General features: G+C 39.4%; 106 protein-coding genes, 2 tRNA genes and 2 other annotated features (1 of these 110 running past the window's edge). Of the genes, 16 read left to right on the plus strand and 92 right to left on the minus strand.

Features of this window, described 5'->3' with window-relative positions; translation table 11 throughout:
* Positions 1–22: 22 nt before the first annotated feature.
* From FFM67_RS00005 to map, 24 genes are all read right to left on the minus strand, one after another.
* Positions 23–1,309, minus strand: coding sequence for a hypothetical protein (locus FFM67_RS00005; RefSeq protein WP_137612629.1), 1,287 nt, complete (start codon positions 1,307–1,309; stop codon positions 23–25).
* 19 nt (positions 1,310–1,328) lie between these two features.
* The gene (locus tag FFM67_RS00010) at positions 1,329–2,204 is read right to left on the minus strand and encodes a beta-1,6-N-acetylglucosaminyltransferase (protein ID WP_137612630.1); all 876 of its coding nucleotides are present in this window, start codon (positions 2,202–2,204) and stop codon (positions 1,329–1,331) included.
* A 4-nt stretch (positions 2,205–2,208) separates the two neighbouring features.
* A complete protein-coding gene (locus FFM67_RS00015; protein WP_137612631.1) occupies positions 2,209–3,642 on the minus strand; it encodes an oligosaccharide flippase family protein in 1,434 nt (477 codons plus the stop codon).
* A gap of 4 nt (positions 3,643–3,646) precedes the next feature.
* Complete coding sequence (locus FFM67_RS00020) at positions 3,647–4,789, minus strand: CDP-glycerol glycerophosphotransferase family protein (RefSeq protein WP_137612632.1); 1,143 nt, start codon at positions 4,787–4,789, stop codon at positions 3,647–3,649.
* A gap of 3 nt (positions 4,790–4,792) precedes the next feature.
* Entirely contained in the window at positions 4,793–5,788 is a 996-nt protein-coding gene (locus FFM67_RS00025) for a glycosyltransferase family 2 protein (protein ID WP_137612633.1), read from the minus strand.
* 5 nt (positions 5,789–5,793) lie between these two features.
* Complete coding sequence (locus tag FFM67_RS00030) at positions 5,794–6,636, minus strand: glycosyltransferase (protein ID WP_137612634.1); 843 nt, start codon at positions 6,634–6,636, stop codon at positions 5,794–5,796.
* Between the two features lie 18 nt (positions 6,637–6,654).
* Positions 6,655–8,046: a sugar transferase gene (locus FFM67_RS00035; RefSeq protein ID WP_137612635.1), complete on the minus strand. Its 1,392-nt coding sequence runs from the start codon at positions 8,044–8,046 to the stop codon at positions 6,655–6,657.
* Positions 8,047–8,958: 912 nt separating this feature from the next.
* Positions 8,959–10,722: a putative glycosyltransferase family protein gene (locus tag FFM67_RS00040; protein ID WP_137612636.1), complete on the minus strand. Its 1,764-nt coding sequence runs from the start codon at positions 10,720–10,722 to the stop codon at positions 8,959–8,961.
* An 86-nt stretch (positions 10,723–10,808) separates the two neighbouring features.
* Positions 10,809–12,953 (minus strand): glycosyltransferase family 2 protein, encoded by a 2,145-nt coding sequence (locus tag FFM67_RS00045; RefSeq protein WP_137612637.1) that lies wholly within the window; start codon positions 12,951–12,953, stop codon positions 10,809–10,811.
* Positions 12,954–12,957: 4 nt separating this feature from the next.
* Complete coding sequence (locus tag FFM67_RS00050) at positions 12,958–16,119, minus strand: glycosyltransferase (protein ID WP_137612638.1); 3,162 nt, start codon at positions 16,117–16,119, stop codon at positions 12,958–12,960.
* Between the two features lie 2 nt (positions 16,120–16,121).
* Positions 16,122–17,327 (minus strand): ABC transporter ATP-binding protein, encoded by a 1,206-nt coding sequence (locus tag FFM67_RS00055; RefSeq protein ID WP_137612639.1) that lies wholly within the window; start codon positions 17,325–17,327, stop codon positions 16,122–16,124.
* Between the two features lie 14 nt (positions 17,328–17,341).
* Entirely contained in the window at positions 17,342–18,154 is an 813-nt protein-coding gene (locus FFM67_RS00060) for an ABC transporter permease (protein ID WP_137612640.1), read from the minus strand.
* 140 nt (positions 18,155–18,294) lie between these two features.
* Positions 18,295–19,554: an EpaQ family protein gene (locus tag FFM67_RS00065; protein WP_137612641.1), complete on the minus strand. Its 1,260-nt coding sequence runs from the start codon at positions 19,552–19,554 to the stop codon at positions 18,295–18,297.
* Between the two features lie 20 nt (positions 19,555–19,574).
* A complete protein-coding gene (locus tag FFM67_RS00070; protein WP_137612642.1) occupies positions 19,575–21,662 on the minus strand; it encodes a DUF7657 domain-containing protein in 2,088 nt (695 codons plus the stop codon).
* Positions 21,634–22,482 (minus strand): glycosyltransferase, encoded by an 849-nt coding sequence (locus FFM67_RS00075; RefSeq protein WP_246042877.1) that lies wholly within the window; start codon positions 22,480–22,482, stop codon positions 21,634–21,636. Before FFM67_RS00075 ends, FFM67_RS00070 begins: the two co-directional genes overlap by 29 nt.
* Positions 22,483–22,511: 29 nt before the next feature.
* Entirely contained in the window at positions 22,512–23,357 is an 846-nt protein-coding gene (gene rfbD, locus FFM67_RS00080) for a dTDP-4-dehydrorhamnose reductase (protein ID WP_137612644.1), read from the minus strand.
* A 264-nt stretch (positions 23,358–23,621) separates the two neighbouring features.
* On the minus strand, positions 23,622–24,650 hold the full coding sequence (rfbB, locus tag FFM67_RS00085) for a dTDP-glucose 4,6-dehydratase (protein WP_137612645.1): 1,029 nt from the start codon (positions 24,648–24,650) through the stop codon (positions 23,622–23,624).
* A gap of 12 nt (positions 24,651–24,662) precedes the next feature.
* Positions 24,663–25,235, minus strand: coding sequence for a dTDP-4-dehydrorhamnose 3,5-epimerase (gene rfbC, locus FFM67_RS00090; protein WP_174784446.1), 573 nt, complete (start codon positions 25,233–25,235; stop codon positions 24,663–24,665).
* 10 nt (positions 25,236–25,245) lie between these two features.
* Positions 25,246–26,115, minus strand: a complete 870-nt coding sequence (gene rfbA / locus FFM67_RS00095; protein WP_137612647.1) for a glucose-1-phosphate thymidylyltransferase RfbA — start codon at positions 26,113–26,115, stop codon at positions 25,246–25,248.
* Between the two features lie 108 nt (positions 26,116–26,223).
* Positions 26,224–26,961 carry a glycosyltransferase gene (locus FFM67_RS00100; protein ID WP_137612648.1) on the minus strand — a complete coding sequence of 246 codons (738 nt, stop codon included), beginning with the start codon at positions 26,959–26,961 and terminating at the stop codon, positions 26,224–26,226.
* A 15-nt stretch (positions 26,962–26,976) separates the two neighbouring features.
* A complete protein-coding gene (locus FFM67_RS00105) occupies positions 26,977–27,771 on the minus strand; it encodes a glycosyltransferase family protein (RefSeq protein ID WP_137612649.1) in 795 nt (264 codons plus the stop codon).
* Positions 27,772–27,786: 15 nt separating this feature from the next.
* Entirely contained in the window at positions 27,787–28,905 is a 1,119-nt protein-coding gene (locus FFM67_RS00110) for a glycosyltransferase family 4 protein (RefSeq protein ID WP_137612650.1), read from the minus strand.
* An 89-nt stretch (positions 28,906–28,994) separates the two neighbouring features.
* Positions 28,995–29,924 carry a YihY/virulence factor BrkB family protein gene (locus tag FFM67_RS00115; RefSeq protein ID WP_071860893.1) on the minus strand — a complete coding sequence of 310 codons (930 nt, stop codon included), beginning with the start codon at positions 29,922–29,924 and terminating at the stop codon, positions 28,995–28,997.
* A 15-nt stretch (positions 29,925–29,939) separates the two neighbouring features.
* Entirely contained in the window at positions 29,940–30,704 is a 765-nt protein-coding gene (gene map / locus FFM67_RS00120; RefSeq protein ID WP_137612651.1) for a type I methionyl aminopeptidase, read from the minus strand.
* A gap of 430 nt (positions 30,705–31,134) precedes the next feature.
* Between map and FFM67_RS00125 the strand changes: the two genes are divergently transcribed.
* Both FFM67_RS00125 and FFM67_RS00130 read left to right on the plus strand, forming a co-directional pair.
* Entirely contained in the window at positions 31,135–31,578 is a 444-nt protein-coding gene (locus FFM67_RS00125; RefSeq protein ID WP_071860891.1) for a flavodoxin, read from the plus strand.
* 153 nt (positions 31,579–31,731) lie between these two features.
* Entirely contained in the window at positions 31,732–32,970 is a 1,239-nt protein-coding gene (locus tag FFM67_RS00130) for an aminopeptidase (protein ID WP_137612652.1), read from the plus strand.
* A gap of 343 nt (positions 32,971–33,313) precedes the next feature.
* On the opposite strand, the gene FFM67_RS00135 is transcribed toward FFM67_RS00130, so the two are convergent.
* The 10 genes from FFM67_RS00135 to sfsA form a co-directional block, all read right to left on the minus strand.
* On the minus strand, positions 33,314–34,156 hold the full coding sequence (locus FFM67_RS00135) for a cysteine ABC transporter substrate-binding protein (RefSeq protein WP_137612653.1): 843 nt from the start codon (positions 34,154–34,156) through the stop codon (positions 33,314–33,316).
* A gap of 24 nt (positions 34,157–34,180) precedes the next feature.
* The gene (locus FFM67_RS00140) at positions 34,181–34,924 is read right to left on the minus strand and encodes an amino acid ABC transporter ATP-binding protein (protein WP_371851555.1); all 744 of its coding nucleotides are present in this window, start codon (positions 34,922–34,924) and stop codon (positions 34,181–34,183) included.
* 2 nt (positions 34,925–34,926) lie between these two features.
* Positions 34,927–35,595 carry an amino acid ABC transporter permease gene (locus FFM67_RS00145; protein WP_371851556.1) on the minus strand — a complete coding sequence of 223 codons (669 nt, stop codon included), beginning with the start codon at positions 35,593–35,595 and terminating at the stop codon, positions 34,927–34,929.
* Positions 35,582–36,241, minus strand: coding sequence for an amino acid ABC transporter permease (locus FFM67_RS00150; RefSeq protein ID WP_137612656.1), 660 nt, complete (start codon positions 36,239–36,241; stop codon positions 35,582–35,584). Before FFM67_RS00150 ends, FFM67_RS00145 begins: the two co-directional genes overlap by 14 nt.
* Before the next feature lie 10 nt (positions 36,242–36,251).
* On the minus strand, positions 36,252–37,349 hold the full coding sequence (locus tag FFM67_RS00155; RefSeq protein ID WP_137612657.1) for a PLP-dependent transferase: 1,098 nt from the start codon (positions 37,347–37,349) through the stop codon (positions 36,252–36,254).
* Positions 37,350–37,351: 2 nt separating this feature from the next.
* Complete coding sequence (locus tag FFM67_RS00160) at positions 37,352–38,530, minus strand: MalY/PatB family protein (RefSeq protein ID WP_137612658.1); 1,179 nt, start codon at positions 38,528–38,530, stop codon at positions 37,352–37,354.
* Positions 38,531–38,583: 53 nt separating this feature from the next.
* Positions 38,584–38,813, minus strand: a binding site (T-box leader).
* Positions 38,814–39,019: 206 nt separating this feature from the next.
* Positions 39,020–39,093, minus strand: a tRNA-Arg gene (locus FFM67_RS00165).
* A 128-nt stretch (positions 39,094–39,221) separates the two neighbouring features.
* A complete protein-coding gene (locus tag FFM67_RS00170; RefSeq protein ID WP_137612659.1) occupies positions 39,222–40,400 on the minus strand; it encodes a DEAD/DEAH box helicase in 1,179 nt (392 codons plus the stop codon).
* 8 nt (positions 40,401–40,408) lie between these two features.
* On the minus strand, positions 40,409–41,410 hold the full coding sequence (locus tag FFM67_RS00175; protein ID WP_137612660.1) for a Gfo/Idh/MocA family protein: 1,002 nt from the start codon (positions 41,408–41,410) through the stop codon (positions 40,409–40,411).
* Positions 41,411–41,424: 14 nt separating this feature from the next.
* On the minus strand, positions 41,425–42,156 hold the full coding sequence (sfsA, locus tag FFM67_RS00180; protein ID WP_137612661.1) for a DNA/RNA nuclease SfsA: 732 nt from the start codon (positions 42,154–42,156) through the stop codon (positions 41,425–41,427).
* 341 nt (positions 42,157–42,497) lie between these two features.
* Here sfsA and FFM67_RS00185 point away from each other — a divergent pair, with 341 nt between their 5' ends.
* A complete protein-coding gene (locus FFM67_RS00185) occupies positions 42,498–42,878 on the plus strand; it encodes a DUF4828 domain-containing protein (protein ID WP_137612662.1) in 381 nt (126 codons plus the stop codon).
* A gap of 18 nt (positions 42,879–42,896) precedes the next feature.
* Here FFM67_RS00185 and FFM67_RS00190 read toward each other — a convergent pair whose 3' ends face one another.
* A complete protein-coding gene (locus FFM67_RS00190) occupies positions 42,897–44,333 on the minus strand; it encodes a glutamate synthase subunit beta (RefSeq protein ID WP_137612663.1) in 1,437 nt (478 codons plus the stop codon).
* 1 nt (position 44,334) lies between these two features.
* Positions 44,335–48,825, minus strand: a complete 4,491-nt coding sequence (gltB, locus tag FFM67_RS00195) for a glutamate synthase large subunit (RefSeq protein WP_137612664.1) — start codon at positions 48,823–48,825, stop codon at positions 44,335–44,337.
* 215 nt (positions 48,826–49,040) lie between these two features.
* Between gltB and efaR the strand changes: the two genes are divergently transcribed.
* Both efaR and zwf read left to right on the plus strand, forming a co-directional pair.
* Positions 49,041–49,688, plus strand: a complete 648-nt coding sequence (gene efaR, locus FFM67_RS00200) for a transcriptional regulator EfaR (protein ID WP_137612665.1) — start codon at positions 49,041–49,043, stop codon at positions 49,686–49,688.
* Between the two features lie 92 nt (positions 49,689–49,780).
* Positions 49,781–51,295 (plus strand): glucose-6-phosphate dehydrogenase, encoded by a 1,515-nt coding sequence (gene zwf / locus FFM67_RS00205; protein WP_137612666.1) that lies wholly within the window; start codon positions 49,781–49,783, stop codon positions 51,293–51,295.
* A gap of 94 nt (positions 51,296–51,389) precedes the next feature.
* Here the strand turns inward: zwf and ileS are convergent, their stop codons facing one another.
* The 17 genes from ileS to FFM67_RS00290 form a co-directional block, all read right to left on the minus strand.
* Positions 51,390–54,176, minus strand: coding sequence for an isoleucine--tRNA ligase (gene ileS, locus FFM67_RS00210; RefSeq protein ID WP_137612667.1), 2,787 nt, complete (start codon positions 54,174–54,176; stop codon positions 51,390–51,392).
* Positions 54,177–54,704: 528 nt separating this feature from the next.
* Positions 54,705–55,412 carry a DivIVA domain-containing protein gene (locus FFM67_RS00215; RefSeq protein WP_137612668.1) on the minus strand — a complete coding sequence of 236 codons (708 nt, stop codon included), beginning with the start codon at positions 55,410–55,412 and terminating at the stop codon, positions 54,705–54,707.
* Positions 55,413–55,434: 22 nt separating this feature from the next.
* Positions 55,435–56,217, minus strand: coding sequence for a YlmH family RNA-binding protein (locus FFM67_RS00220; protein WP_137612669.1), 783 nt, complete (start codon positions 56,215–56,217; stop codon positions 55,435–55,437).
* Between the two features lie 12 nt (positions 56,218–56,229).
* Entirely contained in the window at positions 56,230–56,505 is a 276-nt protein-coding gene (locus FFM67_RS00225) for a YggT family protein (protein ID WP_137612670.1), read from the minus strand.
* Between the two features lie 13 nt (positions 56,506–56,518).
* On the minus strand, positions 56,519–57,142 hold the full coding sequence (locus FFM67_RS00230; RefSeq protein ID WP_137612671.1) for a cell division protein SepF: 624 nt from the start codon (positions 57,140–57,142) through the stop codon (positions 56,519–56,521).
* A gap of 9 nt (positions 57,143–57,151) precedes the next feature.
* The gene (locus FFM67_RS00235) at positions 57,152–57,829 is read right to left on the minus strand and encodes a YggS family pyridoxal phosphate-dependent enzyme (RefSeq protein WP_137612672.1); all 678 of its coding nucleotides are present in this window, start codon (positions 57,827–57,829) and stop codon (positions 57,152–57,154) included.
* Between the two features lie 14 nt (positions 57,830–57,843).
* Positions 57,844–59,088, minus strand: a complete 1,245-nt coding sequence (gene ftsZ, locus FFM67_RS00240) for a cell division protein FtsZ (protein WP_137612673.1) — start codon at positions 59,086–59,088, stop codon at positions 57,844–57,846.
* An 89-nt stretch (positions 59,089–59,177) separates the two neighbouring features.
* Complete coding sequence (gene ftsA / locus FFM67_RS00245; protein ID WP_137612674.1) at positions 59,178–60,503, minus strand: cell division protein FtsA; 1,326 nt, start codon at positions 60,501–60,503, stop codon at positions 59,178–59,180.
* A gap of 165 nt (positions 60,504–60,668) precedes the next feature.
* Positions 60,669–61,769 carry a cell division protein FtsQ/DivIB gene (locus tag FFM67_RS00250; protein ID WP_174784443.1) on the minus strand — a complete coding sequence of 367 codons (1,101 nt, stop codon included), beginning with the start codon at positions 61,767–61,769 and terminating at the stop codon, positions 60,669–60,671.
* Between the two features lie 3 nt (positions 61,770–61,772).
* The gene (murG, locus tag FFM67_RS00255; RefSeq protein WP_137612675.1) at positions 61,773–62,864 is read right to left on the minus strand and encodes an undecaprenyldiphospho-muramoylpentapeptide beta-N-acetylglucosaminyltransferase; all 1,092 of its coding nucleotides are present in this window, start codon (positions 62,862–62,864) and stop codon (positions 61,773–61,775) included.
* Between the two features lie 10 nt (positions 62,865–62,874).
* The gene (gene murD, locus FFM67_RS00260; RefSeq protein ID WP_137612676.1) at positions 62,875–64,239 is read right to left on the minus strand and encodes a UDP-N-acetylmuramoyl-L-alanine--D-glutamate ligase; all 1,365 of its coding nucleotides are present in this window, start codon (positions 64,237–64,239) and stop codon (positions 62,875–62,877) included.
* Between the two features lie 14 nt (positions 64,240–64,253).
* Entirely contained in the window at positions 64,254–65,216 is a 963-nt protein-coding gene (gene mraY, locus FFM67_RS00265) for a phospho-N-acetylmuramoyl-pentapeptide-transferase (RefSeq protein WP_137612677.1), read from the minus strand.
* Between the two features lie 16 nt (positions 65,217–65,232).
* A complete protein-coding gene (locus FFM67_RS00270) occupies positions 65,233–67,422 on the minus strand; it encodes a penicillin-binding transpeptidase domain-containing protein (RefSeq protein WP_137612678.1) in 2,190 nt (729 codons plus the stop codon).
* Entirely contained in the window at positions 67,423–67,800 is a 378-nt protein-coding gene (gene ftsL, locus FFM67_RS00275) for a cell division protein FtsL (protein ID WP_137612679.1), read from the minus strand.
* Positions 67,801–67,804: 4 nt separating this feature from the next.
* Positions 67,805–68,758, minus strand: a complete 954-nt coding sequence (gene rsmH / locus FFM67_RS00280; RefSeq protein ID WP_137612680.1) for a 16S rRNA (cytosine(1402)-N(4))-methyltransferase RsmH — start codon at positions 68,756–68,758, stop codon at positions 67,805–67,807.
* Positions 68,759–68,773: 15 nt separating this feature from the next.
* A complete protein-coding gene (mraZ, locus tag FFM67_RS00285; protein WP_137612681.1) occupies positions 68,774–69,205 on the minus strand; it encodes a division/cell wall cluster transcriptional repressor MraZ in 432 nt (143 codons plus the stop codon).
* A gap of 167 nt (positions 69,206–69,372) precedes the next feature.
* The gene (locus tag FFM67_RS00290; protein WP_137612682.1) at positions 69,373–69,744 is read right to left on the minus strand and encodes a DUF3397 domain-containing protein; all 372 of its coding nucleotides are present in this window, start codon (positions 69,742–69,744) and stop codon (positions 69,373–69,375) included.
* Positions 69,745–69,973: 229 nt separating this feature from the next.
* On the opposite strand from FFM67_RS00290, the gene FFM67_RS00295 reads away from it, so the two are divergent.
* Positions 69,974–70,090 carry a DUF4044 domain-containing protein gene (locus FFM67_RS00295; protein ID WP_071860866.1) on the plus strand — a complete coding sequence of 39 codons (117 nt, stop codon included), beginning with the start codon at positions 69,974–69,976 and terminating at the stop codon, positions 70,088–70,090.
* Positions 70,091–70,152: 62 nt separating this feature from the next.
* Here the strand turns inward: FFM67_RS00295 and recN are convergent, their stop codons facing one another.
* From recN to FFM67_RS00360, 13 genes are all read right to left on the minus strand, one after another.
* Positions 70,153–71,823: a DNA repair protein RecN gene (recN, locus tag FFM67_RS00300; RefSeq protein ID WP_137612683.1), complete on the minus strand. Its 1,671-nt coding sequence runs from the start codon at positions 71,821–71,823 to the stop codon at positions 70,153–70,155.
* A 33-nt stretch (positions 71,824–71,856) separates the two neighbouring features.
* Positions 71,857–72,318, minus strand: a complete 462-nt coding sequence (locus FFM67_RS00305) for an arginine repressor (protein WP_137612684.1) — start codon at positions 72,316–72,318, stop codon at positions 71,857–71,859.
* A gap of 20 nt (positions 72,319–72,338) precedes the next feature.
* A complete protein-coding gene (locus FFM67_RS00310) occupies positions 72,339–73,154 on the minus strand; it encodes a TlyA family RNA methyltransferase (protein ID WP_137612685.1) in 816 nt (271 codons plus the stop codon).
* Between the two features lie 60 nt (positions 73,155–73,214).
* Positions 73,215–74,093, minus strand: coding sequence for a polyprenyl synthetase family protein (locus tag FFM67_RS00315; RefSeq protein ID WP_137612686.1), 879 nt, complete (start codon positions 74,091–74,093; stop codon positions 73,215–73,217).
* Entirely contained in the window at positions 74,093–74,314 is a 222-nt protein-coding gene (locus FFM67_RS00320) for an exodeoxyribonuclease VII small subunit (protein ID WP_137612687.1), read from the minus strand. Before FFM67_RS00320 ends, FFM67_RS00315 begins: the two co-directional genes overlap by 1 nt.
* A complete protein-coding gene (xseA, locus tag FFM67_RS00325; RefSeq protein WP_137612688.1) occupies positions 74,314–75,657 on the minus strand; it encodes an exodeoxyribonuclease VII large subunit in 1,344 nt (447 codons plus the stop codon). The genes FFM67_RS00320 and xseA overlap by 1 nt, the downstream gene beginning before the upstream one ends.
* A 15-nt stretch (positions 75,658–75,672) precedes the next feature.
* Positions 75,673–76,530: a bifunctional methylenetetrahydrofolate dehydrogenase/methenyltetrahydrofolate cyclohydrolase gene (locus FFM67_RS00330; protein ID WP_137612689.1), complete on the minus strand. Its 858-nt coding sequence runs from the start codon at positions 76,528–76,530 to the stop codon at positions 75,673–75,675.
* A 54-nt stretch (positions 76,531–76,584) separates the two neighbouring features.
* Entirely contained in the window at positions 76,585–77,043 is a 459-nt protein-coding gene (gene nusB, locus FFM67_RS00335) for a transcription antitermination factor NusB (RefSeq protein WP_137612690.1), read from the minus strand.
* Entirely contained in the window at positions 77,036–77,461 is a 426-nt protein-coding gene (locus tag FFM67_RS00340; RefSeq protein ID WP_137612691.1) for an Asp23/Gls24 family envelope stress response protein, read from the minus strand. The genes nusB and FFM67_RS00340 overlap by 8 nt, the downstream gene beginning before the upstream one ends.
* A 391-nt stretch (positions 77,462–77,852) precedes the next feature.
* Entirely contained in the window at positions 77,853–78,410 is a 558-nt protein-coding gene (gene efp, locus FFM67_RS00345; protein WP_071860856.1) for an elongation factor P, read from the minus strand.
* 192 nt (positions 78,411–78,602) lie between these two features.
* Positions 78,603–79,667, minus strand: coding sequence for a M24 family metallopeptidase (locus FFM67_RS00350; protein ID WP_137612692.1), 1,065 nt, complete (start codon positions 79,665–79,667; stop codon positions 78,603–78,605).
* 155 nt (positions 79,668–79,822) lie between these two features.
* On the minus strand, positions 79,823–80,065 hold the full coding sequence (locus tag FFM67_RS00355) for a GlsB/YeaQ/YmgE family stress response membrane protein (RefSeq protein WP_170177967.1): 243 nt from the start codon (positions 80,063–80,065) through the stop codon (positions 79,823–79,825).
* 198 nt (positions 80,066–80,263) lie between these two features.
* Positions 80,264–80,965 carry an LCP family glycopolymer transferase gene (locus FFM67_RS00360; RefSeq protein ID WP_137612694.1) on the minus strand — a complete coding sequence of 234 codons (702 nt, stop codon included), beginning with the start codon at positions 80,963–80,965 and terminating at the stop codon, positions 80,264–80,266.
* A gap of 178 nt (positions 80,966–81,143) precedes the next feature.
* Here FFM67_RS00360 and FFM67_RS00365 point away from each other — a divergent pair, with 178 nt between their 5' ends.
* A complete protein-coding gene (locus FFM67_RS00365) occupies positions 81,144–81,674 on the plus strand; it encodes a PadR family transcriptional regulator (RefSeq protein WP_137612695.1) in 531 nt (176 codons plus the stop codon).
* A 115-nt stretch (positions 81,675–81,789) separates the two neighbouring features.
* Positions 81,790–83,007 carry an MFS transporter gene (locus FFM67_RS00370; protein ID WP_174784444.1) on the plus strand — a complete coding sequence of 406 codons (1,218 nt, stop codon included), beginning with the start codon at positions 81,790–81,792 and terminating at the stop codon, positions 83,005–83,007.
* Between the two features lie 93 nt (positions 83,008–83,100).
* Here FFM67_RS00370 and FFM67_RS00375 read toward each other — a convergent pair whose 3' ends face one another.
* The 15 genes from FFM67_RS00375 to FFM67_RS00445 form a co-directional block, all read right to left on the minus strand.
* Complete coding sequence (locus tag FFM67_RS00375) at positions 83,101–83,814, minus strand: glucosamine-6-phosphate deaminase (protein ID WP_137612697.1); 714 nt, start codon at positions 83,812–83,814, stop codon at positions 83,101–83,103.
* A gap of 397 nt (positions 83,815–84,211) precedes the next feature.
* Positions 84,212–84,931, minus strand: coding sequence for a hypothetical protein (locus FFM67_RS00380; protein WP_137612698.1), 720 nt, complete (start codon positions 84,929–84,931; stop codon positions 84,212–84,214).
* Between the two features lie 285 nt (positions 84,932–85,216).
* The gene (gene sufB, locus FFM67_RS00385) at positions 85,217–86,611 is read right to left on the minus strand and encodes a Fe-S cluster assembly protein SufB (protein ID WP_137612699.1); all 1,395 of its coding nucleotides are present in this window, start codon (positions 86,609–86,611) and stop codon (positions 85,217–85,219) included.
* A gap of 71 nt (positions 86,612–86,682) precedes the next feature.
* Positions 86,683–87,156 (minus strand): Fe-S cluster assembly sulfur transfer protein SufU, encoded by a 474-nt coding sequence (sufU, locus tag FFM67_RS00390; RefSeq protein ID WP_137612700.1) that lies wholly within the window; start codon positions 87,154–87,156, stop codon positions 86,683–86,685.
* Positions 87,143–88,378, minus strand: coding sequence for a cysteine desulfurase (locus tag FFM67_RS00395; RefSeq protein WP_137612701.1), 1,236 nt, complete (start codon positions 88,376–88,378; stop codon positions 87,143–87,145). Before FFM67_RS00395 ends, sufU begins: the two co-directional genes overlap by 14 nt.
* The gene (sufD, locus tag FFM67_RS00400; protein WP_137612702.1) at positions 88,378–89,655 is read right to left on the minus strand and encodes a Fe-S cluster assembly protein SufD; all 1,278 of its coding nucleotides are present in this window, start codon (positions 89,653–89,655) and stop codon (positions 88,378–88,380) included. The genes FFM67_RS00395 and sufD overlap by 1 nt, the downstream gene beginning before the upstream one ends.
* A gap of 13 nt (positions 89,656–89,668) precedes the next feature.
* Positions 89,669–90,439, minus strand: coding sequence for a Fe-S cluster assembly ATPase SufC (gene sufC, locus FFM67_RS00405; RefSeq protein ID WP_137612703.1), 771 nt, complete (start codon positions 90,437–90,439; stop codon positions 89,669–89,671).
* Between the two features lie 211 nt (positions 90,440–90,650).
* Complete coding sequence (locus FFM67_RS00410) at positions 90,651–91,493, minus strand: MetQ/NlpA family ABC transporter substrate-binding protein (protein WP_137612704.1); 843 nt, start codon at positions 91,491–91,493, stop codon at positions 90,651–90,653.
* A 19-nt stretch (positions 91,494–91,512) separates the two neighbouring features.
* Positions 91,513–92,199, minus strand: a complete 687-nt coding sequence (locus FFM67_RS00415) for a methionine ABC transporter permease (RefSeq protein WP_137612705.1) — start codon at positions 92,197–92,199, stop codon at positions 91,513–91,515.
* Positions 92,192–93,226, minus strand: a complete 1,035-nt coding sequence (locus tag FFM67_RS00420; protein WP_137612706.1) for a methionine ABC transporter ATP-binding protein — start codon at positions 93,224–93,226, stop codon at positions 92,192–92,194. Before FFM67_RS00420 ends, FFM67_RS00415 begins: the two co-directional genes overlap by 8 nt.
* 216 nt (positions 93,227–93,442) lie before the next feature.
* Positions 93,443–93,695, minus strand: a binding site (T-box leader).
* A 63-nt stretch (positions 93,696–93,758) separates the two neighbouring features.
* Positions 93,759–94,091: a glycine cleavage system H family protein gene (locus FFM67_RS00425; protein ID WP_137612707.1), complete on the minus strand. Its 333-nt coding sequence runs from the start codon at positions 94,089–94,091 to the stop codon at positions 93,759–93,761.
* A gap of 66 nt (positions 94,092–94,157) precedes the next feature.
* On the minus strand, positions 94,158–94,523 hold the full coding sequence (locus FFM67_RS00430) for an arsenate reductase family protein (protein ID WP_137612708.1): 366 nt from the start codon (positions 94,521–94,523) through the stop codon (positions 94,158–94,160).
* Positions 94,516–95,718, minus strand: coding sequence for an FtsW/RodA/SpoVE family cell cycle protein (locus FFM67_RS00435; protein ID WP_137612709.1), 1,203 nt, complete (start codon positions 95,716–95,718; stop codon positions 94,516–94,518). The genes FFM67_RS00430 and FFM67_RS00435 overlap by 8 nt, the downstream gene beginning before the upstream one ends.
* An 89-nt stretch (positions 95,719–95,807) precedes the next feature.
* Complete coding sequence (locus tag FFM67_RS00440; protein WP_137612710.1) at positions 95,808–96,431, minus strand: DUF1361 domain-containing protein; 624 nt, start codon at positions 96,429–96,431, stop codon at positions 95,808–95,810.
* Between the two features lie 107 nt (positions 96,432–96,538).
* A tRNA-Thr gene (locus tag FFM67_RS00445) sits at positions 96,539–96,611 on the minus strand.
* Positions 96,612–96,864: 253 nt separating this feature from the next.
* Here FFM67_RS00445 and FFM67_RS00450 point away from each other — a divergent pair.
* On the plus strand, positions 96,865–97,101 hold the full coding sequence (locus tag FFM67_RS00450) for a hypothetical protein (RefSeq protein WP_071860801.1): 237 nt from the start codon (positions 96,865–96,867) through the stop codon (positions 97,099–97,101).
* A gap of 106 nt (positions 97,102–97,207) precedes the next feature.
* Here the strand turns inward: FFM67_RS00450 and upp are convergent, their stop codons facing one another.
* The 6 genes from upp to FFM67_RS00480 form a co-directional block, all read right to left on the minus strand.
* A complete protein-coding gene (upp, locus tag FFM67_RS00455; protein ID WP_137612711.1) occupies positions 97,208–97,837 on the minus strand; it encodes a uracil phosphoribosyltransferase in 630 nt (209 codons plus the stop codon).
* Between the two features lie 150 nt (positions 97,838–97,987).
* Positions 97,988–99,235, minus strand: a complete 1,248-nt coding sequence (gene glyA / locus FFM67_RS00460) for a serine hydroxymethyltransferase (RefSeq protein ID WP_137612712.1) — start codon at positions 99,233–99,235, stop codon at positions 97,988–97,990.
* A gap of 134 nt (positions 99,236–99,369) precedes the next feature.
* A complete protein-coding gene (locus FFM67_RS00465; RefSeq protein WP_137612713.1) occupies positions 99,370–100,380 on the minus strand; it encodes an L-threonylcarbamoyladenylate synthase in 1,011 nt (336 codons plus the stop codon).
* Positions 100,381–100,570: 190 nt separating this feature from the next.
* Positions 100,571–101,401, minus strand: coding sequence for a peptide chain release factor N(5)-glutamine methyltransferase (gene prmC / locus FFM67_RS00470; protein WP_137612714.1), 831 nt, complete (start codon positions 101,399–101,401; stop codon positions 100,571–100,573).
* A complete protein-coding gene (gene prfA / locus FFM67_RS00475) occupies positions 101,394–102,467 on the minus strand; it encodes a peptide chain release factor 1 (protein ID WP_137612715.1) in 1,074 nt (357 codons plus the stop codon). Before prfA ends, prmC begins: the two co-directional genes overlap by 8 nt.
* Before the next feature lie 254 nt (positions 102,468–102,721).
* Positions 102,722–103,306 carry a thymidine kinase gene (locus FFM67_RS00480; protein ID WP_071860795.1) on the minus strand — a complete coding sequence of 195 codons (585 nt, stop codon included), beginning with the start codon at positions 103,304–103,306 and terminating at the stop codon, positions 102,722–102,724.
* 229 nt (positions 103,307–103,535) lie between these two features.
* On the opposite strand from FFM67_RS00480, the gene FFM67_RS00485 reads away from it, so the two are divergent.
* Positions 103,536–105,065: a YfcC family protein gene (locus FFM67_RS00485; protein WP_137612716.1), complete on the plus strand. Its 1,530-nt coding sequence runs from the start codon at positions 103,536–103,538 to the stop codon at positions 105,063–105,065.
* Between the two features lie 40 nt (positions 105,066–105,105).
* Here the strand turns inward: FFM67_RS00485 and FFM67_RS00490 are convergent, their stop codons facing one another.
* On the minus strand, positions 105,106–105,555 hold the full coding sequence (locus tag FFM67_RS00490; RefSeq protein WP_137612717.1) for a MerR family transcriptional regulator: 450 nt from the start codon (positions 105,553–105,555) through the stop codon (positions 105,106–105,108).
* Between the two features lie 81 nt (positions 105,556–105,636).
* Here FFM67_RS00490 and FFM67_RS00495 point away from each other — a divergent pair, with 81 nt between their 5' ends.
* From FFM67_RS00495 to FFM67_RS00510, 4 genes are all read left to right on the plus strand, one after another.
* Entirely contained in the window at positions 105,637–106,368 is a 732-nt protein-coding gene (locus tag FFM67_RS00495) for an SDR family oxidoreductase (protein ID WP_137612718.1), read from the plus strand.
* 182 nt (positions 106,369–106,550) lie between these two features.
* Entirely contained in the window at positions 106,551–107,948 is a 1,398-nt protein-coding gene (locus FFM67_RS00500; protein WP_137612719.1) for a TrkH family potassium uptake protein, read from the plus strand.
* 119 nt (positions 107,949–108,067) lie between these two features.
* Positions 108,068–109,420 (plus strand): Mur ligase family protein, encoded by a 1,353-nt coding sequence (locus FFM67_RS00505; protein ID WP_137612720.1) that lies wholly within the window; start codon positions 108,068–108,070, stop codon positions 109,418–109,420.
* Positions 109,413–110,099 (plus strand): type 1 glutamine amidotransferase, encoded by a 687-nt coding sequence (locus FFM67_RS00510; protein WP_137612721.1) that lies wholly within the window; start codon positions 109,413–109,415, stop codon positions 110,097–110,099. The genes FFM67_RS00505 and FFM67_RS00510 overlap by 8 nt, the downstream gene beginning before the upstream one ends.
* 49 nt (positions 110,100–110,148) lie before the next feature.
* Here the strand turns inward: FFM67_RS00510 and manA are convergent, their stop codons facing one another.
* The 3 genes from manA to FFM67_RS00525 all read right to left on the minus strand — a co-directional run bounded on the left by manA (position 110,149) and on the right by FFM67_RS00525 (position 113,137).
* Positions 110,149–111,099 carry a mannose-6-phosphate isomerase, class I gene (manA, locus tag FFM67_RS00515; protein ID WP_137612722.1) on the minus strand — a complete coding sequence of 317 codons (951 nt, stop codon included), beginning with the start codon at positions 111,097–111,099 and terminating at the stop codon, positions 110,149–110,151.
* Between the two features lie 25 nt (positions 111,100–111,124).
* Positions 111,125–112,156: a serine hydrolase domain-containing protein gene (locus FFM67_RS00520; protein WP_137612723.1), complete on the minus strand. Its 1,032-nt coding sequence runs from the start codon at positions 112,154–112,156 to the stop codon at positions 111,125–111,127.
* 159 nt (positions 112,157–112,315) lie between these two features.
* Entirely contained in the window at positions 112,316–113,137 is an 822-nt protein-coding gene (locus FFM67_RS00525) for a VOC family protein (RefSeq protein WP_137612724.1), read from the minus strand.
* Between the two features lie 293 nt (positions 113,138–113,430).
* On the opposite strand from FFM67_RS00525, the gene FFM67_RS00530 reads away from it, so the two are divergent.
* Entirely contained in the window at positions 113,431–113,739 is a 309-nt protein-coding gene (locus FFM67_RS00530; protein ID WP_137612725.1) for a rhodanese-like domain-containing protein, read from the plus strand.
* A gap of 102 nt (positions 113,740–113,841) precedes the next feature.
* A complete protein-coding gene (locus tag FFM67_RS00535; RefSeq protein WP_137612726.1) occupies positions 113,842–114,462 on the plus strand; it encodes an FMN-dependent NADH-azoreductase in 621 nt (206 codons plus the stop codon).
* Between the two features lie 30 nt (positions 114,463–114,492).
* Here FFM67_RS00535 and FFM67_RS00540 read toward each other — a convergent pair whose 3' ends face one another.
* Positions 114,493–115,343, minus strand: the 3' portion of a protein-coding gene (locus tag FFM67_RS00540) for an AI-2E family transporter (protein ID WP_137612727.1). Its footprint extends 319 nt past the window's final position; only the last 851 of its 1,170 coding nucleotides appear in the window; its start codon lies beyond the right edge, outside the window; its stop codon occupies positions 114,493–114,495.

Genomic DNA, 115,343 nt, shown 5'->3' on the forward strand with positions numbered 1-115,343 from the left:
AGGATACATTAGAGTCAATGATTTAACTGTAATTAACGGAATGGATTTTCCATTTACACATAATTCTTGACGCTACCGTCAATACATTTAAAATAGCTTTAATGATCTTAGTTTGATTACCTAGATCAGATATAAAAATCATTTGCAGTATGGTAAAGAAATAGAAAAAAATACTTACATAAAACAAGCGCTTATTTCTTTTGATCCATCGAGAAATACAATTTGCTTTATCCAAAATATCTTGGATAGAAGATATCTCAAATTTTTTATAAATTCGTCGGTAAAGAGAAAGACGCTGAATACTTATCCCAATTACTGAAAAAAGGACAGCTGCTAATAAATATCCTCCCATAATAATAACTATCCAAAATAGCCACATTCGTGAATCATTTGGAAAATCCCTTCTATAGTAGGAATTTATCATATAGATCGTTAGGATCCAGTTAGTAATAACTTGGACACTTATCCAAAACGTTATCAAAGTATTCGAAGTAATTTTTAAAGGAATTAATTTATGTATTTTATTTGATTCTAAGCATGCAAACATACTTATTGTCAAATACATTCCAAAGATTGAAACAGGTGTGCTGAACCTAGTGGCTGTGCTGAGGTCACCATGTAAGTATTCTGAAACCTGAACCATAATAATTACTAAAACAAATAAAATTAAGGTACTACTAAATAAGTGTAATAATTTAAATTTAATTCTTGGGATGATTTCGAAACGTTTAAAAACATAACCCATACTAATAAGATAGATACTCCAAAAGACTCCCGTTCCTTCTTTACTTCCCCATATATCATTTTCAAATAATGTTGGTAATACAACAGCAAAAATTGATATTAAAGATACTCCTACTTTTAACTGGATATCACTCAATTTTTGTAAATATTTAACTAAGTATGGTACAACTAGCAAAGCTACTATAGTTGATACCGCATATGGAAAAATATTCTGACTAATTGGAAAAAACGGCACCCAATAATCTCGGATATTCAATTTTGCATCTTTTATTAAGAATAAGATATTTGAAAGGAAAATTAATATTAAATAAATAAAATAATATCGGCTTAATTTACTTATAGGTTTCTTGAGAGAAATCTCTCTCGAATAGAACCCTATATATAATGGAAGTAAATTTACACCAATCATAGCAATAATGGATAAAAATTGATATATATAATATCTATTATTGCCAGAATTGTATTCTGGAATTATTGTTGCTGAAATCAGTGTCCGTTGCATAATTAATAGTAAGCCAGTAACAAACGGAGTAATTCCGGAATATTTATTTATTTTTTCACTCACCAAAAAACTCCTTGCTTTATTATTTGTCTTTATCAAATAGCATTTTAATCAAATTTCCACTATTCTCTTTGTCAAATTTTCTAGCAAAGCACTCTTCGCCTGTTTTCAACCGAGTATAATATCTCTCGGTAAGTATGACTGGGGTATCATCCTCCCACTTAACAAACCGCGTATTAGATTCTGTTGAGTTATCAAATTCCGTGTGATATAGGTCATTATCAAATCCAGAATTAACCACGATAGTCTGAAGAAATAACTCATCGCCATTAATCGTGTGTTTAAAAGTTCTTTTAATGTCTATTTTTTTCGAGACCACATACTCAGCAAGTCCATGAGTAATACTAAACCAATTTGCTCCCATTTGAAATTGACTAAATGCAGTATTTTTCTTAGTTCTATCTATATGAAACACTTTTTGCATCAATACTAAAAATTTTTGTATTACCCATAAAAAGTTCTTTTTTTTTCCTATATACTCTTGAAAAGGATAAAAATATCTCACTCTGTTGAGATTTTTTTTACTCAAATTCTTATTTTGAAATTGAATGAATTCTTTTCCTTTATTATGCTCAAAAAAAGTAATTATCTCGTTGGATTCCTTCAAAGGAAAATCGATACCGGAAATCAAATGGTAGTATTCATAATTCGATAAAATTGCCTCTTCTAATAAGTTCATTTCCACTTCAATTTGAGAATAAGCCCCCCACGTAACACTTTGGCTTTTTATAAAATGTATTTCAGAGTAGGAAGTCCACTTTTTAACTTCTACTTCATCAAACCCAGATGCTTTGCTATCTATATGGATGTATATATCATTATTTGGATTATCAATTCTTTGTAGCAAGATCTTAAGAAAATCAGGTTTCTCATGAACCATTATTAAATATGCATGCATTCCACTATCTCCTTATTTTACCAAAATTACTGAGCAGTTCTGATTTTATCTCTGGAAATGTAAAAAAAGTGATTGGTATAAAAATAATCATGAGTATTATTGATTTGAATGCCATATCTATAAACGCACTAGCAAACAATGTAGGTATGAAAAAAGCTAACAGATTAATAACTACACCCAATAATACAAAAAACAATACATTTTTACTAAATATTATTTTTAAATTCAATTCATCTTTAACAAAATAGATTTTCAAGAAGCATACAAGTGTTTCAACCACAACCAGAACAATCGTTCCTCCTAAAGATGAAAAATATGGAACAATCAAGATGTTTCCAACTACACTAATAATTGCACCGATAATTAACGGATACGCAAAAGCCTTATCTTTTTCAATTGCAATCGAAAACTGATTCGAAAAAATACCTCCAATAGGACTTACAATAATTAATGAGCCTACTATAAGCATATTACTGATCATAGGTTTAAATTCCTCACCGAAAAACCAAGGTACAAAATTTTTAGTATTAACAAAAACAATTGTAAAGAGAACTACGCTAATAATTAGTGTATAATCAAAGGACTTTTTAGTATAACGCACTACACCTTCATCATCTCCATCAGCAAGAGCACCAGTCAATTTAGGTAACATTACAATAGTAATGGAGGTTAATAATGCTAAAATAATTCGAGCAATTTTTTGAGACTGATCATAATAGGATAACTGAGTTGGACTAACAAAATATCCTACAACCGTTTTGTCTAATGTTGTGTATACTTGCATAAATAATTGTGGAATTAAAATCATTAATCCAGGTCGCCAAAGTGATTTGAATAGAGTTTTATCTAATCTCGGTGATTCAACTTTATTTTTAATACTTATCCAAAATACTAAGCTACCAATAAAATTTGCTAGAGAAGTAATTAATACATAGATCCAAAGATCTTGTCTTGTCCAAACGAATAATACAATCAAGATAACGGATGATAACTTAATCAAGGTATTTCGAATAACAACTTTAGAAAATTCTTCTATTCCTTGAAAAAACCAAGAAATATCTAATGTCAATCCAGCGATGAAAACAATCTGAATTAGATATAGATTTGTATAATCTAGTTTGAGTAAGATAACTGCTCCGATGTACAGTGCTATTGCAACTATGCCGATTAGAAGCTGCATTAAATAAATGTTCCAAAATTGTAACGATAATTCATGTTTATTTTTTCTAACCTTTGCGATATTTCTAATTCTAAAGGGATTCATTCCAATAGCAATAACCGTCATAAGAAATTGAGCCATAGAAAATACGTAACCATAAACTCCTAAACCATCAGCGCCAATTCTTCTACTAAGAATTGGTGTAGTCAATAAAGGCAAGATAATTAGAAATAACTGATATACGGCATTGTAAAGAATATCTTTAATTGTCTTTTTCATTTTACTAGGCTTCTTTCAATATTAAATCAATAATTTTTTCTGTACTATCACCATCTTCAAAATTTCCAACATAATCTAATAAACTTTCAGAGCTTTCAATAAGTTCTTGAAATCTGTTTTCGAATATATTTAATAGTTCATATGAGTTTCTAGCCTTAGGGACAGGTAATTCGCTCAAACTAATATAAAAACCTCTTTCAGCTAGGTATTCCTCTTGGTCATAATTAAATAGAATAATACCTTTTTTTAATAATGCAAAATCAAAAAAAATAGATGAGTAGTCAGTTATTAACACATCTACGTCATCAAATAAATTTTCTAAAGGGACTCCATCCTTTATCAATTCAATAGAGTGTCTTTTCAAATATTCCATATTGCTTGAATCACTGGAAAGATCAGCATTGACATTAGGATGGAACTTCACCATAAATTTGAAATTATACCCTTTTTTAACGAAATAAGCTCGCAACTTTTCAATATGAAGTTTGTCTAATTGAACTATTCCATTTGCTTCTTTCATATTTCTAAAAGTAGGCGCAAATAAAATAGAAATCGATTTTTTTTTCTCGATCATAGAATCTTTTGAAGACTCGTCACTTATCAACCCATCATTTCTAGGAGTACCAATGTTCAAGATTTTTTCTTTTGGAATATTAAAAGCTTTTGGGTATAAATCACTACTGTAACGATTACCTGAGACTAAATATGTAATAGATTTACTATCATGAACCGCATAATTTAAATATCGTGCTGGCAAAGTATCCGCAGCATCAAACTCAATCTTTTTTAAAGGTGTTCCATGCCAAGTTTGAAAATATATTTGTTGAGGTCTTTTCTCAAAAATAATTGTTTTTCGACTATCATCAATCCAATATTTTGCAGTATACAAATAGTACGCCCCCAAAAATGAATCGGTATTGATTTTCTTTATTCCTTTCGGTAATTCTAACTCTACTTCCTTTTTTAGTAGCCATACAAGTTCATAATCTAAATTTTGGCCTTGAATTTTTTCAGAGATTACTCTAGGATTTCCTGAATAATTACGACCACCAAAACTTGAAAAAACAATTCGTCTGCTCTTAATCGGAAGTAATCTAAAAAAAAGGGGATAAATATTACGTGATAAAAACTTAGTAAATTTACTCATTTGTCACCTCATAGTTTCGATTTTCGATAATAAAGCTGCTGTAACCTTATTTCCAGACAGCCTATATGGAAGATTAGGATGTTTTAATAAAAAATGGCTTAATTGTTTGAGCTTTTTTGAAAAGTCTTCATCTTTATCAATCTCATCTTTATATATAGATAAAATATTCATAGCCCTATCAAAATCATATTTTTCTTCATGATTATTTTCGATCATTGACATCATTAGTCGAATCGATTCATATACAAAACGAGTCCTTATATTTAAAGATACTTCAGGATAATACATATCGATAAATTCAATGATTTCTTCATGGATATTAAAAGAATCAAACTTTTTGGGATTAAAATTCCCTCTTAAAATACTATTCGGACTTTGATAATAATGATATTTTTTTGAATCATTGACTACAACAACACTTGACTCATTTATTAGTCTATAGGTTGTCGCTTTGTCTTCCATTAGGAGCCCTTTAGGGAAACGAATCGTTGAAAATAATGAACGTTTGAAGAGTTTATTATTAGCTGAATAACCGACTTTATTATTTGTAAACAGATTTTTCATCGCTTCATTTCTACTTAAAACTTCCCAACTAGTGACTGTCTCAGTAGTTTCTTCAATTTTTTGATAATCACTTATCTTTTTCAGTTTTACTACAGCTATATCAGCATTATACTTTTCGATTCCTTGTAACAGTAATGTTATAAAATCAGGTTCGATCCAATCATCACTATCAATGAAACAAACATAGTTTCCTGTTGCAATATCTAGACCGCTATTTCTAGCTGAACTTAACCCACCATTCAACTGATGCAGTACTGTTACTCTGTCATCTTTTTGTTTATATGAATCTGCGATATATCCACTACTATCTGTAGATCCATCATCTATTACTAATATTTCTATTTTTTTGTATAATTGATTAGAAATAGATTCCAAACACTTCTCTAAATAATTTTCAACATTATACACAGGAACAATTACTGAAACGATAGGCATAGAATTCAAACCTCTTTTTTATTTTTTTTACGTAGTGCTTTATTATAAAAACTAGCTCTCAAACTATTTGGTAATAAACTAATTACAACGTGCACTGAACACGAAATCAAAAAGTCTGAGATGGATCCTAGTCCTGCTTGATAGATTGCTTCACGCCCTTTTAATCCATTAACAAAGTACTTTCTTCCACCTCGACGAGCATACATGTTTTCACCAGTTCTTGCGTAAACAAGTGATTCCTGAATATTTTTACCCTTATATCCAGCTTTTAGCAGCCTTGCCCAAAGATAATAATCTTCAAATCCAATCATTGGCTGATAATTTCCCACAGCAAGAATAGCTTCTTTTTTGAACATTACTGTCATATGATTAAAAGGATTTCTTTTTTTTGAAAATGAACAAATATCCTCATAAGATTCGGGAACAATTCTTCTACCAACAATTTCATCAGGTGAATCATAAAACTCATCAATATTGGATCCAACAATCGTTAGTCCGGGATCTTTAATAAATTCACCATATTGCTTCTCAATCCGTGTCGGTAGCATGATATCATCTGTATCCATTCGTGCAATCAACTCATAGTGAGACGCTTTTACTCCCTCAGCTAATGCCTTGCCTAAACCAACATTCTCTTTTAAAGGTACTATTTCAAATAAATTCGGCCGCTCTTCTTGTACCGCCTTGATTACCGCTTGTAATTGAGGCGTTATCGGACCATCCAAAACTAAAACAATTTCTTTTGCAAGAAGAGTTTGATTTAAAACACTTTGCAACGCTTCTTTAAAATATTCTGGCTTTTCTTTTATATATACAGACATTAATACACTAACATCTACACTATTCAAAAAGGAACACTCCTTTGTCTATTGATAAATCTTCTCTTTCGGGAAATTCATTTTTTCTAATGATGTAGAAACTTCCTCTTCTTCTAATCCTTGCGATGAAACCTTATCAAACAGAATTTTAATTGTCTGGAGCAAAATTTTCATATCTAACATAAACGAATATTTTTTAATATAAAGCAAATCAAATTTTAGCTTACTATTATAATCTGACGCGTACTTGCCGTAAACCTGAGCGTAGCCAGTGATCCCAGCCCGAACATTGTGTCGCAAATAATAATAAGGATTCTCTGCATTGAACTGCTCAACAAAGAAGGGGCGCTCTGGTCGGGGGCCAATGATCGACATATCGCCTTTCAACACATTGATCAACTGAGGCAGTTCATCAAAACGCACAGCTCGAATAAATTTTCCCACAGGAGTTACCCGGGCATCGTTACTTGTAGCCAGAACAGGACCAGATTTTGATTCCGCAGTAGCACTCATTGAACGGAATTTATAAATCGGAAATTCTTTTTGATCTTGTGTAATCCGAATTTGTTTATAAATAATTGGTCCCGGCGAAGTTACTTTTACTAAAATCGCCGTGATTAGCATAAATGGCGAAGCGATCACCAATAAGATCAATGAAACAACAATATCAAACAAGCGTTTCAACATCGCGTCTTCAGAAGGAATCTTGAAGCCTGAAGACTCAATGATACTCTCATCTTCAAAGTTCATTATATTGGGATTGATGGTTACTAAATTTTCAAATGTCGTATTTAAAAACAATTTTTTCTCTGTCTTCGTAACTAATTGATAAATACTGATTTTTTCCATTTCATCAATCTCTGAAGCTAGATAAACAATATCCACATCATCAATGATTTTTTCTAAGTTCTCATGAAAATGATCTAAGATGATTGATTGGACTTTATGCTTATTATTTTTTTGTGAACTAAAATTTTGAATTGCCGGAGCAACATCTTTTTCATAACCTAAGATCGTTACCTTCTTGTCCGCACTCAATTTTAGATAAAGCTTATAGATGATCGTTCGATAGACGATCAGCAAAACCGTACCCAGTAAAAATGAAATCAAAATCACCATTCTTGGGAAAGCGAACCAGCGACCTGCGAAGGTAATGATCATAATTCCTAATGACATTAAAAATTGACCAATAACGGTCACAAAGACAATATCACTAGTGATTCGATTATAAAAAACATATACCCCTAAGAGCACATTCAATAGTACAAAGAAAATAGAAATAAGTAAGGCTGAGCTTTCAAATGTTTGAAAATTCCTCTCTGGAATGAGCCCTCCAAATTTCAGCCAAAAACTTAAGTAAATAGAGAAATTATAAACGACTACGTCCATCAAAATGATAAACACTCTACGGGCGGCGCTCCATTCGCTACTTTTATTCATACAAACACTCCTAATCCACAAAATAATCCATTACACATCTTACCATACAGCCCTAAAAAAGAGTAGCATTCGTAAAAAAAGTAATAAAAAAGAAAAGAACAAAAAAATGATTAATTTTTTTGTTCTTTGTATTTACTAATTTTAAATTTGGTCCTCTAATTTTGGTCCTTTAATATTGGATTTGAATCAATAATTTGGACACCTTTTAGTTGAGATTACTAAGGTATTTTCTCTGTTTATAAATTTTCAAACTCCTGTGTAATTACGTAAAATGAATAGAACTATGGACTCGATTACGATTATAGTATCCTTCGATGTTACTAAATAAGGATTGATCTACTTCTTCAAAATATGAGTAAGTAGTCCATATATTTATTCCTTTTTCAATGACGTATGAAATAAATTGATAAATACAAATTTTTCTATTTACAAATCGTTCCTTAGGATAATCACTATTCTTTTGCTAAGCCTCGAACAAATCTTTCTATACTAAAATAAAGAGATAAATTTACTACTCTATCGATCAAGGGCTAAAAAATGAATAGTGGCTTGCGTACGTTTTCCTTCTCTAAATTAACTAAACTAATACAGTATGTATTTTTAGCTTAATATACAATTCATTAGAGATTTTCTACAATTTTTTAAAAATATTTCATTACTACCGCTCTAAGATTAATCTTATATCCAAAGCGAACCTCTCTAGTGGCATAACAGACTAGCTAAACAATAAAACTAAGTAAATTAAATAAATCACTTTTACGCAATTGTTTACTTACAACAAATATTATCGTTTGGGAACAATAAGAGCGATGCAAAAAATTCACCGCATACCTAGCTCACTTTTATTGAACAAACTGTTTCTAGCAAAAAGTAATCGATCCATTTCTCTCGTTTGCTCCATTAAAACTCAACTTATTTAACCTTAATCCTCTCTATTTGTTTATTTTTAATATTATAAAATAAACTTACGATGAGTATTATAATTCCGATTAATTTTAATCCAAAAACAAATTTTATGCTTAGAGAAGATTTATAACTAATAACAGCAGTGTTTCTCCCAATTTCTGGTTTTACAACTAAGGCACCTAGATTAGTTTTGTTGAGTTTATCACCATTTAATTTTTTACCATTCAAATTTATTACGGAATGATTATACACGGCAACTGGCAATTGTACATCATCTTTATTTATACTGTTCCATTCAATCTTAATCTCTGCACTTTTTGTTATTGTTCTTGTGTATTTTAATGGATTATCTATGAATTGCTCTTCGTATTCTTTATAAGGATTGTTGGAATATATTAATTCGTTATTGGAATTATTAGGTATTGGTAAGTAGTCTGGAGTCCCTTTTACTACAGCATTAAGCCCATCTGCTAATTTTGGACTTTTGAAAGCCTTTCTTAAAAGTTCTGGATCTTTTACCCTCATGCTAGTTTTATTATTTCCGCCTGCTGTTGGATCATCCCCTTGCCAAAGCCATGACTGCGAACTTATATACGCATTGATGTTTAGTACAGAAATAAAGCATAAAACTATAACTGAAGAAAACAGTATTGTTTTGTATTCAGCAGTTTTATTAATAGATATTTTTTCAATGACCATCGAAAAAGCAACAATCAATAAAACATACGATACTATATCAAATCTGTGAGGAAATTGGAAAGTCTGTAAGAATGGGATAATTCTAGGCAAATCATCCCAAGGTAATACTCCTGAGGCTAAAACTAAAAAAAATCCACCTATAACTGCAGAAAATCTTTCTTCAATAACGCTCTTTTTCCAATTAAGTACTATCACTGATATAGAAAAAACAAAAATAATAATATATACCAATCCTATATTATATAGATCGTTTCTGACAGGTAGAAATTTAACTACATCTCCTGACATCTGGTTTTGATGAAAAGGCTGCAGTATATTATTTGATAAGTATGGATCAAGAAATCCAACTATAGAGTTCGCGGAAAGTAACATGGCGACCCCAATGGATAGCCCCATTTGTCTCAGCCAATAAAGTTTCTTTTTAGATTTAATAAAACTGAATACAAAAAACGGTAAGATAGCCATTAGACCTATAATAAGAGTCATCATATGTGTAGATAACAAAATACTGACTGTAGCCGCTAAGCCAACAATGCTTATTGGCTTTTCTCTATCAATTATAGATTTAAAAGCAGGTATAAACAATAATGGTAAAAAAGCAGCACCCCAACTATTAAAAGCTTGGGCAATTGGATAAAACGAAACAGATGCTGAAGACATATACAAAATGGAAGCTAAAATACTCACTCGATTTGAAAGTTTCATGTATTTTGTCAATGAATACATAGTGACTCCAGAAATAAAAAAGCATATGAAAGAACTAACTATCTGAAATTTAGTCCAAGATTTCAAAATTGACAGGAGTAATCCCATTATGAAAGAAAAATCCCAGCCATAAAAAGCATTGATAATTCTTCCTGTCGAATTAAAGCCAAATAGAGATTGAAAATAATTGAATTTACCTGTTTCTATTTGCATCGACATTTCAAAAAAACGATTAAAATGAAACATCACATCTGACCCCAGAATGATAGCTCTTTTATAAAACTGTGGCGAAACCATAACAAAAGAAACAAGTAGTAATATCACTATTCCCGAAAGAATCTCTTTATTAAAAAAATTTTTTTTCAAATGTTCTACCTACTATCCTATATAAGTATATTTCATTACGCCAAGTAGTATTTTCCTAATGAAAAATTTTTAAATTGTATTCCTTATTAATTCTCTAACCTCACCGAAAAATCTCCCCTAACTCTTGTCAAATTAGGATTATAATACGGATCATTTCCGATGTATTTTGTCCAAGTATCTTCCATATACTTCGTCTCTTTTTCAAATCGTGCTTGTTTTTCTGGTGTGTTTTCATATCCGCGTGATTGGGATTCGAAGTGATAAAGCTCTGCTCCATGCAGCCAAACATTGTTATGTCCTCTTTCATATTCTCTCAGGCAAAGGTCCACATCATTGAAAGCCACGGTCAATTCTTCATTAAAGCCGCCAATTTCAGCAAAATCTTTCGCTCGAATCATCATACAAGCGGCTGTGACCGCTAAATAATCAACATTGATCTCAAGTTTACCGAAGTAACCAAAATCACCGCGAGGAAAGGTATGATGCCCATGACCTGCTGCGCCGCCCATGCCTAAAATAACACCTGCATGCTGAATCGTATTATTAGGATAATATAATTTGGCACCGACGCATCCGATGCGCTCAAACTGTGCAAAGGACACCATCTTCGTCATCCACTCTGGCGTAATCACTTCAGTATCGTTATTTAAGAATAATAAATATTTTCCTTTGGCCACTTTAGCAGCTAGATTATTAATCCGAGAATAGTTGAAGGGAATGTTAATTGACTCTACCGCAAATCGTTCATCTAATTGTTTTTGATAATCTGCATATAGATCCTTCATTTCGGATTGATCACTGCCATTATCCGCCATTATGATTTCATAATTAGGATAGGTGGTCTTTTCAATAATTGAATCGACGCAGCGTTTTACATCATCATAGCCATTTCTAGTAGGAATAATCACGCTGACCAAATCCTCTGATAATACTTGATAATCAACATCGTATAGGCCATTGCCTGCTGCATGGTTGACACTTGCTTCGAGTCCACGACGAGCAATTGCATCTTGGACAGCTTTCAAGCCGGCATCAAAGGCATAGCTCTTGGTTGATTGATCGGCCGCAGTTGAACTTGGCAAGATGCGCCAGTAATATAAGACTTGCGGAATATGAGCGATTCGCTCAGCCGTTGTCTGTTCGGCGAACCGCAGAACTAAGTCATAATCTTGTGAGCCCTCATAGCCAACTCGGAAGCCGCCGATTTTTTCCATAATAGATCGACGATAAACACCTAAATGAGAAATATAGTTTGTGCCTAACAATAAATCAGGCGACCAATCCGGTTTGAACGCTGGGTCAAACCGTTTACCGGCCATATCGATCTTATCTTCGTCGCTATAGATTAAATCTAACTCGGCATTTTCATTTAATCTTTTTATCACTTCGTATAAAGCGATTGGTGCTAATTCATCATCATTGTCTAACAGAGCTACAAATTCACCCGTTGCGATTTCTAAAGCTGAATTGGTGGCTTTTGAGATATGACCGTTTTCTGGACGAAAAACAATTTTGATACGAGAATCTTGAGCTGCATATTTTTCTAATAATGGACGAACCGTAACATCAGTCGAATGATCATCCGCCATACACAATTCCCAATGAGTGTAAAATTGTTTTTGGACCGATTCGATACATTTAGCGAGCCATTTTTCTTCTACATTGTAGACCGGCATTAATATAGAAATGACTGGTTGATACTCAAAAGCAGCAATCTCTGCTTTGATCGCCTCAACATCCCAGTTTTCATTTTCAACGATCCACTGTTGGTAGCTTTGATCCGATTGTTTTACTTGTTCCAACGTCACCCGTCGAAGTGTGTTTTTTAATCCATTCCGCTTTAAATATCCGAGAGCTTTTCGTGCTTTCCCGTAGAAGCGTTGAAGCTGCAAAGGTTGTTTGGGTTCCTTCAAAATATTTTCGTTTGGAATAAATGTTTTGATTTGTTTATGCTCACCGAAGACAAAATCCAGCACAATTTCCTTGGTTGGATTAGCAACCTTGATCATGATAGTAAAGCCCATGGCTAAACTCGCACTAGTTTTATGAGCAGCTGCTACGTCTGAGCGAGGATAAAACTCAGTTTTATCCTCGACAACATTATTTTTTTGGATAGTTAATACAGGTAATTTCTTTGCTTCTAAATCAAGGGCCCAACCTTTAACTTCTAATTGTTTTGTTTCTGGTTGATACTTGCATTGATCAATGCAAACTTGTTCGTGTTTTGCCATCGGATTAACCTCCTATGCTGAATTGATTTGGATTGATCAATGGATCGTTCAATTCGTGAGAATATTTTTCTGTTAAAGCAACATATGCATCTTTTTTAACACTAAAATGATTTTCTCCAGGATAGCGAACTTCAAAATACGGATCAAAAATCATTTTTTTATGTCCTTGAGCCAAACGGATTGAAAGATCAATCCCTTTGATTTGGAACGGCAAACTCATATCGAAGCCGCCCAAGGCTAAAAAATCTGTCTTGCGAATGATTAAACAATCTTCCGTAGCAGTATAAATTTCTCGTGGCAACGTTGGTCGGAAATAAGTTCCAATCGTTTTATTTGATAAGCCTTGCTGTTCATAGACAATTCGTTCGTTGGCAGGATCAATAATTACTCCACAATTTAAAATAGCTTCGTCTTTACTAATAATTTTACCTGTTACAGCACCAACATTAGGCAAGCGAACAAAATTCATGGCTTCCTTCAACCAACTTATTTTAGTTGGCACTAGTTCTTCCGTTAGAAAGACTAAAAACTCACCTTCTGCATCTTTGGCTAACTCATTTTCATCTTTACCATCAAAGGTTTTGATCCGTCCATCACTTACTATTGAATTATTAACTAGAATTTCAAAATCCGGCCAATCAGTCATTAATAATTCTCGGAGTTGTTTTTCATTTGTTTTTCCGCTAATAATAATTGAAACTTTTGGCGTTGTTTCATATTTAAAATCAATTTTATACGCACCGTAATTTTTTGTCATAGAGACGGTGCCTTCTAAGTCACGGCGTTCAACCGCCGCTTGCAAGGCATTTTGTCCAGCGACATAGGCATATTCCTTACTTTGAGGGTCCATCGCCACTGAGGTCTCGATAGTGCGCCAATGGTAAAGAATATTAGGAATATGATAAATCTCTTTGGCTGTCTCTGTTGCTCGCAATACAAAATCATAATCTTGACTGCCGTTGAATTCAGTTCTTAATCCACCAATTGTATCCAGGATCGAACGCTTCACCACGACAAAATGAGTAATATAATTATGGCCCAGTAATAGCGTCTCATTCCAATTAGGTTTGAAAAATGGATCAAAACGTTTGCCACTTATAGATAACTTATCCTCATCCGTGTAAATAAATTCGCGCTTTTGATCTTCATTTAATGCGGTTACTACTTCCAGTAAGGCTGTGTCCGCCAAAATATCATCATTATCTAAAAAGCCGACATATTCACCCGTTGCAATCTCAATCGCTGAATTGGTCGCCTCTGAAATGTGCCCATTTTTTTCTCTCAAGACAAGCTTCACTCGTTCATCATTAGCGGCTAATTCTTGTAATAAAGGTTTTATATGTTCTTTAGGTGATGCATCGTCTGCTAAGCATAATTCCCAATTAGAATAAATCTGATCAGTTAGTGATTTGACACAAGCTCGCAGCCATTTTTCATCGACATTATAGACAGGTACCACAAGAGAAATTTTAGGTTGGAAAGTCAGTTGATCCGCTACTTCGATTGATTGGGCCCGCATGGGTTTCTCCACTTTCATTATCCACTCTTCATAATTAGCACTTTGATGTTTAGAGCGTTGATAATTTTTTAGCGCCCCTGAAATGCCATTACGTTTAATAGAGCCCAATAATCGACGAACTTTTTTCAAAGATGGTGTAGTCGTTGTTTGATTATTTTTTACCAAAACCGGAAAAAGCTGATCTCGTTCGTCTAACACAAATAGCTTGAGACTATTTGCAACTTGCATGTCTTTAATTGTCAGAATAAAGCCAAATTTTTCAGTTGAAGAAATATCAAAAACTTCATTCACATCTGGACGATAAATGCGATTAAGTTGGATTTGTTTCATCGATTCAGCCAATAAAAAGTCTAACGGCTGCTGAGCCAATTCTGAGAACCCCCAGCCCTTAATGATCGCTTCATTTTCAGAATCATTATTTTCGATGGATTCAATCATTAACTTAATTCCTTTAATATCACTAATCGCTTCAACATAAGGAATATTTTTTACTTGATAATCATATTGATCCAAATAACTCAGTTTTAATGATAACAAACGATTTTTTTCTTTTTCTTTCACAACGTCTTCCATTAATTGGACTTCAGAAGGAAAAAATTCTTCTTCATTTAGGACGGCGACGTTTACTGAAAATTCTTTCCCAGCAACATTTGGTCCGTCAATCACTACAAATGGTTCTTCTGTAATGTTTGGAAACATCAATAAATCTTCCTGGTACCATGAAGCATTCGTTTCCTCAATACTAATCAATTGATTGTTAACAACAATTGAAAGCCGAATTGTAGCAGGAACCTTCCCAATTACGATTCTCAATTTTTCTACATTTTTTGGTGCTAGGTGCGTCGTCATTTTGTTTTCACCTGTATGATTATTAAAAATGTAGGGTTCAATTTGAAATTCACCATCAATCAAGTAGGCCAGTTGCATTTGTTTATTGTAATTAGAATTCATCGGCTCAACCCGCTCCGGATTTTCAACTGGCTCTTTTCGCAATGCATAAAAATATTGATAGACCTCTCCAAAAGGACGATTCTTAAAATCATAACGGATAATTTCTGGTAATTCTTCGTAGCTGGCCGATAATTCATTCTGTCCGACTTGCGAGTAAGTGAAATCTTCTCGACGTATCGTTAATCCGATTCGACCAAATAATTCTTCAAATCCTTGTTGTGTATAGAAACTATTGTGTGTGCGGTCTAGGAGACCATATTGTTTCCAATCAAGCTTATTATTAAATAAATCGATCATGACTGAATTATGAGCTAAGTTAGGAAATGTGAGTAGTATTTCACCATTTGGTGCTAAAAACTTACTTGCTTCTTGTAACGCCTTTTCGGAATCCGTCAGATGCTCTAAGACATCGGCAAAGACGATAAAATCAAAGCTTTTCCCTGCAAAGTGACTGTTCCATTTATATTCTTCGATGTTTCCTAAAAAGCCGTCCTGAGCAAAGCTCATGACGTGCTTAAATAAGACTGGATCAAATTCTACGATCGATACATTACATTTCTTTTCGTTGATTAAATACTGGGTCATCCGACCATTACCTGGACCAAATTCCAACACTGAAGAGCCTTCAGTGATTTGACTGATAATTTTTCCAACGCTTGTATGTTCTTCCAGGGACAAATCAAAATCATACTTCATAACTAAATCGTATCCTTCCATTTATGATCCAAGACTACGATGCCCTCACCAACATACTTACCAGAAATAAACATCGTTAGGTATCTTGTTTTATAAACTAAAGGCACCGTTGCATTCTCCTCAAAAACGGCGACATCAAAATAATACTCGCCACCTAAAAGTGCCATTTTTTCATACTCCAAATAAAAGACATTTAAACCTTTTTTCCAAGGGATCGACTCTTCGTCTAATAACGTATTCAGCCCACAAACATAATTATTGTCTACAGTACGAATCGCTACACCTAAAACTGGTTTTTTTATGCTATCATCTTTCACGTTATATGTTACTTTAACAACTACTTTGCTATCTTGTTCGACGATTTCTAACGGATGCAACTCTCCATCAAGAAGTTCTGCGGATTTAACCTCAACGATATCGTAAGCCGAGAACTCTTCGAAACTAGAGCTATCACGATCCACCGTTTTCAATGATTTTTTCTTCAAGAAATTCTCATAGTCTTCCGTGATTTCCATCGTATCTCCTTCTGCTTCCACCACACCATTCTTTAGCCAATACACGCGATCGCAAAAACGACGAACAGCATTGACATCGTGAGAAACAAAAAGAATCGTTTTGCCAGCATTACGCAACTCAGTGAATTTCTCCATACATTTCAATTGGAATTCTAAGTCACCCACCGCCAACGCCTCATCGACGATTAGAATATCTGGGTCGACATTGATTGCTACAGCAAATGCCAAGCGCACAAACATCCCACTAGAATAAGTTTTGACTGGTTGATATAAATGATCGCCAATATCCGCGAAATTAATAATGTCATCGACTTTTTCAGCCATTTCTTCTCGGGAATAACCTAATACCATCCCATTAAGAAAAATATTTTCATACCCGCTATATTCTGGATTAAAACCTGAACCAAGCTCAAGCAAGGCGGCAATATTTCCTTTGATTTTCAATTCACCACTTGTCGGTGTTAAAACGCCCGTGATAATTTTTAAAATAGTTGATTTACCTGATCCGTTTTCTCCAATAAAACCAACCATTTCTCCTTTATTCACTTTAACATTCACATCATTCAGAGCGTAAAAAATTTCATGATAGATTTTTCTAGTCACACTCAAAGCCTCTTTCAATCGGTCCGAAGGCTTTTTATACATATCATATTTCTTTGTTAAATGGTTAATTTCAATTACTGTCTCAGTCATGTCGTTTTATCTCCTTATAGAACGTCAGAAAAATGTGGTTTCAAGCGTTTGAACACAATGCTACCGACCACTAATAAAATTATAGTCACTAGCCAAAAATAGATTGACAGTAAAGGTTTTTCCCAAAACCATTGCTCGCCAAAAAAAGCATCCCGATAGCCTTGGACTACGTAGAACATAGGATTAAATTTTAAAATGAATTGAATGGTTGGGTGAGCGGCAAATTGGTTAATACTCCACAACACAGGAGTACCCCACATCAATGCTTGCATTATCACACCAATAAATTGATTGATATCTGGGAAGAATGGTTGAATGGATGAAGTAATCCAAGTCAATCCAGTTAAGAACATCATCATACTAAATAAATAATAAAACATTTGTAAGGTATGTAAACCAGGCATTTCATGATTAAACATCGCAACAATAAAGGCAATCACAATAAAAAAGACATGCATGTACAATGCCGAAAAGAGTTTCACCGACGGTAAAATACGAATATTAAAAACAACTTTTTTTACTAGATAACTATATTCACGAAAGACATTTGTAGCAGACCCAAGTACTTCCGAAAAATACATCCATGGAACCAATCCCGTCAACAAGAATACGATAAATGGATACTTGCCGTCTGTCATTTGTGCTTTAAAGCCGACGCCAAAAACAAACCAATAAGTAATAACCATCACTAACGGATTTGCGAAGGCCCAAAAAATTCCTAATGCCGACCCTGCATATCGTGCTTTAAAATCATTCACAGAAAATTGTTTCAATAAGGTACGATTTTGAAAAATTTCTTTAAAAAAACTCAGTAAGTCTTTAAACATTTTTTTACCTCTCATCTAGCTCTTGTTTGATTATTTTCACTGTTGATTAACGTTATTATTCTACAGAAAGAAGTATATAAAAGCAAGGTCACAAAAAAAAAGCTTAGATGTTTAAGAGCATCTAAACTTTTTTTTAAGGTTTATTGTCGACGGCTTCTTCTCGTCTGTGGTATTTCAATTTCCGATTCTTCAAAATCTTCAAATTTTTCATAGTAATATTCGCGAGGCTCTTCAAACTTCAAGTTTTTCTGCCAAGCCAAGCCTAATAAACAAAAGGTGATTGGAATCCAATAAGGAGCCACTAAAGTGTCCTCCATTGTGGATTGCAGAAGAACTGCAAAAAAAGCAATGATAAAACTGAATTGAAAAGCCTCTGTGTCTTCTTTAAGAATAAGTTGCCAGATATTATATAAAATGAACAGACTTATTAAAACCAAACCAACTAAGCCAAATTGACCTAATGTCGCATTATAACTATTATGATTACCTAAAACTTGCTCCCCACGTTTAAATGTGAAAGGTGGCATTCCAACCAAAAATTGTTCCTTTACTTTGAAAAGCAAATCATAAAAATTTTTCCAAATATCCTCTCTTCCGGTAAATAAATCGATGTTACTCGAATTAGCTAAAAAAAGCGATAAAGGAAAAATTCCAATCAAGAAAATGCTATATCCAAATCCGTAAATCCATCTGATCTTAATTTTCAAAAAGTTAGGCCAACTATCAAAAAAAACAAAAACTGCGACAGCAATAAATGCGGCTTGTGATTGGACCACCCATGTGCAAGCTAAAGCTACTAAATAACATGGATACTTTAAAAGTTTCGCCCAAGACAACTCTAATGACTCCAACAAAGTAATCAGTATAAAACTAGAACACATTATACTACTGCCGATGGTATTAGTATTGATCCAAATCTCTTGTAACTTATTACTTTTATTCCAAATACTAAGACCCGATGGTGGTGTAGGAATCTCCGTAAAAATTCGATACGCTGTAATTAATAGAACCATCATCATCAATCCTGCAAAGAGTATTCGCAACACTTTGTTAAAGTCCACCAATTTAAAATCGAGTACTATAAAGATAATTAAAGCAATCGTAATATCTTGAAAAAAATCAGCTTGCCTTAGCGCATCAAATTGATGATAAAAAACAATAGAAAGAATCGCGACAGCAATCCAAATAAAATCACCAATTCTTAGACGATAGCAATTCAGCAACAAAACAATTGTTGCACCGATTGGCATATAACGATTCATATGAGCATAGATATTAAACATTCCCTGTGTTCCAATCCCTTTAGTCCAAAGGAAAAAACATAGCAGTGTCATACCCATTAAAATTAGCGCACTGATTAAATTTAAAATAGTCGAGGTGCTTTGCTTCACTTGTTCCATTTCGTTCCTCCGAATTCAACTCAATACGAGTAGCCGTAATCATTAGGTACTGGTTGCGGAATGACTCCTTGAGAATTATCTGTTCCACCAACTGGATCAATTGGTTCTTCTGTTTGCGATGCATCTTCGGTAAAGCTCATGCGGAAAACTGACCACTTGTCTTTGTCCGGTCCATAGATACGTTTAAATTGCGCATAGCCAAGAGGATTATAATCCTCTAATGGTCGATTACTGATTACATATTTCAAGCCAAGCTTTTTGCAATCTGTAAAATTAAGATTTACTGTAAACATATCTGGCCGATCCAAATGGAATTTTGTTGGTTCAGCTGTAACAAATGCCCTAGTATGGGCATAGCGATTATACACTTTTTCTTCCTTATGCTTAGGATCAATTTCATGCCACAATTTCATATCCGGATAAAATCGGACTGAATTGATTGTATTAACGCCTAAAGCTGGAGTGAAATTATATAAATCCCCTTCAGATAACCACAGTGCATCTGGGTCTTGATGTTTGATCTTTACGATTTCTTCTGCCAAAGTTTTTTTATCAATTGCACCTGTTCCGTGAACAATTGGATTAACAAAAATTCCAGAAACTAAAACAATTATCCCTAAAGAAACGACAAACGTTTTTTTTAATTTAAAAAGCAAGCAAAGTAGAATAAGCGCAAAGCCGATCAATGTCAAATATGTTTCAAAATTATTGAAATACAGACTCATCACTGAAGTTACAACTGCATGAGTACCTAAAGCCATTACTAAACCAAATAAAATTAATTTTAACCAAGTAGGAACTTTAATGTATTTCCAAAAAAAGTTAATCGTCCATAGCGACCAAAGAACTCCGCCAAAACCAAGTGTCACTAATCCTCTGGTACTGGTGACATAGGTCAATAAGAGGACTTTTGCAATACCGTGACTATAGCCAAAAAATACCCATCCAAACATAAAACAGCAGAATAACCCTAGAATTCCACCAATATATTTTTCTCCTTTTCCTTTTTTGCTAAAAACAATAAACGGAGATAGCAGTAACGATAAGGGCAAGAAGTTAAAATAAGAAGCCACCTCACCGTTATTAGTCCCGTAAAAATTAAAGTCATCAAAAGGAATTTTCCAATTTGTTAAAAATAAGAAAAAATCTGAAGGCGGCCTTCCACCACCACCAGCTTCACGACGACCAGGATATAAGGTATTTAAAGTTGCGTCGATAGCAGTTTTAGAATTAGTATAAAAATGTAATAAAACAAAAGCAATAATCCCCAAGCCACCTAAGATAATTGGCAGATCCCATATATCCAAGACTATTTCTTTTCTAAAATGGATTAGTGTTCCAAACAGCCAAAATAGAATGAGATAAACTAACGGAACTTGGTGAGCAGGATAAAGCACCAAGACAAATCCTATTCCACTAATTACAATTATGATCATCATCAGTAATCGGAGCAACTTATTTTGATGACTAGCAATATAATAATAGCTTGCAACCATAAGCGCTAAAGTAAAGAACATCAGGTCCCCAACGTGCTGCATGAACCACCATTGAATCGATGGTGAATAAGTAATCCAAAAAGCACCTAGAAGTGCTAGATACTTATTCCGCTTCGTTAAAATCATTACTAGCTCAAAACTCAATAATAGCATGCCTATCAGCTTAAAACCCCAATAAAAAGATAATCCTCGCTCTTTTCCTAAAAAGAAAAATCCCCAGTTGAACGGTTTACCAATCACCGTTAAATCTTTAACCGGTGAGTTATAGGCGATGATCATATTTTGCCCCTCTTTGCTGTACTGTTTATTAACGACAGGGTAATCGTTTTCTACTTGAGAAAAATAAAACGGCGTTTGGACCATCCACTCATCTGATCGGACTTGCCGATTTTCACCAAAGATTACATCGGATTTTTTCCCATCGCTACGTTCCGAAACAATCTTATCCCAAGATCCGATTGAACTGCCATTCAAGTTGAAAACAACAATCAAGATAAGAAATAATAAACCCACCAAATAACGAAACCGAATAATTTGGTCTAATATCCACACAAAAGGATTCATTCTTTCATATGAGATATGCCTAGTTCTCTTTTGTGCTCTGCTTTCCATCTTTTCCTCCCAAAAATAAAAAAATAAATGTGCGTTTTGCATATCTAAATTTTCCAGTCACTAATTGTTTCGCCCCGCGAAGGAATAATTGCTGACGATATTTGAAAAATAAATTTGTTGCATATAAAGAATAATAACATTTTTCTGCTTGTAAGATTGTCTGATAGCGAAAAAAATTCATGTGTTCTGCATAATTAAGCACTGATAGCTGATGCTGAAGTTCTACTTTTAAAACCCTTACCTCTTTTCCTTCTGCAAAAATCCGCCAGCTTAGCCAATGATCCAAATAGTCCAGTGGGAATGCTAAATTGTAGCCGCCGATTTTTTTTAAGAAGTCTGTACGCACAGCAGTTGCAGAATTAATCACCATAATATCACTGGAATATGTTTGGTTGCCTTGAGGTAATGCACTATGTAACGGCCGTAGAGTATCACTGCGAACCGGCGAAATCTGCTGGTCCTGATCTTTTATGATCGGTGCAATCGCTACGGTCGAATCGGAAACTTTGGTGGAACAAGAAATTAGTTCGTTTAAATAGTCACCAGTCAGCGTGGTATCTTGGTCTAAGGTAACCAGCCAAGCTATCTCTTCCTTACTTTCTTCCAGCGCTCGATTATACGCTCTGGCCAAGCCAACATTTTCTTTGCTGTGATAATACGTGAAACGTTGGTCTAAACCTTGTCGCTCATTTGCTTTTTGACTATTGTCAAAAATTAAAACTTCTCGTATCTCAGGAAAAGCTGCTGAGGCAAGAAGTTTATTCAAGCTTATAATCGTTGACGATTCAGAGAATGTCATATTGTAAAGTACCACGACCATTTTAAACACACTTCTCACCTCGAGCTTTCTTATTGTTTCGCTTCTAGTTCAAGAAAGCTTGCTAAAGCTTCTTGCCAGGTTGGGATCTCAAAGCCTAGCGCTTTGGCTTTTTCTAAGTCCATGATTGAATATTGAGGACGAGTAGCTTTTTGCGGATATTCTGCCGAAGTTACTGGCGCTACCTCTACATCTGTATCTTTCAAAATTTCTTTGGCAAACTCATACCATGAGCAGCTATTTTCATTGGACAAATGATAAACGCCGAAACGTGCTTTTTCTTCGATCACATACGTCATGAATTCTGCCAATGTCCGTGTCCAAGTTGGACGACCAAATTGATCGTTAACAACGGTAAGACGATCGTGCGTCTTCGCTAAATTTTGCATGGTATAAATGAAGTTATGCCCATAAATACCAAAGACCCAGGAAGTACGGATGATATAATAATCCTCCATAATTTCTTGTACAGCTTTTTCGCCTAAAAGCTTGGTCCGGCCATACTCACTTAGCGGGTTGGTAGCGTCATCGACCTGATACATACCCTCTTTTTTAGTACCATCAAAAACATAGTCCGTGCTGATATATATCAACGTTGAGCCCGCTGCTTTGGCTGCTTCAGCTACATTACGTGTCCCATCGACATTGATTTTTTCATCTAACGCTTTGCCTTCATCCTCCGCTTTGTCAACGGCGGTGTAGGCTGCACAATGATAAATGATTTCTGGCTTCATATCGGTGATGAATTTATATGTACCTTCTTTGTCGGTAATATCTAACTCATCCGCATCGGTTGAAACATACTCGATTTTCTTTTCATCCAGCAAATGACGCAGCTCTGTACCTAATTGTCCGTGACCACCTGTAATTAAGATCATCTAAATCTACTCCTTACTTCTATATAAAGTTTGTATCCTTACGCTAATAAATGAACCTATTTTTAGCTTCAGTTCGCGTATTATTTTTCTAGTGACGCTAGGCATGAAGCAAAACTGACAGCTCATTCCTTTTAAGAATGAACTTTTTCAAAAGGCGAAAAAGTTCGATTGATTCTCATTCCACATACCATTTTTCTAATCCCGCTAAAGCGCGAAGAAAAACTGGCAAAAAAGGCAGGTTAGACCTGCCTGATTTAGTTTGGATTATTGGCCGTTTTTGGCGTAATTGGTTTCAACTGCTTCTTTTTCTGCACGCCACCAATCTTCGTGTTCGCTATACCATTTGATCGTATCTTTCATGCCTGCGCGGAAGTTGGTGAACTCTGGGGTCCAGCCTAGTTCTTCACGAAGCTTGGTTGAATCGATAGCGTAACGCAGATCGTGTCCGGCACGATCCTTCACGTGATCGTATGCGTCTTTTGGTTGGCCCATCTCTTCTAAGATGATCTCCATTACGGTCTTATTGTCTTCTTCGCCATCGGCTCCGATTAAATAGGTTTCGCCGATTCTGCCTTTAGTCAAAATTGCCCAAACAGCAGAAGAATGATCATTCGTATGGATCCAGTCACGCACATTTTTGCCATCGCCATAAAGTTTTGGCCGAATACCACTTAGAATATTCGTGATTTGGCGAGGAATAAATTTTTCGATATGTTGATACGGTCCGTAATTGTTGGAGCAGTTTGAGATCGTTGCTTGTAAGCCGAATGAACGGACCCACGCTTTGACTAGCAAATCTGAACCAGCCTTTGTTGATGAATAGGGACTTGAAGGGTTATAAGGTGTTTCGGCTGTGAATTTTTCGCCTTCACCTTCGCCATGTCCAGGCAAATCTTCTCGTAGTGGAAGATCGCCATAAACTTCATCGGTCGATACATGGTGGTAGCGGACGTTGTTTTTACGGCACGCTTCAATCAATGTATAGGTTCCAATAATATTAGTTTGCACAAATGGGAATGGATCTTTCAATGAATTATCATTATGAGATTCTGCTGCGTAGTGTACAACTGCATCCGTCTTTTGGACTAAACGCTCGACTAACTCTGCATCAGCGATATCTCCGACGACTAATTCCACTCGATCTTCAGGTAATCCAGCAAGATTTTCTTTGTTGCCAGCGTATGTTAATTTGTCTAAGACTGTCACGTGGATCTCTGGATGATTATTAACAACATAATGAACGAAGTTTGACCCGATAAAGCCTGCTCCGCCAGTTACGATAATATTTTTCATCTAATTCTCTCCTTAAATCTCACCATATACGAAAGGATTTTCAGCTTCAAATTCTTTCAAGGTTGGTTGTTTCGCGTCTTTTTCTGAAGTAATGGCTTTTTCAATGTCAATAGGCCAATCAATCGCTAAATCTGGATCAGCAAATGAGATGCCTCCATCAGCTTCAGCGTCATAATAATTGTCGCATTTATACATGAAGTTCACATCCGGTGTCAAGGTCACAAAACCATGAGCATAACCACGAGGAACAAGTAATTGACGATGATTGTGTTCTGACAAGATATAGCCTTCCCACTCACCATAAGTTGGGCTGCCTTTTCTAATATCCACGATCACATCAAGTACGGCGCCTGTGACTACTCGAATCAATTTTGTTTGGGCTGATTGGCCTTTTTGAAAATGCAGACCCCGAAGTACACCTGGTTGCGTCGAAAGTGAATGATTGTCCTGAATAAAATCAAAATCAATGCCGGCTGCTTTAAAATCTTCTACTGAAAAGCTTTCCGTAAAGAAGCCGCGATGATCTCCAAATACAGCAGGTTCGATAATTTTTACATCTTTAAGCTTGGTTTCTGTTACTTTAATTTTTCCCATTCTAATCCTCTTCTGCTAAACGTAATAAGTATTGTCCGTATTGATTTTTCTTCAACGGCTGTGCCAATTCAACTAATTGTTCTTTAGTAATATAGCCCATCCGATAAGAAATTTCTTCTAAACAAGCGACTTTCAAGTTTTGACGTTTTTCGATTGTCGAGATAAAGGTCGATGCTTCTAATAATGATTCATGGGTGCCTGTATCTAACCAAGCAAAGCCACGACTCATGACTTCAACAGATAATTTATTGCGTTTCAAATATTCTTTGTTAACGTCGGTGATCTCTAATTCCTCACGTTCAGAAGGTTGAATATTTTTCGCAATCTCTACAACTTCATTGTCATAGAAATACAAACCTGTTACAGCATAATGTGATTTTGGTTGTTCGGGTTTTTCTTCAATGGAAACAGCCCGCATTTCTTCGTCAAATTCTACAACGCCGAAACGTTCTGGGTCGTTGACGTGATAGCCAAAGACAGTCGCGCCTTCGGTTTTCTTAGCCGCCCGTTGCAGCATCCGTGATAAGCCGTCGCCATAATAAATATTATCGCCTAAAACTAAGCAGACGCTATCGTCACCGATAAATTCTTCACCAATGATAAAGGCTTGCGCCAATCCATCAGGGCTTGCTTGAACCGCGTATTCGATGTGGATACCTAATTCATGACCATCACCAAATAGATTTTCAAATCTCGGTGTGTCTTGTGGTGTTGAGATGATCAAGATTTCATTGATTCCCGCTAACATTAAGGTTGACATTGGGTAATAGATCATCGGTTTGTCATAGACTGGCATTAATTGTTTCGACGTTGCTTTGGTTAATGGGTACAAACGAGTTCCACTGCCCCCAGCTAAAATAATTCCTTTCATGGTTACGCTCCTTGTTGAAAATGTAATAGCTTGCTTTATACAAAAGCATCCTTTCAGATGCACACGAACACATTATACCTGATGTTCAGTAGCAGAAGAATCTTTTTGCTATTTTTTTTTGATTTCTTTTATTCTTTTTCTCACCAACTGCAACGCATTCCAACGCCATTTAAATTGTTGAATTCGCGAGGCGGTCGTTTTAATCTCTGAAGCATTCAGACCGTGACGGCGGTAATAGACTAATTGATCTGGGATAAAAACCACACCATGATGATAATCCGCCAACAAGCCGATCCACATATCATGCATCGGCACATCCGGTGGAATCGGTAAAATCGTCGTTTTTAAGTCTGAACGAAAGGCCATCCCCGCTCCAATGTAGCTGCTCTTTAAAAGATTGTGCCAAAAGCCGGCGTGCGTTTTACGCATCGCTTGATAAGACGGCACCAGCACTTCAAAATCGTTGTCTACAATGATCAAGTCGGAAACGACCACTTGGGTTGATGAATTTTCAAAAAACGGCAAGGTCTTTTCAACTTTATCCAGCTGCCAAACATCATCTTGATCACTTAAAAAAATAATCGGGTTGCTACTTTTCTGAATAGCGTTGGCAAAATTACCGATCAAGCCCTGTCCTTGGTTTTGAAAAAGCTTGATTCTAGTATCGGTTTTTTGCAAATCTAATAAAAATTCCCACGTCCCATCAGTTGAATGGTCGTCGGAAATAATCAACTCATCATTAGTAGAAAGCTGTGGGAATATGCTGTTCAGTTGTTCTTCAATAAAGTGGCGTCCATTGTATGTCGCCATACAAACGGAAACCCGCATTGCGGACTGCTTGTGCATACCCTACCTCCCGATTCAGAAAAATTCCCAGCCCCATTTTTGAAAATATTTTCCCATGGACTGTAAAAAAATAAAAAATAATTTGCGGCTCTTAACCGCTCCTCGTTCGTACAAATGAACGACGGAAAATTGTGGGCTGTACAGAGCCTTATAGCCTGCCGCCTCCATTTTACGACATAGATCATTGTCCTCAAAATACATAAAATAGCGCTCATCAAAGCCTTTGATCTGATTGAACTTCGCTAGATCAACCACCATGAAGCTGCCGGAGATCATGCGCACATAGCTATCCTGATCATCTGGCAAATCACGGCATTCAAAGGTTGTTAATCGTTTTTGAAAGCTCTTTTTGACAAACTTAAAGGGAATAAACCGCAATATATAATCAAATACGTCTAAATGATTACGAATCAAATATTGGGTCGTCCCGTCTTGGTTTAAGATTTTCGGTGCCAATAAGCCGCAGTCTGTATGCTGGGCTAGATGAGCAACCATTTTGTTTAAATGATTCTCAGACAAAATAATATCTGGGTTAAAAATAATTCCATAACCTTCGGCAGCTAACAGATTGGCATTGTGGCCGAAGCCAAAGCCTTTATTTTCTGGATAAAAGGTGATCGTCACAAAAGAATAGGCTAGATATTTTTCTAAGCGTTCTCGATAATCTGCTTCAGAAGCATTATCAAAAATTTTAATTTGGATCGCTGAAGCATCACCAATTGTCGTGATCAAGGCATCCAAGCTCATAAAAATCTTATCGCTATTATGGGTCACGATGCTGACAGTCACATCATTCTTTTCATTACTCATAAAGGACGTCAACACTCATTTCTTGAAATATTTGTGCAGCACTTGGCTACGGTATTCTTTGTTTCCGAAAAAGCGGAAGCTCTTAGTAATAAAACTATATTTTTCACTGATTAAACCAATCAGCTCTAGCAAAAAGGCAAAGGCGAAGACCATTGCAATAATCAACACGATCGTTCCAAACCGACTAGTATAGTTCAATAGCAGTGCTACAAAGGAGAATAAGATCGCAATTCCATAAATGGTCAAAACTGCACCACGATGGGTAAAACCTAAGTTTAACAGACGATGATGCAAGTGCTGTTTATCCGCAACAGAGATTGGCATATTCTTGGCTTTCCTTCTGACCATTGCAAAAAAGGTATCCGTTACCGGCACTCCTAGAATGATCAAAGGTGTGATCAATGAGATAAAAGTAACATTTTTCAACCCTTGCAGCGTTAAGACTGCGATCATAAAGCCTAAAAACAAAGCCCCTGTATCCCCCAAATAAATCTTGGCAGGATGGAAATTATATGGAAAGAACCCTAAAATACTTGCAACTAAACAAAAAATTGCTAACGAAATAAAGACTTGCGAAGAATGCAAGAAGAAATAACCGATCACTCCGATCGTCGTCAGCCCAATGATCGAAACACCAGAGGCCAGCCCATCGAGACCATCGATTAAATTCACCGCATTCGTAATCCCGAAAATCCAAAACACTGTCACAGGCAAACTCAACCATTCAAGATTGATTCGGCCAAGTAGAGGCGCCGTAAAAAAGTCAAAGCGGATTCCAGCAAAATAATAAATAATAAGTGCAGCAATTAAAATCCCCAAACTTTTTTGTCGTGGCGTTAGCTCAAATTTGTCATCCAATAATCCTGTGATCACGATGACCAGTCCACCGAGTAAAATTTTGCTGATGTAGCCAAAAGGAATCACACCGCGAAATAAAACAAGGGAAGAAATCGCGAAGGTGATAAAAATAGGCAAGCCGCCAGCACTAGGCATTGGCACTTGATTCATTCGGCGGGCATTGGGATTATCCACTAGTCCAGTCTGGACTGAAATAATTTTAAAAATCGGGGTTAAGATCAACGCGATCAAAAACGTTAAAACGTATTTAATAATCAGCCCGAAGGATACTAACATACTGCCACCTGCCTTTTTTCTAAAAATTATTATAACGGATTGCAGCTTCATTACAAGGTTCTATCTGAAACTTACAAAAAAGCTTGAACTTATTTTTTCTTTCTTTTTTTGATAACGCGTGTTTTTAGTTTGTTAAACCATTTATTGACTCGGTTAGAACCTTCTACCACTTCTTCACCTGTTCGATATTCTTCTAAGGTCACATTCAATACGCCACCTAAAATAATAATCGTCGCAGCAAAATTCAGCCAGAACATCAAGACGATAAAACTTCCGATGATTTGATAACCAGAAACTCGTTGAGCAAACGTTTGCGCGTACAAGCTAAAACCTTGAGCCAGAACAATCCAGCCAACTGTGGCAAAAATCGTCCCTGGAAGTGCATATTTGATCCGGACATGTGCATTTGGAATAACGACATATAAACCGCCTAAAATAACTAATAATCCAATTAAAGTAACTGGCCAGCGCAATGTCAAAAAGGTATCAATAATACCCGGTGAAAAATTCAGTAATTGCTGTAAAGCGTCTAAGATCACTTGTCCCGCACTGAAAAATAAAGCGACAGCAATAATCGCCATCATCAACACACCGACGATCCCCACCGAAACGATCCGGCTAATCACGAAATTTCCGCGGTCCTCCACACCATACGCTCTATTTAACGCCGTTTGGAGGGCATTGATACCGCGACTCGATGACCATAATGCGGCCAAGACCGAGATTGATAGCATTCCTCCCGAAGTATTTTCCAGCAGCCCTGTAATCGCCGGCTTTAGAAAACTAAAAACATTCGGTGGGATTGCTTCACTTAAATATGGCAAGACCGTCTCTGGGGTAACATTAAAATACGGCAGTAAATTTCCAACAATAATTAGTATCGGGAAAAAGGACAGCAACAAATAATAGGCAACTACCACGGAGCGGTCGCCTATTTCTGTTTCTGCCAAATGTTTTTGGATCGATTGGATAAAATCCATTAATTTCTTATTTTCTTTAATCTTATCTATTGGTCCCATAACATCCTCGTCGTCCTAATAAGTTCCTTCTTCACCTTGTGAAGTCAAAATTTTCGGACCTTCTTTAGTAATTGCTAAAGTGTGTTCGTATTGTGCACTCCAACCACCATCTTTGGTGTAAGCTGTCCAGCCATTAGGATCCATCTTCATTTGCCAAACGCCGGTATTAATCATCGGTTCGATGGTGATAACCATGCCTTCTCTTAAACGTAACCCTTTACCTGCTACTCCGTAATGAGGAATTGCTGGCTCTTCATGAATCGTTGGCCCAATGCCATGTCCGACAAAATCACGAACAACTGAAAAGCCTTCGCCTTCAGCATAGGTTTGGATCGCATGACCGATATCTCCGATTCGGTTTCCTACTTGTGCTTGTTCAATCCCTAGATACAACGCTTTTTTGGTGACCTCCATTAAGCGTTCGATCTCAGGTGAAACCTCTCCCACCGCATAAGACCAGCAAGAATCAGACATCGCGCCTTTATATTCCACACACATATCGAGCTTAATCAAATCGCCCTTTTTCAATGGCTTCTTGCGGGGAAATCCATGACAAATTTCGTCGTTGATGCTGCAGCAAGTCGCGTATTCATAGCCTTCAAAACCGATTTGTGCGGCAATTCCGCCGTGACTTTCAATAAAGTCTTTGACAAATTTTTCAATTTCCATACTGGTCACACCAGGTTTAATAAAATCACGTAAATGACGATGTACGTCTGCTAATAATTCGCCAGACTCGTCCATCATTTCGATTTCACGGGGTGATTTTAATGTAATCATGTTCTCGTCTCCTTAAATGTAGTCATTTTTTCTGGTGAAAAAATGAGGTGGATGTTTCTTTCCGTAATGATTTATGTCATTCACCGATTGTCCATTCAGGTTAATTTTTACTTTCTTTCCTGTTAGGAACGGGGTAAAAACTAGACCAACATCCTTTTTTCATCTTGTTTATTTTAACATAACCCTATAAAGCGAACAAATGGTTAGAGAGCAGTCATTTCCTTTTGATTTCTATTTTGATATAATGACCATAAATTTGGCTTAAAGTTACGGATTTCATCTTCTCCCCAATCAAATTCCGAAAGCAATTTGATTCTTCCTGAAATGGAGAAAAAAGTGGGTTTCATTGGATGAGACACGGGACAAAGACCAAACTATTTTTTCTATCAGAAAAAATAATACATGGACATAAAGCAAGGAGGAATTTTTTTTGACAGTAGCAAAAATCGTTTATGCCAGCATGACGGGAAATACCGAAGAGATCGCCGACATCGTGGCCGAAGCTTTTGAAAATTTAAATATTGACGTAGAAATCGACGAATGCACACAAGTCGAAGCGGAGGATTTTGAAGACGCTGATATTTGTGTCGTTGCAACCTATACTTATGGTGAAGGCGATTTGCCAGACGAGATCGAAGACTTTTATGAGGACCTAAAAGAACTGGACCTTACTGGAAAAATATTTGGGGTCTGCGGTTCTGGCGATACCTTCTACGATCAATACTGCAAATCGGTCGATGACTTTGACGCCGTCTTCGAAAAAATCGGCGCGACTCGCGGAGCGGATAGTGTAAAAGTCGAGATGGCAGCTGAAGAAGAAGACATTGAAAACTTAGAAGCCTTCGCGAAAAAAATCGCCGATGCAGCTTCGTAAAATACTATTTGGGGATGAGCTCGTTGTTGCTCATCCTTTTTTATTAACTAAACTTCGTTGTCAAAGAAGGAAACATTTTATTCCTTGGAGACTCTTTCTTTTGAGAAAACGTAAGAAATGCTATGATAGTTCTAACGAAATGGAGGGGTTGAAATGACGTTACCTAATTTTGAAACATTGTTAAAAAAATACGCCCATTTAATTACAAAGGTTGGTGTGAATATCCAAAAAGATGATACGGTTGTTGTCTATGCCAGTGTGGAACAAGCTGAGCTTGCCCGACTAGTAACAAAAGAAGCCTATCAACTTGGTGCTGCAGAAGTGATCCTACAATGGAACGATGACACCGTTCAACGAGCATTTTTAAGTCATGCGGCAGAAGATCGGATTATGGAAGTGCCGGCTTATAAAGTCGATGAAGCCAACGTGTTTGCGGAAAAACGCGTGACCCGAATCAGTATCGTTTCACAAAATCCCGATGCATTATTAGGTGTAGACACAAATCGGGTCGCAGCTTACCAAGCCGCACGAGGAAAAGCCTTGCAAGCTGTCATGGAAGCGACGCAATCCAATAAATTGCGTTGGACCGTGGTTGCGGCAGCTAGTCCAGCTTGGGCCAGCAAAGTTTTTCCCGATCTTTCTTCAAGTGAAGAACAAGTAGATACACTTTGGGATGAGATTTTTAAAACCACACGAATCTACGCCGAGGATCCCGTTGCAGCTTGGGAAGAACACGACGCAGCGATGCGCAAGCAAGCCGAGCGCTTGAATAAGGAACAATTTTCGGCGTTGCATTACACAGCGTCAGGAACAGATCTCACGATCGGCTTACCAGAAAATCATGTCTGGGAAGGTGCTGGCAGTTTTGCGGCAGATGGTAACGAATTTATGGCCAATATGCCAACTGAAGAAGTCTTCACCGCTCCGGATCGCAATCGAGTGGACGGCTATATCACTAGCACCAAACCACTAAGTTATGCGGGAACAACGCTTAACGAAATGAAATTCACCTTCAAAGACGGCGAAGTCGTGGAATTTTCTGCTAAGGACGGCGCGGATGTCTTAGCTTCTTTATTAGACATTGACGAAGGGGCCAAACATCTAGGCGAAGTCGCTCTTGTACCAGATCCTTCACCGATTTCACAATCAGGGATCACTTTCTTCAATACCTTGTTCGATGAAAATGCTTCAAATCATTTGGCGCTTGGTGCAGCCTATCCATTCAGCGTCGAGGGCGGGACAGAAATGACGAAAGCCGAGTTAGCCGCTGCCGGCTTAAACAGCAGCCAGACCCATGTCGACTTCATGGTCGGTTCTAATCAAATGGATATCGACGGGATTCGTAAAGATGGCTCTAAAGTACCAATCTTTAAAAATGGTGATTGGGCTTAAAAAAGCTACCAGCATTATTTTTTAACAACAATTTATTTCTTTGTCCAGTAGAGTAGCAAATTGTTCTATATTAATAGCATCATAAACTTTTACTGGTAAAAATCATCTTTTCTACCAGTATTTTGGCGACATTCTTTCCTAGAGTACATACTAGTATTTTGGTATTTATTCATCTTTTTTACAAGCTACACATGTCCAACAAATGGTCATTGTGGTTCTCCTAAAGGCTTGATTTGAAACTAAAAAGAACTTGAGCAATAGTTTTTTCAATCTGTAGTGACCCCGAAAGTTAGATTTTTTGTCTAACTTTTTGGGGCACTGCAGTCACGTGCTCGAGTTCCTTTTAGTTGGTTTTAGTAATTATTACATCACTTGGTTTAACATCCTCGCCAAAGAATGGTTTCAAGGTTTCATTATAAGCTTTTTCAAAGAAACCTTCCTTGTTCAATTTTTTGATATCTTTATTCACCCATTTTAAAAGTGACTTATTCCCTTTTTTAATACCTGGGTTGATGGTTGACACTTCCCCGACTTCTTTGATTCCCACTGTATAATCTGGATTCTCCTTAGTCCAAGCATAGAGATAGGTATTGTCATCAGCTAAAGCTTGTGCACGTCCATCGGTTAATGCTTGAAATTGTTGACTTTTAGATTCATATTTTTCTAAATTAACATCTGGATATTTCTTCGTAAAATATGTTTCAGCAGTTGTTCCTTTAGTTACAATCAATTTCTTATCATTCAATTGTTTCGCTTTAGTTATCTCTGCATTTTTTGGTGATACAACGCCAATACCAACTTTCATATAAGGTGAAGCGAAGTCAACGACTCGTTTACGCTCAGGTGTTTTGGTAAAGTTTGCTAAAACTAAATCCACTTTATTAGATTTTAGCGCGTCTACTCGTTCTTCCGCGTTGACGACGGTAAATTGAATTTTAGTTTCATCACCTAATAGGTCTTTGGCTAATCGTTTAGCTAAATAAATATCATATCCTTGATTGTTGCCCTTGGCATCCAAGTATCCATATGGCGATAAATCGCCAAAGACGGCTACTTTCAAAGTTCCACGTTTTTTGATGGCACTGACCGACGATGGATTACTCTCAGCATGGACGGTCTTCGGTGTAAAACTTGCTGCTAAACCAATTGCTAAGATTGCTAAAATGCCTACCCATATTTTTTTCATTTTATTTCCCACTCTCTTTTTTTATTATAGATTTGCGAAGTCTAAACTTCGCAAAAATTGATACGCTCGTTCTGTTTCTGGTGCTTCAAAAAATTGTTTTGTAGCTCCTTCTTCTACAATTTGACCCTCCGCCATAAAAATGATGCGATCACTAACTAGCCGTGCAAACTCCATTTCATGAGTAACAATCAATAGTGTTTTATCTGTCTTCGCCAATTCTAAAATGACTTCCAAAACTTCACGAACATTTTCTGGATCTAAGGAGGCTGTTACTTCATCAAAAAGCATCAATTCAGGATTCATACACAAACTGCGCACAATCGCGACCCGCTGTTTTTGTCCACCTGATAATTCACGGGGATAACTATCAATCTGTTCTTTTAGACCGACGCGCGTCAACCATTCTATCGCTTGTAGTTGAACTTCCTTCTTAGCCCGTTTTTGAACTTTTACAGGACTGATTGTCACATTTTCTAGAACAGTTTGATTAGGAAAAAGGTCGTAACTTTGAAAAACCATCCCAATTTTTGGCCGTAGTTGTTGCCAACTTTTTTCAGTCTGTTTAACCAATTGCCCATTAAATAAGATTGTGCCAGAAGTAGTTGATTCCAGGCCATTCAAACAACGCAGTAAAGTACTTTTGCCACTACCAGACGGTCCTAAAAGTGCTACAACTTCTCCAGCTTGAACACTCAGATTAATAGATTGTAAAACTGATTTCGTCCCATAATTTTTTACTAAATCCTTCGTCTCAATAATTGTCGTCACCTTTACACCGCCCTTTTTTCTAATTTCTGCGCCCATCGACTTAAGGGATAACATATAATAAAATATAAGCCGAAAATAAATCCATATACCCAAAGACTTATACTTGAAACTTTTACTGTGTAATGCTCAATAATTTGAGTTCCTACACGAATCATTTCTGTTACCCCGATCATCATTAGCAAACTCGTTGTTTTTATCACGCGAGTAACTAAATTAATCGTTGCGGGCAAAACTGATTGGACACTTTGAGGAGCCAAAATGTAATAAAATTGTTGCCAACCAGTAAAACCTAATGCTTTTCCAATCTCAACTTGACTCTTTGGCACGCTTTGTAGGCCGCTACGAACCAGATCGCTCATCTCAGCTGAGATCCATAACACAAAGACCAAAATCGAAACCGCTTGATTAGAAATATCTTTATTCAATGCTTCAGGTAATAAATAGTAGAAGACGAATAATAGAGCTAGCAATGGCACAATGCGAAAAAGCTCTAGATAAAGTCGAAAAAACATACGGATCAGCGGATTTTTACTCGTGCGAATTAACCCAAATAAAATGCCCAGCATTAAACCAATCATGAGAGAAATCGCTGAAAGCTTAATGACCTCTAACATACCTCCCATTAGACGATTAAAATTATTTCCATCAAACAAAATATTAAAGCCCTGCATTAGCAACCCTCGCTCTCCTTTCCAGCCAATAGACGATAACGACCAATGGTAAAATCAAAATCATATAACTGATGACTAACATTAATAGAAATTCCTTGGTCAGATAATACATTCCAATTAAGTCCTTGGTTACATTGGTTAAATCCATTATTGAAATCGCACTAAAAACTGAGGTCTCCTTTAATAAAAAGATACAATTAGCACCAACACTTGGAATAGAAAGAGGTAATCCTTGTGGTAAAATCACGAGCGTTGTTAACTGAAAAGCATCAAAGCCTAACGATTTCCCCGATTCAATTTGGACCGTTGGCACATACTCAAAACTTGCACGTAAGGCTTCCGCCATATACGCTCCTCCCAAAAATGATAATCCGATAATTGCGGCAGTATATTTTCCTATTGGTATACCAACTTTAGGTAATCCATAATATAGAAAGAATAATTGGATCAACAATGGTGTATTTCGCGAAAGTTCAATATAAGCCTTTGTTACTGGGTTCAAATAAGGAATCTCAAAATAGCGGATCAGTGCAATTAGAAATCCTATCAGTAAGGCTGAAATAATCCCGGCTAATCCTAGGACCAAGGTAACTTTCAAACCCTTTAGGTATAATGGAATACTTTCGTTGATTGCTCCTACGTCCATCAAGCTCCTCCTAATCGAACACGGTTAACGCTTGTTCTAAATCCGTAATTAAATCATCACTATCTTCAATTCCAACAGACAGCCGAAGTAAATCTGATGTCAATCCGTAAGACTCACGTAGTACTTGCGGGATATCAGCATGCGTTTGAGTAGTTGGATAGGTAATTAAACTTTCAACACCTCCTAAACTTTCAGCAAACGTAATCACCTTTAATTTTGCTAAAAATGGTGCTATTCTTTGTTCGTCTTTCACGTAAAAACTGATCATACCGCCCTTTCCTGGATAAGCAATCCTTTTAAGACTAGGATGTTGTTCTAATCTTTTAACAATCTTTTGAGCACTTTCTTCTTGGCGATTAAATCGCAACGGAAATGTTTTTAGACTGCGAATAAATAGCCAACAATCAAAGCTAGATAGTGTGGGACCTGTCGTATTCGCTATCCAAGCAATCCTTTCGCCTAAATCCGGTTCCTTTGCTACTACAACACCGGCCAGTACATCATTATGCCCAGTTAAATATTTCGTGCCCGAATGAATGACTACATCAGCACCTAGATCCAACGGCTTTTGTCTTAAAGGTGTCAAAAAGGTATTGTCTACAATTAATTGAGTCTTCGTATCTTTAAGGAGTTGGCTCACTTTCTTAATATCAATCTCATTCATCAATGGATTCGTTGGTGTTTCTAAAAAAACAGCCGTAATTGCACTATCGTACTGAGCTTTTAAACTAACAAAATCATCAAAGTAGCGAAATTTGGCAATCCCCTTTTCCTCTAGATCGTTGAAAAAACGAAATGTTCCACCATAAAGATCACGGGAAACCAAAAATTTACTACCACTTTCAAATAATTGAAAAACTAACTGAATCGCGCTCATTCCAGAACTAGTAACCACTGCCCGGGCTCCATTTTCTAGTCTGGCTAACCCAGTTTCTAAAATATCACGAGTCGGATTTTTCGTCCGAGTGTAATCATATCCCGTGCTTTGACCCAGTTTTGGATGAGAGTAAGTTGTTGATAAATAAATCGGGGAACTAATTGCCCCTGTCGTTTGGTCGGCTTTGTTTCCTAATTGAGCTAAATCAGTTGAAATTTTTAATTTACACATATCTATCTTCCTTTCATAGCAGCAATCAGACGATCACAAGCAATTTGAATATTTAGAGGAGAGGTGGCTAGATTTAATCGTATGAAAGATTTCGCAGTGGCCGAGAACCATTCACCATAATCGACAGCCAGCCTAGCTTGTTCTTGAACGAACTCTTTTACCTCACTAGCTGGAATCAGGGCTGTCAAGTCTAGCCATAGCAAGTAAGTTCCTTCTAGTTCAATGATTCTAATTTGTGGCAAATTTTTAGTTAATTTTTTTTTAGCCAGTGTGTAATTGTATTCAACTACCGATAATAACCCTTGAAGCCAATCATCCCCGGTTTCATAAGCAGTTTTAGCTGCTAGTTGTCCTAATGAGCTATTTTCTGTTTGCCGATGGGCTTGTGACCACGCACTATATTGTTTTCGCTTCTCGACATTTGGAATCCAAACGTGAGAAGTTAGTAAAGAAGCTAGGTTAAACGTTTTTGATGGTGCATTACAAACAATCAAATTTTCTAAAGATGCTGCTTCGGCTACCGTGATTGTCGAAGTAAAGGGCTTAAAAACCAAGTCAGAATGAATTTCATCGGCAATGACTAGAACACCATATTGATTACAAAGCGTTAAGACCCTTCTAAGCTCTTCTTCACTCCACACACGCCCGACCGGATTATGAGGTGAGCAGAGAATAAATACTTTTACTTGTTCTGTTAGTAGTTTGTTTTCAAAATCAACTAGATCCATTTGATAATGACTATCTTTTTGGATCAGCTCTGAAGTCACCAGCTTACGTTTTTGATCTTTAATGGCATTAAAGAAGGGGTAATATACCGGGGGCTGAATCAATATACTATCCCCAACTTCCGTAAAACAAGCAACCAAATCATACAATGATTGCACGACACCTGTGGAAAAAGACAACCAATTTGCTTGAAATGGTGTTTTTTCATGACGTTTTTGCCACCCTTCGTACGCTTCAAAGTAATCATCTGGCACAATCGAATAGCCAAAAATGCCGTGACGAATTCGCGTTTCTAAAGCTGCTACCACAGGTTTAGGCGTTTTAAATTCTGTATCTGCTACCCACAACGGCAAGAGTTCTGAATCCCCATATCGCTCGTCTAAAGCATCCCATTTCAGTGAATTTGTTTGTTTGCGCTCTATTGCGTAATCATTAATAAATTGATCGATTTCCATGCTCTTCCTTCTTTCTTGAAACAAAAAAAAGCCGCCCTTTGCCAATAAATTGACAAAGGGACGACAAATGCGCGTTACCACCCTTATTTATGTTGTCTTTACAGAGCAACACCTCGACAGTTCCAATTGAAACTCGGTACGCTAACGGGTACTTCCGTCTAAACAGCGTAAACCGTTTAGAAAACTCAGAGCTCATCTTCACTTTTTTCTGACTGTCCTCTTTTTCACCAACCGAGGTCTCTGTAACAGCTTTGAAAGCTACTCTTCTCTTCAACATCTTTTTTATTATTAATTGAATTATAATCTCGATTTCGTTTTTGTCAACATTTTTTAATGTTATTTTTGTAATAATGTGCTAAATCGAAGAATACAGTTGTCAAATTCAGATCCAGCGCTTGTCCACAAGTAAACTTTTGCTAAACCATTTTTTAAAGTTGACCAAAAAAAACCAAAAACCTAATGAACAGTGGTTTTTGGCAGATTTAATAATGTTCCCGACTGGAATCGAACCAGCGACCTATCGCTTAGGAGGCGATCGCTCTATCCTACTGAGCTACGAGAACGTGCTTGATATGAATCTCTATTATTGTAGCGATTTTAACTTATTTTCGCAAGCGCCGTCGAAGATTTAATAAGTCTATTTTATAATTAAGATTTTTCATTGCTGATCAAATCAAAAAAAGGAAAAGACTTATTTTCGTCTTTTCCCTTTGCTTTTCTTTGGTTTCTTCTTTTTTGGATCAGCTTGTCTTACTGGCTCTTCCGTCAATAATTCGCCGCCATATAAATAAATCGGTGCCAGTTGAAGCGCCAATTTTTTAGCGATCTTCGTTAAGTCCGCCTTCTCCTGCGGGCTAACCAATGTGATTACGACTCCCGCTTGCCCCATTCGGCCCACACGACCCGCTCGATGCAGATAGCTTTCTTCACTTAACGGCACGTCTACATTGATAACAAACGGCAGCGACTCGATGTCTAAGCCGCGGCTTGCCAAATCGGTGGTCAATAAGCCTTGTGCCTGCTGTTTTTTAAATTGTTCAATCGCGTTTTTACGAGCGATTTTTGACTGATCTGAAGCTAGACTAACAACTGGCAATTGATGAAAGGCTAATTTTTCTTCACCACTGCCCATATCACTTAGCTGATTGAAAAAGATCATGCCCCAAAATTCCGGCAAATTCAATAAACGACGCAATTGATCCACTTTCTTACGATCCGTCGTTTCTAAATAGAAATGTTGAACTTCGCCTTGACTCTTGTCTTCTTTAGAAACATCTACCACTTCTAAGTCCGTTTCAAGTTTTTTCAATTCATCCAGAACGACATCCGCCGTAGCAGAAAAATATAAGCGTTGCGCCTGATTATCGGCGGCTTTCATGATTTTTTGGATCAGCTGCAAGCTTTGTCCTTGGATCAATTGATCGACTTCATCAAAGACTAGCGTTTTGATATTGGCCGCCTTGATTTTTTTGGCGGTGATTAACTCTAATACTCGTCCTGGCGTACCAATCAGCACTTCCGGCTTCTTCTTTAAGGCTTCTTGCTGGCGTTTGACATTGGCTCCGCCGATTAAAGGCTGCGCCTTCATGCCTGATCCCGCCAACCATTTACGGGCGACTTCCACGACTTGCATCGCCAGTTCCTGTGATGACGTCAAAACCAGGATTTGACTAGCTACACCGACTTCTAATTGGTTAAGTAAGGGCAATAAGTAAGCTAGGGTCTTGCCGCTTCCGGTGGGGGCGATCCCGACTAAATTTTTTCCTTCGGTGATGGGTGAAAAGACTTTATTTTGGATCAATGCTGGCTGTTGAAATCCAGCTTCTGTCCAATTCTTTTGTAAAAATGGCACAAATGTTTGACTATCCATAATTTCCTCTATTTCGCGTCGGCATCAAAAACGATGCCTGCACTTTTTCTCATATCATACAACACTTGGTTGACATTGCGGGCCAATTCCACCCACTCTTCATAATTCGTTCCTAATGTTCGATCCGTTGGGTTCAAAATTACTTCAGCAAACGCCGCCGCTTCTTCAACCATTGGATTTTCTACCCGCTGCACACTTAATTTTATTTTTCGCTGATGATCACGGTCATGGAAGACGGCTTCATCGATAGAGTGAATCGCGTCCAGTACTAACGTCCCATTACTTAAATAGATCTCTGCTGGTTGATAGCTGTCACTAATTTTCCCCGTACGAATGGTCACATCAAATTCTTCGTAACGCAAAATTCCCGTGCCGATTCCATCAACATCCGTTTGAATTTTTTTTGCAAAATACAAGCTCTCATTAGGCATCCCAAACCAAGCTAGTGCCGCATAAATCGGGTATACGCCTAAATCGACTAAGGCTCCGCCAGAAAAATGAGGGGAAAAGATATTTGGTTCTTCGCCGTCTAAGACTTGATCATACCGTGAAGAATACTTCATGAAACTAAAATCCGCACCGATCGTTCGATCCTTTAACGGCAGAAAATCAGCGATGGTTTTAAAGGCCTGCTCATGAATATTACGGGCTGCCTCAAAAAAGAAAACCCGTTGCTGATTCGCCAGTTCGATGATTTCGTCCATTTCTTGCGGCGTGGAAAAGGCGGGTTTTTCAACGATGATATTTTTTCCCGCTAAAATAGCCTGCTTCGCTTGTTCAAAGTGCAGACTATTTGGCGATGCGATATACACCGTATCAACATGCTGGATCGCAAAAAAAGTAACCAAATCCGTCGCATATTCCACATCTCCATAGTTTTCGCCAAATTTTTGAGCGGTCTCTAAACGTCGTGAGTAAACCGCCGCAAGCTGGTAGCTGCCAGTTTGGTGAGCAGCTTGGACAAATTGGTCCGTAATCCAGTTGGTACCGATAATTCCTAAATTGATCATACTTGTTCCACCTTTCATTGATTAGGGTCAATAAATTTTTGTGTTAAATCAAAAGGAACTGCCTGTTTGATTGAAATACTTTGTTGATCTACGTCACAATTATACGCTAAAACCGTGACGCCGTCTGCCAATGCCCCCTCCACCGCAGAATACAGTGCCGGCTGCATATGACGATGAATCGTCGCTCGTGAAACCGTTGGGAACTGTACGACAAATAAAACATAACTATGATAGCCCATCGCCTGTGCGACCCGCAGTTCTTCCACATGCTTTAAGCCTCGCAAAGTCGGTGCATCCGGAAATGCGCCGATGCCCTGATTTTCCAGCGTCATCCCTTTGACTTCCACAAAGCCTTTTTCTTGTTGATCGGTCTCAAAATAAATATCAAATTTTGAGTGCTCAAACGTATATTCACGTTTCAGAAAGGTGATGGCGCCGCGCAAGCCTGGCAGCACAATTTTTCCAGCTAAAATTCCTTCAGCTGCTAAGACGTTGGGAATCTGAGAATCAATGTTGATCCACATCTCGCCTTTTCGTACCGCGACTAAATCATAGGCGGTCTTACGCTTGACCGAGGGCTGATGATTGACCGCGACCAACGCATCCGTTAAAAATAATTCCTTGTTCCGGCCCGTGTTTTTGACGTGAGTGATAATTTCTTCTCCCGTCTCAATCAAGCGACAACGGGCAATAAATCGATTGCTTCTTTCAATAAAGCTTGCTAAATGGATCTCTGAGTAATTCATTTTATCTAAATCCTTCTAAAAAAAGTTAAATAGTCCTTAAGCCTGATGGAAAGATCACGGACTTTATTATATAGTATAACAAACAAGATGTGAACGACGCTTGTTTCGCTTTACATCAGGTAATTATACGCTATTTAATTAAAAAAATTATTTATTTGTGGATGTTTAGCCGAATGGCATCAGACTTAAAGTGAGCCATTTTTAAATTTGTGTACTAAGATTGAGAAAGGATGCCAGTTCTTCTTTCTGCTTTAGCAGATTAGCAGAATGGTATACGGCTCGAAAATAGAGCAAATTTTTTTAAAATTTGTACATTAAGATTGAGAAAGGAGTTTTTTTTGATGAGATTAAAGTGGCCTTTTTTTCTAACCTCTCTTGGGATTGCGGCGGCAGGAGCGAAGCTAGCGCGCAGGCATGAAACGCAGGAGCTGAATAGCTTGTACGTCGGTTCTTGGGAATTTTCTCATCCCCACGAGAAAAGACTCCACACAATCACGATTTATCCTGATCTATCGATTATTTTAGATGGCAGTGCCATCATTTACCAGCTGATTGAGTTAAGTGAACAAAAACTAGCGATCCAAGATCAATTTGGTTACCATTTAATCATCAAGACTAAAAATGGAACCCCAGATACTTTGTACGATGAACTAGATGATATTTCTCTGACACTTGTACCAACAACGCTCAATCTGCCAAAAAAAGGTGTACCGATGCAATAATCGGCACACCTTTTTTGTTTACTGATAGATCAACGTCCGTAGCATTTGATCGACGTTTTCTGCAGCTTTACGGCCTTCACGAATACCCCAAATTACCAAGCTTGGTCCTCTTCTAGCATCACCAGCCACATAGACTTTTTCATTGTTAGTCGTGTAATCTTCGTAGATTTCTTGCACATCAAAAGCATCTAACAAGCTTTTCTCTGCGCCGGTAAAGCCCATCGCCAATAAAACTAAATCAGCCTTTAAAACTTGCTCCGTTCCAGCTACTGGTTGGAAACGATTGTTGACTTTTGTCGTTTCGATGGCAATTACTTGTCCCCGTTCGGCTCCGACAAAGGCAGTCGTTGAGGTGTTGTAATAAGTCAATTCCTTATTTCCCAGCAGGCCTTCTTCCTGACCATAGCCTGTGCGATCCACCATCGAGTATTCCGGCCACGGATTATTTGCTGTCCGTTCAGGCTGTAATTGTGGCGTGATCTCCAACTGCTTAACAGAAGCCGCACCTTGACGAATCGCGGAACCAATACAGTCATTCCCGGTATCGCCGCCGCCAATGACTACAACGTGCTTACCTGCCAGTTTTTTACTGGTGGCCTCTTTGCCATGCTTCAGCACATCTTTCGTACAATCCGTCAAATAATCCACCGCAAACTGAATACCATGTAACTCGCGGCCTTTGATTTTCAAATCTCGTGGCACACTAGCACCACTAGCAACAATCACGCGATCGTATTTTCCCTGTAGTTCTTCTGCCGTAACGTCGACACCGACTTCGGTATTCAGCACAAAGGTGATTCCTACCGCTTCCATCACATCGATTCGACGTTGTACGATGTCTTTATCAAGCTTCATGTTTGGAATACCATACATCAGTAATCCTCCGGCACGATCGCTACGTTCATACACGGTTACTTGATGACCTAGCTGATTTAAACGCCATGCGGCTGAAAGCCCCGCAGGCCCGGAACCAATCACCGCAACGGTAAAATTGGTTCGTTCCACCGGCATGCCGTCTGCTTTGACCCAATCCTGCTCAAAGGCATTATCAATAATAAAGCGCTCATTGTCATGAATCGCAACTCCAGCTCCGTTCAAGCCCTCGGTACAGGATTTCTCACAAGGTGCTGGGCAAACCCGTCCCGTCATTTCAGGCAACGGATTGGTCTTAGCTAACCGCTCAAAAGCATTTTTAAAATCCCCGCGATAAACGAAGTCGTTCCATTCAGGAATCAAATTATCGTTGGGACAACCTGAGACCGCGCGTTTGCCCCCGTAAAAGATCCCGGTATGGCAAAAGGGAATGCCACAGTTCATACAACGAGCTGCTTGCTCTTGCCGCTCTTCCACACTTAAAGGAGTTTGCAGCTCTTGCCAATCCTTGACCCGTTCTTCTACCGGACGATAGGGATTATCCTTCCGGGCATATTTTAAAAATCCAAATGGATCCGCCATCTTAGCCACGCTCCTTTCCAGCCGGTGCGGTTTGTTCACCGATCACCTCAACAAAGGCTTTTTCAATCAATTCCTCACCTGTTAAGCCAGTTTTCGCCAGCTCTTCAGTGACCCGAATCATTTCATGGTATTCTCTTGGATAGACTTTGACAAAGTGCTTTTGCGCTGTCTCCCAATCATTCAATAATTGTGCCGCCTTCAAGGAATCGGTATAAGCAAAATGTTTTTCGATCATTTCTTTCAGAACGCCGTCATCACCTGACTCGCCGAATGTAAAGAGCTCCACCATTTCCAGATTGCATTTTTCAGCAAAGGTCCCAGTCGGATCATAGACATAAGCGACACCCCCGGACATCCCCGCCGCAAAGTTTCGGCCGGTTGGTCCTAAGATTACCGCAACACCACCGGTCATGTATTCACAGCCATGATCGCCGACGCCTTCTACCACAACATTGGCTCCACTATTGCGGACACAGAAACGTTCTCCCGCTTTGCCGCGGAAATAACCTTCACCGCGATTGGCACCAAAGCAAACGACATTTCCTACGATTGGAGAATTTTCAACATCATATGCCGCATCCTCCGGTGGAACGATAATCAAGCGTCCACCACTCAACCCTTTGCCTACATAGTCATTGCCTTCGCCAATCAATTTCAATTCCATTCCTTGCGTAATGAATGAACCAAAGCTTTGACCCGCAATTCCTGTATACGTATATTTGATTTGACCCGGCGTTAACGCATAATTGCCGAAACGTTCCGCGATCCAACCGCCCATTCGTGCGCCGACTGTGCGATTGACGTTGTTGATTGGATAAGTCATCTCCACTAATTCACCATTTATGATGGCACCTTCTGCGAAATGATCCAATTCAGGCCATTCCCGTTTTTCTTTGAAGGGATCTTCCGTCTTTCGTTGAATCCCCACGCTAGTTGAAAAGATGCGGGAAAAATCTAATGATTTGGCTTTGCCCTTTGCAATAAAACGAGGCTGTAAGACTTCGGTGTGACCGATCATTTCGTCAATACTTCTAAAACCGAGCTCCGCCATGATCTCCCGTAAATCCTCCGCGATAAAATGCATCATATTAATTAAGTGTTCAGGTTTACCAACAAAGAATTTCCGTAAGGCTGGATTTTGGGTTGCTACCCCGACCGGACACGTATTCAAGCTGCAGACCCGCATCATGACGCAGCCGATTGCAACTAGCGCCAATGAAGCAAAACTATATTCCTCAGCCCCTAATAAGATCGCCATCGCGACATCCCGACCAGTCATCAGCTTACCATCTGTTTCTAACGTCATTCGTTGACGTAGATTGTTCATTGCCAAGGTTTGATGGGCTTCAGCGACACCCATTTCCCACGGTAACCCGGCATCCCGAATCGAATTTCGCGGCGAAGCCCCGGTTCCGCCGTCGTAACCAGAGATCACAACGACATCGGCGCCTGCTTTCACCACTCCGGTAGCGATCGTACCGACTCCGGTGCTTGAAACCAATTTAACATTGATCTTGGCATACGGATTGATTGCCTTTAGGTCATAGATCAGCTGCGCCAGATCCTCAATCGAATAAATATCGTGATGAGGTGGTGGCGAGATCAGTCGGACACCTGGTGTCGAGCCGCGAATCTCTGCTACCCATGGAAAGACCTTATTCCCCGGCAACTGTCCGCCTTCTCCCGGTTTCGCTCCTTGCGCCATTTTGATTTGTAATTCTTCTGCGCTCATTAAATACTCAGCATTGACCCCGAAACGACCAGAAGCCACTTGTTTGATCTTACTATTAAAATTCTTACCATCCGCTTGCGCTTTGAACCGTTTGCGATGTTCGCCGCCTTCACCACTATTGGATTTTGCCCCAATCGCATTCATCGCCTCAGCGATACATTGATGAGCTTCTTCACTTAAAGAACCATAAGACATCGCGCCGACTTTGAAACGTTTCACGATTTTACTCGCCGGTTCCACCTCAGATAATTTTACCGCTGGTCGCTCGTTTTTAAATTCCCAAAGCGAACGCAAGGACGTTGGTTCATCCAGCGCTTCTTGATTCATTTGATCGACATAATGCTTGAACAACTGATAATCACCTGCACGAACTGCTTGCTGGAAATTATAGATCGTTTTAGGATTGAATAAATGATGCTCTCCGTCTGCCTTATATTGGAAACTGCCGCCAGAAGCCAGCAGATCATTTTGACGCGAGCCATAAGCAGCTTCGTGCCGGGTCAAATATTCTTCTTCAATCTGGATCAAGGACAGTCCACCAATTCGGCTGGCTGTTCCAGTAAAGTATTTATCCGTCACCTGTTGACTAATACCCACTACTTCAAAAAGCTGAGCCCCATGGTAACCGGCAATCGTCGAGATCCCCATGCGGGACATGACTTTGACGATGCCTTTTTCCGCTGCTTTACGATAATTTTCCAAGCCATTTTCAATCTCAAAGGTTTCCAAGGTCGCGTAGGCCCCATAAGGATGAATACCACTGGCTCCATAACCGATCAAGGTCGCGAAATGATGGACTTCGCAAACTTCCCCAGAGTCTACCACCAGACTCACGTGAGAAGCTTTTCCCTTGCGGACTAAATGATTGTGCAACCCAGAAACAGCCAACAAGATCGGCAGCGCCATTTTGTCTGAAGCAAACCCGCGGTCACTTAAGATTAAGATCGTCGCTCCTGCATCAACGGCTCCTTCCGCTTCTTTAAACATCTGCTCCAAGCTGTCTTCTAAAGCATTTCGCGCGCCAACACGATACAAGGTCGAAACAGTCACGACTTTTTGCTGCTTGGTAGCTAGTTGTTGAATCTTTTGGAAGTCACTAGTGCTTAATACCGGACTGTTGATTTTTAATTTTTGACAATTTTCAGCCTGATCCACTCGCACATCGCCATCACGGCCTAAAAACATTTCCGTCCCGATCACAAGCTGTTCGCGAATCGCGTCGATTGGCGGGTTGGTAACTTGGGCGAATTGTTGTTTGAAATAAGTAAACAAAGATTGCGGCTTGTCACTTAACACGGCTAACGGAGAATCAAAGCCCATTGAAAGAACCGGTTCTTCCCCTTTTTCCGCCATTGGTAATAAAGCCCCGCGAATAATCTCATCCGTGTAACCATTCAGCTTCCACATCGTCTGCAATTCTTTTTCCGATAATTCCAGCGGTGCGGCTTCCACCTCAGGCAACTCTGTTAAGGCAATTCTGTGCTCCGTCAACCATTCACGATAATGATGAGCCTTCGCATATTTTTCTTTGATTTCTTGATTACGGTAAAACTTGCCCTTCGTCGTATCGACTAAGATCATGTTAGCGGGTCCTAAAACCCCTTTCTCAATCACATTGGAAGGCGCGAAGTCGACGACGCCGGATTCAGAAGCCACCTGTACAAATCCATCCTTCGTAATCGAATAACGAGAAGGTCGTAAGCCATTCCGGTCCAAGGTCGCTCCCACCATCTCACCATCGGTGAAACACAAAGCTGCTGGACCGTCCCAAGGAGCCATGAAGCTGGCATTGTATTCTTGAAAAGCGGTTATTTCTTCGCCTAAGTTGGCTTCTTCCGACCAAGCTTCTGGTACCATCATCATCAGTGCGTGAGGAATATCACGACCGTTGCGGTAAAGATATTCCATACAGTTTTCCAGTTTGGCAGAATCCGAATCTTCTTCATTATAAACTTCAATATCATGACTCTTCATCCAATTTTCTGAACCTCGCAAGGTATTAATCTCTCCATTATGAGCCAAGAAACGAAACGGCTGTGCTCGATCCCAGCTAGGAAAAGTATTGGTAGAAAAGCGTGAATGAACAACTGCGATACTCGCTTCAAAATCTTGGTCCTTTAAATCATCATAAAAGATTCCCACTTGATAAGCATGGAGCATGCCTTTATAGACGATCGTTTTAGCGGATAAGCTACAGATCGAAAGCTCGCCAGCATGATAAATTTTTTCTAGTTTTCGGCGTAAACGGAACAAACGGTCTTCAAACTCACGATCCGTTGCTACATCAACCGGTCGTTTTATGAATAACTGCACAAAGCTAGGCATGACCTTTTGCGCACCTGGCCCACAGTTTTCATATTGAAAAGGAACATCTCGTTGCCAAATAACAGGATAACCCACCGCTTCAATTTCAGTGATTAACGCTTTTAACAAGCCTAGTTTTTGCTTTTCTTCGGTTGGCAGGAAAAACATTCCTACCGCATATTGCGACTTCGCCGGTAACTGAGCCCCAAACTTTTGTGCTTCTCTTTGAAAAAACTTATCGGGAATTGTCGCTAAGATACCCGCTCCGTCCCCTGTTTCAGGTTCTGCGCCGGTACCACCTCGATGGTTCATTCGTTCTAACATCGTTAGTGCATACTCCACCAATTGATGGGATTTTTTGCCCTGCATTTGAGCAATAAAGCCCATACCACATGCATCCTTTTCAAAAGCAGGATCATACAAGGTCGGGGCTTTAGTACATTGTTCCTGTAACATTCACATCAATCCTTTAAATAGTTTGACAATTCTCATTTATTTTTAATATTCTACCTTTTTTATAACGATTGTGCAAGTTTTCTAAGAATTTTTTTTTAATTACCGCCGTTATAACATCTCTGTGTCTTTAAAATAAAAATCCAATCAAATGGAAATAAAAAGATTTTTTTGATAAACTAAAGCTGATATGCTTCGTTATGAAAGGATGAACATCAATGACACCGAACCGCGAAGATTATTTAAAATTAATATTAGAATTAGGTGGCGATGAAAAAAAAGTCAGCAATAAAAAAATCGTTGCCGGTTTATCCATTTCTGGAGCTTCGGTCAGTGAAATGATCAATAAATTAGTCAAAGAAGGCCTGGTGGAACACTCCCCTTATCAAGGAGTACAATTAACATCCGCCGGTTTGAAAAAGGCCAGTGCGTTAGTCCGCAAACATCGTTTATGGGAAGTGTTCTTAGTCGATCATCTCGGCTATTCTTGGAATGAGGTCCATGAAGAAGCAGAAGTCTTGGAGCATGTGACGTCTCCTCAATTAGAAGAGAGACTGGACAATTATTTAAGTCACCCCATCTTCTGTCCTCACGGTGGCATGATTCCTCAGCAAGATCAAACAGTCCATGAAAAGGAACGGATGACTTTAGCGAACTATCCTGAAGGAACTAAAATACGAGTCGCTCGTGTCTTAGACGAGAAGGAACTACTCGATTATTTGATGGACTTAGGCGTACAAATCCACGAAGAATTTACCATCACGAATATCGCTGCCTATGAAGGACCAATTACTTTACAAAACCAACAAAAAGAGGTATCAATCAGTTATAAAGCCGCATCAACGATCTTCGTTGATGCCCTATAAGATTTGAAGTTCTCTGTTCTTGGAAACGGTGACCTTCAAGGCAGGATTAGCACTTATGTACTCACTATTAAAACTACAAGGAGCGTAATTTTATGGAACAAGCTGCATTATTTACAATATTTGGCGGAACCGGCGATCTAGCACAACGGAAATTGTATCCGTCGCTATTTCGCTTGTATAAAAAAGGCAATCTTGCTGAGCACTTCGCTGTGATTGGCACAGCTAGAAGGCCTTGGAGCGATGATCATTACCGTGAGATTGTGTGTGATAAAATCAAAGATTTGAATCCTACCGATGAAGAAAAGAAAGATTTTGCCAGCCACTTTTATTATTTATCCCATGACGTGAATGACACTACGCATTACGATCAGCTAAAGGACTTATCTGACAAATTAGACAAACAATATGGTCTTCAAGGCAATCGAATATATTACTTGGCGATGGCACCTCAATTTTTCGGTACGATTGTTAATCACTTGAAATCTCAAAATATTTTGACAACCACTGGCTACAATCGTTTAGTGATCGAAAAACCGTTTGGATTTGACTACGACTCCGCAGCAGAATTAAATCAACAAATCCGTAACGTTTTCCCAGAAGAAGACATTTTCCGGATCGATCATTACTTAGGCAAGGAAATGATTCAAAATATTTCCGTGATTCGTTTTGGTAATAATATCTTCGAATCCCTTTGGAACAACCGCTATATTGAAAACATCCAAATTACTTTTTCCGAAGCATTGGGCGTAGAGGATCGAGGCGGTTATTATGAACAAAGTGGTGCCTTGAAAGATATGGTCCAAAATCACATTTTGCAAGTCGTTGCCTTACTAGCGATGGAAGTCCCAACTTCTTTTTCAAATTCTTCGATTCGCCAAGAAAAAGTCAAAGCTTTAGAAGCGATTCGCCGCTATTCGTCAGAAGAGGTTTTACAAAACTTCGTTCGTGGACAATATGGTGCTGGAACGTTAGATGGGAAGGATTTTGTTGCGTACCACGACGAGCCTAAAGTCGCTAAAGATTCTCTGATGGAAACGTTCGTTGCTGGTAAATTCTTAATTGATAACTTCCGTTGGTCAGGTGTTCCCTTCTACATTCGTACCGGCAAACGGATGACCGAAAAGGGCACCCGAATTAATATCGTGTTCAAACAATTGCCAGTCAATGTCTTTAATTTTGAACAAGAAGAAGCCAAAGGCGCCGACTTGCCGCAAAATATTTTGACGATTTATATTCAACCAACAGAAGGGTTCTCCCTAACCTTAAATGGCAAAAAAATCGGCCAAGGCTTCAACACAGAACCAGTCAAATTAAACTTCCGTCAAAGCGCTGAAGTGACAGAAAATAGCCCTGAGGCTTATGAAAAATTATTGCTGGATGCCCTGAATGGCGATGCAACCAACTTCTCTCATTGGGATGAAGTTGCAAACTCATGGGAAATCGTCGACCGTATCCGTCACACTTGGGACAAAACAACACCAGGTTTCCCAAATTACGCTGCTGGAACAATGGGCCCACAATCTGCCTTTGACCTGTTAGCAAACAATGGCCACGAATGGGCTTGGCAACCAGATCAGTGGTACCGCGAACGTGGAAAACTAAACTAATCCGATTGAAGCTGATACTTTTTCTCAGCTTCTTTTTGTACGCAAAGAAACCCATGTCAGATTATGACATGGGTTTCTTCTATTATATATGCTTTTATTCTAATCCTTCTGCAACAGCTTCTGGATAATATTCTTCTACAATATGAGCACATGACGCACATAAAGTTGGTAATTTTTCATCTTCACCGACTGTCTTACGAACTTGACGACAGCGGTCACACACTTCCCCATCGGCTTTTTCTACTAGAATAGCAACATCATCAAATGTCTTCGCATTTTCTGGTGCCACTTCTTTTGAAATGCTGAATGAATCAGGTGAAACGATTAATAATTGAGCTAGATCCGCATCAAGTGCGGTCAACATCGTTGCGACTTGTTCATTTGGATAAATCGTGACTTTTGCTTCCAATGATTTTCCGATAATTTTTTCATTCCGCGCTTCTTCTAAAGCTTTCAAAACATTGTCACGGAAATCCATGAAGGCTTTCCAAGTATCCAATAATTCTGCTTGATTCGCGAATGTTTCATAGCTTGGTAATTCTGCTAATTGAACATACTCTTCCTCTTCTTTTAAGTATGACCAAATTTCTTCAGTTGTATGAGGAATAATTGGTGTCAAAAGCTTCGTCAAGGCAACGGCCACTTGATAGAAAACAGTTTGCATGCAACGGCGTTCATAGCTGTCCTCTGCTTGGATGTAAACAACATCCTTCGCGAAGTCTAAATAGAAGGAAGATAAATCACCCGTTAAGAAGTTAACAACTGTTTTATAAATTTGTGTGAAGTCATATTTCTCATAGCCGTCTTCACGAATCGTTTTTATCACTTCATTTAAACGAACCAGCATGTATTTATCAACCGAGCGCAACTCATTGTAAGCAATTGTGTGTTGAGTAGGTTTAAAGTCCGTTGTATTTGCCAATAAGAAACGCATCGTGTTACGGATTTTACGATAGACTTCAGATACTTGGTTCAAGATATCCATTGAAACCCGCACATCTGCTTCATAATCCACACTGCTGACCCATAGACGCAAGATATCGGCACCCATTTGATTGATGACTTTCCCTGGAACGATTGTATTGCCTAAAGATTTACTCATTTTGCGGCCTTCACCGTCTAAGGTAAAGCCTTGAGAAAGAACTGATTTATATGGTGCCACACCGTTGATTGCGACACTCGTTGTGATGCTTGAGTTGAACCAGCCACGGTATTGGTCTGATCCTTCTAAATACATGTCCGCTGGGAATGTTAAGTTTTCCCGTTGACGTAAAACAGCTTCATGAGAAGAACCAGAATCAAACCAAACATCCATGATGTCTTTTTCTTTTGTGAACTTACCATTTGGCGAACTTGGATGCGTGAACCCTTCAGGTAATAACTCTTTCGCTTCACGTTCAAACCAAATATTCGAACCATGTTCCGCAAATAATTGCGCGACGTGTTCCGTTGTTTCTGGTGTGATGATCGCTTCTCCATCTTCACCATAAAAAATTGGCAACGGTACACCCCAAGCACGTTGACGAGAAATGACCCAATCCCCGCGATCACGAATCATATTATACAAACGTGTTTTTCCCCAAGGAATAATCCAATCAACTTTTTCAATTTCATCTAAAATATCTTGACGGAATTTATCAATCGATGCAAACCATTGTGGTGTTGCTCGGTAAATGATTGGTTTCTTCGTCCGCCAATCATGTGGATAGCTGTGAGTAAAGAATGCCAATTTAAGCAACGCGCCATTTTTTTCTAACAACTCAGTGACTATTGGATTGACTTTATCATAGAACACTCCTTCAAAGCCCGGAGCATCTGCTGTCATCACCCCGCGATTGTCCACTGGAGAAATGATGTCATTACGGTATTTTTTCCAAGCAAAGTAGTCGTCCTCACCATGACCAGGCGCAGTATGAACCAAGCCAGTACCAGCATCTAGTGTGACATGGTCCCCTAAGATGACTAATGATTCGCGATCATAAAACGGATGTTGAGCAGTCATGTATTCAAGCTCGTTACCAGAAACTTCCTTCAGAACTTTTGGATCTGTCCATTCTAATTCTTTCGCTACTGTATCTAGCAAATCTTTCGCGATGACATATTTTGCTCCGGCTGCTTCCACTACTACGTAAGTATATGCTGGATTCACAGAGATTCCTTGGTTAGCTGGTAAGGTCCAAGGTGTGGTAGTCCAGATAATAAATGACGTATCGGTATCTAAGATTCCCTTGCCGTCTTTGACTTTGAAAGCCACATAGATCGAAGCCGATTTTACGTCCTTGTATTCAACTTCCGCTTCAGCTAAAGAAGATTCACTTGATGGTGACCAATAAATAGGTTTCAAGCCTTTATAAATATAACCCTTTTCCGCCATCTTACCAAAGACGCGGATTTCCGCAGCCTCATAATCTGGTGTCAATGTGATGTATGGATGATCCCATTCGCCAGCAATTCCTAAACGTTTAAAATCTTCACGCTGTTTGTCCACTTGTGACAAGGCATATTCTTCACATTTTTTGCGGTATTCCGCCATCGTCATTTCTTTCCGTTTGATGCCTTTATTGGCTAACACTTGTTCGATTGGCAGTCCATGAGTATCCCACCCTGGGACATAAGGTGCACGAAAACCGGACATAGATTTTGAACGAACAATAATATCTTTACTAATTTTATTTAAGGCATGACCAATGTGGATATTTCCATTGGCATAGGGAGGGCCATCATGTAAAACGAAAGATGGTTTGCCTTCATTCAATGCTTGACGCTTCTCATAAATTTTATTTTCTTCCCACTCTTTTTCCCATTGTCCTTCGCGGTTTGGTAAATTTCCCCGCATTGGAAAACCTGTTTTCCCTAGTTGAAGGGTTTCTTTTGTTTTCACTATTGATCGTCTCCTTTTAATAATCTAAGCCATTCAATTAAGAAAAGCATGTTTATAAACTACGTATTACTTAGTGATGCGATTGAAAAACTGACAGTTAGCTCCCAATACAATAAAGGTAGCATTTTTCTAAAAATGAAAAATGCTCTTATGGTCACCACACCTACGATTCCACGAACTAAAGGCTCGAGGTATGCACTAGACAGCTAGCTCATATCAACAGAATTCTTTTCTTTGAAACAAAAAAATGATTCTATTTTCGTAGCATATCATTTTTTTAATCATGTTAAAGCATGAAGAAAAACTGACAAAAAAACAAGCTCATCCGCATAGGGACGAGCTTGTCGTGGTACCACCCAAAATTTGAAACTACTGTTTCCTCTTGTCATCGATAACGAGATGAGTCGTCAACCGCTACTTTCTTCACAGCTGAATGTTCTAGAGGATCTTTCTAATTAGAGGGTCTGCCGAACTTTCACTATCATCGGCTCGCTAAAAAGAAATCTAATCAGCTTTTCTGTTCTAGAATTATTCTTCGTCTGATTTAATTAATTCAGGGATATCAATCGTTAGGCCCATGTCCTCACCTTTCGGTTCATCAAGCACGATTGGTTCATCTGAGTCTACTGCATTCACTGTATCATTGTCAAGTTCATTCGATAGAACTTCTTTCAAAACTTCATGTCCATCGCCAACGTAGGCAGACATTGGTTTCAATAGTTCTTCCCAGTCGCCGCTGCGTGCTTGATCGATTTGTGTTTCTAACAACAACAATAATTGTTGGTGGAAGACCCGTGTTTTTTTCTTCAAGTCGTTGGTCTCAGCAGCCAATTGACGCGCGTTTGACGTTGCATCGGTTAAGATTTCTTTCGCTTTGTCTTCTGCTGTTGTAGTTAATAGATTTGCTTTTTGCATTGCATTAGAAATCATTTCATCTGCACGGTTTTGAGCTGAAGTAACAATCACTTCAGATTCCTTACTTGCAGAAGATTTCACTTTGTCAGCAGTATCTTGTGCTACAACGATGGATTGATTCAAGGCTTCCTTCAATTCATTGAAGTATTCTAATTTTTCTTCAGCATGCTTTAATGATTTTTCTAATTCACGATTTTTCGCGATACTTTCTTCATAATCCCGAACGATCATATCTAAAAAGTCATCAACTTCATCTTGATTATAGCCACGCATTTTGGTGGAGAAACTTTTGTTTTGAATATCTAATGGAGTTAGTGCCATTTTTCTGTTCACCTCATAATAGTTATTTTCGTAATACGCCTAAACGCAAACGGATTTTTTCTTTCTTTGTTTTTCCTTCAATTCCTTGTATCTGAATTCGTCCAAATCCACGAACAGAAACAACGTCCAATAAATCTAACAAATAATCTGGTCGTTCATTTACAGACCAATTGACCTTGACTTTCCCCGCTTCTACTAGTTGCTTCGAGCGTTGACGGGAAATGTTATAGACTGTTGAGATCATAACGTCTAGCCTTAACGAGCTAGCTGTAGTAACTTCTTCCAGCCAACTGTCTTTCGGAATAATAATATCCGTATAAGGGCGTTCTTCTAAATGAACAGTTACTCGACCGATCTTTGTCACTTGATTTACGATATAGCTGGCCGAATCCTTCGCCAAAAAAATTTGCCATCGCTCTCCATTTGAAATAATATCGCCAAAATAATCTCGTTTGATTCCAGCACTCATTAAAGTTCCTAGAATCTTTCCATGGGAAAGATCTGTAAATTTTTGCGGATATTTGATCTCAATCATGACCAGTTCAAAATCATCGGTTTGCGGTTCATAGTAATCCGGATAAATCAGGCACCGACAACGCTCCGCACGTTCATACCCACCATAAAACGAAAACTTCAGCTCACTTGTTTCACGAACCAAGGTTTCCAAAATATATGCTTGCCGAGGATCCAAAAAATTCGTCAAATAAGGAGCGTATTGGCTTTCAACTTGTTCTAACCAATCGCCAACACTGTCAATAAATGCATGTTCCTCCTGTCTAAAATGCTGATAGACATTCGCATTCATTTTGCCACCTCCTTAATAAATAATATTGATCAGAATTTTTCTTAAAACCTCCATGAAAAAATTTAATGCGAGAATTGCTGCCATGATTGAAAAATCGATTCCGCCAAATTGTAGTGGCAACCGCCGAAACAAATCAAGAAAAGGCTCGCAGATTCTTCCTAATAATTGGCCCAGTCTGGACTGATAAGCCCCTGGAAACCAAGACATTAACGCATAAACCACTAAAAGAATCGAATAAAAATAAACCAACCGATTCAAAATACTAAAAAGTGTAATAAGTAATTCCAACTAAGCGGCTCCTTTACATTTCTAATCCAAAAATATCTTCATCAACAATCGAACTTAATGTAGAATTATCAATCTCTATATTCGTTGGTGTACACAAGAACATTTCATTTCCTACACGTTTGATATCACCGTCGATCATAAATACCGCACCTGTCAAAAAATCAACGACCCGACGTGCTTTCATTTCATCAAGAGATTGGAAATTAATTAAGACAACCTCCCCTTGACCAACACGCCTAGCAATTGCCATTGCTTCAGAATAGGCTCTAGGTTCTACCACTGAGATTCGACTTTTACTTTTTTCTTCAACTTTTGGTGCAAAACGCTGCGTCCTATTATTACTTGGCATAGAAACAACGTTGTCATTTTTCCTTGGTGTACTTTCTGCCATTTTAGCAACCGTTTCAGCTCTCCGATTAGTAGCGGGCGCTGCCGGTTGAACGCTCTCTTTGGGACGCGCTTCTTTTTGCAGAGGGTTAGGGCGTGAGTTTACACGCTCCTTTTTCATTGGTGTGCTTCTTGGTGTTTGTTGCTGTGGGCGACTAACCTGTTTCTTTGGTGCAGGAGCTGCCTCTTCGTACATATCATCATCTGCTAACCCAAAAAAATCAGTGATTCTTGCTAGACTAATTCCCATTAACTTTACCTAACCTTTCTTAAATAGTGCCGTTCCGATCCGAACAAACGTAGCACCTTCTTCAATTGCCGTTTTGAAGTCTTGGCTCATTCCCATACTTAATTCTGTACAAGGCGCATACTGCAAGTGTAACTCTCTCACGCTTTCTTGGAGCTGTCTCAATTTCGAAAAGACTGCACGAACTTCTGATTCATTCGCGTCATAAGGCGCCATTGTCATCAAGCCGATCACATGAACCTTATCCAATCCCTCTAAATCCTTAATGAAAGAAAAAAGCTCTTCTGGCGAAATGCCATGCTTTGATTCTTCTCCAGAAACATTTACTTCAATAAAACAATCTATTTGATGTTCAGCACGCTTTTGAATTTCTTGTGCCAAACGTAAACTGTCTAATGCATGAAAGAAATCAATTTCATTGATAATTAATTTTACCTTGCGACGCTGTAAATTGCCAATAAGATGCCATTTGATATGCTGCTTTTGTGAAAGATGTTGCTTTTTCTCAAGTAATTTATCTACCCGATTCTCAGCTAAATTTCTGACACCTAGTTCAACAAGTTCATTTGCGTCAGTAGAGTCGACACTCTTGGTCACTGCAACCATAGTAATATCCTGTGGGTTACGTGAAACAAGAGCACACGACTCCTGAATCTCTTGCTGGATTCTATGCAAGTTTTCAGCGATCATGTGCTCTCCCCCTTTTATTTTCTACGGCGAAAGAATGGTGGTGTGTCTAGTTCTTCGTCTTTTTCAGGTTTTACTTCTTCACGATTAAACGTTTCAAATTCTTTCTTTTCAATGTTATCAAATTGTGTTTCTTCAACTTTAGGACGGATGTTTTCTTCTTTACGAATATCCCATTCGCCAAAGCCAGATTGACCTTCATTGTTTCTTGCAGGTTCAATATCTAAATTTTGTTTTTGTGGAACTGACTGGATTTGACTAGCGCGGTCACGTTGTGAATTACGCGTAGCCTTACGCTCCTTTTTTGTTGGATCAATTCCTGTCGCAATTACTGTCACGCGAATTTCATCACCTAATTCTTCGCTGATTGATGTACCTAGGATAATATTTACATCACCCGTTGCCGCATTCGCAACAATATCAGAAGCATCTTGCGCTTCGAATAAGGTCATGTCCAACCCGCCAGTAATATTTAACAATACTTGTTCAGCCCCATCAATTGATGTTTCAAGTAATGGAGAAGAGATTGCTTTCTTAGTTGCTTCAACGACACGATCTTCACCGCTAGCAACACCGATACCCATCAAGGCTGTTCCTTGATTAGCCATGACAGTCTTCACATCAGCAAAGTCCAAGTTTACGTAACCAGGAGCAGTAATCAAGTCTGAAATACCTTGAACCCCTTGACGTAAAACATTGTCTGCTTCACGGAATGCTTCAAGCATTGGCGTCTTCTTGTCAACGACTTCTAATAGACGATTGTTTGAGATGATCAACAATGTATCGACGTTTTCTTTTAAGGCTGAAATACCTTCCGCTGCGAAGCGTCCACGTTTTGGTCCTTCAAAGCTGAATGGTCGTGTAACAACGCCGACTGTTAATGCACCAAGGTCTTTAGCAATTTTCGCTACGATTGGAGCAGCTCCAGTACCTGTTCCGCCGCCCATACCAGCTGTAATGAAGACCATGTCCGCACCTTCTAACGCATCGCGGATTGCTTGTTCACTTTCCTCAGCTGATTTTTGACCAACTTCTGGTTGTGAACCTGCACCTAAGCCACGAGTGTATTTAGGGCCTAATTGAATAACTGTTTCAGCTTTAGAATTTTTAAGAGCTTGAACATCAGTGTTTGAAGCGATGAATTCAACGCCTTTGACGTTTTCTTCGATCATTCGGTTGATAGCATTGCCACCGCCGCCGCCAACACCGATAACTTTAATAACTGCACCTTCGTTAATATTGTTATCTATTGAGAATTCCATGTTTTCTATTTCCTCCTACTTCGTAATTAATGGATTTATTTTCCATCAGAAATATCCGCTTGATTTCAGTACAAATAATATGCTGTAAATTAATCAAAAATATTTGAGAAGAAGTCTTTGATCTTCCCAGTTACTTTTTCATCATTCTTAGGTTTTGTTTCTTCTTCATAATCATTAGAAGCGTCGTAGTCATCATACACAGGTGCTGTTGAAACAGCATTCGTTTGCGGCGCAGCCGATAACGAAACCTTTTCACCCGTTACAGCTGATTTTGCTAAATGATAGACGTCACTCAATTCAGCTGAATAGTTCACGATACTGATTACGTTAGTAAATACTGGATTTCTCAACCCCATTTGATTTGGGACGTGCAACTTAACGGTGGTTCCAAAAATATCTTCTGCTAAGTCGACCACACCGGGTAAGCTTGCGGCTCCGCCAGTTAAAACAATCCCACCTGGCAAATCAAGTGCTTCGATTTCATCAAGCGATTCTTTTGCTTTACGGAAGATTTGTTCCAATCGAGCTTCAATGATTTCAGCTAAGTAGCGTTCATCAACTTTAATCGGATCTGTTTTTCCAATCACATCAACTGGAAACTCTTCATCAGCAGAGGTACGACTTGGGTAGGCATCCCCATAATTAATTTTTAACGCTTCTGCATTATTGAATGATGTATTTAAGACGATGGAAATATCTTTAGTAACAAATTCTCCACCTTCTTGATCAACATGAGTAAATTTCAGTTGTTTATCATGCATAACTGCCGTCGTTGTTTGACCGCCGCCCATGTCAATGACGATTGTCCCAAAATCTTTTTCCCCATCAGATAACGTAGATTCTGTTAGCGCTAAAGAAGTAATCACTGTTTCAGCGACAGTCAGACCTGCTTTTTCAACACATTTCGTGATGTTGTGAAGAATTGTCTTAGGTCCAGTAAAGACTAGGCCGAACATTTCAAGGCGAACACCAATCATGCCTCGTGGATCTTTGATTCCTTCAAAACCATCAACAGTAAACTCTTGAGGAAGTAAAGCAACGATCTGTCTTTCAGGAGGAATGGAGCGAACCATTGCTGCTGAGGCCACATTCCGAACATCGTCATCCATAATTTCTTTTGAATCATTGTTTACAGCGATCATGCCTTGACAAGGCTCAACTTCTAATAGATTGGCAGGCAATCCCACGCTGACGCTTTTGATCTGAATCCCAGCTTTTTCCTCGGCCTGTTTCACTGCTCGTTGCATCGCCTGTACTGTTTTATCGATGTCTACGATAATCCCACGATTGATTCCTTCTGATTTTGCGTTTCCAACACCAATAATATTCATTTGGCTATCGATGTATTCGGCAACAACAACTTTTATCGATGTTGTCCCGATATCAAGGCCTACATACATTCCTGCTTTTGTCATGAATGGGATTCCCTCCTATTTTCAAATAAATGCTTTATTCAGATTTAAAGTTTTAACTTACTGTTAAGCATGAAATATAATTATTTGCAAGTAATTCACTGCCTTCAATTTTACCACATTTTACCCGGAATGAAAAAGAAGATTCCACATTTTCTTGTAATAAATTTAATCATTTCCAGCAGGCGTTTCAGATTGATCTGTTGAGTTTTGAGTCACTTCTTCGCCGGTAGAATTTTCCGCGTAAGGATAACTATAAATCCCCGCTTCCATATCCACTACGCCTTTCATTTCTTTGGCGCTCATTTCTTTCGCAATTTGTGGATAATACTGCATTTTAGTCCCCATATCGTGAATGCTGACCAATACTTTATTGCCATCATTCATGAAAACTTCCAATAGCTCTTTGTTCTCATCCGTAGGAGCGTATTTTATTTGCGATATGCCTTGCTTTACTTCACCGGATAATTTTTTATATTGCTCCAAGACGCTCAAGATTTTTTTTGAACTAGTGAAGCTCTCTAAAATAGGCAAATCGCCATTCTCTTTAGCCACTTCAATGGGTATAATTTTGCCATTTGAAATAACGGGAGAATATTTACCCTCATTATCTATGTAAGCAACCTCTGGATACTCTTTCACTTTCACTTCAAAATGATTGAATCCTTTAAAGTGAACACTAGCGTCTTCAATTTGTAACTCTTGTTTTTTTAAATTTTTTATATTGTCTTGGCGATCAAAATATTGTGACCAAAGGTTGTACCCCACCGAAAAATTCAAGTCTTTTTCTATGGCTTCCGTTGAAATTCTTTGATTGCCTTCAACACTAACTCCGCCCAGTTTCCCCAATGGAGAAATATAATACAATAATAACAGTGCTGGAATAGAAAATAAGCCGATTAAGATCGTCGAGCGCCGCAGTAATCGTTGATTTCGTTCATGCTTAATATTAGGCAAGCGATCTAAAAAGGACCCATTTTTAGGACCAACGGGAACCTCTTCCCCTAATTCTTCCTCTACCGGTAACTCTTCCTCTGACTTTTCAGAATCTGGCTCTGTCTGGATAGTTTCTTCTGCTGGCTCACCATCGTCGTCAGGTACCGATTCCGATTCTTCAACAGGGTGTAACTCAGGGTCACCCTTTTCAAACGCTTTTTGTTTTAAGTATTCGATATTGGCCAACTGCCAAGGTGTTAATTTTTCTTGCTTCGGCCGTTCCTCTTTTTCTTCCTCTGGAAACTCTTCACGACTAATGGTTCTCACCTCCAAAAGTTATTTTACAATTTCATTTACCAATGACCAAAGACGCTCTGCCGCATCTGGAATTCCTTCTTGCCTCGAAGCTCTTGCCATGCGTTCTTTCAGTTCAGGATCTCCCATAATCTGATCCACTGCTTCAACCAGATTATCGCCTGTTAACTCGGCATCAGCGATCATTTTAACCGCTCCCGCATTCACTAAACTTTGCGCATTCTTCGTTTGATGATCATTGGTCACATAGGGACTAGGAATCAAAATTGCCGGCAGACCTAAAGCTGTAAATTCAGCAATTGACGTGGCACCTGCACGACCGATCAATAAATCGACATTCGCCATAACATCCGTCATATTTTTTATATACGGCTGTAATGACAAATTACAATTGATTTTTTTCATATCAACTTTTCCAGATAATTCGTTATAATAACGATCTCCTGAGGCATACAATACTTGATATTCTTTTTGACCGAACTGCGGCAAAGCTTGAATTACTGCTTGATTGATTTTCAAAGCGCCTTGGCTACCGCCAAAAATTAATACCGTCGGAATATCGGTTAATAATCCATACTGCTCTAACACGTCCGACTTGCCACTAGTCATAACTTCTTGCGCTCGTGGATTTCCAACTAAGACCGTTTTCTTTTCAGGAAAATATTGTGCGGCATCAGGAAAACAAATCCCTACTCGATCTGCAAAACGACTCAAGAATTTATTAGTAATTCCTGGTACACTGTTTTGTTCATGAACAATCGTAGGAATCTTCATCCGAGCAGCAGCATAAACCACTGATCCCGAAACATAGCCTCCCGTTCCAATCACCACGTCAGGTTGGAAATCTCGCAAGATTTCTTTTGAACGCTTAATACTTTCAAGGAATAATTGAACAGTTTTCACGTTATCCATGGAAAGTTTTCGTTTAAAGCCTTGAATTTTAATAGTTTTAAAAGAGATGCCCGTTTCAGGCACAATTTTATTCTCCAATCCACGATGTGTTCCGACATATAAAAATTCTGAATCAGGTTGGATTTTTTGTACGTAGCGGATAAATGCTAAAGCCGGATAAATATGTCCACCGGTTCCGCCGCCTGTCACAAGTATTCTCATTACTACTTCCCTACTTTTCTAATTGTTTCACTGCGTGCATAAACTTGTCTCCGCGAATCTCAAAACTAGGATATTGATCCCAACTAGCATTTGCTGGAGAAAGCAAGATATTATCCCCTGCTTCACTTTGTTCATAAGCTAGAGGGACAGCTGTTTCAACATTAGCTGTCTTAATAATTGTTTGGATACCAGCACGTTTGGCCGTATCAGCTAATTTTTCTTTGGTTTCACCAAATAACAAAATAGCCTTAATTCCTTCGAAGGCTGGGATCAATCCATCAAAGTCATTTCCACGATCTAATCCTCCAGCCAAGAGAATTAAGTTCTCATTATCAAAACCACTTAAAGCCATTTCTGTCGCTAAAGCATTTGTCGCTTTTGAATCATTGTAAAATTTTCGACCATTGATCGTGTCCACGTATTGCGTCCGATGAGGGACACCATGGAAATTGCTTAATGCAGAACGGATGCTTTCATTTGAGACGCCCTTTAATTTGGCAACGACGATCGCTGCCAAAGCATTTTCAATGTTATGGGCACCTGGAACACCTAATTCAGCGGCAGGCATAATATTTTCTTCTTGATAGTACAAATCACCATCGAGCAAATACGCACCATTCAGCAATTTTTCTTTGGTAGAAAAAGGAATGACTTGGGCTTTTGTCTGTTTACTCATTTCTTGCAATTCCGCAGAGTTCCAGTTTAAAACTAAAAAATCTTTGACGGTCATATTCTCTTGAATCGCCCACTTCGCTGCCACATAATTTTCCCGGGTCTTATGGTAATCCAAATGTGCTTCATAAATATTTGTAATCACCGCGATTTGCGGCTTGAATTCTTCGACACCCATCAACTGGAAGCTTGACAATTCCATCACGATATCATCTTCAGAACTTGCCTGCATTGCTACTTCACTAGCAGGAAAACCAATGTTCCCAGCAAGTAGTGCTTTCCCAGCTGAACGTTCCTGATTCAATAACAGTCCAATCATAGTGGTCGTAGTCGTCTTACCGTTTGTTCCGGTGATACCAATAATCGGACATTCGGCAATTTGATACGCTAACTCTACTTCAGTCAAAATTGGAATCTGTAATTCTTCCGCTTTGGCAACTAGAGGATTGTCATACGGGATGCCGGGGTTTTTTACCATTAGCGAAAAATCTTCATCTAATAATTCAATCGGATGATGACCCGTAATCACCCGTATCCCTTGTTCCAATAAACCTTGGGCTTCAGGATTTTCCTCAAACGGTTTTCCATCGTTGACGGTAACAAGTGCGCCCAAGTCATTCAATAACTTGGCCGCACTAAATCCACTCTTGGCTAATCCTAAAACTAAAACTTTTTCGTTTTCATATTTTTTAATTTGCTTCATTTCTCAGTCATCTCCTACAGTACTATCAATAACACGATGATGGACGCGACTAGTCCGATTGACCAGAAGACCGTGTCTACCTTCCATTCCGACCAGCCAGACATCTCAAAATGATGATGTAGCGGGGACATTTTAAATACCCGCTTACCAGTCATTTTAAAGGAAGTAACTTGAATAATCACGCTTGCTGTTTCAAATATATAAACTAAACCAACCAATAGCAAGGTCCATTCTTGATGCAAGACGACCGAGATAGCCGAGAGTAAGCCGCCCAAAGCTAATGAACCAACATCACCCATAAAAATTTTGGCTGGCTTTTTATTATATGGAAAGAAACCGATTAATCCACCCATAACAGCTAAGCAAACAATTAACACCTCGTACTGTTGCTGCTTCCAAGCAATCAATCCATAGGTCGCAAACGAAATAGTCCCCAGTCCTGAAACTAGGCCATCAATTCCGTCCGTTAGATTCACAGCATTTGAAAAACCAACCAACCAGAAAATAATGAATATACCATAAAAAACACTCAATGGCAGTTCAATGCCAAAGAAATTCAGCGTATTCGGATAGCCCTCCATGCGATAGACCACGTAAAAAATAATGGCCACGACGACTTGGGCGATAAATTTTTGTCTTGAAGTAAGGCCCTCATTTTGTTTTTTTGCTAATTTAATGTAATCGTCTAAAAAGCCGATGATTCCATACAACAACAAGACAAAAACTAAAATCAACAGTGACGTTGTCATTTGCTGTTGCCAAAGGCTAAACCAGATAGAAGTAATCACGGCAGCGGCCAAAAATCCTAAGCCGCCCATCGTTGGTGTTCCCGCTTTTGAATTGTGCCATTTAGGCCCTTCATCGCGAATCTCTTGACCTTGCTTTCTCATTCTAAAATAACCAATAATGAATGGCATGCCTGCGACAGTAATTGCAAAACTACTGGCAAAAGCGATAAAATATTGTGCCGGTTCCATTTTCTTCTCTCCAGTCTTAACCTAAGGTGATTTTCAATTTCTTTTTTGAAATGTCAGCAAAAGGAGCGATGCTTTGTTTAGTACAGTAGCCCTCACCTTTAAAGCTGACATCGATATCTAATAGGTTCGTTAATTTTAATATATCTGCCTTTGACCACCCACGTACATCCGGCATCTCTTTCTTACCATCTGTTAATAGGATCAAATGCTCATTGGCCATGACTTTTTCGCCAGGCTTTGCCGATTGTTTCGTTACTTCATCACCGTCACCTACAACCACTGCTGTCAAACCACGCTTATTCGCATCAGCAGCAGCTTTTGAAGTAGCTAGATTACGGTAATCCTCAACCGTTACTTCTGTATCATTTTCTTCATCCGCGGAATCCGATTCATTATTTTGAAATTCCATTGCACGACTTAATAATGGGTTGGCAATTTCTCCCAACACGCCGGCTGAATAATGTTGTGGCTGTTTCATTGTCAGATACAAAATGTATTCCGGATCTTCTGACGGTAGCATCAGCGCAATCGAGTAGATATAGTTTGTATCTCCTGTTAAGTAGCGACCATTTTCTGCAATCTGAGCGGTACCTGTTTTAGCAGAAATATGATAGCCTGGCACTTTGTATTGATCGTAGGCTGATCCATAGTTCTCACTTTCGATCGTATCTCGCATATATTCACGAACCTTTTGTGCCGTCTCCGCTGTGATAGGTTCCCCTACTACTTCCGGTTTCGTGATAATTTCTTTGTTCGTATTTGGATTAGAAACTTTTTCAATATAATGAGGCTGCAACATTTTCCCATCATTTGCAACGGCAGTAAAGCCCCGCATCATTTGGAAGTTTGTTACCCCGATAGCCTGACCATAAGAACTCATTGCTTGGTCGACAATATTTGAAGTTGGCAGTGTTCCTTTAGACTCTCCAGGCAAGCCGGAGTAGGTACTTTGTCCAAAGCCAAACCGTTTCACATACCCAGGCCATTTATCGCCTAATTTCTCTTCAAGCTTGACCATTCCTACGTTACTTGACCAAGAAAGAGCTTGCCGCATCGTTAAAATACCCTTTTTCCCTAAATCCCAGTCATTAATCGTGGCATCAGCTACTTGAATTTTTCCAGATAAGTAGCTTTCATTTTCGTCAAAAACACCTTCGTTCACAGCTGCTGACGTCGTAAAGACCTTCATCGTCGAGCCTGGTTCATAATTGGTCTCGACTAAGAAATTCTGCCATGCATCCTCTTTGCCTAATCCTTCTTTAGTTTCAGGGTTGAACGTTGGCCGTTGAGACATCGCCAAGATATCCCCGGTCTTTGCCTGCATCAAGGTTGCTGTCAGTTCTTTCGGCTCGGCCTCAGTATTGACTTTGTCCATTAGGGTTTCCAAGTAGCTTTGTAGTCCGCCGTCGAGGGTCGTATAGATATTTTCCCCATCCACTGCTTTTTTCTCCTCGGCTACACTGCCAGGGATTGGACGTTGATTCTCATCCTTTTGATAAACAATTTTTCCATTTTTGCCTTTGAGTACATCATCATAAGCAGCTTCAACGCCCATCATCCCGACAAGTTCTTCCTTTTTATCAGGTTGAGCATATCCAATGAAATGAGAAGCAAAGTTCCCATTCGGATACATCCGATCGGTGTGTTCAGTAAAGTATAGTCCCTTTACTTTAGCTTTCTTCATTGCATCTTCCATGTTCTGTTTCGTTTCTTCAGAGATGTTCTTTCCTTTATTTCCAAATTCGACTTGATAATATTTACTTGTTCCGTCACTGTTTACACCGCTCTTTAATGTTTTCAATGCGGTCTTTTCTTTAATATCCAAATTGTTATGTAAGATCGAAGCCAACTCATCAAAATTCTTTTCTTGAGCGTAAAGCTTTTCTTTCCCAGAAACATAGCTTTCTGACAGAATCGCATAAACAGAATATGAAGTTGCGTCTTCAGCGATTACTTCGCCGTTACGGTCATAGATTGTTCCCCGTTTCGCTTTGACAACATCTTCTCCTCGATAGAGCTCTTCGGTCTTTATTTTTAATGAGGTGCCTGCTACGTGACCTCCTGCCACCACATAGATCATGCGAACGGCAAACAAAAAGAACAACCCAATACTCGTAGCAAACAAAACAACACCTACTTTTTTGCGATTGTTCATCGGAGTCAAATTCTTTTTTCGGATTTTTCTTTTTAGCCTTTTAAAGCGCATTTACTTCACTTTCCTTAAATTTGCATCATTGATTGAGAGACCAGCTTTCTCAGCAACTTCTTTCAAACGATCAGAACGTGATAACTCACTCTTTTCTTGTTGCAATTGAGTCGCTGTCTTTTCTTTTCCATCTATATCTGTTTGAATGCTAGTAATGTCATTTTGCGTTTTGCTGATTTCATTGCGATAATTCACCATTATGATTGATAAACCAATCAGCATGACTAAGAAAGCTAAAACAGCGACCTTCTCAATCCGGGTGATTTTCTTTAGACGATCTCCGGGTGAAACAAAGACTTGGAAAGAGTCTGGCGTTTGATGAATTTCTTCTTGTGGGGAATCAAATTGATCGTATTGTTGCCTTTTTAATTCTGCCATACTCCTATCCTTTCTTCACTTTCTCCGCGATTCGTAACTTAGCGCTTCTCGCACGATTATTGTCTTGTAATTCCTCATCTGAAGGAACAATTGGTTTTCGATTAACTAATTTCAATACTGGTTGGAATTCTTCCGGCACAACCGGCAATCCAGGAGGCATATCCTTTGGCGTGCTGAATTCTTTATACATCGTTTTTACAATCCGATCCTCTAAAGAGTGGAAGGTGATGACACTAACTCTGCCATTAAGCGCCAATAACTCGATTGCTTGTTCCAAAGAGCTTTCAATGGCGCCCAGCTCATCATTGACCGCAATTCGAATGGCTTGGAATACCCGCTTAGCTGGGTGACCACCTTTCCGTCTAGCAGGAGCTGGTATCGCTTCTTTGATCACATCTACCAATTCACCAGTCGTCTTAATTGGTTCATCGGCACGCTTACGTTCAATTAGGCGCGCGATTTGTTTCGAAAATTTTTCCTCGCCGTAACGAAAAAAGATTTTTACTAATTCGTGGTATGAATACTCATTGACTACTTGGTATGCACTCAACGGCGCCGTCTGATCCATTCGCATATCCAGCGGAGCGTCTTGGTGGTAACTAAAGCCACGCTCTGCTTCATCTAATTGAGGAGAAGACACCCCAAGGTCATATAAGATCCCATCAACTTCTGTTACACCCAAACGGTTCATTTCAGTAGTCAGTTCTCTGAAATTCGCTTTGACGAAAGTCACTTGGTTTTGTTCCACATATTTCGCTAAGCGAATTTTAGCATTGTCGATTGCTTTTTGATCTTGATCAAACGCATAAAGATGCCCTGCTTCACCCAATTGACTCAATAGATATTCGCTATGTCCAGCACCGCCTAATGTACAGTCAACATAAACACCGCTTGGTTTGATTGCTAAACCATCGACAGTCTCATGAAGCAAAACGGTCGTATGTTGAAAGTCTGTCATTACTAATCCTCTTCTCTAAAATCCAAAATCTACCATTGTTTCTGCTATATCATCAAAACTCGCTTCTGTTTCTTTAGTAAAGTCATTCCAACGAGTCTGATCCCAAATTTCAATTCGATTTGCTACACCGATGATCACGCATTCTTTTTCAAGCAAAGCATGATTGCGCAAAGAAACGGGAATATTAATACGTCCCTGTTTATCAATCTCGCATTCGGTAGCTGCGGAGTAGAAAAAACGAACGAAGGCACGCGCATCCTTTTTGGAAAGAGGCATTTCGTTCAATTTTGTTTCTAAGTGGTTCCACTCGACTAAGGGATAGCCAAACAAACAGCCATCCATGCCGCGGGTAACGACGAATTTCTCGCCTAGCTGCTCACGTAATTTCGAAGGAACAATCAATCGTCCTTTTGCATCAATATTATGCTGAAATTCACCCATGAACACGTAGACTTCCCCCTTTTCCCCACCGCATGAGTTTAGTCTACCACATTCCCCCACAATCTACCACACTTTGTAAAAAACAAAAATAACACTTTATTGACCTTTTTTAACCATATGATCTAATCAAGGTCTGCGGGAACAATTAGGAGTTTTTTTATAGTTTTTTTATTTTATAACGCATAAATAATGCTAACCAAGATTAAAATCAAATACATTAAAACAGAGAGTAAAAACGTTAGACGCCAAAACATTTTAAAGAAGCGTCCATACATTATTTCGCGATAGCGATAGGCTTGAAAAACCACTACGCTTATTCCCAACAACAATATGGTCAATAAAAAATATGGTAAAATAGAGAACGTGCTAATACTTTTAGATATTTCGTGCATTCCGACGATTAAAAATGGCACGGTAATGTCCGGTGTTCTCAAATTAAATCGCTGTTTTAGTTTAAAAGTTGTTACAATATAATCCGACGCTAAAAAAACTATTAATGGAAAAATGTACCATAACAAAATAACTGGTGAAAATGCTGCCAACAACTACAGTCCTTCCTATCAAAAACTATTACCCTAACTATACTGCATTATCGTTACATTCGTGTATCATTTCATTTAAAATATAAAGGATTTAGCAAGTTTTAACAATTGAATTCATGATATCGCCACGAAAAGATTTTTTAGTATTTTTTAAAAGTTTTTTCCGAATAATTGCGGAGTTTTAAAAAAAAGAGTATGATGAGTTTGAGATTTTTATGAGGATGGTGACAGCATGAATAATAAGAAATCCACTAGTACATTTTCTAAAGTAACTAAAGTCGTTATTTGGACTATGTTAATATTAACGATTGGCTCATTAATTTTAAGTAGCTTGATTAGTATCATGTAAAAATTTGACCAACGACATTCGTTTCAGTTGGCATAAAAAAATAGTCGGAGCAGCTGCTCCGACTATTTTTTTGCCAATTGCAATAATTCTTTTGCGTGTTCTACCGTTAAGTCAGTAATTTCGGTTCCTGCTAACATCCGCGCAATTTCTTCTGTTCGCTCGTTTTCAGTCAACTCTTCCACTTTTGTCAGTGTTCGACCGTTGGCGATTTCTTTACGAATAAATAATTGATGATCCGCTTTGGCAGCGACCTGTGGTAAATGTGTGATGCATAAGGCCTGCGAATTTTTCCCGATTTGATAAATCTTATCGGCGATCGCCTGGGCAACGCGACCGCTTACACCGGTGTCTACTTCATCAAACACGATACTGGTCAATCCTTGCGTTTTTGAAAAGATTGTTTTAAGAGCTAACATCACTCGTGAAATTTCCCCGCCGGAAGCGACTTTGACTAATGGTTTCAAAGGTTCCCCAGGATTCGTCGTAATATAAAATTCGACTTCATCAAAACCATCGTGGGTATACTTGCTTTCCTTAAAAGCCACTTCAAAGCGAGCATTTTCCATGTATAAATCCTTCAACTCATGCTGAATCGCAGATTCTAATTTTTTGGCCATTTCTTTACGTGCTTGTCGTAAGTGTTTCGCCAAGCTCTGCAACTTCTCTTCTTTTACACGCAACTCGCTTTCTAATTTTTCTAGCTTATCACCTGAAAAATCAGAGTCTAATAATTCTTGACTGATCTGATCGTAATAGCGAAGAATTGTTGCGACCGACTCCCCATACTTTCGCTTCAATTGATGGATCAACTCCAGCCGCTCGTTGACTAAATCCAACCGTTCTTCATCTAATTCCAAGAGATCCAACTGACGACCAATCTCACTAATTGCGTCTTGTAATAAATAATAGGCACTGTGGACATTGTCAGAAATCGTTTCATAGTCTTTGTCTAAGGAAGCGATCGTTTGCAGCTCTTGACTAGCGGACCCAATCGTATCTAGCGCACTCGTTTCTTCATTCGTCATCGCTTGATAACTGTAAGAAAGACTATCCACGATTTTTTGATAATTCGTCAGCTTCTCTCGTTCCTCCATCAACTTCTCTTCCTCACCAAGTGTTAGATCGGCATTGCCGATCTCTTCTTGCTGAAAGGTCAGCATATCGATCCGTTGGACAAAGGATTGCTCATTTTGTTTAAATTTTTTGACTTGATTGGCTAGGGTCTGATAGCTTTGATAGGCTGCTTGATAATCACGTTTAATTGCTTGGAAGGGGGCATCACCAAAGCTGTCCAGCAAACGCAAATGTGATTCAGGATGCATCAGTTCTTGGTGATCATTCTGACCTTGGATATCCACTAGAAATTGTCCGATACGACGCAAATTGGCTAGTGTAACAATCCGACCATTTACACGGGAAATACTCTTACCAGATATATTCAAATCTCGTTGGACGATCAATCCAGCTTCGTCCACTTCAATCCCTAATTCTTCCATTAATACTTGGAACTCTCGTTGTCTAGGGAGATCAAACAAGCCCTCTACCAAACATTTTTCACTGCCTTGTCGAATGTATTCAATGGACGAACGGGCGCCAGCCAGCAAACTAACGGCATCAATAATGATCGATTTTCCTGCACCGGTTTCACCTGTTAACGCGGTCATTCCATCGGTAAAACCTAAATGCAAAGAAGAAATAATCGCAAAATTTTTGATTGTCAATTCCTGTAACATTTTTACACTCCTATTCCCATTAAGACCTTTTAACTAGTTATTACTCTGACTTTTTTCAGCAATCTCTTGCTGAATCCGTTGGGCATCTGCTTCTGTCCGAGCGATCATTAGAATACTATCATCATCATTCAAAGTAGTAAATAGTACCTTTGAGAACTGCTTTTCTAGCAAATTGGCAGAAGCTGAGGCATTCCCCGGTAACGTTTTTACATTAATGAATTTTTCCATTTGATCAACAGAAAGGACGGCTTCTTTTAATAAATCCGTTAATTTTTCATTAACGTCTTCTTGTTCCTTTTTAGGTAAGCTGTAACGATAGCCACCATTTTGTGCTGGAACTTTAATCAGCTTCATTTCTTTAATGTCCCGTGAGATCGTCGCCTGCGTCACGGTAACCCCCTGTTGTGCAAGAATCATCACGAAGTCTTCTTGTTTTTTTACATCGTATTCATTCAATAATTGCGTAATGATTCGATGCCGTTCTTGCTTTCGCATCCGTTTCCCTCCGAAAATAATTATTTATCCAGCTGCTGATGGGCTTCTGCTACTACTGTTGCTAGATCGATTGATTGATTCAATTGACCCATCGCTTGAACTTTTTTTAAATGAGCCAAAAACTCAATATTTCCCTCACCGCCGGTAATCGGTGAAAAAGTCAATTCCGCAACATCAAATCCATGAGCAGTCGCAAAGCTAGTAATTTCTTCTAAGACCATCAAATGGGTCTTGGGATCTTTAATAATCCCTTTTTTTCCGACGTATTCTTTTCCCGCTTCAAATTGTGGTTTGATCAATGCCACAACATCACCCTCAGTGGCTAGGATTTCATGAAGCGGCGGTAAAATCAGTTTCAAAGAAATAAAGGAAACATCAATCGTTGCAAAGTTCGGTTGCCCTTGCTGAAAGTCTTCAAGCTTAGAATAGCGAAAATTGGTGCGTTCCATCACAACGACCCGTTCATCTTGACGCAGTTTCCACGCTAACTGATTGTAGCCAACATCTAAAGCGTAACTCATGGTCGCTCCGTTTTGTAGCGCGACATCCGTGAATCCACCGGTTGAGGAACCAATATCCAATAAAATTTTATTGTTGATAGCTACGTCAAATTCTTTTAACGCCTTTTCTAATTTCAATCCACCACGAGAAACATACGCTAAACGTTGCCCTTTCAGTTGCAGTACGGTTTCAATCGCAATTTTTTCTCCTGGTTTGTCTAGCCGTTCATTTTTTTGGTCATAGACTAAACCAGCCATTACACCGCGTTTGGCCTTTTCTCTGGTTTCAAAAAGACCTTGATTGAAAGCTAAAACATCGACACGTTCTTTTTTCATGTTATTGCTCCTTATTCATCCTAAGGGAATCGCTCTAAGTCCGTTTCATTTACTGAAAGCCTATAACTTAAAAAGCGTGAGTAATTCTTCAAATACTTCAGATTGAAATTCAGTCGTTTCGGCAAGCTGTCGAACCGTTTCTTCTGCTTGCGCCAATTCAGCGGCTAGAGCTTGCTTGGCTCCCTCAAGACCAAGTAACCCTGGATACGTACTCTTCTCTGATTTTTCATCCTGTCCGACTTGTTTGCCTAACTCTTCCGTTGTCCCTATAACATCTAACAAATCATCACGAATTTGGAAGGCCAACCCAACATGACCACCAAGCTTTTCCAACAGCTCAATGACATATTCTGTTTGTTGTGCCAAAATCCCACCAGCCACAAAGGCATACGTTAATAACGCCCCCGTCTTGCCGCGATGAATCCTTTTTAATTGCTCCAAAGAAACCTGCTGTTTCTCTGCTGCCATATCGCCAGCCTGTCCAGCTACCATACCACCGATTCCTGCGGCTTTAGCTAAGAGCTGCATCAGCAGTACCGTTTCAGCTGGCGCCAATGTCGTCTCACTGATTAGTTGGAACGCGCCGGTCAACAATCCATCACCGGCTAAAATCGCCAAAGCTTCACCATAAATTTTATGATTAGTTGGCTTTCCTCGTCGTAGATCATCATCATCCATCGCCGGCAAATCGTCATGGATCAACGAATATGTATGAATCATTTCAAGTGCGCCCGCCGTTTGATAAACCGGTACAGATATTTCTTTCTTAAACGCACGCATCGTTGCCAAAACAATCAAGGGACGAATCCGTTTGCCGCCGGCTTCGACGGAATACAGCATGCTCTTTTGCAATTCAGCATTGACGGAACTGATATTGAGGAAGTCAGTGATCTCTTTTTCAACTTTCGGTAGCTCTTCGGCAGAAAGCTCTTGCAACATTAAGCTTCCTCCTCACCGCTAAAAGGTACTTCTTCCTCTTCACTCATCATTTTCGTTAAGGTTTTTTCCGCTTTTGTTAAAGTATCTTGGCACTGTTTACTTAAGACCATTCCATTTTGAAAAGCTTCTAAAGCTTCTTCTAATGGAACATCGCCACGTTCAAGCTGGGTCACGATTGTTTCTAATTGCGCGATTGATTCTTCAAAAGTCGTATTTTCCATTATTTTTCTCCTTCATTCACCGCATTGATTTCTAAGACAGAGGCCTTGACCATTCCGTCAACAAAATGAACTGTCATTTCTTTTTCTTGCAAATCCTTCACCGAACGAATCACCTGATTCTCTTGTGTCGTATAAGTAAAGCCTCTACCCATCGTTTTCAGAGGACTTAATAAGTCCAATGACGTGATCGCCTGCTGCAATCGGCGCTGTTGATTTTCTAAATAGCTCTGCATTTGTTGTTGCAATCGCTCTTGTAAATACGTCAATTGCTGCTGGGTTTGTTTGACTTGATTAATGGGGTTTGCTTGCGCCAAACGATTACTGTACTGCATCAGTTCGCGCTCACGCTGATTGACTAAAACAGTCATATTTTGCTGCAGTTGCTGAGTCAAGCGATCGAGTTGAACGCTTTGCGCTTCATATAAACGATTTGGCTGCCTAAAAATATATGACTGTTGCAGTCGTTCAAAACGTTCCTTTTTTCGTTGCAGTTGATGTAAGAAGGCTTGCTCTAGGCGGGCTTGTTTTTCTTTAATTCGTAAGATTTCTTCCGACAAGACAGGGACCGCTAATTCTGCCGCAGCTGTAGGAGTAGCCGCCCGAACATCTGCGACTAAATCAGCAATCGTCGTATCGGTCTCGTGTCCCACCGATGAAATAATCGGAATTGGTGAAGCCGCGATCGCCCGAGCGACCACCTCTTCATTAAACGGCCATAAATCCTCAATCGAGCCACCACCACGACCAATAATCATCGTGTCAAAATCCATTGACTCCGCTTGTTTGATATTTTTTACGATATCCGCTGCCGCTTTGTCTCCTTGTACTAACGTTGGAAATAAGACGAGCTGAGCAATTGGATAGCGCCGCTTGACGGTGGTAATAATATCGCGAATCACCGCGCCGCTAGGACTCGTGATCACCGCTATCCGTTTTGGATAACGAGGGAGTGGCTTTTTAGGCAGTGAGAAAAGCCCCTCTTTATCTAGTTTTTCTCGCAATTCGGCTAAAGCCTGATACAGGGCGCCGACGCCATCAGGCTCCATATGATCGATATAGATTTGATACATCCCGCTAGCTTCGTATAACGCTACCCGACCAACCACTAATACTTTCATGCCTTCTTTAGGCGTGAATTTCAATTTTTGAAACGCCCCTTTAAACATGATGGCATTAATTTTTGAACGCTCATCTTTTAGGCTGAAGTATTGGTGATTATTGGGTCGCATGCGGAAATTGGAAATTTCTCCAGTCAAATAGACCCGCTCTAAATAAGGATCGACGTCGAATTTTCGTTTAATATATTTATTTAAAGCACTGACGGTCAAATACTCTTGCGTCATGTAAACACCTCTTTGCTATTCGTGATCCACTACTTGACGTCTACAGCATTCAACGGTTTGCTGCAACAACATCGTGATCGTCATAGGACCAACACCGCCAGGAACTGGAGTGATGTAGCCTGCGATTGGCTCTACTTCATCAAATTTTACGTCACCAATCAATTTTCCTTCTTCATTGCGATTCATCCCGACATCAATAACGACAGCGCCAGGCTTGATAAATTCTTTTGTTACAAAATGGCCTCTACCGATGGCTACGACTAGAATATCGGCTTTACTTGCAATTTTCGCCAAATCTTCCGTTTTAGAATGAGTTAACGTAACCGTTGCATCCGCCCCTAAAAGCAAGATTGCCATTGGTTTCCCAACGATATTGCTGCGACCGATGACGACAGCTTGCTTACCGGCTAACGGAATATCATACTCTTCAAACATTTTCATGATGCCATAAGGCGTACAAGGAATTGTGTGGGGCATACCCACAAAAAGTCGACCCATATTCATTGGATGAAAACCGTCAACATCCTTCAGTGGATCGATTGCTAACAAAACCTTTTCTTCGTCGATATGATCCGGTAAAGGTAATTGCACTAAAATACCATGAAACTCCTTCGAGCGATTGAACTGTTCGATTTCTTTAATCAGCGCGTCTTCTGTAATTGTTTCCGGATAACGCATCACTACAGAATGAATGCCTGTTTTCTTCGCTGCTCGTTCTTTGTTTCTAACATAAACTTGACTAGCAGCATTTTCTCCGACTAGCAAAACAACTAAACTAGGCTGAATTCCTTGCGCATTCAGAGCTTCGACTTCCTTCGCCGTATTTTGTTGCAATTTCTCGGCTAATTCTTTTCCATTGATAAGTTGTGCCACTCTATTCCCTCGCTTTTTCGGATAGTTTAAATGAAGCTGGGAAAAATAGCTTTATTAGCTATTTGCCCCAGCTTCATCGATCTCTTTCATTACATTAGATAAGATTCCGTTGACGAACTTTCTTGATTGGTCATCACTGAAAGTTTTGGCTAATTCGATTGCTTCGTTTAAAACAACTCGATTGGGTACTTGAGTATTGTACAACATCTCATAGATCCCTAGTCGTAAGATAATCAAATCCATTTTTGCAATTCGTTGAATCGACCAGTTAGAACGTAAATGTTTTTGGATAATTCCATCTAGTTCAGTTTGGTGTTCTACGACTCCGCCAACTAAATCATCCAGATAAACAGGTACGAATTCCTCTTCATCCTCACTGACAAATTCTTGCTGATCAATGCTCAAAGCATGATTGATGGCGTCCTTTTTAGTTAAATCTTGATTGAAATCTAACGGAAACAAAGCTTGCAACGCCTTTTCCCGAATTTCATGACGTGATAATTCTTTACTCATTATTTTCCTCTTCATCATTAAATAGTTCTTCTAGTGTAGGTTGTTCCATCTTCTCTGCTACGACACCGACTACATGGATATTTACTTCACTTAATGCAATGTCAGTCATAAACAAGACTTGTTGTTTTACTCGTTCTTGCATTGCCATTGCCACTTTTGGTACGGAAGTGCCATAGTCAAAATAAGAATAGATATCAACTTTCAAGCCATCTTCATCATTTTTAAGATAGACACCTTTGCCGTGAGCGGATTTTCCAAGTAGTTCAGTTACGTTACTAGCCAAAGAGCCGCGCATCCCATAGACACCGTCTACTTTAGAAGCAGCGATCCCGATAATTACTTCGATCACTTCAGGTGCAATGATAATTTCGCCAAGCTCAGGACTTTCGCCTAAAACCAAATTTTTTTCATCTGTCATTGTACTCTCTCCTTATTCGGTCAAATGTATTTATTTTTTCTCTTAGAAAAAATAAGTTTGATTCTCATGCCGTATATCATCCAACTAAGCTTCATTATCCTTGTTTCGTTGATGATTTTTCGATTCCTCATTCGCTTTAGATACTGTAAAAAGTTGGACTGACATCCTTATTCGGTCAAATGTATTTATTTTTTCTCTTAGAAAAAATAAGTTTGATTCTCATGCCGTATATCATCCAACTAAGCTTCATTATCCTTGTTTCGTTGATGATTTTTCGATTCCTCATTCGCTTTAGATACTGTAAAAAGTTGGACTGACATCCTTATTCGGTCAAATGTATTTATTTTTTCTTTTAGAAAAAATAAATCTGATTCTCATGCCGTATCTTACTTTAGGCCCGTGAAACGTAGCTGCCATCTTGTGTATTCACGATTAACTTGTCGCCTTGGTTGACGAAAAATGGCACGTTAACAGTTAAACCAGTTTCCATTACAGCAGGTTTTGATCCACCAGATGATGTATCGCCTTTAATATTTGGTTCTGTTTCAGCGACTTCTAACACTACTGTATTCGGTAGTTCGACGCCTAAAACTTCATTGCCATACATGATGACGGTCAACTCAGTATTTTCTAAGACATAACGCATCTCATCTGCAATTTGTTGTTTCGGCATTTCGATTTGTTCATAGCTTTGCATATCCATGAAAACATAGTTGTCACCGTCATCATAGAGATATTGCATTTTATTGTTATCAATCTGTGCTTTTGCAACTTTTTCACCGGCGCGAAAAGTTTTTTCTTGAACCGCACCCGTACGTAAATTTTTTAATTTTGAGCGAACGAAGGCTGCACCTTTCCCCGGCTTCACGTGTTGAAAATCGACTACGCGCCAAATGCCGCCGTCCACCTCGATCGTCAAACCAGTTTTAAAATCGTTTACTGAAATCATGATACTTCCCCCTAATTCATTGCAAGGTTATTACTTTGATACATTTTTACAAAATAATTCCAAGCCTTGTTACATCTATTCGTTTTCTTGTAAGACAAAGAAAACAGACACATTGATTGATACCCCATCTTTTCAGATTTGGTTCTAGTTTATCATTTCTTGTTTACTAACGCTACCACTACTCAATCACTCCTACAAAATGATGAGCTCCTTTGGCGATTGCGTTAAAATTCGATTACCTTCTGCTAAAATCACCAAATCATCCTCGATCCGTACCCCGCCTAAGCCTGCTAAATATATACCCGGCTCATCGGTAATGACGTTGCCTTCCATTAAGGGTTCGTCATTCGAACGACTGATATTCGGTCCCTCATGGATTTCCATCCCTATCCCATGTCCAGTAGAATGTCCAAAGTCTTCCCCATATCCAGCTTCACTAATGAAATCACGAGCAACCGCATCTAGCTGTGAGCCCGTCACGCCTACTTGTGCCACTTCAAGTACTTTTTTCTGTGCTTCTAACACGATTTGGTAAATATCCTTCAATTGCTGTCCTGGATCTCCAATTGCGAAGGTCCGTGTGATATCTGAAACATACCCTTGATAAACACAACCGAAATCAAGCGTAATCAGATCTCCTTGTTTAATCATCTTTTCACTGGCCACACCGTGAGGCAATGCTGAACGCGTACCACTGGCGACGATTGTCTCAAAAGAGGTACCACTGGCCCCTAATGATCGCATATAAAAATCCAGTTGATTGGCTACTTCAATCTCAGTCATACCCGGCCGAATCATTTTTAGTACGTGATCGAACCCTTCATCAGCAATCGCACAAGCTTTCTCAATGATTGCGATTTCGCCCTCATCTTTTCGCTCCCGTAATTTTTCAATCAGTCCACTGGCAGGTGCCAACTCGGCATCAATCACCTCTTCAAAGATCGAATAATCGGCATATGTCATAACGGCATCTTCAAAGCCAAGTACGTTAACTGATTCACTTTCCATCAGCTTAAGCAACTCAGTAATAATATCCCCCTGATGCTGAATAATCGTCATTCCTTGAATCTGCTCACTGGCTTGCTCGATATAGCGAAAATCTGTAATAAAGAAGGCTTGGTCTAATGTAATAAACGCCATACCGGCCGTACCAGTAAAATTCGTCAAATAACGAATATTCGCTGGACTGGTAACTAAGTAAGCATCAATCATTGCTTTTTCCATCAACGCACGTAACTTTTCAATTCGTTTTATCATTCTTATCACCCACTATCCATTATAGCAAAGAGTTTCAAAAAGCTGAACGAACACGATTAGAAAAAAAAGATTGAGGCGATGCGCCTCAATCCTTTGGGTAAAGAATTATGATTCATGTGTAATTAAGAACAACACCTATGCTACAAAAAAATTTCCTACCGTCTGCCAGTAAAAAAGGAAGCTACGGCTACAACAATGATCGCACCTAAAATAGATGGGACTAATGCCATGCCTGCGAGGTGTGGACCCCAGTGACCAAATATCGCTTGTCCAATATACGACCCAGCCAAACCAGCGATAATATTTAATACACAGCCCATTTGTTTCCCACGACCGGAAATCCCACCACCAATAGCTCCAATCAACGCACCAATAATCAATGTCCATAACATAATAATCCCTCCATTTTTTCAATTCATCCCAAAAATCTTTTGAGCCAAATAATTTATGCCTCTGTCAAGCGCCTTTAGAATCCTTTTGCAAAAAGTTTCGCAAATGTGAAACCTTAAATAATCCCGGTATAATCACTTTTAACCTTTTGTAAGCGGCTAATCTACTGAAAAAAACACTCATTTGGTTGTACCTGTGAATAACTCTTATAAAATGAGATCTTTTCGTAGTTTTACCGCGTTTTTTGACCAATCGATCGCACCTAAACGATAGGGAAAGTTTCCTTCTATTGAAAAGCTGCCCATTTCAGGTACATTGATTTTATTCATACGGGCACTACCCTTCGCTAAGTATCCTGTCCCCATTTTCAGCATATCTTTTAAATGAAGATTACTGCCAGAATATTCTTTAACCATCCCATAGTTATTCGTGATAGCTGACAAACGCGGACGCACTGTTTTACGCTTCATCAAGCGAATAATATCTTCCTGCCGCTCGAAAACGTCGATTCGACCGTCCTGATCGATTTGGTAGCTGATATACGCATCAATCTCAGCCAGCGTCAAACGTTGTTCACCCTTTTGAAACGTTTGATTATTTTTCAACGCGGTGAACTCTTTGTAGACCGTTATTGGCATTTTGCCATCTGCTTCCAAACCAGCTTCTTTGACCCCTAAAAGACTATCAGCTTTTTTTAGTATCAAATATTTTTTTACCTCTATTGAAAAGGCCAATGAGAAGTAAGCTAAAAATTTTTCGATGGGTACTTGTGTATATAATTCTCCTAAAGTTAGCTTTTGAATTTTTATCTCTGGCGAAACCCGCAGTAAACTATTCACACCACTCGTCAAATCATAAACAAAAAAGCTCGAATATTCCTGGTCATCAAACACAAACAACACTTTCATAACGATCTTCCTCTCTAAAAACAAGTTTAACGAAAAATAGCCGTAAAAGCATCCGTCAAAAGTCTGAAAACCATTTTTTAATTCATTGAGTTAATAAAAATATTAAACAGTGATACAATGAACACGGAGAAATCTCACAAACAAAAAACTAACTCCTCCTTAATAGAAGGGATCTATCATGAATACTATTAGTTACGTAATTTTGGCGATGCTGATTCGCTCACCTTTGACTGGTTATGAATTAAAACGTTTCTTGAACTTTTTTTGGGAAGCACATCACAGTCAAATCTATCCTACTTTAAAAGAGCTGCGAAAACAGGAATTAATTGAGATCGTCGATATTCCAGACGGCAAACGTAAAATCTATGATATTACACCAGCAGGAAAAGAGTTAGTAAAGGAATGGGTCTTCAGCAAAAGCCATGCTCCTTCTCAGAAAGATGAATTTTTGGCAAAAGTCTTTACGATTTCCGCATTGGATCGTGATACCTCAAAGTTTTTAATTATGGAACGTCAACAATATTATCACGAACAGCTACACGAATATTCTAAAGTTTTAGACAGCTTGAATGACTTAAACGAAGCTGAACGTCATAGAAATTTTGGACGAGAACTCATTCTTGAACGAAAGATTCGTTTATGTAAAGAGGAATTGGCTTGGTGTGAATGGGCGGGAGAAAAAATCGATGCTTATTTCGTAGAAAAATAATCCGCTAGTTATGGGAACAGATCGTCAGCGATCTGTTTCTTTTTTTTGCCAGAAATTTATGTAAATTTATTTATGTAAATATTGACATAAAATAGAATTATGACTACACTATTGAATGGAAAGTGGTGACTTAATGGAAAATTTAAACGAAAATGAATTGGTTAAGGAAAAACAAAATGGAAAGGCTGCTTACGTTGTTGCGTTTGCTTGTATGATTGCTTTCATGGGAATTGGCTTGGTTGACCCGATCTTGAACTCCATCGCAAAATCCTTACAAGCAACACCTGCACAAACAACCTTGCTGTTTACCAGCTACATGATGGTGACAGGCGTCGTCATGCTCTTCACTGGTTTTGTCTCTAGTCGAATTGGTATGAAAAAAACGTTAATGCTAGGGCTATTTATTATTATTTTATTTGCACTTTTTGCTGGCTTGTCGAATTCAATTGATGCCTTGATTTATTTTCGGGCAGGCTGGGGATTAGGAAATGCCTTATTTATCTCAACGGCTTTGTCCGCGATCGTCAGCGTATTGATTGGACAAACAGAAAAATCCATCATGCTGTATGAAGCAGCGATGGGTTTGGGAATGTCGATTGGACCATTAGTCGGTGGTTCTCTTGGTTCCATTTCGTGGCGGTTGCCCTTTGCGGGTGTTTCCGTATTGATGTTGGTTTCATTTCTATCAATTTTTCTTTTATTCAAAGAACCAATGGCCGACCAAGAAAAGGTTGAACTGTTCGCTGGTGTAAAAGCCCTAAAAAATCATAAATTGCGCTCTGTTGGCTTGATCGCTTTGCTTTATAATTTTGGTTTTTTTACTTTATTGGCTTATGCCCCCTTCTTACTACCAAATTTTTCTGAAATGCAAATTGGTATGACCTTCTTCGGATGGGGGATTTTACTGGCGATTTCGTCCATCTTTTTAGCGACTCGAATCGAAAGAATGATTGGAACATTTTATACCTTAATGATTGGCTTCATTGGTTTCGTCATTTGTTTACTCTTAATGGGGATCAATGCCGATCAGCCAAATCTTGTCGCGACTGCGTTGATCGTCGCTGGTTTTTTCCAAGGAATCATCAATACCTTGATGACCACGATTGCAATGGAGATCCCAGGAATCAAGCGCAACATCGCTTCTTCTACTTACAGCTTTGTCCGCTTCTTCGGTGGGTCACTAGCGCCCTTTGTCGCAGGGGTGATCGGGGCAAAATTTGGTGGGAATTATACTTTCTACTTTGCCAGTGCGATGGTCTTTATCGGTATTCTATTGATTGTGGTTCATTCACACTATTTTGAAACGGTTGAAGAGGAAGAACTGGAAAACTAACTTAAAACAGGCTCTGTTTTCAACCGAGAACAGAGTCTTTTTTTGCTGGTATATCAAAAAAAGAGTACAAATAGATGTACTCTCAAAAATTAATTATGCAGTTAATTCACTCGCAGCTTCTTGGTCTAAGATTACTGTTAAATTAGGATGCAAACGTAAAACTGAGGCTGGCACATCTTCTGTAATTGTGCCTTCCAAAGCTTGCTTGATGATTGCCGCTTTCTTTTTTCCATTAGCGATCAATACTAATTCCTTCGCAGCGAGAACCGTTTGCGGCCCAAAAGTAACCATTTCTGTTCCCGGTGTATGAGATGTCGCTTGATCTAGCAATTGATACAACTCATCACCTGGATTGATTGGTACACGATACACCCCATAATCAAATGAAGTGAATTCCGGCAGATTACCACAAAAATGGCCGTCCTCGCCAATTCCCATCAAGACAAGATCCAACCCACCGTCTTCAGCAATCTGATAGTCATAATCTTGGTAATTTTCAGCATTCAAGACTTCAATATTTTCCGCTTCAATTCCTAATGGTTGAAATAATTCTTGCATCAACGTCTGCATCGTCAACCCGTCTTCTTGATCCTTCAAGGTTATTTCATCAAAGTTATAAAAATGTGCGAAGCTTTGATCAAAATGTACTGTTTGCAAACGCTCGGCTAAAATCTCATACGCTCGTTTCGGCGAGGCCCCCGCCGTCAACGCTAAGTTCACCCGATGATTTTCTGACCACTTTAGCAAAATCAAATCAGCCGTCAGCTGACTCAACGTTTCGTAATCTTTTGTTATTAATAATTTCATCTTACCACCTACCTTTTTTATTTAATAATAGCATAGCAAAAAAAGAGATGTAAGCGAATTCTTAAGTTTAGAAACGTTTTCACCTTTGATTTTAAGGCAAAATAAAAATAGTAAAAAAGTTGACACTGTTATCAATTATACTAGTTAAAAGAGTCGAATTAGTGATCGATTCGATGATGTCCGCTGACGATCAAAAAATCTAAGCTTACTAGAATAAAACTGACTAAATAAGCCTTTATATCGTTAATTTTTTCCAAGCTTGGGGAACTGTTGTGGCACCTTACTTGTTGGAGTAATTTGATTAGGGAAATAAAAATACCGACTACACTATTAAAAATTGATTATTCATAATTTCGAAAAAACCAGCGGCTCTTTTAAAAGTCTACTGGTTTTAGTTTTACTCTTGAATCATTTCACCTTTTGGTGCTTCGGTAAGATATGAACACTCTCCCACCGTCTCAATAAAAACTTCGCTACTTTCAATCTCCGTTTGATTTCCTTTCAACAGCGAAATCTTTTGCGTGATCAACCGTAACAACGGCTTCAAATTTTCTTCTGTATCAATCGCTTTTGTAGCAATCGTTTGGCAAAGGGCTCTTAGCTGATTCGTTTGTTCAATTGATTCCAAGTATTCCTCGCCATCTTCAAGCACTTCACCTAATTGCTGCCAATCAAGCCGAGCGAAATACGCATCAAAAATTGGAAAATCTAATTTAAAAGCGGATAAAAGAAATAACTCTCTAATTTTTTGGTTTTCTTTTAACAATTTAGCTAGCTCACTAGAGCTATTGGAAACTTCAACTCCAAGCTCTGTCAGTACAGAAAAATTATGTTCATATTCCTTTTTTAGTTTCTGATAAATCTGACGCATTTTGTGTATTTCTTTTTGCTTATCTTGGTACTTAACGAATTGGAAAAGCAACAACACTGCTAAAATTGAAAAAAAACTGCCGAAAAAAGCCGTTGATGCACCAATATAGGTTTCGATAATGTTGATTCGTTCATTAAAAAACTGCTGATTAAAATAAACTAGTGCAATGCCGGTAACAGCAAGCACTTCACCAATTAAAACAACTACCAGAGTGACGATCGTTAATTTTTGCTTTTCAAGATTCATTGCTCACCTACGCATCCTTTTTGAATGCTTCTCCTTATATTTATCTTTATTTTTTTTAAAACTAACAGCCATTTGTCACCTCACTCGAAAATGCAAAAAATATCAATTATTTTTATACATTTAATATTATAATCACTTTTATATTGTAATTAAATATAATAGCGTGCGTTCTAATAACATTTTATATTATATCATTCTTTTATTACGTTATAAAGAGCTCATAAACATTTTGAATAAAAAAACTCGAAACGTTGAAATTCAACGTTTCGAGTTTTAGATTAAGTATTACCCCACAGACCCTTCCATCTCATATTGAATTAGACGGTTCAATTCCACAGCGTATTCCATTGGTAATTCTTTGGTAAATGGTTCAACGAATCCCATCACAATCATCTCTGTTGCTTCTTGTTCAGAGATGCCGCGACTCATTAGGTAGTATAATTGTTCTTCTGAGATTTTTGAAACTTTTGCTTCGTGTTCCAAAGAGACATTCCCATTCAAGATTTCATTATACGGAATCGTATCCGAACTTGATTGATCGTCCATGATGATCGTGTCACACTCGATGTGACTGAATGAGCCTGCACTATTACGACCAAAGCGCACGGTCCCACGATAGTCTACCGCGCCGCCGTCCTTGGCGATCGATTTTGAAACGATTGAGCTGGAAGTATTTGGTGCATTATGGATCATCCGAGCACCGTTATCTAAGACAATATTTTTACCGGCTACGGCGATGGATAGCATCGTACCACGAGCACCCTTACCGTCCATGTAGACACTTGGATATTTCATAGTTACTTTTGAACCTAAGTTGCCATCGACCCATTCCATTGTCGCGTTTTCTTGGGCTTGTCCCCGTTTGGTTTCCAAGCTGTAAACATTGTTTGACCAGTTTTGGATCGTTGTATACCGACAATAGCCGTCTTTTTTTACAAAAACTTCTACTACTGCGGCATGCAAACTATCAGAAGAATAGGTAGGGGCGGTACAGCCTTCAACATAATTGATGCTGGCGCCTTCGTCTACGATGATCAGTGTGCGCTCAAATTGTCCGGTGTTGGCTGAGTTAATCCGGAAGTAAGACTGAATCGGAATATCCGTCTTCACGCCTTTTGGTACATAGATAAACGTTCCGCCAGACCAAGCTGCTGAGTTTAAGGCAGCTAATTTGTTGTCTGATGGTGGCACCAATGTTCCAAAATATTCTTTGAACAGCTCAGGATATTCTTTCAAAGCCGAATCAGTATCCGTAAAGACGATGCCTAATTTTTTGAACTCGTCTTTCATGTTGTGATAAACCACTTCGGATTCGTATTGAGCGGAAGCACCAGCTAAGTAGGCACGCTCTGCTTCTGGTATTCCTAAACGTTCAAAGGTTGTTTTGATTTCTTCTGGTACATCGTCCCAATCGCGTGCTGGCTTATCGCTAGAACGAATAAAGTAATTGATTTTATCGTAATCCAATTCGGACAAATCGGGGCCGTAACCGGGCATTTCTAATTTTTTGAATGTTTCTAGGGACTTCAGACGAAACTCCAACATCCATTCTGGTTCTCCTTTTGCGCGGGAGATTTCGCGAATAACTTCTTCAGATAGACCTTCACCGGTAGTAAAGACGGGTTTTATATCATCGTGGAAGCCAAATTGATACTCCTCTTGCATTTCAGGTACACTCATGTAATCCCGCTCCTAACTTCTTACTTTATATGTACTTACTTTCTTTTCAGAAAGATAAGTCTGGTATTCTTCTAATTCTTATGAAATTGTCCTTCTCTAGCTTTCCCTTGTTCATTGGTTAAGGCTTTGCCTAGTGCTTTCCAAGCTAAAGTGGAACACTTGATACGAGCAGGGAATTTTGCAACACCGCTAAGCATCGCTGCATCTCCTAAAGCCTCTTCATCTTTTTCTGGAATCTCATTGCCTTGAACCATTTGTGCAAAGATCACTGCTAAATGTTCCGCTTCTGAGACAGGCTTGCCCACCACTGCGTCAGTCATCATGGACGCGCTAGCCGTTGAGATGGAACAGCCGCTGCCAGAAAAAGCGATGTCTGTAATGATATCGTCTTTTACGATTAGTTCAAGCTCGATTACATCACCACAAGTTGGATTATTCATCTCGATCGTTTGGGTGGAATCACTCAATTTTCCACGATGATGAGGATGAGAGGAATGATCCAAGATTACTTGTCGATATAAATTATCTAATTTAGAGAGCGCCATGCTTGAAAAACTCCTTCGTCGCCTGAATTGCTTCGATCAAACGGTCTGCATCTTCTTTCGTATTGTAGAAATAGAAGCTGGCCCGTGCCGTCGCTGGCAGATTCAAATAATTCATTAAGGGTTGTGCACAATGGTGGCCCGCCCGAACAGCGACACCTTCCATATCTAAAGCCGTCGCTACATCATGAGGGTGGATACCGTCTAAATTAAAGGCGATCACACCCGTATGATGTTCGGGATCTTGTGGTCCATAGGTGGTGATTCCACCGATCTCGTGTAATTTCGGTAACACGTAATCTACTAATGATTGTTCGTATTGATGGATCTGCTCCATCCCGATCTCGTTTAAATAATCAATCGCCGCACCTAATGCGATCGCTCCAGCGATATTCGGTGTGCCGGCTTCGAATTTCCAAGGTAATTCTTTCCAAGTACTATCATAAAGGTTCACAAAGTCGATCATTTCGCCGCCAAACTCGACAGGTTCCATTTGTTCCAGCCATTGGCGCTTACCATATAATACACCGATCCCCGTTGGTCCGCACATTTTATGTCCACTAAAGGCAAAGAAATCTGCGTCCAACGCTTGGACATCTACTTTCATATGGGGAGTTGCTTGAGCGCCATCCACAATCATCACTGCATTGTTGGCATGAGCCAGCGCTGCTAATTCTTTGATCGGATTGATCACTCCAAGAACATTGGAAACGTAAGCTAGTGACACGATCGCCGTTTTTTCATTGATGATTTCTTTTGCAGCAGCCATATCAAGAAAACCATCATCCGTTAATGGTACGTAGCGTAACGTCGCACCCTTGCGTTGGGCTAGTTGCTGCCACGGAATAATATTCGAATGGTGTTCCATGTAGGAAATGACAATCTCATCGCCTGCTTCAACAAAAGCATCCCCATAACTACGAGCCAACCAATTCAGGCCAGTCGTTGTTCCCCGGGTAAACAATACTTCAGCGGTTTCCTTAGCATTGATGAATGCGCGAACTTTTTCGCGACTATTTTCATACTCTTCAGTTGCCCGCTCAGCTAAAGTATGGACGCCGCGATGGACGTTGGCATTGTCGTTTTCATAGTAATGACGCAGGGCATCCAAGACTTGCGTCGGTTTTTGTGTTGTTGCTGCATTGTCTAAATAAACAAGTGGTTCATCATTTACTTTTTGGAAAAGAATCGGAAAATCTTTTCTAATCGTAGCGAAATCCCTCATTATTTACTCAACTTCCCTTCGATCGTTGCAATCAGTTGCTCTTGAGTGGCTTTAATTGGAATCGCGGTGATCACAGGACCTAAGAATCCACGGATCACTAACCGTTCAGCTGCTGCTTTTTCTAATCCACGACTCATTAAATAGAATAGCTCGTCTGGATCAACACGACCAACACTGGCTGCGTGTCCGGCGGTAACCTCATTTTCATCAATCAAAAGGATTGGATTGGCATCGCCACGAGATTTTTCAGACAGCATCAAGACACGACTTTCTTGTTGCGCATCAGCACCCTTGGCTCCTTTTAAAATATGCCCGATGCCGTTGAAGGTCAAGGTCGATTTTTCAAGAATAACACCGTGTTGCAAAATATGTCCGATCGTATGAGGAGCTTTATTGGTTACTCTCGTATCGATCCCTTGGATTTGTTTGCCATCACTAATTGCGACGATCTTAACTTCTGAATGAGCACCTTCACCGACTAAATCAGAATCAAAGTCAGCAACGACATTGCCGTCATTCATAATCCCCAAAGCCCAATCAATCATGGAATCCCGCATCAAGTAACCCCGACGGTTCATGTAAGTCGTGATGTTTTCACCTAAAGAATCCACTGCCGCAAATTTCACCCGCGCACCTGGTTTCGTAATTACTTCAACAACGACATTTCCTGAAAGTTTCTTAGCCGCAGTGCCTTGTGATTCAAAACGCTCCAAATAAGAAAATTCACTATTGTCTTCTGCCACGATCAATACGTGTTTGAAGAAATGTGTCTCTTCATCGCCATTATGGATGAATAAACTTTCAAGTGGTTCTTCGATGACGACATTTTTTGGTACATATAAGAAGACACCGTTGTTCATAAACGCAGCATGTAACGCAGTCAAACTATTTTCTTCCACTGGTACAGCTTTCGTCATGTAATATTCTTTGACTAGCTCAGGATGTTCTTGGATCGCTGTTACAAGATCCGTAAAAATCACGCCTTGATCTGCCAACTTAGGTGAGATTTGTTCGAAAACCGTTGTTTCACCCGTTTGGACGATCATGGGATTGTCATTCATTTGGTCAAAGCTAGGAATTGTTCCGACCGCTGCCTGATGTTCGGAATTGACGTTGTAAAGGTTCCAACGAGCGAATTTCACCTTTTCAATGATTGGTAAAGGTAGCTCATCGATTTTATTTAATGCATTGATTCGTAAATCAGTCATCCATTGAGGTTCGGCCCATTCTGCTGAGAAAGCTTTGACGGCCTCAAGATATTCTGTCCATTTTTTCATCTATCTTGCCCTCCTAAACTTCTTCTTTGTAATCGATACCTAATTCAGCAGAAATCCCTGCGTAGCCTTCCGCTTCTAAACGTTTCGCAAGATCTGCATCTCCAGTCAAGACTACTCGTCCCTCCATCATGATGTGCACGACATCCGGTACGATATAATTCAATAAACGTTGGTAATGAGTAATGATCAAGGCTCCAAAATCATCGCCCCGCATTTCATTAATGCCTTTTGCAACGACTTTCAAGGCATCGATATCTAAACCTGAGTCGATTTCATCTAGAATCGCAAAAGTTGGTTCAATCATTAATAATTGTAAAATTTCATTGCGTTTCTTTTCTCCGCCTGAAAAGCCTTCATTTAAATAGCGTTCAGCCATTTCTTCTGGCATATTCAATAATTCCATTTTTTTATCTAGTTTTTTCAAGAATTGCATCACAGAGATCTTTTCGTCTTCTTCACGACGCGCATTGATTGCTGCTCGCATAAATTCAGCATTACTGATCCCAGGAATTTCGCTTGGATATTGCATTGCCAAGAACAAGCCTAAGCGCGCGCGTTCATCAACTTCCAAGTCTAAAATATTTTTACCATCAAAAAGGATTTCACCCTTAGTCACTTTATAGTTTGGGTTTCCCATAATTGCGGCGGATAATGTCGATTTCCCCGTCCCATTTGGTCCCATGATAGCGTGGATTTCCCCAGTCTTCATCTCTAGGTTAACGCCCTTTAAAATTTCTTTATCTTCAATGGCAACGTGTAAGTCTTTGATTTCTAAAACTGACATGAATATACCTCCAAATATTTTTTCTCGTTCTCACACATTTTAATCTAAATGAGAATGGAATACAAATTGATTCGCCGATTTTCTTGCAGAAAACTTAGGTTTATTTAGAATTATTATAATTTCACTTTTAATCAGAAATGCTCCTACGTTTCAATAGCTATTAGAAAGAAGAAAAAGCACCAAAGGGAATCCCTTCGGTGCAAAAATCGTTCTATTTATCAACTGGCTTCACTGAGCCGTCCCATTTCTTCAAGATCCAATCTTGAACGTCTTTTTCATGTAACACTTTCACTAATTTCTCGATACGAGGATCCTCTTTATCTGCTGTTCGAACCGCAATGATGTTTGCATATGGAGAATTATCTTTTTCAAGTAATAGTGCGTCCTTCACTGGATTTAATCCCACTCCATAAGCAAAGTTTGCGTTAATCGCGACTAGATCGCCTTCGTCGTTATTGTACGTCGTTGCTAGTAACGCTGGATCGATGGAGTGTTCGAATTTCAAATGCTTAGGGTTTTCAGCAATATCGTCAAAGGTAGCTGTTTCTAAATCAACACCCTCTTTGACTTTTACTAAGTCTGCATCTTGCAAGATCGTAATAATCCGACCCCAATCAGATTCAGAATTTGAAGTAATGATGGTCGCTCCATCTTTCAACTCTTTGATGTCTTTGATTTTCTTAGAGTATAAACCCATTGGTTCAATGTGAACGGCACCTACATCAGTAAACTTGTAATCATTTTCCTTCACGGCTTTGTTAAAGAATGGTTTGTGTTGGAAGTAATTGGCATCGATGTCTTTATCTGCTAGTGCTTTGTTAGGCAAGACATAGTCATCAAATTTTTTGATTTCCAGATTCACGCCTTCTTTTTCAAGTAAAGGCTTCACGTGTTCTAAAATTTCCGCGTGAGGTGTTGGCGATGCCCCCACAACTAACGTGTCACTTTTTTCTTTACTGCTGCTGTCTGATGAACCGCTGCTACTATTTCCGCAAGCCGCTAATCCGACTGTTAATAATGCTACTGCTGCAAAACCTAAAATTTTCTTTTTCATTGTCATTTCCTCCTAGTTTTTAACGTTTATCTGTTCTCTTCGTCAAGAAATCGCCGACTCCTTGAACGATAAACACAATAATTAAAATGATGACTGTTGCCACTAATGTAACGGTGTAATTCCCACGTTGATAACCTTCTTGCCAAGCCAATGCTCCAAGCCCACCTGCACCGATTGCACCTGCCATTGCGGTGAAGCCGATCATCGAAACCGATGTAACCGTCAACCCAGAGATCAACGCTGGTAGACTTTCTGGAATCAAAACTTTGTAAATTGTTTGAAAATAGCTGGCTCCCATCGACTCTGCTGCTTCCAAGACACCAGAGTCAACTTCCCGAAACGCAATTTCTACGAGTCGGGCATAAAATGGGGCCGCAGATAAGACTAGCGCCGGAATTGCTGCTTTTGCTCCCAACATCGTTCCTACTAATACTTTCGTGAAAGGAATGATCAGGACCATTAAGATCATAAAGGGAGTGGAACGAAAAATGTTGCTGATGATGGAGACTAAGCCATATAAAATACTATGCGCACCTGAATGCTTTCGCCCAAGGGAATAAAGCAGTAAGCCTAGTAGCAGCCCTAAAACAAATACGATCACCATCGAAATGATCGTCATGAACAACGTATCATTGATTGCTTCCTTCAACGTATCCCATGATACTTGTTGGAAATTTAAATACGTCTCTGTAAAACTTTTATCCACGGTGCAACACCTCCACGCCAACTTGTTGAGCTTCAATAAAAGCGATCGCTTGTTCTATCTCGGCCGAATCACCCGTGAATTGAACGGTCAATGTTCCAAAAGAACTTCCCGTGGAGCGTTCGATATTGCCATAAACGATGCTGATGTCAATTGGAAATTTGCGAATCGCCTGTGAAACCACTGGCTCCCCGGCATTGTTTTCTAAAAAGTGGAGCGTCGCTAACGTCCCGGTTGGATTCTCTTTGATAAACTCCGCTAACAAAGCTGATGGATCAGCTTTTGGTTCTAAATCTTGTTGAACGAAAATCTTAGTCACTTCCTGTTGTGGATGGCGGAAGACTTCGCGAACGGAACCTTCTTCAACGATTTTTCCTAATTCCATCACAGCGACCTTGTTACAAATTTTACGGATCACATTCATTTCATGGGTGATTAGCACAATCGTCAGTCCTAATTTCTGATTGATGCTCGCTAACAATTCTAAAACCTCTTCAGTTGTCTGAGGATCTAATGCACTAGTAGCTTCATCACAGAGTAGGATGTCGGGATCATTGGCTAATGCTCGAGCAATGCCGACTCGCTGTTTTTGACCACCAGATAGTTGTGAAGGATACGCATCCCCTCGACCATCTAAGCCGACCAAGCTTAATAATTCTTGCGCTTTTTGTTGGCGCTTGTCTTTGGCAACGCCAGCCAGTTCCAACGGCAGTTGAATATTTTCACTGACAGTGCGGGACCATAGTAAATTAAAATGCTGAAAGATCATCCCCACTTTTTTTCGAAACGTCCTTAGTGCGGAACCCTGTAACTTGGCGACGTCCTCATTATTGACCAAGACTTGACCGCTAGTTGATGCTTCCAGCCCATTCAATAAACGGACCAAGGTACTTTTGCCTGCACCAGAATAACCGACAATGCCATAGACATCTTTTGCTTCAATTGCTAAATTTACTCCATTGACTGCGTGGATTGTTCCTTTTTTGCCGGCGAAACTCTTCTCCACTTGCTTCAATTCAATCAATGCCATCTTTCTTACTCCCTTTCTGTGGAACGGTAACTTACGGATAATTTTTTTTGCGGCTAGAATGTGATGAATCCTGAAACAACTAGCTCAGACGAAAGAATTCATGTTTCATGAAAAACAAGTCTGCTCCTCGCCACGCATGCGAATCCATTAATCGCACTAAAGCGCGAAGTGGAACTCGCAAAAAAAGCTTTCGTCCTAATAAATGTACATTTGTACATTTAGGACGAAAGCTTTAACTTCCGTGTTACCACCTAAGATTCGTTATAATCTCACAATCATAACCTCTACCAGTACTTGCCTATAGCGCATACTGAGGTGCTATAACGGGCACTCCCGTGAACGACTTGGCACTCGCCTCGTCGATCCTGCTCAAAGACCATTTTCCATCTCACTCGCGTCACTCCTTTTCAGCATACCGGAGCTCTCTTTGTACGTTCATCAAATGTACTTTTCTTTTCATCGCTTTCTCATGTGTATGAAAGGATTATATCAGGGGATTTTTATCCTGTCAAACATCAAGTGAAAATTTTCTTTATAGTTTTTCAAAATCAGCTGCGTCAACTTCCCGTAGTGAAAGAATCCAGGCATCCATTTCGTCCTCGGTATTCAATGCTTTCGGATCAGCAGCCACTTTTTCGCTGATGGATGAAACGACTCCCGTTAATGGACTTTTAAATTCTTGAACCGCTTTTTCAGCTTCGATTTCAAATAACGGTTCGCCGGCTGTTACTTTTTGACCGATTTTTGGTAACGACATGAAGGTTACCTCGCCAAGTGTTTCAGCCATTTCTTCGGTTAGACCCATACAAAAATCTTTATCATTATGTAAAATCCACAGACCATCATTTTTTTTCAAGTAATTCATTTCTTTAAACGCCCCTTTTGGTAGTATAAAATTTTTTTAATATAGCCGATAAATCCCCAGCTTCTACTATGAGAAACTGGAGCGGCTTTCTTCATAAGTTGATTCTTTAAATCCATTCACAACAAATTGATCATTGTTGATTAACATGGGACGCTTCACCAACATCCCGTCACTAGCTAATAGCTCACTCGCAGCTTGAATCGACAGCTCTGTCATTTTATCCTTCAATCCCATCTCACGGTATTTCATCCCGCTAGTATTGAAGAAGCGACGAACAGGGAGCAGGCTATTTGACAGCCATTTTTCAAACTCAGCAGCTTGCGGTGTAGCTTGAATCAAATCAATCGCTTCATAGGAAATATTTTTCTGATCCAACCAGGCTTTAGCCTTACGACAAGTTGAGCATTTTGGATACCAATAAAATTTAAGCATGTTGTGAGCTCCTTGTTGGTTTCATTACTTGTTTGCCGGCACTTTGATAACGCATTGATAAAATCAAGCCAATTCCGATCATGTTACCGAGAATAGAAGAACCACCTTGACTGATAAAAGGCAATGGGATCCCTGTTAATGGTAGCAGACCAATATTCGCTCCGATATTTTCAAAGACATGAAAGAGCATCATCATAACGATCCCTGACGCAATATAAGCATAAAACTCATTATTCATATCAAAACATAAACGGATCATCCGGTAAATCAACACAAAATAAACTAAGATCACAAAAGCACCACCGACAAAACCAAAATTCTCACCAATAACTGTGAAAATCATATCCGATTCTCGCACCGGTACATAGACATGACTCACGTTATAGCCTGTCCCAAAAAAACCGCCAGACCCAATCGCCATCAACGCGTGAGCCAATTGGAAACTTACTCCTTGAGGATCATGGAAAGGCTCTAACCACGAATCAATCCGAGCGAACTGATAGCTCTTAAAACCCAGGTTTGTTAATAATGATCTTCCGGTATCTGTTGAAACTAAAAAGATCAGCGAGACACCTAATATCACCGCTAAAGCAATCGCTGGTAACACAATCAGCCAAGAAATTCCCGACATCAAAAACATCCCGGCAAAAATAGCCAAGAAAACTAGCATTGTCCCAAAGTCCTTCTGTGCCAAGACCAAGCCGATCACTGGTAGTGTGATTAACAACATTTTGCCAATTAGTAACGCGTCTGTCTTAATTGTGTGAAGCTTATTGGCTACGTTATGTTTCGTAATAATCAGCGCCATCATTAAAATATACGCAATTTTCATCAGCTCAGATGGCTGGAAGGTCAGTGTACCGAATTTGAACCAGTTTTTTGAACCAGTGGAAGCTGCCAGAACCGGATCATAATATTTTAACAAAGCCAGCATGACGGCCAAACCAATCGCATATAAAAATGGCGTTAAGCGCCAAAGCATTTTCGCATCAAAATGAATGATAATAACAATTGCTAATGCTCCTACTGCGTACCACACGCCTTGCATGACGATATTGCGAAAAATATTTGGATCTCTCGGATCGTGAGATAATGCCACGTAAAGGGACAATAATCCAATCAAACATAATAGAAACACAGGTAAAATAACGCCGTAATCAATTCGGCTATCATTGTTTTTTCTTAACCTATTCATTTTTCATCTCTTTTCCACCAATTTACTCGCCTTATTATAGACGCTTCTCTCGCTAAAGAAAAGTCCGCTTCATTTCCTTTGCAAAATCTTTAGTCTTGAAGCGATCGATCTTGTTGCAATCCAAAAATCAACGCCCACACTCCTAATTGTAACAGACTAAACATCAACACGAATTGGATTTTTTCAATGTGCCAGTTTCCTAATAAGAGCTGTAATGCGTGAATCGGTTTAATAATTAATTCGATCGAGTGAATCCAGTCGAAACGGCCACTGTAAACGGCAGTTCCTGAAAGAACAGCTAAACCTAATAGACTGATTAAGCGTTGTGCCGTTTGTAGTTTGGCTGTCGCAAATAAGCGAAACACCTGCGCCATCCCGACAAAAACCATAATCAAAATCGGTAGCACTAGGAAAAAATAAGACCACCAATCACTCGCAACTGGTGTAAAAAGACCGTGAGCGTGATAAATCCTCAAACTTTCTAAATGAAACAGATCCGTCAATAAATAAGGAACATTCGGAAAGAACAATAACCATAGTGCTGCAAATAGCCAGCGAATCGGCGAAATAAGTTTCATAAACAAACTACCAAAGACTAGTGGCAGCCAAGCCAGAAAAACATTCAAGCCCATAAACGAAAATGTCTCGCGAAAGTGACTCATAAATAAAATATAAAAAATCACACCAAAGTGAAACAAATACTTTTTCTTCATCCTTCTCCCTCAATAGAAAGCAACTTTTCTTCCATACAATCAAAATTATATAATAAAAAGCCGTCGCTATCTCGGTTTCCCTTTGATATGACGGCTTTTATAAGTTATGCCAGCTATAGGATTCGAACCTACGACCTACGCGTTACGAGTGCGTTGCTCTACCAACTGAGCTAAGCTGGCGTTTCGTACAAAAGGAATTATAAAAAACTTCTAGCAAAAAGTAAAGTAAGATTCCTCTCAAAAAGCGATTACATGAAAAAAAGTTGAAAATATGCTAAAATAAAGATCGTGATACAAATGGATGACCACTCCACTTTTCACAGTTTAGCAAAAAGCCGTGATTAAGTCGAGTGAAAATCCAAGATACTAACAAATCCGATGCCGTTTAAAGTTGAGATTTTCGTTAGTATGAAAAAGGAGGCGTTTAGAACAGATGGCTACATTTGGTAAAATAGAGACGCAAATTGATCCTTCCGAAGCTGGAAAAGATTTTCCAGTTCAGACACATGTGATGTTTACGATTCGCGGACAATCTCAGACTGGAATTGTCACGAAACAATTGAAAAATGCAGCAGTAGTTGAAATTGATGAAAAGCAAGACAACGGAGAGTTGATTAATCATTCCAACGGTGTTGTTGTAATCAATTATAAACAAATGGAAAAAATTTAGTTTGTAAGCAAAGAAGGAGTTTGGACGATGATCGTCCAAACTCCTTCTTTTGTTGCAAGCGTTGGGACAAAAGTAGCTGACCACTTCTGCCCCAACTTATTTTCATTTATTTTGTTCCAAATAGGCGGTCGCCTGCGTCACCGAGTCCAGGAACGATATAGCCTTGTTCATTTAAGTGATCATCTAATGCAGCTGTATAGATATCTACATCAGGATGCGCATCTTGCAATGCTTTGACCCCTTCTGGAGCAGCGACTAAACAAACAAATTTCATATTCGAAGCACCACGTTTTTTCAATGAATCAATCGCCATGATCGCTGAACCACCAGTAGCCAACATTGGATCAACAATAAATAATTGTCGGCTGTCGATGTCTTCTGGCATTTTGAAGAAATATTCATTTGGTTCTAAGGTTTCTTCATCACGGAACAATCCGATGTGTCCAACTTTGGCAGCGGGAATCAATTCTAAGATGCCATCTACCATACCGATACCAGCACGTAAAATCGGAACAATCGCAACTTTTTTACCGGATAATGTTTTTTGTGTTGAAACAGTAATTGGTGTTTCGATCTCAACGTCTTCCAATGGCATATCACGAGATACTTCGTACGCCATCAACATCGCGATTTCATTTACCACTTCGCGGAAAACCTTAGTTCCGCAATTCTTATCGCGAATAATCGTTAATTTGTGTTGGATCAATGGATGATCAATTACTTGAAACTTGCCCATATTAATTTGCCCCTTACTCATTTTAATATAATTATTTTCATGTTGCCTATCCGCCAACCAATTTTTTCTTGATCGCTAAAAAACTGCTGCATGTTGAGCGGATATTCTTAGTATGCATTTCATTATTATATGACAATTGCTTTAAGAAAACTAGTCTAAGCTGGCTTGAATCGGATGAGCATCGGTTAATTCTAAGACTGCCTTGCGGACTTCATCCAGCTTCGCTTCGTCACCTTTTGAGCGTAATGCTTCGACAATCAATTCAGCTACACGCTTAGCATCCTCTTCTTTAAAGCCCCGACTGGTAATAGCGGCGGTCCCAATCCGAACCCCACTCGTTTCACGGAAACTTTTTGATTCAAAGGGGATAGAATTTTTATTGACTGTGATGTGAACCTGATCCAATAATTCTTCCGCTTCCCGACCAGTGATATCAAAGCCGGTGACTTCCAATAAAAATAGATGATTGTCGCTACCGCCAGATATTATCCGAGTTTCCGGGGTTTGGTTAAAGACTTTCACCATCGCTTGAATATTTTTCAAGACTTGTTCGCTATATGTTTTAAAATCAGGCGCCAGGGCTTCTTTAAAAGCCACAGCTTTTGCTGCAATGACATGTTCCAATGGCCCGCCTTGTAACCCGGGGAAAACCGCGCTATTGATTTTTTTCGCCATTTCCGGATCATTGGTTAAAATCAAGCCACCACGAGGGCCGCGCAAAGTTTTATGGGTAGTGGAAGTAACAACATCGGCATAAGGAACTGGGTTAGGATGCAACCCTGTTGCCACCAATCCAGCAATATGCGCCATGTCTACCATTAACTTCGCACCCACTTCATCGGCAATCTCACGGAAACGGGCAAAATCAATGATCCGACTATACGCACTTGCTCCGGCTACGATTAATTTTGGTTGGTGTTTCCGCGCTAAAATACGAACGACTTCATAGTCGATCGTTTCTGTATGAGGATCCACACCGTAGCTAACAAAATGATACAACTTCCCGCTGACATTCACTGGTGAGCCATGAGTCAAATGCCCCCCTGCCGATAAATCCATTCCTAAAACCGTATCACCAGGTTCAATCAATGAAAAATAGGCTGCTTGATTCGCCTGTGAGCCAGAATGCGCTTGAACATTCGCAAATTTTGCGTCAAACAATTCTTTTGCACGGTCAATCGCTAAATTTTCTACGACATCAATAAATTCACAACCGCCATAATAACGGCGACCAGGGTAGCCTTCCGCATATTTATTGGTCAACACACTTCCTTGTGCCATTCGTACTGCTTCTGAGACGATATTTTCTGAGGCGATCAATTCAATATTTTGCTCTTGCCGCTGCCCCTCATCCTTAATTGCTCCCCATAGTTCGGGATCTAGTGCTTTGTAATCCATCCCAACGCCACCTTTCCTTTTTTCTGATTTAAGTATACGAAAGTTTCCAGAGATAATCGAATCTTTTGTTTAGTTTTTATCCACAAATTTTTTCTATGGATGAAGCGAGAAATTCAAGATTCAGTCTAAAATTTTTACGCTTCGAAATATTTCTGTGCGGCAGCCTTTTTCAGACGATTCATATAAGCCAAGCCTAAATGATCTTCAGGAAAGACTTCTGCAAAAATTAAATCAACAGACTGCCCTTCATCCAATGCCCGTAAACCGCTGAATAATCCCCGCGTCGCCGCCTCGATGGAGTCATTCTCAAAAACAAAACGCGTCGTCGATGGATATTGTTCAGCAATTTCCGGTGTTGCAAGCAGCCCATAGCTTTTATTTTCCGCAACGGCCCATGCTATTGCTTTTGCCCAATCATTTGGTTTGACCATCAAGACCGACGTATCCGGCGAATAGTGTTTATATTTCATGCCGGGAGCTTTAGGTGTCTCGCTCTCTTTAACTAAATGTTTATCTAATGGCACTTCAATCCCTAGCGTCTCTTCCAGTTGCTCCTTTGTTACCGCCCCTGGACGCAAAATCGTCGGTACCTCGCCACTAAGATCAAGCACCGTTGATTCCACTCCAATCTGGGTCGCCCCATCATCTAGAATGCCAGCAATTTTTCCCTTTAAATCATGGTAAACGTGAGAAGCAGTCGTTGGACTTGGTTTCCCTGACGTGTTCGCACTTGGTCCAACGAGAGGATCCCCGGTTTCTTCAATTAAAGTTAATGTTTTTTTATTATCTGGCATCCGAAAGGCCGCTGTGGATAACCCACCGGTCACCACCGGACTCAGACTGCCTTTTTTAATAGGGAAAATCAACGTCAGTGGTCCCGGCCAGAAAGCTTCAACAATTTTTTCAGTCAACGGATGGTAATTTTCCACAAATTTTTCGGTCATGGAAAAATCCGCGATATGAACGATCAACGGATTGTCACTTGGCCGTCCCTTAACGGCAAATACTTTTTTAACCGCTTCCGGTAAAAGCGCGTCAGCTCCCAATCCATAGACTGTCTCCGTGGGAAAGGCGACCAATTCTCCTTGGCGTAATAATCCCGCCGCTTCTTTAAGTTCCTCTACTTGAAATATTTTTGTTTCCACAGCTTCTCCACAGCTCCCTTTTTTTAACTTTCCTTATTTTAAAACTTTTTCTTGCGAGTTATCCCCGCGTTGTTGATAACTTGTTTGTCAAGTGTGTATAACCATGTGTATAACTTTTCCGACCTTTTAACACCGTCATCCCAATGTTTTTTTATTACAATTGTTCGTAAAAATAATTTTTGGGAAAATCTCAACGCACCATGATCATGCGGTCATTTCCTGAAAGGTCTTGATGGATCGTTACCGTTTTATCAGGGTAGGTTCGTTGGAATATTTTTTGGACGGCTAGACCTTGTTGAAAGCCGATCTCCAAAAAAATCATCCCATCTGGCTGCAATACTCCTTGACTCTCTGCAGCGATCTTTTGATAGATCGCCAGCCCATCATTTTCCGCAAAGAGCGCTTGCTTCGGCTCATAAGTTCGTACGCTCTCATCCATCAAATCCCATTCCGCCCTACTGATATAAGGAGGATTGCTAATGATGATGTCCTGCTTTTCTGTAATAGCGCTTAGCACATCGCTTTCTCGAAAAATGATCGGCGCCTGAAAGGTCTCTGCATTTTCAGCGGCGACCTTTAACGCCGATTCAGAAATATCTACCGCCGTGATGGTCCATGCAGAACGTGCCAGCTTCAAACTAATCGCAATCGCACCAGTACCGGTACCGATGTCCACGACTTTTTTGGCGGACGTATCATTATGGGACAAACAAAGGGCGACTAGTTCTTCCGTCTCAGGTCGGGGAATCAACGTATCCTGCGTTACTTTGAAGCGATGCTCAAAAAAATATTCGTAGCCTAGCAAATACTGAGGCGGAATATTTTTCATTAGACTCGCCATATCTTCTTTGATCAACTGTTCCTCAGCTGTTGAAATTTCTTCCCGCATATGCAGCAGCCAGTCGGTTTTATTCCATTGTTTGCGAGCGAGGAAAAGATATTCAATAGCATAGCCCTCTTTTCCAGCAGCCTCTAAAAAAGAGGAAGCCCTAGAAAGGACTTCCACATACGTTTTACCCATTTTGCAACTCTTCCAGTTTTTGGGTTTGATCATACATAATTAAAGCGTCAATAATTTCATCAAGTTTACCCGCTAGGATTTGATCCAGTTTTTGGATCGTCAAACCGATGCGGTGATCCGTCACCCGATTTTGCGGAAAGTTGTACGTCCGGATACGTTCTGAACGATCCCCAGTACCAACCGCTGATTTACGACTCGCATCATATTCACTTTGAGCTTCTTGTTGAATTTTATCAAATACGCGGGCCCGTAAAATTTTCATCGCCTTTTCGCGGTTTTTGATTTGCGAACGTTCGTCCTGCATCGCTACCACGATCCCTGTTGGAATATGAGTTAAACGAACTGCTGATGCCGTCTTGTTGACGTGCTGTCCACCAGCACCTGACGCATGATAAATATCTGTCCGAATGTCATTGTCGGCAATATCGATCTCAACTTCTTCAGCTTCTGGCATTACGACCACTGTTGCAGTTGATGTGTGGATCCGCCCTTGCGATTCTGTTGAAGGGACCCGCTGGACACGATGGGCGCCACTTTCGTATTTCAATTTTGAATACACATTATCGCCGGTGATCATCATAATAACTTCTTTATAGCCGCCGATTCCAGTTACATTGGCTTCCATAACTTCTGTCTTCCAGCCTTGTGATTCCGCATATTTTTGATACATATTGAAAAGATCGCCAGCAAATAAAGCTGCTTCGTCTCCACCAGCTGCTCCACGAATTTCCATAATGATATTTTTATCATCATTTGGGTCTTTTGGTAATAACAGAATTTTAATTTCATCTTCTAGGGCTTCTTTTTCTTTTTTCAAATCAGACAGCTCTTCTTTGGCCATCTCCGCCATTTCAGCGTCTAAGTTCTCACCTAGTAGTTCCTCGGCATCACGAATACCCTCTACTACTTTTTTGTAGCGGCGGTATGTCGCAACGGTATCTCGGGTATTCGCCTCTTCTTTAGACAGCTGCATAAAGCGCTGGGTATCAGTGATGACTTCCGGGTCACTCAATAATTCGCCAAGCTCTTCATAACGATCTTCGATGGCTTGCAGTTGATCGTACATGGATAAAATTCCTCCTAATTCGTATTAAAGTATTTATTTTTCATACAGTGAAAAATGAATTCGATGCTCATCACGTATATCATTCCGCTAAACTTATTCAATCTGGATATACAGTTTAATTCCTTTTTTGATTCTTTGTACCAAAAATTACTGGAAAAAGCGGAACTGACATCCTAATTCGTATTAAAGTATTTATTTTTTATACAGTGAAAAATGAATACGTTTTTCATTACATCTATTTTTTGATTAATCAGTTATTCTTCGTTGTGGGGAATCTGCGGATGCAAATAATGTTTGCGACAAACTGGATAGTAGGCTTCATTGCCGCCGATTTGGACTTGATCGCCCTCGTAGACCGGACGTCCATTGATATAATGCAAGTTCATCGTCGCCTTTTTATGACAGAACCAGCAAATCGTTTTTAACTCCTCCAACTTGTCCGCGTATAACAACAAATACTTTGAGCCTTCAAACATTTCATTACGAAAATCATTTTTTAACCCAAAAGCCATTACAGGAATATCCAATTCATCGACCACACGAGCCAATTCTAAGACATGTTCCTTCAATAAAAATTGCGATTCATCGATCAGAATGCAGTAAGGTTTAAAATCAAGCCCTTGAATAAAATCAAAAATTTTTGTATCTGCAAAAATCGGTACAGCTGGGCTGCTTAAACCGATGCGGCTAGATATTTTGCCTACGCCGTCCCGGGTATCTAAACCACTAGTCATTAGCACAACGGGTTTGTTTTGTTCTTCATAATTATGAGCAACCTTCAAGATTTCGATGGTCTTCCCACTGTTCATTGCGCCGTATTTGAAAAAAAGCTGGGCCATTTCTTGTCACCTTTCTCTTTTGTTCCTATCGTATTATAGCGGAAAAGCAGATCTTTTTACAGTAATAATTTTCATCGTTTCCATATTCATAAAAAAATAAGCGTCTCTTACTTTTGCAAAACAAATGAATTTCTAATCTGAAATAGGTTATCTTTTAGTGATCCTTCTTACCAATGATATAATTTCAATGGAACTTATTTTTTATCATTTATCATTAGGAGGCTTTTTAATGGAACAAACTAAAAAACGGCGTAGTTTTCCATCCGCTTACACAGTCATCATCATCGTTTTGATCCTGGTACAAGCACTAACTTTTTTTATTCCTTCCGGTAAATACAGTACCTTGACGTACAACGACGAAAAAAATCAATTTATGATCACGGATGCTCACGACAAAACCAAAATGGAACCAGCAACGCAAGCAACTTTGGACAAATATGACATCCATATCAAAGTCGACAAGTTTCGTGATGGGACAATCTACCGCCCTGCAGCTATTCCAAATTCGTATGAACAAATCAAAAAACCAGCTCGTGGGGTAGCTGGAACGATCACTCAATTTTTAAAATCCCAAGTTCAAGGGATCACTGAGAGTGTTGATATCATGATTTTCATCTTGATTTTAGGAGGTGTGATCGGAATCGTCAATGCTACCGGTGCAATGGATGCGGGCATGATGCGGCTTTCGGAAAAATTGAAAGGCAAACAAAAGTGGCTGATCGTGATTGTTACCACATTAATCGCAATTGGCGGAACTACTTTCGGTCTCGCTGAAGAAACGATTGCCTTTTACCCAATCTTGATTCCAATCTTTTTATTGGCGGGTTACGATACCTTGACGGCTGTCGCCTCGATCTATTTAGGGACAGCTATTGGCACGATGAGTTCGACGATCAACCCCTTTTCAACGGTCATCGCATCCAATGCTGCGGGGATCAACTTCACTGATGGAATGCCGCTGCGGATCATCATGTGGGTCGCAGCCATCGGCATCTCGATTCTTTACACGATTCGTTATGCAGAAAAAGTTCGTTTGAATCCCGCAGCTTCATTGGTCGCTGATCAAGCAGCGAGCGATCGCGAACGCTTTTTAGGCAGCGAAGAACGTAACACCAGCACTGATTTTACAAAACGGCAAAAATTTTCACTAATCGTCTTTGCATTAGGCTTTGTTGTCATGATCTACGGTGTTCAGCAATTAGGCTGGTACTTCACCGAGATTGCTGTTGTTTTCTTAGCGGTGACTTATATCCTAGCCTTTGTTTCTGGACTAGGTGAAAAGAAATTTGTTGATAGCTTCGTGACTGGGGCGGCTGATCTTTTAGGTGTTGCCTTAATCGTAGGTTTGGCTCGCTCGGTAGGAATCGTAATGGAAAACAGCTTCATCAGCGATACCATTATGAATTTCTTTAGTGGCGCTATCAGTGGGATGAACAATGTGGTCTTCATTTGGTTTATGTTCTTAGTCTATGTGATTTTAGGTTTCTTCATTCAATCTTCTTCAGGCTTAGCCGTGCTGTCGATGCCGATCATGGCCCCGCTGGCCGACGTAGTCGGAATTGATCGGGCTTTAATTGTGGATGCTTACAACTGGGGGCAAGGCCTGATTGGTTTGATTGCACCTACAGGATTGATTCTTGTTTCCTTATCGGTAGTGAACATTGGTTTTGATAAATGGATCAAGTTTGTCACCAAACTATTGATTACGATTATTGTATTAATTCTTGTCCTATTAGCAGCCGGTGTGCTGCTTTCATAATCGCAAACGACCGGAACCTTTAATGGATTCCGGTCGTTTTTTATTCTGTAGTCGCAGCCAAATATTTTTGATGCCACTTCGCATCTACTTGTCGGGTCCCAGCCTTAAAGAAAATTGTTTCCGTTCCCGCTTCATTCGCTGTTTGATAATACCATTTTTTCCAACGCAAAAAGTCAAGTTGCGCTTGCAATTCATGAATTTTCTGCTCCAATGCCGCTTCTTGCTCCGTCATAAAGGCATAGCGTTGCGGCAACGTCCTATCTCCGACAACACACCAGTCCATAAATTTCGCGATCTCTTTCACCGCGATGCCTGAGCGCTTCAAGCAATCGATTACCTCAATATAACCGAGATCATCTTCAGTAAATTCCCTGCGTCCCGCCGAATTTTTCTTAACGAAGGGTAATAACCCTGCTTTGTCATAGTATCTCAGGGTATCTTGAGAGATGCCATAACGTTCCGAAATTTCTCCGATCAAAAATTTTTTCATTTTTTCAACTTCTTCCTTGACCTGGAGTTAACTCCAAGTAGTACAGTAAGTCTATCATAATTTTGAAAGAAGGCAATTTATATGGAAAAATCATTAGTCGTTATTACCGGTGCTAGCTCAGGATTTGGAGCAGAAATCGCCAAAATATTTAACCAAGCCGGCTTCCCTCTGTTATTGTTGGGGCGCCGTGTCGAAAAAATCAACGCCTTGCCGCTGAATTTTGATAAAGTCATGGTCAAAGCTGTTGACGTAACGGATTACCTAGCTTTTGAAACGAGTATCAAGCAAGCGGAAGCCGTTTATGGTCCAACTGATTTATTAGTTAACAACGCCGGTATCATGTTATTAGGCAATGTTCTGACACAATCACCAAACGAATGGCAAACCATGTTGAATACCAATGTGATGGGCGTCTTAAATGGCATGCAGATCGTACTTCCAAGTATGACCGCAAGAAAACATGGGACGATCATTAATCTGTCTTCTCTTGCCGGCAAAAAAACTTTTACAAATCATGCAGCATATGTTGCTTCAAAATTCGGTGTCCACGGGCTGAGTGAAACGATCCGCGAAGAAGTTTCTGGTTCAAATGTCCGCGTGTCGCTCGTCGCTCCTGGCGCAGCCGAAACAGAACTATTGACTCATGTCACGGATCAAAAATCTTTGACTGATTACAGTGCTTGGAAAGACAGCATGGGGGGACTCACATTAGATCCTATCCATGTCGCAGAAACGGTCAAATTTATCTATGATATGCCGCAAGCTGTCAACATTCGCGAAATCGACATTGCCGCAACAGCACAAGATGCATAACTCTTTTTACTCCTGCCCTAGCGGTGGGAGTTTTTTTATTTCTGACACCCCCCAACCTTGCGAGTCTTTTTTTCGACAAACTGTTAGACGAGTTCCAACAGCCTTTCTTAGCGAAGCATGCTATACTATTTTTATTGTTAAATTTTATTTTTTTCTACAAATTACTTGTTAAGGAGTTCTCCATGAATTTTGAACGACGGATCAATTTTTTTAAAAAGAACTGGCGTAAACTAAACAATCGGTTTTCTTCGATTCAGGTTATCGTTTTTTACTATTTGGCAATGACGATCTTGGCATTATTTTTATTTAGCTTGCCAATTTTTCGCGAACCGGGGTCCCACGTTTCTTTGTTGGATCTAATTTTTATGGCAATCTCAACAATTTCCGTGACGGGATTGACCACGATTGATATAAATTCCACCTTTAACAACGCTGGCGTTGTCATGCTGGAGGTACTTTTTCATATTGGCGGCTTAGGGATCATGATGATTACCACTTTCTTCTTTATCGTTTCTAAACGGCGAATCACCCTTAAACAGCGGCAGTTGATCATGACCGATATGAACCAACCTCGTCTGAGTGGAATCGTCAATCTGATTCGAATCACCTTCTCTATGCTGCTAATGATCGAAGTCGTCTTCGGCATGTTCTTTTCCGTTTATTTCTATTTAAAAGGCTATTACCACCGCATTGGTGAAGCAATCTTTTATGGGTTCTATCAAGCAATTTCAGCGGTGACCAACTCTGGCTTTGACGTGACCGGGGACTCAATCATTCCATTTTCCCACGATGCTTTTTTCATTCTTACAATCATGCTGCTGATTTTCATTGGTGGGATCGGTTTTCCAGTCTTAATGGATTTTCATGGTTGGCTCTACCACAAACGATCGAAAGCAAAAATTCCTTTTCGATTTAGCTTATTCTCGAAGATCGCTTTATTAGCTTTCTTTGTACTATTTATTGGTGGAACGTTGGCGATTTGGCTGTTAGAAAAAGACCACAGCTTCGCTCAGATGAATTTTCTTGATCAGTGGCTGAATGCTTCCTTTTATTCCATGACGACGAGAAACGCCGGCTTACAGATCCATGATCTGAATATTTTCCAGAATACCACCTTGATTATTTTTTCTTTATTGATGTTCATTGGCTGTTCACCAAGCTCGGTCGGCGGGGGTATTCGTACGACGACTATCGCCATCATCGGCTTGTATCTGTATTCCTTCCTAAAAAATGAAAATGACATCAATATTTTTGGACGTAAGATCGCCCAAGAGGATGTTCGTAAGTCGGTGGTGGTCTTTATGCTTTCTGCTGGCATGTGCCTCTTTAGTATTCTCTTTCTGACTGCAACCGAAGATCATTCTTTGATCTCGATCATTGTCGAAGTGACTTCTGCCTTCGGAACAACAGGACTTTCATTGGGAATCACTCACGACTTGTCTACTACGGGAAAAATTATGATTGCGATTTTAATGTTTATCGGGCGTATCGGTATGCTTTATACGTTGATGCTTTTCGTACCAAAAGAAACACGAGACTTAGGCTATGAATTTCCTGAAGAAAAGATTATTATTGGCTAGAAACTCAATTTTCTGCTGAAATTATTGCTGGAAAGATTAAGAAAAGGAAAAGCTGTTTAAATTTTTTTTTCAAATATGATAAGATGAATTAAATTTGTTAGAGACATGGAGGATGTGCGATGGGTTTACGAAGTCATCTGGCGATTGCCGCCGGAAAGACCGCGCAATGGGGATTAAAAACTTTCTTTAAAGGTGGATCAAGTTATCCTGGTCAATTGGCCTTAAAATTAGATCCCCATATTTTAGATACATTAGTAAAGGATTATAAAGTCGTCGTTGTCACTGGGACGAACGGAAAGACGTTGACCACGGCCTTGACTGTTAATATTTTAAAACAAGAATTTGATTATGTTTTGACGAATCCAACCGGTGCTAACATGGCCCAAGGAATTGTCTCGACCTTCTTAAACGCCAAAGGCAAGAAAGACGACAAAAAAATTGCCGTCCTTGAAATCGATGAAGCGAGCCTAAGCAAGGTTACGGAATATATCAAACCCGAACTGTTCTTATTCACCAACATTTTCCGCGACCAAATGGATCGTTACGGTGAAATCTATACCACTTATAAATTAATCGTTGATGGCGCGGCAAAATCACCACAGGCCCCAATCTTGTGTAATGGTGATTCACCGATCTTTAATTCGTTGGAAACCATCAACCCTAGAAAATATTATGGCTTCGATCATTTGCCAGATAAAGAGCAAGACGCTCACTATAATACGGACGGGTTACTTTGTCCAAAATGTCAACATATCTTAAAATATAAAATGATCACTTATGCCAACCTTGGAAAGTATTATTGTCCTAACTGCGGCTTCCACCGTCCTGAATTGGATTACAAATTAACTGAAATGAAGGCTATGGATAATCAATCTTCTGAGTTTGTGATTGACGGACAAGAGTATAAGATCGAAGTTGGCGGCATGTACAACGTTTATAACGCACTGGCAGCAACGGCGGTAGCAGAATATTATGGCGTTCCGCAGGAAAAAATCAAACGCGGCTTAGGCTACGATGAAAAAGTTTTTGGACGGCAAGAAGAGTTTGTAATTGACGGTAAAAAATGTACGTTAGTCTTAGTCAAAAATCCTGTCGGTTTGAACCAAGTGATCGATATGATTGGTTTAGCTCCTTATCCTTTTTCATTAGTTTCATTACTAAATGCGAATTATGCCGATGGAATCGACATTAGCTGGATCTGGGATGGCAATCATGAAGCCTTCACTGAAATGAATGTACCGGCGGTAATCGCAGGTGGTGACCGCCACACCGATATGGCTTTGCGTTTCCGAGTTGCAGGTATTCCTGACGACAAGCTAACCGAGACAGAAAGCTTGACGGAAACCATTGAAAAGATCAAACTATTGCCGACGGAACATGTGTATATCTTAGCAACGTATACCGCTGTCTTACAACTACGGAAAGAACTAGCCCAAAAAGGCTACATTAATGGAGGTATGGATCGTGGCTAATTACGAATTGAACTTAGCACATTTATACGGCAATTTACTCAACACCTACGGGGATAACGGAAATTTATTGACCCTGAACTATTATGCAAAACAAATGGGCATCGAGCTGAACTCGGAGATTGTCAGCATTTATCAAGACTTTGACCCTGATAAATATGACATGATCTTTTTTGGCGGCGGTCAAGATTACGAGCAAATGATCGTTTCAAAAGATATCCAAACGAAAAAAGCTGCCCTGAAAGAATACATCGAAAATGATGGTGTCATGCTAGCGATTTGTGGGGGCTATCAATTACTAGGCCATTACTATGTTGGTGCAGACGGTCAAAAAATTGAAGGAATTGGCGCGTTGGATCACTACACATTAAGCCAAGACAACCATCGCTTTATCGGGGACATCGAGATTCAGAACCAAGAATTTGGTGAAACTTATTATGGCTTTGAAAATCATAACGGCCGCACCTTCTTAGGTGAAGGTGAACGTCCGCTTGGCACAATCGTCAAAGGCAATGGCAATAATGGCGAAGATCAAGGAGAAGGCGTCATTTATAAAAACGTCTATGGTTCTTATTTCCACGGACCGATCTTAGCTCGGAATAAATCTTTAGCCATTCGCTTGCTTCACACTGCGTTAAAAAATAAATACGGTGAAGAAGTTGCTTTGCCGGAAATAGCTTAAACAAAAAAAGAATCATCCGCATTTTTTTGCGAATGATTCTTTTTTTGTTTTATTTTGTTCCTGGCGTTGAAGCGATGATCTTCATTTCGCCTTCGACTTTCCATTCAGTAATTTCCGCTGGTAAGATACAACTTGTACCGGGCTTCATTTCATAGCTTTGCCCACCAACAATCAAATTACCATAGCCTTCGATCACGGTCACTAGCGTATAGTCACCGGATTTTTTCAAGGAAAGTTCACCGACAACATCCCATTCGTAAACATTAAAGAATTCGGTCTTCAAGTAAGTGATTACAGAAGATGTGCCCTTCTTGCTTTCCGTTATTTCTAACTTAGGACTAATCGCTGGGACGGTCGTTACATCGATCGATTGTTGAATATGCAATTCACGTGTATTCCCTTGATCGTCTTTGCGATCGTAATCATACACCCGATAAGTCGTATCAGAGCTCTGTTGTGTTTCTAAAATCATGATGCCTTTACCGATCGCGTGGATTGTTCCACTTGGCACGTAGAAAAAGTCTCCCGCTTTAACTGGCACGCGACGCAATAAATCATCCCAACGACCTGCTTCGATCCATTCCGCTAATTCTTCACGAGTCTTAGCATTGTGACCGTAAACAATTTCTGAGCCGGGTTTCGCATTAATAATATACCAACATTCAGTCTTACCTAATTCACCTTCGTGTTTCAACCCATAGCTGTCATCTGGATGAACTTGGACAGATAGATCATCTTCTGCATCCAAAATTTTCGTTAACAATGGGAAAACGTCCCCTTCAGCGTTGCCGAACAGTTCCCGATGCTCTTGCCAAAGCTCGCTGATGGTCTTGCCTTTGTATGGCCCATTCTCTACGATACTTACGCCATGAGGATGTCCACTGATAGCCCAATCTTCACCGATTTTATCGTTCGGGATATCAAAACCAAAAACGGTATGGAGTTGATCACCACCCCAAATTTTTTCTTGAAATACGGGTTTTAAAAATAATGGTTCCATGAGTTGTTGCTCCTTTTAAGTATAGTTATTTTTGATAAATTTTCCTTCGTTCATTTAAATAGCAGGCTAAAATTTCATCACGTTGCGCTACATAACGAGCTCGATGATCTTCTAGATGAACACGATTCGACAGAAAAATAAAGGCTGATTGCTTTTCAATATCCAGCATCAGAAATGTTCCCGTGTAGCCCGTGTGGAAAAGCAGTGGGGCTCGATCTTTCGGACTGAATTTCAAATCCCAGCCTAGTGAACGCTCGCCCTTTTTTGTTGGGGTCTGGTCCTTTAGCAATGCACGAATTGTCTTGTCATGTAAATAAATTTTATCCTGAACGCGCCCAAGATTCAAATACATTTTCGCAAATTTACTTAAATCTTTCAGATTCGTAAACAGTCCTGCGTTGCCAGCATGCTCTGCTAAAATTCGCGCCTTCGGATCATGGGTGATGCCCTTTAGAATCCTCCCATCACTTTGCTTTTGCGTCGGAACGATTCGATCATAAGGGGGTGCTGGTAAAAAAAGACTCGCTGACATCTGTAACGGCTGTAGAATTTCTTGCTTGAAAACCTCAATCACGTCTTTTTCATAGAGCTCTTCAATCAGGAAACCTAATAAAATTGTTCCCGCGTCCGTATACTGTACAACTTTTCCAAGCCCCTCACCCGAGTCTAATTTCAGATAAGCGCTGCGCAATTCTGCCGCGTTCAACCGATTACGATTAGGAATATAGGTCTGAATATCAGATGTATGGGTCAATAAGTGGCGCAATGTGATTCTACGATTTTGAAAATCCGGCAATAAGTCATGTAGCGGCTGATCCCAAGTAAGCTTGCCTGCTTCAAACAGTCTCAGCATAACAGTCGTGGTACAAACGACTTTGGTTAACGACGCCACATCGAAAAGAAAATCTTCTGCCATTGGAATGATAGTCGGTTCAATTTGCGCGTTGCCTAGTACCTGTACTTCTTCCTGTTGATCTTCAATAAATTGAAAAACCGCACCGGGAAAAATATTCTGCCGCATCTTTGCTTCAATTAAGTGAAGTGTCTCTGGATACATTTCAGCCCTTCTCTCAAAATTAGTTTCCCAAAAAGTATAGCATAACCAGAAAGCAAAAACGTTTGAACCTGTAAAAAAAGGAATCACTTAAGTGAAGAGTTACGTGTAAAATAAACAGAACGGTTAGCAAAAAAAGCCGCGATTGCTCGCGGCTTTTTACTATTTCAATACAAACCACCATTCAAGTCCAGCTGGATCGTAAATCGTAATCAATGATTGCTTCTTATCACAGAAATATTTGTGCTCTTTCTCATCTAGACGGCTGCTTAATTCTGTCAACATTTCTTTTGAAACGAGAAATTGTAAAAAGTCTAATCCTAAAACTTTATCCGTTGGTTCATCAATCGTTCCACCAGTAGCAACAGTTAAACCAACATTAAATTCGCCACGGTTTAAAACCAGCTCCTCTTTTGTCTCATCATGAACCGTTAAACCTAAGATTTCCGCCAAAAATTCCTGTTGACGAGTTAGATCACTAATATTCAAATGGATCTTATCAAAATAAGCGTCGTGGATTTTCTCCCTTTTGGTCGCCTTTTCTTCTAATTTCTTAAAATCAAGACTGATTGGTTCAGCTGTTGAACGTTCATTACTAGGCGCATAGAAAATTTCAATTTCATTTCCCTCTGGATCTTCAAACAGCAAGCCCATTTCATCATCAGCCTGTAAGGCAGACTTCACGGGATACTTTTCTTTTTCAGCACGATAGTAAACGTTCGCTAATTCTTCAATGTTCGGCACAACTAATGAGACACGCTGCATCTTTTTAATTTCTCCACGATATTCACTTGCTCGTGGACTTTCTTCCAACCAAAGCAATTCTCTGGCTGGATCTTTGTATCCTAAAATCGCTAATTCGTTTTCTTCCCGCAACAAATGCAAACCAATGATATCACGATAAAAATGAATCATTCCATCCCGGTCTTTTACACGAATGGCAATTGTTTTTAAATTCAGTTTCCCTAAATGAAAATTATTCATGGTCGTCTTCCCTCCGTCATTCCTATTTTAACGAGGGAGTCTGAATCACGCAAGTGAAACCTATTCCTAGCGAACGTTTATCGGCGTTGCTTTTTCATAACCAGATTTTAGTGAAATCTTCAATCGAAAGAGAAAGGTAATCTACTGAAATAACTAGGTCATTTTTGAAAATTCTTTGAGTATTTTCTTTTATATTCGTCAAATTGAATAAAAAAGGTTGGATAACACTTGTAATCGCAGTATAAATAGATTAAATTGAATTCTATATTAAGAAAGAAAAGATATTAGAAAAAATGAATCACTCAGTAACTACAAAAGAATTTATGTCGCTTGTCGCAAACGAATCCGTGGATGTTTTAGATTTAAGAGACCCTGAATTTTATGATAGCTTTGATTTATTGAAAGGCTCCAGTGTCCTTCAAATTCCTTTGACTCAACTACCGAATCAATTAGGTCAATTAAACAAAGGTAAAACGTATTACCTTTTCACTCAATTTGGGGGTCGTTCAAAAACAATGGCTCAATTTTTAAGAGATCAGGGCTATCATGTTCTTAATGTCATTGGTGGAACATCCGCTTATCAAAAATATATGGCGAGCTAAAACGTCAATACTTTGATTCGCCAAGCAGATAAATTGCGTATTATAACTTTTTTGTGTAGATTGTCCATAGAAAAAAATTAGAAATCATAAGGAGTGTTCGTCGTGGCAAATGTTTTAGTCGTAAATGCCCACCCGTTGTCAGCAGAAGATTCACAAACTGTTACTATTTTAGACACATTTATTGAGGAACATCAATTACGTCATCCAGAAGATGTTATCACTATGCTAGATTTGTATTATACGGATCTACCTGAAATTGATGGTGATCTGTTATCCGCTTGGAAAAGCTTGCAACAGGGTACTGAATTCACTGATTTAAGTGACGCCCAACAAGAAAAGGTTCGAATGTTTAATGAATTCACTGATCAATTTTTAGCAAGTGAAAAAATTGTTATTGCAAATGCTTTATGGAACTTGAATATTCCTTCCAAGTTGAAGTCTTGGTTTGACACCATCAATGTCGCTGGTAAAACCTTTAGATATACTGCTGAAGGACCTGTTGGTTTGATTACTGACAAAAAGGTTATCCACATCCAATCAAGTGGTGGCACCTATAATGGACAAGATTTTTCAGCACAATACGTCAAAGGCATTATGAATTTTATCGGTATCACTGACTTTGATTCTATTTATATTGAAGGTGCAGATTACGATCCTGAAAAGGCTCCTGAAATTATAGCAGCAGCAAAGGAAAAAGCAAAAGTTTTAGCCGCACAATTTTAATCCAATCACAGCGCAAAAAAGGACCGTCGATTATTGATCGACTGGTCCTTTTTCTTCGCCTTCGTTGTCATATAAAGGCGATACACGTTTATACCATTCAAATATATGGATTACAACTACTTTTGCAACCGCATAAAATGGAATTCCCAAAATGACTCCGGAAATCCCAAAAATTTTTCCAGCTGTCAATAAGACAAACATAATCGTTACCGGATGAATTTCTAATTGATTGCCTAAAACTAATGGGGAAACAATTCGCCCTTCAATCGTCTGCTCAATCGCAAAAACAATGATCACCTTCACTAACATGAACGGACTTGTGACGATCGCAATAAAAATGACTGGAATCATCGCTAAAAAAGAACCTAAATAAGGAATCAAATTTAAAAAGCCCGCCAAGATCCCTAATGTGATCGCATAATTTAAACCCGCGATTGAAAAACCAATGATGAACATCACTGCCACGGCAAAGGCCACAGTCAATTGCCCCCGAATGTAAGAAGCCAGCTGCGAATTCATTTCCGTCAATACCCGTAACGTTGGTTCTCTCGTCTTATCCGGCAAAAATTTAAGCAAATATGGGGCTAATTTGTCCCCATCTTTCAATAAGAAAAAGAGAATGATCGGTGCCGTAATTAAAGCAATCACGACGGTCGCCAGTGTAGAAACAACGTTTCCTAATCCTTGCAGCGTAACGCGAGAAACATTTTGCGTAATCTCTGTCAAAGATTCCAATAATTTTTGCAGACTGCTTTCAATATGTTCTTGGAAGGGTTGGAATGATCGATCTTTAAAGATTTCATTTGCTTTGTCTGTAATCGTATCGAAGTAGCCAGGCATACTTTTAATCAATGAGCCGACTTGCTCACGGATCATCGGCA

The sequence above is a fragment of the Enterococcus viikkiensis genome (assembly GCF_005405345.1).
GTDB classification, from domain to species: Bacteria; Bacillota; Bacilli; order Lactobacillales; family Enterococcaceae; genus Enterococcus_A; species Enterococcus_A viikkiensis.

What these genes read in the sequence shown, in the direction of transcription:
- FFM67_RS00010 (WP_137612630.1), bottom strand. Translation starts at nt 2,204, where the DNA reads ATGCATGCATATTTAATAATGGTTCATGAGAAACCTGATTTTCTTAAG.
- FFM67_RS00110 (WP_137612650.1), bottom strand. Translation starts at nt 28,905, where the DNA reads ATGTTAGTATCCTTCGGGCTGATTATTAAATACGTTTTAACGTTTTTG.
- FFM67_RS00365 (WP_137612695.1), top strand. Translation starts at nt 81,144, where the DNA reads ATGAATACTATTAGTTACGTAATTTTGGCGATGCTGATTCGCTCACCT.
- FFM67_RS00235 (WP_137612672.1), bottom strand. Translation starts at nt 57,829, where the DNA reads ATGATCGCTGAAAACTTGCATAGAATCCAGCAAGAGATTCAGGAGTCG.
- FFM67_RS00170 (WP_137612659.1), bottom strand. Translation starts at nt 40,400, where the DNA reads ATGGATAGTCAAACATTTGTGCCATTTTTACAAAAGAATTGGACAGAA.
- FFM67_RS00050 (WP_137612638.1), bottom strand. Translation starts at nt 16,119, where the DNA reads ATGAAGTATGATTTTGATTTGTCCCTGGAAGAACATACAAGCGTTGGA.
- FFM67_RS00130 (WP_137612652.1), top strand. Translation starts at nt 31,732, where the DNA reads ATGACGTTACCTAATTTTGAAACATTGTTAAAAAAATACGCCCATTTA.
- ftsA (WP_137612674.1), bottom strand. Translation starts at nt 60,503, where the DNA reads ATGACAAAAGCAGGAATGTATGTAGGCCTTGATATCGGGACAACATCG.
- FFM67_RS00190 (WP_137612663.1), bottom strand. Translation starts at nt 44,333, where the DNA reads ATGGCGGATCCATTTGGATTTTTAAAATATGCCCGGAAGGATAATCCC.
- FFM67_RS00380 (WP_137612698.1), bottom strand. Translation starts at nt 84,931, where the DNA reads ATGAATCTTGAAAAGCAAAAATTAACGATCGTCACTCTGGTAGTTGTT.
- FFM67_RS00295 (WP_071860866.1), top strand. Translation starts at nt 69,974, where the DNA reads ATGAATAATAAGAAATCCACTAGTACATTTTCTAAAGTAACTAAAGTC.
- sufD (WP_137612702.1), bottom strand. Translation starts at nt 89,655, where the DNA reads ATGAAAAAATGGACAGAATATCTTGAGGCCGTCAAAGCTTTCTCAGCA.
- FFM67_RS00160 (WP_137612658.1), bottom strand. Translation starts at nt 38,530, where the DNA reads ATGGAAATCGATCAATTTATTAATGATTACGCAATAGAGCGCAAACAA.
- gltB (WP_137612664.1), bottom strand. Translation starts at nt 48,825, where the DNA reads ATGTTACAGGAACAATGTACTAAAGCCCCGACCTTGTATGATCCTGCT.
- FFM67_RS00490 (WP_137612717.1), bottom strand. Translation starts at nt 105,555, where the DNA reads ATGAAAAAATTTTTGATCGGAGAAATTTCGGAACGTTATGGCATCTCT.
- efp (WP_071860856.1), bottom strand. Translation starts at nt 78,410, where the DNA reads ATGATTTCAGTAAACGATTTTAAAACTGGTTTGACGATCGAGGTGGAC.
- FFM67_RS00485 (WP_137612716.1), top strand. Translation starts at nt 103,536, where the DNA reads ATGGAACAAACTAAAAAACGGCGTAGTTTTCCATCCGCTTACACAGTC.
- FFM67_RS00025 (WP_137612633.1), bottom strand. Translation starts at nt 5,788, where the DNA reads ATGCCTATCGTTTCAGTAATTGTTCCTGTGTATAATGTTGAAAATTAT.
- FFM67_RS00360 (WP_137612694.1), bottom strand. Translation starts at nt 80,965, where the DNA reads ATGAAAGTGTTGTTTGTGTTTGATGACCAGGAATATTCGAGCTTTTTT.
- FFM67_RS00375 (WP_137612697.1), bottom strand. Translation starts at nt 83,814, where the DNA reads ATGAAATTATTAATAACAAAAGATTACGAAACGTTGAGTCAGCTGACG.
- ftsZ (WP_137612673.1), bottom strand. Translation starts at nt 59,088, where the DNA reads ATGGAATTCTCAATAGATAACAATATTAACGAAGGTGCAGTTATTAAA.
- FFM67_RS00350 (WP_137612692.1), bottom strand. Translation starts at nt 79,667, where the DNA reads ATGATAAAACGAATTGAAAAGTTACGTGCGTTGATGGAAAAAGCAATG.
- sufC (WP_137612703.1), bottom strand. Translation starts at nt 90,439, where the DNA reads ATGTCAGTTTTAGAAATCAAAGACTTACACGTTGCCATTGAAGATAAA.
- FFM67_RS00020 (WP_137612632.1), bottom strand. Translation starts at nt 4,789, where the DNA reads ATGAGTAAATTTACTAAGTTTTTATCACGTAATATTTATCCCCTTTTT.
- glyA (WP_137612712.1), bottom strand. Translation starts at nt 99,235, where the DNA reads ATGGATTACAAAGCACTAGATCCCGAACTATGGGGAGCAATTAAGGAT.
- FFM67_RS00435 (WP_137612709.1), bottom strand. Translation starts at nt 95,718, where the DNA reads ATGAATAGGTTAAGAAAAAACAATGATAGCCGAATTGATTACGGCGTT.
- zwf (WP_137612666.1), top strand. Translation starts at nt 49,781, where the DNA reads ATGGAACAAGCTGCATTATTTACAATATTTGGCGGAACCGGCGATCTA.
- FFM67_RS00270 (WP_137612678.1), bottom strand. Translation starts at nt 67,422, where the DNA reads ATGCGCTTTAAAAGGCTAAAAAGAAAAATCCGAAAAAAGAATTTGACT.
- FFM67_RS00370 (WP_174784444.1), top strand. Translation starts at nt 81,790, where the DNA reads ATGGAAAGTGGTGACTTAATGGAAAATTTAAACGAAAATGAATTGGTT.
- efaR (WP_137612665.1), top strand. Translation starts at nt 49,041, where the DNA reads ATGACACCGAACCGCGAAGATTATTTAAAATTAATATTAGAATTAGGT.
- FFM67_RS00015 (WP_137612631.1), bottom strand. Translation starts at nt 3,642, where the DNA reads ATGAAAAAGACAATTAAAGATATTCTTTACAATGCCGTATATCAGTTA.
- rsmH (WP_137612680.1), bottom strand. Translation starts at nt 68,758, where the DNA reads ATGACAGACTTTCAACATACGACCGTTTTGCTTCATGAGACTGTCGAT.
- FFM67_RS00410 (WP_137612704.1), bottom strand. Translation starts at nt 91,493, where the DNA reads ATGAAAAAGAAAATTTTAGGTTTTGCAGCAGTAGCATTATTAACAGTC.
- FFM67_RS00395 (WP_137612701.1), bottom strand. Translation starts at nt 88,378, where the DNA reads ATGAGGGATTTCGCTACGATTAGAAAAGATTTTCCGATTCTTTTCCAA.
- xseA (WP_137612688.1), bottom strand. Translation starts at nt 75,657, where the DNA reads ATGACGCAAGAGTATTTGACCGTCAGTGCTTTAAATAAATATATTAAA.
- FFM67_RS00340 (WP_137612691.1), bottom strand. Translation starts at nt 77,461, where the DNA reads ATGACAGATGAAAAAAATTTGGTTTTAGGCGAAAGTCCTGAGCTTGGC.
- FFM67_RS00215 (WP_137612668.1), bottom strand. Translation starts at nt 55,412, where the DNA reads ATGGCACTAACTCCATTAGATATTCAAAACAAAAGTTTCTCCACCAAA.
- FFM67_RS00070 (WP_137612642.1), bottom strand. Translation starts at nt 21,662, where the DNA reads ATGGAAAGCAGAGCACAAAAGAGAACTAGGCATATCTCATATGAAAGA.
- FFM67_RS00145 (WP_371851556.1), bottom strand. Translation starts at nt 35,595, where the DNA reads ATGCAGGGCTTTAATATTTTGTTTGATGGAAATAATTTTAATCGTCTA.
- mraY (WP_137612677.1), bottom strand. Translation starts at nt 65,216, where the DNA reads ATGGAACCGGCACAATATTTTATCGCTTTTGCCAGTAGTTTTGCAATT.
- FFM67_RS00175 (WP_137612660.1), bottom strand. Translation starts at nt 41,410, where the DNA reads ATGATCAATTTAGGAATTATCGGTACCAACTGGATTACGGACCAATTT.
- FFM67_RS00500 (WP_137612719.1), top strand. Translation starts at nt 106,551, where the DNA reads ATGAATTTTGAACGACGGATCAATTTTTTTAAAAAGAACTGGCGTAAA.
- FFM67_RS00505 (WP_137612720.1), top strand. Translation starts at nt 108,068, where the DNA reads ATGGGTTTACGAAGTCATCTGGCGATTGCCGCCGGAAAGACCGCGCAA.
- sfsA (WP_137612661.1), bottom strand. Translation starts at nt 42,156, where the DNA reads ATGAATTACTCAGAGATCCATTTAGCAAGCTTTATTGAAAGAAGCAAT.
- ftsL (WP_137612679.1), bottom strand. Translation starts at nt 67,800, where the DNA reads ATGGCAGAATTAAAAAGGCAACAATACGATCAATTTGATTCCCCACAA.
- FFM67_RS00105 (WP_137612649.1), bottom strand. Translation starts at nt 27,771, where the DNA reads ATGAGTAATGAAAAGAATGATGTGACTGTCAGCATCGTGACCCATAAT.
- FFM67_RS00440 (WP_137612710.1), bottom strand. Translation starts at nt 96,431, where the DNA reads ATGAAGAAAAAGTATTTGTTTCACTTTGGTGTGATTTTTTATATTTTA.
- FFM67_RS00045 (WP_137612637.1), bottom strand. Translation starts at nt 12,953, where the DNA reads ATGGCAAAACACGAACAAGTTTGCATTGATCAATGCAAGTATCAACCA.
- FFM67_RS00035 (WP_137612635.1), bottom strand. Translation starts at nt 8,046, where the DNA reads ATGAATAAAAGTAGCGAATGGAGCGCCGCCCGTAGAGTGTTTATCATT.
- manA (WP_137612722.1), bottom strand. Translation starts at nt 111,099, where the DNA reads ATGGAACCATTATTTTTAAAACCCGTATTTCAAGAAAAAATTTGGGGT.
- FFM67_RS00430 (WP_137612708.1), bottom strand. Translation starts at nt 94,523, where the DNA reads ATGCTTAAATTTTATTGGTATCCAAAATGCTCAACTTGTCGTAAGGCT.
- FFM67_RS00420 (WP_137612706.1), bottom strand. Translation starts at nt 93,226, where the DNA reads ATGGCATTGATTGAATTGAAGCAAGTGGAGAAGAGTTTCGCCGGCAAA.
- FFM67_RS00315 (WP_137612686.1), bottom strand. Translation starts at nt 74,093, where the DNA reads ATGTTGCAAGAGCTTTCTGCCGAAGAGCTACCGAAAGTTGAAAAAGAG.
- FFM67_RS00305 (WP_137612684.1), bottom strand. Translation starts at nt 72,318, where the DNA reads ATGCGAAAGCAAGAACGGCATCGAATCATTACGCAATTATTGAATGAA.
- FFM67_RS00060 (WP_137612640.1), bottom strand. Translation starts at nt 18,154, where the DNA reads ATGTTTAAAGACTTACTGAGTTTTTTTAAAGAAATTTTTCAAAATCGT.
- prfA (WP_137612715.1), bottom strand. Translation starts at nt 102,467, where the DNA reads ATGTACGATCAACTGCAAGCCATCGAAGATCGTTATGAAGAGCTTGGC.
- FFM67_RS00065 (WP_137612641.1), bottom strand. Translation starts at nt 19,554, where the DNA reads ATGGAACAAGTGAAGCAAAGCACCTCGACTATTTTAAATTTAATCAGT.
- rfbB (WP_137612645.1), bottom strand. Translation starts at nt 24,650, where the DNA reads ATGAAAAATATTATCGTAACTGGCGGAGCAGGCTTTATCGGGTCAAAC.
- prmC (WP_137612714.1), bottom strand. Translation starts at nt 101,401, where the DNA reads ATGGGTAAAACGTATGTGGAAGTCCTTTCTAGGGCTTCCTCTTTTTTA.
- FFM67_RS00115 (WP_071860893.1), bottom strand. Translation starts at nt 29,924, where the DNA reads ATGGGACCAATAGATAAGATTAAAGAAAATAAGAAATTAATGGATTTT.
- nusB (WP_137612690.1), bottom strand. Translation starts at nt 77,043, where the DNA reads ATGAGTAAAGAATTATCACGTCATGAAATTCGGGAAAAGGCGTTGCAA.
- sufU (WP_137612700.1), bottom strand. Translation starts at nt 87,156, where the DNA reads ATGGCGCTCTCTAAATTAGATAATTTATATCGACAAGTAATCTTGGAT.
- FFM67_RS00520 (WP_137612723.1), bottom strand. Translation starts at nt 112,156, where the DNA reads ATGTATCCAGAGACACTTCACTTAATTGAAGCAAAGATGCGGCAGAAT.
- FFM67_RS00155 (WP_137612657.1), bottom strand. Translation starts at nt 37,349, where the DNA reads ATGTGTAAATTAAAAATTTCAACTGATTTAGCTCAATTAGGAAACAAA.
- FFM67_RS00525 (WP_137612724.1), bottom strand. Translation starts at nt 113,137, where the DNA reads ATGAATAATTTTCATTTAGGGAAACTGAATTTAAAAACAATTGCCATT.
- FFM67_RS00320 (WP_137612687.1), bottom strand. Translation starts at nt 74,314, where the DNA reads ATGGAAAATACGACTTTTGAAGAATCAATCGCGCAATTAGAAACAATC.
- sufB (WP_137612699.1), bottom strand. Translation starts at nt 86,611, where the DNA reads ATGAGTGTACCTGAAATGCAAGAGGAGTATCAATTTGGCTTCCACGAT.
- murG (WP_137612675.1), bottom strand. Translation starts at nt 62,864, where the DNA reads ATGAGAATACTTGTGACAGGCGGCGGAACCGGTGGACATATTTATCCG.
- FFM67_RS00495 (WP_137612718.1), top strand. Translation starts at nt 105,637, where the DNA reads ATGGAAAAATCATTAGTCGTTATTACCGGTGCTAGCTCAGGATTTGGA.
- rfbD (WP_137612644.1), bottom strand. Translation starts at nt 23,357, where the DNA reads ATGATCTTAATTACAGGTGGTCACGGACAATTAGGTACAGAGCTGCGT.
- rfbA (WP_137612647.1), bottom strand. Translation starts at nt 26,115, where the DNA reads ATGAAAGGAATTATTTTAGCTGGGGGCAGTGGAACTCGTTTGTACCCA.
- FFM67_RS00055 (WP_137612639.1), bottom strand. Translation starts at nt 17,327, where the DNA reads ATGACTGAGACAGTAATTGAAATTAACCATTTAACAAAGAAATATGAT.
- upp (WP_137612711.1), bottom strand. Translation starts at nt 97,837, where the DNA reads ATGGGCAAGTTTCAAGTAATTGATCATCCATTGATCCAACACAAATTA.
- FFM67_RS00135 (WP_137612653.1), bottom strand. Translation starts at nt 34,156, where the DNA reads ATGAAAAAAATATGGGTAGGCATTTTAGCAATCTTAGCAATTGGTTTA.
- FFM67_RS00425 (WP_137612707.1), bottom strand. Translation starts at nt 94,091, where the DNA reads ATGAATTACTTGAAAAAAAATGATGGTCTGTGGATTTTACATAATGAT.
- recN (WP_137612683.1), bottom strand. Translation starts at nt 71,823, where the DNA reads ATGTTACAGGAATTGACAATCAAAAATTTTGCGATTATTTCTTCTTTG.
- FFM67_RS00185 (WP_137612662.1), top strand. Translation starts at nt 42,498, where the DNA reads ATGAGATTAAAGTGGCCTTTTTTTCTAACCTCTCTTGGGATTGCGGCG.
- FFM67_RS00220 (WP_137612669.1), bottom strand. Translation starts at nt 56,217, where the DNA reads ATGAATGCGAATGTCTATCAGCATTTTAGACAGGAGGAACATGCATTT.
- FFM67_RS00310 (WP_137612685.1), bottom strand. Translation starts at nt 73,154, where the DNA reads ATGAAAAAAGAACGTGTCGATGTTTTAGCTTTCAATCAAGGTCTTTTT.
- FFM67_RS00075 (WP_246042877.1), bottom strand. Translation starts at nt 22,482, where the DNA reads ATGGTCGTGGTACTTTACAATATGACATTCTCTGAATCGTCAACGATT.
- murD (WP_137612676.1), bottom strand. Translation starts at nt 64,239, where the DNA reads ATGAAGCAAATTAAAAAATATGAAAACGAAAAAGTTTTAGTTTTAGGA.
- FFM67_RS00530 (WP_137612725.1), top strand. Translation starts at nt 113,431, where the DNA reads ATGAATCACTCAGTAACTACAAAAGAATTTATGTCGCTTGTCGCAAAC.
- FFM67_RS00100 (WP_137612648.1), bottom strand. Translation starts at nt 26,961, where the DNA reads ATGCACAAGCAGTCCGCAATGCGGGTTTCCGTTTGTATGGCGACATAC.
- FFM67_RS00230 (WP_137612671.1), bottom strand. Translation starts at nt 57,142, where the DNA reads ATGGGAATTAGTCTAGCAAGAATCACTGATTTTTTTGGGTTAGCAGAT.
- FFM67_RS00450 (WP_071860801.1), top strand. Translation starts at nt 96,865, where the DNA reads ATGGCTACATTTGGTAAAATAGAGACGCAAATTGATCCTTCCGAAGCT.
- FFM67_RS00150 (WP_137612656.1), bottom strand. Translation starts at nt 36,241, where the DNA reads ATGGACGTAGGAGCAATCAACGAAAGTATTCCATTATACCTAAAGGGT.
- map (WP_137612651.1), bottom strand. Translation starts at nt 30,704, where the DNA reads ATGATTACATTAAAATCACCCCGTGAAATCGAAATGATGGACGAGTCT.
- FFM67_RS00480 (WP_071860795.1), bottom strand. Translation starts at nt 103,306, where the DNA reads ATGGCCCAGCTTTTTTTCAAATACGGCGCAATGAACAGTGGGAAGACC.